Annotated in this window: 111 protein-coding genes and 2 tRNA genes; 66 read left to right on the top strand and 47 right to left on the bottom strand. The window is 69.7% G+C overall.

Features of this window, described 5'->3' with window-relative positions; translation table 11 throughout:
- Nucleotides 1-255: 255 nt before the first annotated feature.
- From AB0N89_RS09550 to AB0N89_RS09535, 4 genes are read right to left on the bottom strand one after another with little or no spacing between them, the layout of a single operon-like run.
- On the bottom strand, nucleotides 256-735 hold the full coding sequence (locus AB0N89_RS09550) for a GNAT family N-acetyltransferase (RefSeq protein WP_364202280.1): 480 nt from the start codon (nucleotides 733-735) through the stop codon (nucleotides 256-258).
- A 10-nt stretch (nucleotides 736-745) separates the two neighbouring features.
- Entirely contained in the window at nucleotides 746-1,348 is a 603-nt protein-coding gene (locus tag AB0N89_RS09545) for a DsbA family protein (protein WP_364202277.1), read from the bottom strand.
- Between the two features lie 36 nt (nucleotides 1,349-1,384).
- On the bottom strand, nucleotides 1,385-1,867 hold the full coding sequence (locus AB0N89_RS09540) for a MarR family winged helix-turn-helix transcriptional regulator (RefSeq protein WP_364202274.1): 483 nt from the start codon (nucleotides 1,865-1,867) through the stop codon (nucleotides 1,385-1,387).
- 1 nt (nucleotide 1,868) lies between these two features.
- Nucleotides 1,869-3,290 (bottom strand): PucR family transcriptional regulator ligand-binding domain-containing protein, encoded by a 1,422-nt coding sequence (locus tag AB0N89_RS09535; protein ID WP_364202272.1) that lies wholly within the window; start codon nucleotides 3,288-3,290, stop codon nucleotides 1,869-1,871.
- Between the two features lie 136 nt (nucleotides 3,291-3,426).
- Between AB0N89_RS09535 and AB0N89_RS09530 the strand changes: the two genes are divergently transcribed.
- From AB0N89_RS09530 to AB0N89_RS09500, 7 genes are read left to right on the top strand one after another with little or no spacing between them, the layout of a single operon-like run.
- Nucleotides 3,427-4,296, top strand: a complete 870-nt coding sequence (locus AB0N89_RS09530; protein ID WP_364202269.1) for a xanthine dehydrogenase family protein subunit M — start codon at nucleotides 3,427-3,429, stop codon at nucleotides 4,294-4,296.
- Entirely contained in the window at nucleotides 4,287-4,757 is a 471-nt protein-coding gene (locus AB0N89_RS09525) for a (2Fe-2S)-binding protein (RefSeq protein ID WP_364202267.1), read from the top strand. The genes AB0N89_RS09530 and AB0N89_RS09525 overlap by 10 nt, the downstream gene beginning before the upstream one ends.
- A complete protein-coding gene (locus AB0N89_RS09520) occupies nucleotides 4,754-6,103 on the top strand; it encodes an 8-oxoguanine deaminase (protein WP_364202264.1) in 1,350 nt (449 codons plus the stop codon). Before AB0N89_RS09525 ends, AB0N89_RS09520 begins: the two co-directional genes overlap by 4 nt.
- The gene (gene pucD, locus AB0N89_RS09515; protein ID WP_364202261.1) at nucleotides 6,100-8,382 is read left to right on the top strand and encodes a xanthine dehydrogenase subunit D; all 2,283 of its coding nucleotides are present in this window, start codon (nucleotides 6,100-6,102) and stop codon (nucleotides 8,380-8,382) included. The genes AB0N89_RS09520 and pucD overlap by 4 nt, the downstream gene beginning before the upstream one ends.
- Nucleotides 8,383-8,414: 32 nt before the next feature.
- Nucleotides 8,415-8,909 carry a nucleoside deaminase gene (locus tag AB0N89_RS09510; RefSeq protein ID WP_005154793.1) on the top strand — a complete coding sequence of 165 codons (495 nt, stop codon included), beginning with the start codon at nucleotides 8,415-8,417 and terminating at the stop codon, nucleotides 8,907-8,909.
- A gap of 33 nt (nucleotides 8,910-8,942) precedes the next feature.
- Nucleotides 8,943-10,385: an NCS2 family permease gene (locus tag AB0N89_RS09505; RefSeq protein ID WP_364202258.1), complete on the top strand. Its 1,443-nt coding sequence runs from the start codon at nucleotides 8,943-8,945 to the stop codon at nucleotides 10,383-10,385.
- The gene (locus AB0N89_RS09500; protein WP_364202255.1) at nucleotides 10,376-10,747 is read left to right on the top strand and encodes a gamma-glutamylcyclotransferase; all 372 of its coding nucleotides are present in this window, start codon (nucleotides 10,376-10,378) and stop codon (nucleotides 10,745-10,747) included. Before AB0N89_RS09505 ends, AB0N89_RS09500 begins: the two co-directional genes overlap by 10 nt.
- 59 nt (nucleotides 10,748-10,806) lie before the next feature.
- On the opposite strand, the gene AB0N89_RS09495 is transcribed toward AB0N89_RS09500, so the two are convergent.
- Entirely contained in the window at nucleotides 10,807-11,496 is a 690-nt protein-coding gene (locus AB0N89_RS09495) for a hypothetical protein (RefSeq protein WP_364202252.1), read from the bottom strand.
- A gap of 102 nt (nucleotides 11,497-11,598) precedes the next feature.
- A complete protein-coding gene (locus AB0N89_RS09490; protein WP_364202416.1) occupies nucleotides 11,599-12,150 on the bottom strand; it encodes a TetR/AcrR family transcriptional regulator in 552 nt (183 codons plus the stop codon).
- Nucleotides 12,151-12,297: 147 nt separating this feature from the next.
- On the opposite strand from AB0N89_RS09490, the gene AB0N89_RS09485 reads away from it, so the two are divergent.
- Together AB0N89_RS09485 and AB0N89_RS09480 are read left to right on the top strand one after the other, a co-directional pair.
- On the top strand, nucleotides 12,298-13,296 hold the full coding sequence (locus tag AB0N89_RS09485) for an SGNH/GDSL hydrolase family protein (RefSeq protein ID WP_364202249.1): 999 nt from the start codon (nucleotides 12,298-12,300) through the stop codon (nucleotides 13,294-13,296).
- 114 nt (nucleotides 13,297-13,410) lie between these two features.
- Nucleotides 13,411-14,940 (top strand): alpha/beta hydrolase, encoded by a 1,530-nt coding sequence (locus AB0N89_RS09480; RefSeq protein ID WP_364202246.1) that lies wholly within the window; start codon nucleotides 13,411-13,413, stop codon nucleotides 14,938-14,940.
- Nucleotides 14,941-15,243: 303 nt separating this feature from the next.
- On the opposite strand, the gene pucL is transcribed toward AB0N89_RS09480, so the two are convergent.
- From pucL to AB0N89_RS09460, 4 genes are read right to left on the bottom strand one after another with little or no spacing between them, the layout of a single operon-like run.
- On the bottom strand, nucleotides 15,244-16,122 hold the full coding sequence (gene pucL, locus AB0N89_RS09475; RefSeq protein ID WP_364202243.1) for a factor-independent urate hydroxylase: 879 nt from the start codon (nucleotides 16,120-16,122) through the stop codon (nucleotides 15,244-15,246).
- Nucleotides 16,123-16,128: 6 nt separating this feature from the next.
- Complete coding sequence (gene uraH / locus AB0N89_RS09470) at nucleotides 16,129-16,446, bottom strand: hydroxyisourate hydrolase (protein ID WP_364202240.1); 318 nt, start codon at nucleotides 16,444-16,446, stop codon at nucleotides 16,129-16,131.
- On the bottom strand, nucleotides 16,443-16,934 hold the full coding sequence (gene uraD, locus AB0N89_RS09465) for a 2-oxo-4-hydroxy-4-carboxy-5-ureidoimidazoline decarboxylase (RefSeq protein ID WP_364202237.1): 492 nt from the start codon (nucleotides 16,932-16,934) through the stop codon (nucleotides 16,443-16,445). The genes uraH and uraD overlap by 4 nt, the downstream gene beginning before the upstream one ends.
- Before the next feature lie 58 nt (nucleotides 16,935-16,992).
- Nucleotides 16,993-17,469, bottom strand: coding sequence for a helix-turn-helix domain-containing protein (locus AB0N89_RS09460; protein WP_364202235.1), 477 nt, complete (start codon nucleotides 17,467-17,469; stop codon nucleotides 16,993-16,995).
- 103 nt (nucleotides 17,470-17,572) lie between these two features.
- On the opposite strand from AB0N89_RS09460, the gene allB reads away from it, so the two are divergent.
- Nucleotides 17,573-18,901, top strand: coding sequence for an allantoinase AllB (gene allB, locus AB0N89_RS09455; protein ID WP_364202232.1), 1,329 nt, complete (start codon nucleotides 17,573-17,575; stop codon nucleotides 18,899-18,901).
- A gap of 1 nt (nucleotide 18,902) precedes the next feature.
- Nucleotides 18,903-19,919 (top strand): allantoicase, encoded by a 1,017-nt coding sequence (gene alc, locus AB0N89_RS09450; RefSeq protein WP_364202229.1) that lies wholly within the window; start codon nucleotides 18,903-18,905, stop codon nucleotides 19,917-19,919.
- Here alc and AB0N89_RS09445 read toward each other — a convergent pair.
- The 3 genes from AB0N89_RS09445 to AB0N89_RS09435 are packed head-to-tail and all read right to left on the bottom strand — an operon-like array spanning nucleotide 19,910 to nucleotide 21,610.
- Entirely contained in the window at nucleotides 19,910-20,086 is a 177-nt protein-coding gene (locus tag AB0N89_RS09445) for a hypothetical protein (RefSeq protein ID WP_364202226.1), read from the bottom strand. The two genes, alc and AB0N89_RS09445, sit on opposite strands and share 10 nt — an antisense overlap.
- Before the next feature lie 46 nt (nucleotides 20,087-20,132).
- Complete coding sequence (locus tag AB0N89_RS09440; protein ID WP_364202223.1) at nucleotides 20,133-20,750, bottom strand: (2Fe-2S)-binding protein; 618 nt, start codon at nucleotides 20,748-20,750, stop codon at nucleotides 20,133-20,135.
- A complete protein-coding gene (locus tag AB0N89_RS09435) occupies nucleotides 20,750-21,610 on the bottom strand; it encodes a putative RNA methyltransferase (RefSeq protein ID WP_364202220.1) in 861 nt (286 codons plus the stop codon). Before AB0N89_RS09435 ends, AB0N89_RS09440 begins: the two co-directional genes overlap by 1 nt.
- A 175-nt stretch (nucleotides 21,611-21,785) precedes the next feature.
- Between AB0N89_RS09435 and AB0N89_RS09430 the strand changes: the two genes are divergently transcribed.
- The 5 genes from AB0N89_RS09430 (at nucleotide 21,786) to AB0N89_RS09410 (ending at nucleotide 27,276) form a co-directional block, all read left to right on the top strand.
- Entirely contained in the window at nucleotides 21,786-23,180 is a 1,395-nt protein-coding gene (locus AB0N89_RS09430; RefSeq protein WP_364202217.1) for an ammonium transporter, read from the top strand.
- The gene (locus AB0N89_RS09425) at nucleotides 23,177-23,515 is read left to right on the top strand and encodes a P-II family nitrogen regulator (RefSeq protein ID WP_020630602.1); all 339 of its coding nucleotides are present in this window, start codon (nucleotides 23,177-23,179) and stop codon (nucleotides 23,513-23,515) included. The genes AB0N89_RS09430 and AB0N89_RS09425 overlap by 4 nt, the downstream gene beginning before the upstream one ends.
- Nucleotides 23,516-23,524: 9 nt before the next feature.
- Nucleotides 23,525-25,834: a [protein-PII] uridylyltransferase gene (locus tag AB0N89_RS09420; protein ID WP_364202215.1), complete on the top strand. Its 2,310-nt coding sequence runs from the start codon at nucleotides 23,525-23,527 to the stop codon at nucleotides 25,832-25,834.
- A gap of 126 nt (nucleotides 25,835-25,960) precedes the next feature.
- Nucleotides 25,961-26,353 carry a hypothetical protein gene (locus AB0N89_RS09415; protein ID WP_364202212.1) on the top strand — a complete coding sequence of 131 codons (393 nt, stop codon included), beginning with the start codon at nucleotides 25,961-25,963 and terminating at the stop codon, nucleotides 26,351-26,353.
- 50 nt (nucleotides 26,354-26,403) lie between these two features.
- Nucleotides 26,404-27,276: a Ku protein gene (locus tag AB0N89_RS09410; protein WP_364202209.1), complete on the top strand. Its 873-nt coding sequence runs from the start codon at nucleotides 26,404-26,406 to the stop codon at nucleotides 27,274-27,276.
- A gap of 242 nt (nucleotides 27,277-27,518) precedes the next feature.
- On the opposite strand, the gene AB0N89_RS09405 is transcribed toward AB0N89_RS09410, so the two are convergent.
- Genes AB0N89_RS09405 through AB0N89_RS09390 form a run of 4 tightly spaced genes read right to left on the bottom strand, consistent with a single transcriptional unit; the run spans nucleotide 27,519 to nucleotide 32,468 of the window.
- A complete protein-coding gene (locus tag AB0N89_RS09405) occupies nucleotides 27,519-28,523 on the bottom strand; it encodes an NlpC/P60 family protein (protein ID WP_364202206.1) in 1,005 nt (334 codons plus the stop codon).
- An 8-nt stretch (nucleotides 28,524-28,531) separates the two neighbouring features.
- Complete coding sequence (locus tag AB0N89_RS09400) at nucleotides 28,532-29,014, bottom strand: poly-gamma-glutamate biosynthesis protein PgsC/CapC (protein WP_364202203.1); 483 nt, start codon at nucleotides 29,012-29,014, stop codon at nucleotides 28,532-28,534.
- Complete coding sequence (pgsB, locus tag AB0N89_RS09395) at nucleotides 29,014-30,195, bottom strand: poly-gamma-glutamate synthase PgsB (protein ID WP_364202200.1); 1,182 nt, start codon at nucleotides 30,193-30,195, stop codon at nucleotides 29,014-29,016. Before pgsB ends, AB0N89_RS09400 begins: the two co-directional genes overlap by 1 nt.
- Nucleotides 30,192-32,468, bottom strand: a complete 2,277-nt coding sequence (locus tag AB0N89_RS09390; RefSeq protein WP_364202197.1) for a HAMP domain-containing protein — start codon at nucleotides 32,466-32,468, stop codon at nucleotides 30,192-30,194. The genes pgsB and AB0N89_RS09390 overlap by 4 nt, the downstream gene beginning before the upstream one ends.
- Nucleotides 32,469-32,650: 182 nt before the next feature.
- Here AB0N89_RS09390 and AB0N89_RS09385 point away from each other — a divergent pair, with 182 nt between their 5' ends.
- The 18 genes from AB0N89_RS09385 (at nucleotide 32,651) to AB0N89_RS09300 (ending at nucleotide 48,092) form a co-directional block, all read left to right on the top strand.
- Nucleotides 32,651-33,568: a hypothetical protein gene (locus AB0N89_RS09385; protein ID WP_364202194.1), complete on the top strand. Its 918-nt coding sequence runs from the start codon at nucleotides 32,651-32,653 to the stop codon at nucleotides 33,566-33,568.
- Between the two features lie 117 nt (nucleotides 33,569-33,685).
- On the top strand, nucleotides 33,686-35,221 hold the full coding sequence (gene ffh / locus AB0N89_RS09380) for a signal recognition particle protein (protein WP_192740946.1): 1,536 nt from the start codon (nucleotides 33,686-33,688) through the stop codon (nucleotides 35,219-35,221).
- Nucleotides 35,222-35,224: 3 nt separating this feature from the next.
- Nucleotides 35,225-36,298: an amidohydrolase family protein gene (locus tag AB0N89_RS09375; protein ID WP_364202191.1), complete on the top strand. Its 1,074-nt coding sequence runs from the start codon at nucleotides 35,225-35,227 to the stop codon at nucleotides 36,296-36,298.
- A 45-nt stretch (nucleotides 36,299-36,343) separates the two neighbouring features.
- Nucleotides 36,344-37,093, top strand: coding sequence for a CPBP family intramembrane glutamic endopeptidase (locus tag AB0N89_RS09370; protein WP_364202413.1), 750 nt, complete (start codon nucleotides 36,344-36,346; stop codon nucleotides 37,091-37,093).
- Nucleotides 37,094-37,150: 57 nt separating this feature from the next.
- A complete protein-coding gene (locus AB0N89_RS09365) occupies nucleotides 37,151-37,957 on the top strand; it encodes a CPBP family intramembrane glutamic endopeptidase (RefSeq protein WP_364202188.1) in 807 nt (268 codons plus the stop codon).
- 157 nt (nucleotides 37,958-38,114) lie between these two features.
- Entirely contained in the window at nucleotides 38,115-38,561 is a 447-nt protein-coding gene (gene rpsP / locus AB0N89_RS09360; protein WP_005154724.1) for a 30S ribosomal protein S16, read from the top strand.
- Nucleotides 38,558-38,797 carry an RNA-binding protein gene (locus AB0N89_RS09355; RefSeq protein WP_003103110.1) on the top strand — a complete coding sequence of 80 codons (240 nt, stop codon included), beginning with the start codon at nucleotides 38,558-38,560 and terminating at the stop codon, nucleotides 38,795-38,797. The genes rpsP and AB0N89_RS09355 overlap by 4 nt, the downstream gene beginning before the upstream one ends.
- Nucleotides 38,798-38,821: 24 nt before the next feature.
- On the top strand, nucleotides 38,822-39,334 hold the full coding sequence (rimM, locus tag AB0N89_RS09350; RefSeq protein WP_364202185.1) for a ribosome maturation factor RimM: 513 nt from the start codon (nucleotides 38,822-38,824) through the stop codon (nucleotides 39,332-39,334).
- A complete protein-coding gene (gene trmD, locus AB0N89_RS09345) occupies nucleotides 39,334-40,098 on the top strand; it encodes a tRNA (guanosine(37)-N1)-methyltransferase TrmD (protein WP_364202182.1) in 765 nt (254 codons plus the stop codon). Before rimM ends, trmD begins: the two co-directional genes overlap by 1 nt.
- A gap of 182 nt (nucleotides 40,099-40,280) precedes the next feature.
- Nucleotides 40,281-40,649 (top strand): 50S ribosomal protein L19, encoded by a 369-nt coding sequence (gene rplS, locus AB0N89_RS09340; protein WP_191258447.1) that lies wholly within the window; start codon nucleotides 40,281-40,283, stop codon nucleotides 40,647-40,649.
- Nucleotides 40,650-40,680: 31 nt separating this feature from the next.
- Nucleotides 40,681-41,610: a signal peptidase I gene (lepB, locus tag AB0N89_RS09335; RefSeq protein WP_364202179.1), complete on the top strand. Its 930-nt coding sequence runs from the start codon at nucleotides 40,681-40,683 to the stop codon at nucleotides 41,608-41,610.
- 58 nt (nucleotides 41,611-41,668) lie between these two features.
- Complete coding sequence (locus AB0N89_RS09330; protein ID WP_364202410.1) at nucleotides 41,669-42,448, top strand: ribonuclease HII; 780 nt, start codon at nucleotides 41,669-41,671, stop codon at nucleotides 42,446-42,448.
- Nucleotides 42,445-42,768 carry a DUF2469 domain-containing protein gene (locus AB0N89_RS09325; protein WP_003096226.1) on the top strand — a complete coding sequence of 108 codons (324 nt, stop codon included), beginning with the start codon at nucleotides 42,445-42,447 and terminating at the stop codon, nucleotides 42,766-42,768. Before AB0N89_RS09330 ends, AB0N89_RS09325 begins: the two co-directional genes overlap by 4 nt.
- Nucleotides 42,769-43,000: 232 nt before the next feature.
- On the top strand, nucleotides 43,001-43,387 hold the full coding sequence (locus tag AB0N89_RS09320; protein WP_364202177.1) for a YraN family protein: 387 nt from the start codon (nucleotides 43,001-43,003) through the stop codon (nucleotides 43,385-43,387).
- Nucleotides 43,388-44,899, top strand: a complete 1,512-nt coding sequence (locus AB0N89_RS09315; RefSeq protein WP_364202174.1) for a YifB family Mg chelatase-like AAA ATPase — start codon at nucleotides 43,388-43,390, stop codon at nucleotides 44,897-44,899.
- On the top strand, nucleotides 44,896-46,035 hold the full coding sequence (gene dprA / locus AB0N89_RS09310) for a DNA-processing protein DprA (protein ID WP_364202172.1): 1,140 nt from the start codon (nucleotides 44,896-44,898) through the stop codon (nucleotides 46,033-46,035). Before AB0N89_RS09315 ends, dprA begins: the two co-directional genes overlap by 4 nt.
- 105 nt (nucleotides 46,036-46,140) lie before the next feature.
- Nucleotides 46,141-47,136: a tyrosine recombinase XerC gene (locus tag AB0N89_RS09305; RefSeq protein WP_364202169.1), complete on the top strand. Its 996-nt coding sequence runs from the start codon at nucleotides 46,141-46,143 to the stop codon at nucleotides 47,134-47,136.
- Nucleotides 47,137-47,156: 20 nt separating this feature from the next.
- Entirely contained in the window at nucleotides 47,157-48,092 is a 936-nt protein-coding gene (locus AB0N89_RS09300; RefSeq protein WP_364202166.1) for a FliA/WhiG family RNA polymerase sigma factor, read from the top strand.
- Nucleotides 48,093-48,568: 476 nt separating this feature from the next.
- On the opposite strand, the gene AB0N89_RS09295 is transcribed toward AB0N89_RS09300, so the two are convergent.
- Nucleotides 48,569-49,174, bottom strand: coding sequence for a M23 family metallopeptidase (locus AB0N89_RS09295; RefSeq protein WP_364202163.1), 606 nt, complete (start codon nucleotides 49,172-49,174; stop codon nucleotides 48,569-48,571).
- Nucleotides 49,175-49,557: 383 nt separating this feature from the next.
- Between AB0N89_RS09295 and rpsB the strand changes: the two genes are divergently transcribed.
- The 6 genes from rpsB to AB0N89_RS09265 all read left to right on the top strand — a co-directional run bounded on the left by rpsB (nucleotide 49,558) and on the right by AB0N89_RS09265 (nucleotide 54,109).
- The gene (rpsB, locus tag AB0N89_RS09290) at nucleotides 49,558-50,424 is read left to right on the top strand and encodes a 30S ribosomal protein S2 (protein ID WP_191258455.1); all 867 of its coding nucleotides are present in this window, start codon (nucleotides 49,558-49,560) and stop codon (nucleotides 50,422-50,424) included.
- A gap of 89 nt (nucleotides 50,425-50,513) precedes the next feature.
- Complete coding sequence (tsf, locus tag AB0N89_RS09285) at nucleotides 50,514-51,338, top strand: translation elongation factor Ts (RefSeq protein ID WP_364202159.1); 825 nt, start codon at nucleotides 50,514-50,516, stop codon at nucleotides 51,336-51,338.
- A 94-nt stretch (nucleotides 51,339-51,432) separates the two neighbouring features.
- Nucleotides 51,433-52,176: a UMP kinase gene (gene pyrH / locus AB0N89_RS09280; RefSeq protein WP_016336220.1), complete on the top strand. Its 744-nt coding sequence runs from the start codon at nucleotides 51,433-51,435 to the stop codon at nucleotides 52,174-52,176.
- Nucleotides 52,177-52,227: 51 nt separating this feature from the next.
- Nucleotides 52,228-52,785: a ribosome recycling factor gene (frr, locus tag AB0N89_RS09275; protein WP_020630578.1), complete on the top strand. Its 558-nt coding sequence runs from the start codon at nucleotides 52,228-52,230 to the stop codon at nucleotides 52,783-52,785.
- Complete coding sequence (locus tag AB0N89_RS09270; protein ID WP_364202154.1) at nucleotides 52,785-53,699, top strand: phosphatidate cytidylyltransferase; 915 nt, start codon at nucleotides 52,785-52,787, stop codon at nucleotides 53,697-53,699. Before frr ends, AB0N89_RS09270 begins: the two co-directional genes overlap by 1 nt.
- 221 nt (nucleotides 53,700-53,920) lie before the next feature.
- A complete protein-coding gene (locus tag AB0N89_RS09265; RefSeq protein WP_364202151.1) occupies nucleotides 53,921-54,109 on the top strand; it encodes a carboxylesterase family protein in 189 nt (62 codons plus the stop codon).
- Nucleotides 54,110-54,149: 40 nt separating this feature from the next.
- Here AB0N89_RS09265 and AB0N89_RS09260 read toward each other — a convergent pair whose 3' ends face one another.
- Nucleotides 54,150-54,995, bottom strand: a complete 846-nt coding sequence (locus AB0N89_RS09260) for a VOC family protein (protein ID WP_364202148.1) — start codon at nucleotides 54,993-54,995, stop codon at nucleotides 54,150-54,152.
- A gap of 118 nt (nucleotides 54,996-55,113) precedes the next feature.
- Between AB0N89_RS09260 and AB0N89_RS09255 the strand changes: the two genes are divergently transcribed.
- Nucleotides 55,114-55,932, top strand: a complete 819-nt coding sequence (locus AB0N89_RS09255; RefSeq protein ID WP_364202145.1) for a class I SAM-dependent methyltransferase — start codon at nucleotides 55,114-55,116, stop codon at nucleotides 55,930-55,932.
- Here AB0N89_RS09255 and AB0N89_RS09250 read toward each other — a convergent pair.
- On the bottom strand, nucleotides 55,899-56,522 hold the full coding sequence (locus AB0N89_RS09250) for a PadR family transcriptional regulator (protein WP_364202142.1): 624 nt from the start codon (nucleotides 56,520-56,522) through the stop codon (nucleotides 55,899-55,901). The genes AB0N89_RS09255 and AB0N89_RS09250 overlap by 34 nt on opposite strands.
- A 105-nt stretch (nucleotides 56,523-56,627) precedes the next feature.
- Nucleotides 56,628-58,493, bottom strand: coding sequence for a YcaO-like family protein (locus AB0N89_RS09245; RefSeq protein WP_364202139.1), 1,866 nt, complete (start codon nucleotides 58,491-58,493; stop codon nucleotides 56,628-56,630).
- Between the two features lie 126 nt (nucleotides 58,494-58,619).
- Between AB0N89_RS09245 and rlmN the strand changes: the two genes are divergently transcribed.
- Entirely contained in the window at nucleotides 58,620-59,726 is a 1,107-nt protein-coding gene (rlmN, locus tag AB0N89_RS09240) for a 23S rRNA (adenine(2503)-C(2))-methyltransferase RlmN (RefSeq protein WP_364202137.1), read from the top strand.
- Nucleotides 59,727-59,760: 34 nt separating this feature from the next.
- The gene (locus AB0N89_RS09235) at nucleotides 59,761-60,033 is read left to right on the top strand and encodes a hypothetical protein (RefSeq protein WP_364202135.1); all 273 of its coding nucleotides are present in this window, start codon (nucleotides 59,761-59,763) and stop codon (nucleotides 60,031-60,033) included.
- Between the two features lie 20 nt (nucleotides 60,034-60,053).
- On the opposite strand, the gene AB0N89_RS09230 is transcribed toward AB0N89_RS09235, so the two are convergent.
- Nucleotides 60,054-60,635: a dihydrofolate reductase family protein gene (locus AB0N89_RS09230; protein WP_364202133.1), complete on the bottom strand. Its 582-nt coding sequence runs from the start codon at nucleotides 60,633-60,635 to the stop codon at nucleotides 60,054-60,056.
- A gap of 138 nt (nucleotides 60,636-60,773) precedes the next feature.
- A complete protein-coding gene (locus AB0N89_RS09225; RefSeq protein WP_364202131.1) occupies nucleotides 60,774-61,592 on the bottom strand; it encodes a glycoside hydrolase family protein in 819 nt (272 codons plus the stop codon).
- Nucleotides 61,593-61,741: 149 nt separating this feature from the next.
- Here AB0N89_RS09225 and AB0N89_RS09220 point away from each other — a divergent pair, with 149 nt between their 5' ends.
- The gene (locus AB0N89_RS09220) at nucleotides 61,742-62,557 is read left to right on the top strand and encodes a DUF1206 domain-containing protein (protein ID WP_364202128.1); all 816 of its coding nucleotides are present in this window, start codon (nucleotides 61,742-61,744) and stop codon (nucleotides 62,555-62,557) included.
- 43 nt (nucleotides 62,558-62,600) lie between these two features.
- Here AB0N89_RS09220 and AB0N89_RS09215 read toward each other — a convergent pair whose 3' ends face one another.
- The 3 genes from AB0N89_RS09215 to AB0N89_RS09205 all read right to left on the bottom strand — a co-directional run bounded on the left by AB0N89_RS09215 (nucleotide 62,601) and on the right by AB0N89_RS09205 (nucleotide 64,606).
- Nucleotides 62,601-62,924 carry a putative quinol monooxygenase gene (locus AB0N89_RS09215; protein WP_364202125.1) on the bottom strand — a complete coding sequence of 108 codons (324 nt, stop codon included), beginning with the start codon at nucleotides 62,922-62,924 and terminating at the stop codon, nucleotides 62,601-62,603.
- Nucleotides 62,925-62,943: 19 nt separating this feature from the next.
- The gene (locus tag AB0N89_RS09210; protein ID WP_364202122.1) at nucleotides 62,944-63,720 is read right to left on the bottom strand and encodes an acetoin reductase; all 777 of its coding nucleotides are present in this window, start codon (nucleotides 63,718-63,720) and stop codon (nucleotides 62,944-62,946) included.
- 112 nt (nucleotides 63,721-63,832) lie between these two features.
- On the bottom strand, nucleotides 63,833-64,606 hold the full coding sequence (locus AB0N89_RS09205) for a helix-turn-helix transcriptional regulator (protein ID WP_364202119.1): 774 nt from the start codon (nucleotides 64,604-64,606) through the stop codon (nucleotides 63,833-63,835).
- Nucleotides 64,607-64,697: 91 nt separating this feature from the next.
- Here AB0N89_RS09205 and AB0N89_RS09200 point away from each other — a divergent pair, with 91 nt between their 5' ends.
- From AB0N89_RS09200 to AB0N89_RS09180, 5 genes are all read left to right on the top strand, one after another.
- Nucleotides 64,698-65,504, top strand: a complete 807-nt coding sequence (locus AB0N89_RS09200) for a sulfite exporter TauE/SafE family protein (protein ID WP_364202116.1) — start codon at nucleotides 64,698-64,700, stop codon at nucleotides 65,502-65,504.
- 124 nt (nucleotides 65,505-65,628) lie between these two features.
- Entirely contained in the window at nucleotides 65,629-67,614 is a 1,986-nt protein-coding gene (locus AB0N89_RS09195) for a peptidase S8/S53 subtilisin kexin sedolisin (RefSeq protein WP_364202113.1), read from the top strand.
- Nucleotides 67,615-67,695: 81 nt separating this feature from the next.
- Nucleotides 67,696-68,877 (top strand): cysteine desulfurase-like protein, encoded by a 1,182-nt coding sequence (locus AB0N89_RS09190; protein WP_364202110.1) that lies wholly within the window; start codon nucleotides 67,696-67,698, stop codon nucleotides 68,875-68,877.
- Nucleotides 68,878-69,025: 148 nt separating this feature from the next.
- The gene (locus AB0N89_RS09185) at nucleotides 69,026-69,853 is read left to right on the top strand and encodes an acetylxylan esterase (RefSeq protein WP_364202107.1); all 828 of its coding nucleotides are present in this window, start codon (nucleotides 69,026-69,028) and stop codon (nucleotides 69,851-69,853) included.
- 68 nt (nucleotides 69,854-69,921) lie between these two features.
- A complete protein-coding gene (locus AB0N89_RS09180; protein WP_364202104.1) occupies nucleotides 69,922-70,476 on the top strand; it encodes a cysteine hydrolase family protein in 555 nt (184 codons plus the stop codon).
- Here the strand turns inward: AB0N89_RS09180 and AB0N89_RS09175 are convergent.
- A complete protein-coding gene (locus tag AB0N89_RS09175) occupies nucleotides 70,466-71,911 on the bottom strand; it encodes a PP2C family protein-serine/threonine phosphatase (RefSeq protein ID WP_364202101.1) in 1,446 nt (481 codons plus the stop codon). The genes AB0N89_RS09180 and AB0N89_RS09175 overlap by 11 nt on opposite strands.
- A 118-nt stretch (nucleotides 71,912-72,029) precedes the next feature.
- On the opposite strand from AB0N89_RS09175, the gene AB0N89_RS09170 reads away from it, so the two are divergent.
- The 3 genes from AB0N89_RS09170 (at nucleotide 72,030) to AB0N89_RS09160 (ending at nucleotide 74,690) form a co-directional block, all read left to right on the top strand.
- On the top strand, nucleotides 72,030-72,791 hold the full coding sequence (locus AB0N89_RS09170; RefSeq protein WP_364202098.1) for a GAF and ANTAR domain-containing protein: 762 nt from the start codon (nucleotides 72,030-72,032) through the stop codon (nucleotides 72,789-72,791).
- Between the two features lie 101 nt (nucleotides 72,792-72,892).
- A complete protein-coding gene (locus AB0N89_RS09165; RefSeq protein WP_364202096.1) occupies nucleotides 72,893-73,798 on the top strand; it encodes a GAF and ANTAR domain-containing protein in 906 nt (301 codons plus the stop codon).
- 28 nt (nucleotides 73,799-73,826) lie between these two features.
- Nucleotides 73,827-74,690, top strand: a complete 864-nt coding sequence (locus AB0N89_RS09160; protein ID WP_364202093.1) for an alpha/beta fold hydrolase — start codon at nucleotides 73,827-73,829, stop codon at nucleotides 74,688-74,690.
- A 38-nt stretch (nucleotides 74,691-74,728) separates the two neighbouring features.
- Here the strand turns inward: AB0N89_RS09160 and AB0N89_RS09155 are convergent, their stop codons facing one another.
- The 6 genes from AB0N89_RS09155 to AB0N89_RS09130 form a co-directional block, all read right to left on the bottom strand.
- The gene (locus tag AB0N89_RS09155) at nucleotides 74,729-75,070 is read right to left on the bottom strand and encodes a hypothetical protein (protein ID WP_364202090.1); all 342 of its coding nucleotides are present in this window, start codon (nucleotides 75,068-75,070) and stop codon (nucleotides 74,729-74,731) included.
- 172 nt (nucleotides 75,071-75,242) lie between these two features.
- Nucleotides 75,243-76,778 (bottom strand): alkaline phosphatase D family protein, encoded by a 1,536-nt coding sequence (locus tag AB0N89_RS09150; protein ID WP_364202087.1) that lies wholly within the window; start codon nucleotides 76,776-76,778, stop codon nucleotides 75,243-75,245.
- Nucleotides 76,779-76,859: 81 nt separating this feature from the next.
- Nucleotides 76,860-77,822 carry an NAD(P)-dependent alcohol dehydrogenase gene (locus tag AB0N89_RS09145; RefSeq protein ID WP_364202084.1) on the bottom strand — a complete coding sequence of 321 codons (963 nt, stop codon included), beginning with the start codon at nucleotides 77,820-77,822 and terminating at the stop codon, nucleotides 76,860-76,862.
- A complete protein-coding gene (locus tag AB0N89_RS09140) occupies nucleotides 77,819-78,052 on the bottom strand; it encodes a helix-turn-helix transcriptional regulator (protein WP_364202081.1) in 234 nt (77 codons plus the stop codon). The genes AB0N89_RS09145 and AB0N89_RS09140 overlap by 4 nt, the downstream gene beginning before the upstream one ends.
- Complete coding sequence (locus AB0N89_RS09135) at nucleotides 78,046-78,474, bottom strand: hypothetical protein (RefSeq protein ID WP_364202078.1); 429 nt, start codon at nucleotides 78,472-78,474, stop codon at nucleotides 78,046-78,048. The genes AB0N89_RS09140 and AB0N89_RS09135 overlap by 7 nt, the downstream gene beginning before the upstream one ends.
- 128 nt (nucleotides 78,475-78,602) lie before the next feature.
- Nucleotides 78,603-78,989, bottom strand: coding sequence for a MarR family transcriptional regulator (locus AB0N89_RS09130; RefSeq protein ID WP_364202075.1), 387 nt, complete (start codon nucleotides 78,987-78,989; stop codon nucleotides 78,603-78,605).
- 86 nt (nucleotides 78,990-79,075) lie between these two features.
- Here AB0N89_RS09130 and AB0N89_RS09125 point away from each other — a divergent pair, with 86 nt between their 5' ends.
- Complete coding sequence (locus AB0N89_RS09125; RefSeq protein ID WP_364202072.1) at nucleotides 79,076-80,533, top strand: MFS transporter; 1,458 nt, start codon at nucleotides 79,076-79,078, stop codon at nucleotides 80,531-80,533.
- A gap of 55 nt (nucleotides 80,534-80,588) precedes the next feature.
- On the opposite strand, the gene AB0N89_RS09120 is transcribed toward AB0N89_RS09125, so the two are convergent.
- Nucleotides 80,589-81,839 (bottom strand): cytochrome P450, encoded by a 1,251-nt coding sequence (locus AB0N89_RS09120; protein ID WP_364202069.1) that lies wholly within the window; start codon nucleotides 81,837-81,839, stop codon nucleotides 80,589-80,591.
- 49 nt (nucleotides 81,840-81,888) lie between these two features.
- Here AB0N89_RS09120 and AB0N89_RS09115 point away from each other — a divergent pair, with 49 nt between their 5' ends.
- Nucleotides 81,889-82,617 carry an alpha/beta hydrolase gene (locus tag AB0N89_RS09115; protein WP_364202067.1) on the top strand — a complete coding sequence of 243 codons (729 nt, stop codon included), beginning with the start codon at nucleotides 81,889-81,891 and terminating at the stop codon, nucleotides 82,615-82,617.
- Here AB0N89_RS09115 and AB0N89_RS09110 read toward each other — a convergent pair.
- The 3 genes from AB0N89_RS09110 to AB0N89_RS09100 form a co-directional block, all read right to left on the bottom strand.
- Entirely contained in the window at nucleotides 82,614-84,050 is a 1,437-nt protein-coding gene (locus AB0N89_RS09110) for a PLP-dependent aminotransferase family protein (RefSeq protein ID WP_364202064.1), read from the bottom strand. The two genes, AB0N89_RS09115 and AB0N89_RS09110, sit on opposite strands and share 4 nt — an antisense overlap.
- Nucleotides 84,051-84,062: 12 nt before the next feature.
- Complete coding sequence (gene metH, locus AB0N89_RS09105; RefSeq protein ID WP_364202061.1) at nucleotides 84,063-87,671, bottom strand: methionine synthase; 3,609 nt, start codon at nucleotides 87,669-87,671, stop codon at nucleotides 84,063-84,065.
- A 143-nt stretch (nucleotides 87,672-87,814) separates the two neighbouring features.
- Entirely contained in the window at nucleotides 87,815-88,903 is a 1,089-nt protein-coding gene (locus AB0N89_RS09100) for an acyltransferase (RefSeq protein WP_364202058.1), read from the bottom strand.
- A 515-nt stretch (nucleotides 88,904-89,418) separates the two neighbouring features.
- On the opposite strand from AB0N89_RS09100, the gene AB0N89_RS09095 reads away from it, so the two are divergent.
- From AB0N89_RS09095 to AB0N89_RS09070, 6 genes are all read left to right on the top strand, one after another.
- Nucleotides 89,419-89,886 (top strand): SMI1/KNR4 family protein, encoded by a 468-nt coding sequence (locus AB0N89_RS09095; protein ID WP_364202055.1) that lies wholly within the window; start codon nucleotides 89,419-89,421, stop codon nucleotides 89,884-89,886.
- An 89-nt stretch (nucleotides 89,887-89,975) separates the two neighbouring features.
- The gene (locus AB0N89_RS09090; RefSeq protein WP_364202053.1) at nucleotides 89,976-90,344 is read left to right on the top strand and encodes a hypothetical protein; all 369 of its coding nucleotides are present in this window, start codon (nucleotides 89,976-89,978) and stop codon (nucleotides 90,342-90,344) included.
- A 36-nt stretch (nucleotides 90,345-90,380) separates the two neighbouring features.
- Nucleotides 90,381-90,665, top strand: coding sequence for a hypothetical protein (locus AB0N89_RS09085; protein ID WP_364202050.1), 285 nt, complete (start codon nucleotides 90,381-90,383; stop codon nucleotides 90,663-90,665).
- Between the two features lie 107 nt (nucleotides 90,666-90,772).
- Complete coding sequence (locus AB0N89_RS09080; RefSeq protein WP_364202048.1) at nucleotides 90,773-90,955, top strand: hypothetical protein; 183 nt, start codon at nucleotides 90,773-90,775, stop codon at nucleotides 90,953-90,955.
- Nucleotides 90,956-91,034: 79 nt separating this feature from the next.
- Nucleotides 91,035-91,211, top strand: coding sequence for a hypothetical protein (locus AB0N89_RS09075; protein ID WP_364202045.1), 177 nt, complete (start codon nucleotides 91,035-91,037; stop codon nucleotides 91,209-91,211).
- A complete protein-coding gene (locus AB0N89_RS09070; protein ID WP_364202042.1) occupies nucleotides 91,205-91,477 on the top strand; it encodes a hypothetical protein in 273 nt (90 codons plus the stop codon). The genes AB0N89_RS09075 and AB0N89_RS09070 overlap by 7 nt, the downstream gene beginning before the upstream one ends.
- Before the next feature lie 51 nt (nucleotides 91,478-91,528).
- Here the strand turns inward: AB0N89_RS09070 and AB0N89_RS09065 are convergent, their stop codons facing one another.
- The gene (locus AB0N89_RS09065) at nucleotides 91,529-92,206 is read right to left on the bottom strand and encodes a peptidylprolyl isomerase (protein ID WP_364202039.1); all 678 of its coding nucleotides are present in this window, start codon (nucleotides 92,204-92,206) and stop codon (nucleotides 91,529-91,531) included.
- A gap of 227 nt (nucleotides 92,207-92,433) precedes the next feature.
- Between AB0N89_RS09065 and AB0N89_RS09060 the strand changes: the two genes are divergently transcribed.
- On the top strand, nucleotides 92,434-92,901 hold the full coding sequence (locus AB0N89_RS09060; RefSeq protein WP_364202036.1) for an SRPBCC domain-containing protein: 468 nt from the start codon (nucleotides 92,434-92,436) through the stop codon (nucleotides 92,899-92,901).
- Nucleotides 92,902-93,017: 116 nt separating this feature from the next.
- Here AB0N89_RS09060 and AB0N89_RS09055 read toward each other — a convergent pair whose 3' ends face one another.
- The 3 genes from AB0N89_RS09055 to AB0N89_RS09045 are packed head-to-tail and all read right to left on the bottom strand — an operon-like array spanning nucleotide 93,018 to nucleotide 96,123.
- The gene (locus AB0N89_RS09055) at nucleotides 93,018-94,250 is read right to left on the bottom strand and encodes a glycosyltransferase (protein WP_364202033.1); all 1,233 of its coding nucleotides are present in this window, start codon (nucleotides 94,248-94,250) and stop codon (nucleotides 93,018-93,020) included.
- Nucleotides 94,247-95,080: an SDR family NAD(P)-dependent oxidoreductase gene (locus tag AB0N89_RS09050; protein WP_364202030.1), complete on the bottom strand. Its 834-nt coding sequence runs from the start codon at nucleotides 95,078-95,080 to the stop codon at nucleotides 94,247-94,249. The genes AB0N89_RS09055 and AB0N89_RS09050 overlap by 4 nt, the downstream gene beginning before the upstream one ends.
- Entirely contained in the window at nucleotides 95,077-96,123 is a 1,047-nt protein-coding gene (locus AB0N89_RS09045) for an alpha/beta hydrolase family protein (protein ID WP_364202027.1), read from the bottom strand. Before AB0N89_RS09045 ends, AB0N89_RS09050 begins: the two co-directional genes overlap by 4 nt.
- 448 nt (nucleotides 96,124-96,571) lie before the next feature.
- On the opposite strand from AB0N89_RS09045, the gene AB0N89_RS09040 reads away from it, so the two are divergent.
- From AB0N89_RS09040 to AB0N89_RS09025, 4 genes are read left to right on the top strand one after another with little or no spacing between them, the layout of a single operon-like run.
- Nucleotides 96,572-97,231 carry a hypothetical protein gene (locus AB0N89_RS09040; RefSeq protein WP_364202024.1) on the top strand — a complete coding sequence of 220 codons (660 nt, stop codon included), beginning with the start codon at nucleotides 96,572-96,574 and terminating at the stop codon, nucleotides 97,229-97,231.
- 33 nt (nucleotides 97,232-97,264) lie between these two features.
- Nucleotides 97,265-99,010 carry a fatty acyl-AMP ligase gene (locus tag AB0N89_RS09035; protein ID WP_364202021.1) on the top strand — a complete coding sequence of 582 codons (1,746 nt, stop codon included), beginning with the start codon at nucleotides 97,265-97,267 and terminating at the stop codon, nucleotides 99,008-99,010.
- Nucleotides 99,007-103,203, top strand: a complete 4,197-nt coding sequence (locus AB0N89_RS09030; RefSeq protein ID WP_364202018.1) for a beta-ketoacyl synthase N-terminal-like domain-containing protein — start codon at nucleotides 99,007-99,009, stop codon at nucleotides 103,201-103,203. The genes AB0N89_RS09035 and AB0N89_RS09030 overlap by 4 nt, the downstream gene beginning before the upstream one ends.
- Nucleotides 103,200-104,690 (top strand): MFS transporter, encoded by a 1,491-nt coding sequence (locus tag AB0N89_RS09025; protein ID WP_364202016.1) that lies wholly within the window; start codon nucleotides 103,200-103,202, stop codon nucleotides 104,688-104,690. Before AB0N89_RS09030 ends, AB0N89_RS09025 begins: the two co-directional genes overlap by 4 nt.
- On the opposite strand, the gene AB0N89_RS09020 is transcribed toward AB0N89_RS09025, so the two are convergent.
- Nucleotides 104,662-105,084 (bottom strand): VOC family protein, encoded by a 423-nt coding sequence (locus tag AB0N89_RS09020; protein WP_364202014.1) that lies wholly within the window; start codon nucleotides 105,082-105,084, stop codon nucleotides 104,662-104,664. The genes AB0N89_RS09025 and AB0N89_RS09020 overlap by 29 nt on opposite strands.
- An 88-nt stretch (nucleotides 105,085-105,172) precedes the next feature.
- Between AB0N89_RS09020 and AB0N89_RS09015 the strand changes: the two genes are divergently transcribed.
- Nucleotides 105,173-105,757 carry a TetR/AcrR family transcriptional regulator gene (locus AB0N89_RS09015; RefSeq protein WP_364202011.1) on the top strand — a complete coding sequence of 195 codons (585 nt, stop codon included), beginning with the start codon at nucleotides 105,173-105,175 and terminating at the stop codon, nucleotides 105,755-105,757.
- A 70-nt stretch (nucleotides 105,758-105,827) separates the two neighbouring features.
- Here AB0N89_RS09015 and AB0N89_RS09010 read toward each other — a convergent pair.
- The 5 genes from AB0N89_RS09010 to AB0N89_RS08990 all read right to left on the bottom strand — a co-directional run bounded on the left by AB0N89_RS09010 (nucleotide 105,828) and on the right by AB0N89_RS08990 (nucleotide 112,111).
- A tRNA-Val gene (locus tag AB0N89_RS09010) sits at nucleotides 105,828-105,899 on the bottom strand.
- A 36-nt stretch (nucleotides 105,900-105,935) separates the two neighbouring features.
- Nucleotides 105,936-106,010: transfer RNA gene (locus tag AB0N89_RS09005), tRNA-Val, on the bottom strand.
- Nucleotides 106,011-106,090: 80 nt separating this feature from the next.
- Nucleotides 106,091-107,935 carry a protein kinase gene (locus AB0N89_RS09000; RefSeq protein ID WP_364202008.1) on the bottom strand — a complete coding sequence of 615 codons (1,845 nt, stop codon included), beginning with the start codon at nucleotides 107,933-107,935 and terminating at the stop codon, nucleotides 106,091-106,093.
- 9 nt (nucleotides 107,936-107,944) lie between these two features.
- Entirely contained in the window at nucleotides 107,945-109,828 is a 1,884-nt protein-coding gene (locus AB0N89_RS08995; RefSeq protein WP_364202005.1) for a serine/threonine-protein kinase, read from the bottom strand.
- A gap of 48 nt (nucleotides 109,829-109,876) precedes the next feature.
- Nucleotides 109,877-112,111, bottom strand: a complete 2,235-nt coding sequence (locus AB0N89_RS08990; RefSeq protein ID WP_364202002.1) for a heavy metal translocating P-type ATPase — start codon at nucleotides 112,109-112,111, stop codon at nucleotides 109,877-109,879.
- Nucleotides 112,112-112,330: the final 219 nt, after the last annotated feature.

The following is a 112,330-nucleotide window of genomic DNA, read 5'->3' as shown; positions in this document are numbered from 1 at the left end:
AGTGGAGCGGGGGAAGATTCCGGACGTTGAGTGTCCCGGATCCTCCGTCGATCAAGGCCCGAGATCGTGCGACCGCGCGACGGACTCTCGCGCAGGTCAAGCGTGGGTAGGTAAACACTGGTCCGCTCTAACGCGACTTACCACTCACGACCCCCTTGACCCACTCGGTACCGGCGCTTGACCTGATATCGCCCCAACCCCACCGGCGGGTGACCCGACGCGTTAGTCCGCTGAATGCGAGACCGGTGAACCCGCTTAAGAGAGGGCCTTCACGTAGCGGTGGCAAGGCACGGAAATCGGCCCGTCGGGACCGAAAGCCTGATTGTCGAACAGGCCCTCGTCGGCCCACCCGCACCGCTCGTAGAACCGCCGCGCCCGGGCGTTCCCGGGCGCCACGGCGAGCCAAGCGCGGGAATGTCCGCCGTCACGAACAAGCCGTTCGGCTTCCGTGAGCAGCGTTCCCGCGACTCCGCTGCCGCGATGATCCGGGGAGACGTAGACCTGCTCGACCTCTTCGCCGACGACCATGACGAACCCCGCCACCTCATCGTCCACCACGGCGACGGTCGTGTCTCCGACGCGGTTCGCGGCTCGCTCCGAGAACGAATCGCGCGTGCGGACCCGGACGAGCGAGTCGGGCACGTTGCCGAGATGGCCGTCCTGCCAGCCGTGGTACCAGATTTCCGCGACGGCGCCGGCGTCCGCGGGGGCCGCCTGTCGAAGTGTCAAAGGCATGACGCCGAGTTTAGGAAACCAGCGCGCCGATCCGCTGCTCTACTTCGTCCGCGCTCGCGTTCCCGGCGACCAGCGTCACGATCCGTTCCCCGTCGTCCGCGAGCAGAGTCGGGTATCCCGTGACGCCGAGTTCTCGCGCCCGCCGGAAATCGTCCGCGGCGGAAACCCGGTCCAGCGCGGCCTCGACGGCGTCCCCGTCCAACCCCGCCCGCTGCGCGACCACGCGATACGTCGAGACGTCGGACAGGCTCAGCCCGTCGAGGTAGAACGCCTCCTGGAGCAGCGCCGCGAGCCGCACTGCGTTGTCCGGCGCGACTTCGCGCAGCGCGGCCATCCCGCAGGCGGCGGCCTCGGAGTCCATGACGAATTCGCCGTCGGCGATGAGGCGCTCGTAGCTCTCCCCGAACGGCGCCCCGGTGCGGCGGGTGATCTCGGCGTTGGCTCCCTGGACGTAGCCGAACTGCCGGATCGGCACCCGGCGCCCGTCGAGGAACAGGCCGCCGGAAACCACTTCGACCGGCAGGTCCGGATGCCGGTGCGCGACGTCGGCCATGGTCCTGGCGAATCCGTAGGACCAGCCGCAGTACGCGTCGAAGACATAGATGAGCCTCATGACGAGACCCAACGATGTCTGACCAGTCAGATATTCCTAGCGGAGCCGGGGGAGCGCGTCACGGGCGGAATGACTCAGCGTCCGCAGGTCCTGGGCGAACCGTTCGCGATGGTCCGCGGGCAGCGGGTCGAGGAAGAGCCGCTGGATGTTCTCGACGTGGACCAGCGCGGCGCGGACGGTCGTCTCCTCGCCCTTCGCCGTCAGCCGGACGAGTTGCACGCGGCGGTCTTCCGGGTCGGCGGACCGGACGACCAGGCCGAGCGTCGTCATCCGGTCGACCAGCCGGGTCGCGCCGCCGGTGGTCAGCACCTGCTCCTGCGCGATCGCGCGCATGCTCATCCCGGCCTCGCCCGCTCTGCCGACGATCAGCAGGACTTCGAACATCAGATGCGAGATCCCGCATTCGGCTTCCAACGCGCGGCCGAGCAGGTATTCGAGCCGGTTCGCCGCGCCCATCATCCGCCCGAAAGCGACCACACGCGGGTCGTAGGCGGCTTCCTTTGCCGTGGTGATGCCCATTTCAGCTCCCTGCCGACAAGGCCAAATAGACGTCGAGCTGTTCGGTGAACTCGGTCAGATCGGCGCCGAGCAGTTCGCTCGCCCGCCCGATCCGGTACCGCAAGGTGTTGACGTGGACGTGCAGCGCCCGCGCGGCCCGCGTCGGCGAACCGGAACATTCGAGGAAGACGCGCAGGGTGTGCACCAGATCGGTGCCCTGCTCGGCGTCGTAGCTCAGCAGCGGGCCCAGCACCCGCCGCCGCAACGCCGCCCGGAGGTCGTCGGGCGCGCCGGCCAGCAGCAGCCGGTGCATGCCGATCTCGCCGCCGGGGACGACCTCGATCGTGCCTGGCCGTTCCGCCGCCACGGCCAGCGCGTAGCGCGCGACCTCTTTCGCGCCTCGCAGCACGGAAACCGGGGAACGATCGCTGATCCCGATCAGCACCCGGCGGCACGGCAGCAGTGACTCCACTGTGGACAGTGCGGCGGTCGCCGCCGCGGGCCAGTCCTCGGGCCATTCGCCGTCGTCCTCGGCCAGCGCCCACGTCGTCTCCCCGGCGGGCCCGACGAGGGCGCCTGGCGGCAGTAGCTCGGTCAGGATCCCCCGCGCGGCTTCGGACCCTTCGGTGCGGGCGACGACGACGCGCAGATCGCCGCGCAGCCCGGTCGCGGTCAACGCCGCGTGCGGATCGCTTCCTTCGTCGAGCGCGGCGAGCAGCGGTTCGAGCACCCTGTCGGTGACCGCGCGGACCTCGTCCGCCCGCGTGCGCGCGAGCCCGATCAGCCCGGCGAGTTCCTCCGCGATCTCCGCCTGGGCCGCGGTCAGCGCGCCGCCGATCGCGAGCAGCCACGGCAGCGCGTGCCTTCCGCCGACCGGCCGGACGGAGACGTCGTCCGCCTCCAGGGAACGTCCGCCCGCGGCGACGAACCGCCGCACCAGATCCGTCGGCGTCCCGGCGGGCACCACCCAGCACGGGAGACCGATCTCCGCCCGCGCCCGCTCCAGCAGCGTTTCCACCGACGCGTCTTCCGTAGCCGCTGAAAGCAAACGTTTGCGAGCGCCTTCCGCCGCCGCGGCCAACGCCAGGACGACGCGTTCGGTGACGACCGAGAACGACAGATCCGTCGGCACCTCCAGCAACGGAATCCCGTGTCGCGTGCAGGCTTCGACGAGGTCTTCGGGAATCCCGTCGGAGTCCGCTCCGGATGCCGCGAGCGCCGCGGCCCCGGCCTTCGCCAGCGCGGCGACGAAAGCCTCGGAATCACCCGGCCCGCGCCACCACAGCAGCCCGCTCAGGACGAGCTCGCCCGCCGACACGTACCGCCCGGGATCGGGCAGTTCGGTGACGTAGATCCGGGACACCGGACGGTCGAGCAGAGCCGTCCCGGCGCGCACGCGCAAGCGCAGCCCGGGCAGCGCGAGCAGAGTTTTCACGGTCGTCATCAGGTTTGTAGGAAACCACGAATCGACCGGCTCGTGCTGGGGAGATTTCATGCTTCGGCACCGTTGCCGCCATACGGGGGCAAGGCGTCTACTGAGTCAGCCGTCACAGAACTCCGCCGAACCGAGGAGCCCGAGAGTGGATTTCCTGCGCCCCAGCTCGCTGACCGAGGCGCTCGCCGTCAAGGCCGAGCGACCCGACGCGGTGCCCATCGCGGGCGGCACGGACGTCATGGTGGAGCTCAATTTCGACCACCGCCGTCCCGGCGCGCTGCTCGATCTGAACCGCGTCGCCGAACTCGCCGAGTGGACCGAGAGCGACGGCAGGATCCGGCTCGGCGCGTCCGTGCCCTACGTCCGGGTGATCGCTGAGCTGGGTGAAGTTCTGCCCGCGCTCGCGATGGCCTCGCGCACCGTCGGTTCGCCGCAGATCCGCAACCGGGGCACCGTCGGCGGGAACCTGGGCGCCGCTTCTCCCGCCGGTGACACGCATCCCGTGCTGCTCGTGCTCGGCGCCGAGGTCGAGGCCGCCTCGGTACGCGGGACGCGGAGGATCCCGGCCGAGGAGTTCTACCTCGGCGTCAAACGCAACGCCCTCGAACCCGACGAGCTGATCACCGCGGTGCATCTGCCCGCCGAGGCCGGTCCGCAGCAGTTCGCCAAGGTCGGCACGCGCAACGCGATGGTCATCGCGGTCTGCTCGTTCGCGCTGGCCCTGCACCTGGACACCCGCGAGATCCGCGCGGCCGTCGGCTCCGCGGCCCCGACCCCGCGCCGGGCGAGCGCCGCCGAGGAATTCCTCTCCGCCGAACTTCCCTGGTCCACCAAGGCGGCGATCGCGGATTCGGTGAAACGCCGGTTCGGCGAGCTGGTTTCCCAGGCGGCGTCGCCGATCGACGACGTCCGCGGCAGCGCCGACTACCGCAAGCACGCGTTGTCCGTCCTGGCGCGGCGGACGCTGACCTGGGCGTGGAACGACTTCCAGAAGGGTGAACGCGAGTGCGCGTGAACGTGACGATCAACGGCGAGTCCCGCCAGGCCGACGACGTCTGGGAGGGCGAGAGCCTGCTCTACGTGCTCCGCGAACGGCTCGGGCTCCCTGGCTCCAAGAACGCCTGTGAGCAGGGCGAATGCGGATCCTGCACGGTGTACCTCGACGAGGTCCCGGTGTGTTCGTGCCTGGTCGCGGCCGGGCAGGTCGAGGGCCGCGAGGTCCGCACGGTCGAAGGGCTCGCCGAGGGTGACAAGCTCGACCGCGTCCAGCAGTCCTTTGTGGACGCGGGCGCCGTCCAATGTGGCTTCTGCACGCCCGGTCTCGTGGTGGCCGCGCACGATCTGCTCAACCGGGTCGAGTGCCCCGCCGACGAGGAGATCCGCGAGGCGCTGGCGGGGAACCTGTGCCGCTGCACCGGCTACGAGAAGATCCTCGACGCCGTCCGGCTGGCCGCGACCAGGGGAGAGACCGCGTGAAGACGGTCATCGAGAACGCCGCGATCGCCACCGTCGACGTCGCGGGCACCGAGCACGCCTCGGGCCACGTCGTCATCGAGAACGACCGCATCACGGCGGTCGGCGCGGGAAAGGCTCCCGACGGTGAGTACGACGAACGCGTCGACGGCTCCGGATGCCTGGTCACGCCCGGCCTGATCAACACCCACCACCACCTCTACCAGTGGGCCACGCGCGGCCTCGCCGCCGACCACACGCTCTTCGAATGGCTCGTCGCGCTGTACCCGGTCTGGGGCAGGCTCGACGCCGAGATCACGCACGCGGCGGCCACCGCCGGGCTCGCGCGGCTCGCGACCACCGGCTGCACGACCGTCGCCGACCACCACTACGTCTTCCCGCGCGACGGCGGCGATCAGGTCGAGGCCCTCGCCGCGGCGAGGAGCCGGGTCGGCGTGCGGCTGCACGTCGTCCGCGGCTCGATGGACCGCGGGGAGTCGCAGGGCGGGCTCCCGCCGGACAACCTCGTCGAGGAGACCGAGGCCGCGCTGCTCGGCACCGAGGCCGCGATCGACCGGTTCCACGACGACTCGGCCGGCGCGCATCTGCAGATCGCGGCCGGTCCGTGCTCGCCGTTCTCGGTGAGCGAGCGGCTGATGACCGGCGCGGCGGACTTGGCGCGCCGCAAGGGAGTCCGCCTCCACACGCACCTCGCCGAGACGGTCGACGAGGAGAAGCAGTGCCTCGCCGAAGTCGGCTGCACCCCGGCCGAGTACGCCGACAAGCTCGGCTGGCTCGCCGAAGACGTCTGGCTCGCGCACTCGATCCACCTCGCCCCGGAAGCGATCCGGCGCCTGGGCGCCAGCGGGACGGGAGCGGCGCACTGCCCGACGTCCAACGGGCGGATCGGCGCCGGGATCGCCCCGGTCCGGCAGCTGCTCGACGCCGGGGTCGCTGTCGGGCTCGGCGTCGACGGCGCCGCGTCCAACGAATCCGGTGGCCTCGGCGAGGAACTGCACCAGTCCCTGCTGCAGGCTCGGCAGCGCGGCGGACCTCGTGCGCTGACCACGCGCGAGGCGCTGTGGATGGGCACGATGGGCGGCGCGCGCTGCCTGGGGCGCGAGAAGGACCTGGGTTCGGTCGAGGCGGGCAAGCTCGCCGACCTCGCCGTCTGGAACCTGAACGGCCTGAACTACGCCGGGATCACCGACCCGGTCGCCGCCTTGGTGCTCGGCGCGACCCCGCCGATCGCGCGGCTGTTCGTCGGCGGCGCGACCGTGGTGACCGGCGGGACCCTGCGCGAGGAATCCGAAGACGAGATCGCCCGTGAGCTGGCCGTGGCCAGTGCGAGGCTGAGGGAGACGGTATGACCACCACTGAAGTCTCCAAGCGGACCACCGAAAACGGCGTGGGCGCGAGCCCGCTGCGTCCGGACGGCACGGTCAAGGTCCGTGGCGAGTTCGCGTACTCCTCGGACCTGTGGCACGAGGACATGCTCTGGGGCGCGACCCTGCGCAGCCCGCATCCGTACGCGCGGATCACCGGTATCGACATCACCGAAGCCCTTGCCGTGCAAGGGGTCTACGCGGTTCTGACCCACGAAGACGTGCCCGGCTTGAACAAATACGGCCTGGAGCACGCCGATCAGCCGGTGCTCGCCGTCGACGTCGTGCGCTACCAGGGCGAACCCGTCGCGCTCGTCGCCGCGGACCATCCCGAGACCGCGCGCCGGGCCATGAAGCGGATCAAGGTCTCGTACGAGGTCCTCGAACCGGTGACGGACTCCGAGAAGGCCGCCGCGGGCGAGGGTGCCGAGCTGCACCCCGGCGGGAACGTCGTGCGGTACGCCAAGATCCGCCACGGCGACCAGTCGGTGAAGGCCGACGTCGTGGTGTCCGGCGTCTACGAGGTCGGCATGCAGGACCAGGCCTTCCTCGGGCCCGAGTCCGGCATGGCGATCCCGGACACCGAAGGCGGCGTTGACCTTTACGTGGCCACGCAATGGCTTCACGTCGACCAGCAGCAGATCGTCGCCGCGCTGGGCTTGCCCAAGGACAAGGTGCGGCTGACGCTCGGCGGGGTCGGCGGCGCGTTCGGCGGACGTGAGGACCTCTCGATCCAGGTGCACGCGTGCCTGCTGGCGCTGCACACCGGCAAGCCGGTCAAGATGGTCTACAACCGCGAGGAATCCTTTTACGGCCACGTGCACCGCCACCCCGCGAAGATGTACTACGAGCACGGCGCGGACAAGGACGGCCGGCTCGTTTATGTGAAGGCGAAGCTGTACCTGGACGGCGGCGCGTACGCCTCGTCGACCGGTGCGGTGGTCGCGAACGCGGCCACGCTCGGCGTCGGTCCGTACAATGTGGACAGTGCTTCGGTCGACTGCTGGGGCGTGTACACCAACAACCCGCCCTGTGGTGCGATGCGGGGCTTCGGTGCGGTGCAGGCGGGCTTCGCCTATGAGTCCCAAATGGACAAACTTGCCGAAGCGTGCGGGATCGACCCTGTCGACATCCGGATCCTGAACGCGATGGAGGAAGGCAGCCTCATGCCGACCGGTCAGGTGGTCGACTCGGCCGCGCCGGTGGCGGAACTGCTGGAACGTCTGCGCGCCAAGCCGTTGCCGGTCACGCACGACGAACTCGACCTGCGCCGGATGCCCGGCGGCGTCTCCAACACCACGCACGGCGAGGGTGTCGTCCGGGGTGTCGGGTACGCGGTCGGCATCAAGAACATCTGTTTCTCCGAGGGCTTCGACGACTACTCGACGGCCCGCGTGCGGCTGCAGCTCGTCGGTGGCGAACCCGCGGCGACCGTGCACACCGCCGCCTGCGAGGTCGGCCAGGGCCTGGTCACGATCATGCAGCAGATCGTCCGGACCGAACTCGGCATCGAGCAGGTGACGATCCTGCCGATGGACACGAACATCGGCAACGGCGGTTCGACGTCGGCGTCGCGGCAGAGTTACGTGACCGGTGGCGCCGTCCAGGCGGCGTGCGTCGCGGTCCGCTCCGGGCTGCACAAGCACCTGGCGGGCAAACTCGCCGCGGACGGCAAGCTGAACGTCGTCGCGAACAAGGTCGTCTCCGTCGACGGCAGTGTGCTGGCGGACCTCGCCGACGTCCTCGGCGACGAGGTCTTCGACGAGACCGTGGAATGGCGGCACCGTCCGACGACACCCATCGATCCCGAGACGGGACAAGGGAACGCGCACGTCCAGTACGGTTTCGCGGCACACCGCGCGGTCGTGGACGTCGACACCGAACTCGGGCTGATCAAGGTCGTCGCGCTCGACTGCGCGCAGGACGTCGGCAAGGCGCTCAACCCGCAGGCGGTGCTCGGCCAGATCCAGGGCGGTTCCGCGCAGGGCCTCGGGCTCGCGGTGATGGAGGAGATCCAGACCGTGGACGGGAAGATCCGCAACCCGTCGTTCACCGACTACCTGATCCCGACCGTGCTGGACATGCCGCCGATGGACATCGACGTCCTGGAACGGCCCGACCCCAACGCGCCGTACGGTCTGCGCGGGGTCGGCGAACCGCCGACGATCTCGTCCACCCCGGCGATCGTCGCGGCGATCCGCGCGGCCACCGGGCTGGCGCTGCCGCGTGTCCCGGTGCGTCCCGAGCACCTCACCGGCACCTGATATCCGTACTTTTTCGAGCTAGGAGCACATCCGTGGGTACCCGTCTGTCCATTTCGGAGTCCGACGAGCAGAAATGGCTCGCCGAAGCCGTCCAGCTGGCCACCACGAACGTCGAACGCGGCGGTGGACCGTTCGGCGCGATGATCGTCCGCGACGGTTCGGTGCTGGCCACCGGGACCAACCAGGTGACGCCGACGCTGGACCCGACGGCGCACGCCGAGGTCGTCGCGATCCGCGCGGCCTGCCAGGCGATCGGCGACTACAAACTCGACGGCTGCGTCCTCGTCACCTCCTGCGAGCCCTGCCCGCTCTGCCTTTCCGCCGCGCTCTGGGCGCGCGTCGGCAAGGTCGTCTACGCCGCGGACCGCCACGACGCGGCCGAGGCGGGCTTCGACGACCGCGAGTTCTACGAGCTTTTCTCCCGCCCGCGCGAGACCTGGTCGCTACCCGTCGGCCAACTGTCCCTTCCGGACTCTTTCGCGCCTTTCCAGGCCTGGCTGTCGAAACCCGACAAGAAGGCTTACTAGCATCTTCCCGCCCCACAACGTTGTGGAGTAGGCATGACCCAATTAGGTACAGAGCGTCCCCACCTGCCCTCGTCCGAGCCGAGGCGGTTGTCCGGGCTCGACCGCTGGTTCAAGATCTCCCACCGCGGCAGCACGATCGGCCGCGAGGTGCGCGGCGGGATCACCACGTTCGTCGCGATGTGTTACATCGTGTTGCTCAACCCGCTCATCCTCGGCGCGTCGGCCGACATCACCGGCGCCCGGCTCAGCACCGAGGCGATCACGACCGCGACCGCGCTCGCGGCGGGTGTCACCACGATCCTGATGGGACTCGTGGGGAACGCGCCGCTGGCACTCGCGGCCGGTCTCGGCGTCAACGGCGTCGTCGCGTTCCAGATGGCGCCGACCATGACGTGGGCGCAGGCTTTCGGGCTCGTCGTCCTCGAAGGCGTCTGCATCGTGTTCATGGCGGTTTCCGGGATCCGGGAACGGATCATCAACGCGATCCCGATGCCGCTCAAGGTCGCGATCACCGTCGGCATCGGGCTCTACATCGCGCTGGTCGGCCTGGTCAGCGCCGGATTCGTCACCCGGACACCGGACTCCGCGCAGTCGACGGTGCCGGTGCGGATGGGGATCGGCGGTCACCTCGAAGGCTGGCCGATCGCGATCTTCTGCCTCGGCCTGCTGCTGATGATCGTCCTCGTGAGCCGCGGCGTGCCGGGCGCTGTGCTGATCAGCATCGCCGTCGCGACCGGGCTCGCGGTGCTGGTCAACAGCGTTTTCCAGGTCCAAGGCTGGGGACTGGTCGAACCGAAGGTGCCCGACCAGGTCGTCGCGCATCCCGACTTCAGCCTGCTGGGGGATATCGACCTCTTCGGCGGATTCGGTTCGGCGGGCGCGGTCACGGCGGCGGTCTTCCTGTTCACGCTGGTGCTTTCCGGGTTCTTCGACGCGATGGGCACGATCACCAGCGTCTCCGAGGAAGCGGGGCTGACCAAGGACGGCAAGGTCGAGGGGATGGGCCGCATCCTGCTGGTCGACGGCGCCGGCGCGCTCGCGGGCGGTGTCACCGGTTCGGCCCCGAACACCGTGTTCCTCGAATCGGCCGCCGGTGTCGGCGAAGGCGCTCGGACCGGTCTGGCGAGCATCGTGACCGGCGGGTTGTTCACCGCGACGCTGTTCCTGACGCCGATCGCGGCCGTCGTCCCGGCACAGGCCGCGGCGCCCGCGCTGGTCGTGATCGGCGGGATGATGATGGCCCAGTGCGCGCGGATCCCCTGGCGCGACCTGGATTTCGCGATCCCGGTGTTCCTGACCATCGCGCTGATCCCGTTCACCTACTCGATCACCAACGGGATCGGCGCCGGGCTGGTCGCCTACGTGCTGATCAAGATCTGCAAGGGCAAGATCCGCGAGATCGGCTGGATCCTCGGGATCCTGGCCGCGGTGTTCGGGGTGTACTTCGGGATCGAAGGGATCATGTCGTGGTTCTGATGTTCCTCAACGGCGGCGGGATGCGCGGCGGTCCGCTGCACGAACAGTTGCAGGGCGCGCCGCTGTGCTGCGTGGCCCGTTCGGCGCCGAAGTACCACTACTTCTCGGTGGGCGACCGGTTCCCGGCGATGTACGCGGGCGGTTCCGGATCCGTGGTCGGCGAGGTCTACGACCTGCCGCTGGCAGTGTTGCGGGATCACCTCGTCCCGGCGGAACCGCCGGAACTGGAGCTGGGCGTCATCGAACTGGAGGACGGCGCGGCCTGCCTCGCCACCGTCCTGCGTTCGTCCTTTGCGGACTCACCTGACCTGACGGACATCACCTCCGTCGGCGACTGGCGGGCCTACCTCGCGTCTCGCTAGCCGTCCGTGAAGGCCTCCTTGAGGGACCCAGGGTCCCTCAAGGAGGCCTTCACGGAACGTCAGAGCACGAAGACGAGGTCGCTCGCCGCCGCGTGGAACATCTCGGGCGTGCCCGCGTAGAAGGCCCGCCAGACGCCGGGCTTGCGGTACTCGGCCGACGCCGAGAAGGCCCAGGTGGTGCCGTTCCAGGTGGCGTCGGCCGTCGCCACCGTGGTCCAGCGGTAGGTGCCGAACGAGAAGTACTGGAGTTCGACCGGGATCGGATTCGCGGTGTACTGGCCCGGGAAGTCGATCGTGCCGGATCCGGTCACGGCCTTGGCCGCGTTCCGGCCCGCCGCGAACGACGTGACCTTCGCCGGGTGGAGTACGACGATCTTCGGGGTGTCGGCGCGCGAGTCCGCGATCGCCGGGTCGGCGGAGAAGAAGTCGGCGTGGTAGGTGCCGGTGCGGATCGGGGACAGCTTCGCGGTGTAGACGCCGGCGGCGTCGGTGACCGGTTTGGCCTGGGCCTCGCCGCAGAAGCCGTTGAAGCAGAAGGAGATGCCCACCTCGGCGCCCGCGATCGGGGTCGAGTCGGACTTCGTGAGCTTCCCGGAGATCGTGACGGTCTTGCCGGCGTCGATCTTGGTGCTGCTGGTGGACGTGGTGAGGGTGGACGGCCGCGCCTCGGCGGCGATCGCGGGCACCGCGCCCGCGGTGAGCAGCGCGGCGGCGGCGATGGTGCCGATCACGAGCTTCCTGATGATCATGTGCTCCCCAAACGCATTCCGGACTTGACGACCGCTAGGTCGGCCGGAAGTCGTTGCCCGTTGCGGGGAAATCCCGGTGTTCAGCAACCGGCCGTCGGTGCTTCACGCATCGGGGAGCAGCGTGCGCGCCAAGGCGACCGTCGACGCTCCCGCGACTTCGAGCGCTTCGGTGTCACGCAACGATCTGCTCAGCACGAACGCCCCTTCGAGGCTGTTCACCAAGGCGATCGTGAGCTTCCGGGCGGCCGCGGGTTCGAGGCCGTACTTGCCCAGCTTCTCGGCACCGGTCTCGATCCACGCCGTGAACACGTCGGCCGTCGCGATGCGCAGCTTCTCGTTGGTGCTGGCGACCTCCAGCGCGACCGTCGCGATGGGGCAGGCGTCGGCGTAGTCGGTCGCTTCGAGTGTGTCGGCGGCACTGGCGAAGGCCATCTCGATCCCGTGGATCAGGTCCGGCTCGTCGGCGAAGAAGATTTCGAACAGCGCGAGGTACATCATCCCGGAGGTACGGATGACCTCCTCGCCGAGCTGCTCCTTGCCACCCGGGAAGAAGTGGTACAGCGAGCCGAAAGGCGCGTTCGCGGCCTCGACGATCTGCTTCACCCCGGTGCCGGTGTACCCGTTCCGCCGGAGCAGTTCGGCGCCGGCGTTCACGATGCGTTCCCGCGTTCCAGTCACGCCTTCATGATAGAGCGTTCTATCAAACTTCCTGAAACGTGAAAGATGCTCACTTCTATTGTGGACAGAGGTGAGAACTTGTCAGGATCGGCCGGTAGTCCAACGACGGATCACGAGGTCGCCATGCGCCGCACCACCCGACTTGTCCTCGCCACCCTGCTGGCGGTCGTCTCCCTGGGGAGTGTGGGGATACCGGCGAGTGCCGCCGAGACCCCGTCGTTCCGCAAGTACGTCGCGCTCGGCGACTCCTACACCGCGGGGCCGCTGATCCCGTGGCAGCAGGCGAGCTGGTGCTTCCGGTCGAACAACAACTACCCGGCCTGGCTCGCCACCAAGCTAGGGCTCTACCACAAGTCCGGCGCCTTCACCGACGTCAGCTGCTCGTCGGCGGACACCACGAACATGCTCAGCCCGCAGACGGTCCCTTCGCCGAGCCTCGCGCTCGGGTCGGTGCCGCCGCAGTTCGACGCGCTGACCCTGGACACGGACCTGGTGACCATCGGCATCGGCGGCAACGACTACGGCGTCTTCGGCAGCCTGATCGGAACCTGCCCCGAGCTGCGCGACGACGACCCGACCGGTTCGCCGTGCAAGGACCACTTCACGATCAACGGCACCGACACCCTGCTCGCCGCGCTCAAGAACACCCAGCGGAACCTCGAACGCGTCGTCAAGGGCGTCCGGGAGCGTTCGCCCGCGGCCACCATCGTGCTGGTCGGCTACCCGCGGATCGCGCCGTCGAAGGGCTACTGCCCCAGCGTCCTCCCGTTCGCCGACGGCGACTACGCCTGGGCCGACGAGGTCGAACGCGCGCTCAACAAGGCCGTATCGACCGCCGCCCGGAAGCAGGGCGCCCGTTACGTCGACACGTATGGGCCGAGCGACGGTCACGACGCTTGCGCGGGTGACGCGGCCTGGGTGAGCGGCAAGGACACCAACCTGTTCCGCGCGGTCGCGTATCACCCGTACGCGGCGGGGATGAAGGCCGAAGCCGACCTGATCTTCAAGGCGCTCGGCGGCACCACCGCGACGTCCACAGAGGCACCGGACGCGCGGAACGCGAGCACTCCGGCCGAACTCCAGCGCAAGGCCGCCGCGGCCGGGCTTGTGCCGCGGACCTAGCCGCCCCTCAATCCTTGGTTCACCTTCCGGCGCTACCTGCGGTCGATGTTCGCCGGGTGTGCCCGCCCCTAGCGTCGGGAGCCGTTGGGAATCGAGGAAAGAAGGGGGCAGCAGATGAAGCGGCTACTGACCGCCGGGGTGATCCCGGTGGTCGTGGGCGGACTGCTCGCCGGAGCCGTTCCGGCTACGGCGAGCACGCTGAACACGACGGGCATCCCCGGCTACTACACCGGTCAGACCCTGGATTGGCATCCCTGCGCGGCGGAGGAACTGGTCTCGTTGCCGCCGGGCACCGACATCGGCGGACTCGAATGCGCGTCCTATCGCACGCCACGCGACTGGGACCGCGCGGGGGAGCGGCAGGACCTGACCATCGCGGTCAGCAGGCTGAAGTCCACCGGTGCGTCGACGGCTTCGGTGCTCACCAACCCGGGCGGGCCGGGCGGTGAGGGCCGCTGGTTCCCGGTGACGTTCCGCGGGCAGGAGAAGCTGCGCGAACACCAGGACGTCATCGGCATCGACGTCCGCGGGACCGGCAAGAGCACCAACGTCACCTGCCGGGGCGCCGTCGACGCCATCCGCGAGCTGGACCCGCGGGACCGCGACCCGGCCAATCTGAACCAGATCCTGGCCAACGCCGAACACGCGGCCAAGTCCTGCCAGACCGCGAGTGGTGAACTCGGGCCGCTGATCACCACGTACCAGACGATCAAGGACTACGACCTGCTCCGCGTCCTGCTCGGCCGGGACAAGATCAACTGGGTCGGCTACTCGGGCGGCACCTGGCTGGGAGCGCACTACGCGCAGCGGTTCCCCCAGCGGACGGGACGGTTCGTGCTGGACTCGTCGACGGACTTCACCACGGACTGGCAGAAGACGTTCGACCAGCAGCCGGTCAGCTTCGAGCGGCGCTGGCGGCAGGACTTCCTGCCGTGGATGGCGCGTTACGACGCCAAGTATCACTTCGGCACCAGTGGCGAAGAGGTCCGGCAGACCTACGAGCGGGTCCGCTATGCCTTGTCCCGCAACCCGATGGACGGGAAGGGGCCGATCCAGCTCGAGAACGTCATGATCTACCTGCTGTACAAGAAGACGAGCTTCCCGGCGCTGGCCGACCTGATGGTCAAGGTGCGCAACGCGATGGAGAACCCCGCTCCGAAGGCGAAGGCCGACGCCAAGGCCGCCGTCGAGGCGGCGGGTGACTTCCCCGACGCGGCGGACGCCACCTTCTGGAACACCGTCTGTGGCGAAGGGCGTTTCGTCGGCACCCGTGAGTCGAGGATCCGCGATTCGCAGCGGAACCTCGACCGCGGTCTGCTCCTGGCGGGCGGCGGCACGCTGAACGCGTCGGTCTGCCTGTTCTGGGACAAGCAGCCGCGTCCGCTGCCGAAACTGGACGGCAAGGGCGTGCCGCCGGTGCTGATCGTCCACTCCGAGCACGACCCGGCGACGACGATCGAGGGTGCCCGGCGGGCGCACGCGGGATTCGCGAACTCGCGGATGCTGACCGTGACCGGTGAGGGCGACCACGGGCTTTACGCGGGTGGCAACCCGGCCGTGGACAAGATCGTGGACGAGTACCTGGTCGGCGGAGCGATCCCCGCCGACCAGAGCGTCACCGGAATGCCGCTGCCGACGCCTTAGTCCGCGATGACGTCGGGGTCCTGCCCGGTCGGCGGGGCCCGGCGTTTCGCGCGTGTGGGCTTGTGGTCGCGTGGGTCGTGAGTGGCGGCGGTTCGGGTTCTGTTGGGAGGAAAGGCAAGGGTGGCGCGTCCTGTGGGGCGTCGGTACCTCGACCCAGCGTTCTCCGGCAGCTCCATGGGTCGCGAAAGCCACTTTCGGGACGTCTGGTGTCTCGAAAGTGGCTTTCGCGACACCCGAAGCCCGGCAGGCGCGCGAGCGGCAACGCCACACACGACCACCCGTACCGAAGGGCCACAACCGCCCTTAGAAAGCGGCGAGGGTGTGCCAGGCCAGGCCCGGGTCCTCCGCGTCGTCGCGGAAGACCACACCCTCGATCAGGCCGTACGGGCGGTCGGCGGCGTAGAAGACCTCGTTGTCGTTCTTCAGCCCGAACGGCGAAAGATCTACCAGGAAGTGGTGCTTGTTCGGCAGCGAAAGCCGGACTTCGGCGACTTCCCCGCGTTCCTTGAGCACAGCCTCTCCCATCGCGTACAGCGTTTGCTGCAGGGAGAGGCTGTGCTTGTCCGCGAAGGTCTCCAGCAGGATCCGCCGGACCTCCGCGTGGCTCGTGGCCCAGTCGATCCCGTCGCCCTGATAACGCCAGCGGGCGGTCACGGCGGTCGCGAGGATCCGGTCGTTCGTCTCGGCCAGCGTCGTGTACTCGTCGCGGGGGAAGCCGTGGAACTCCGAACCGGTCGATTTGAGCACGACGAGATCGTCCAGACCGGAGACGACCCAGGCCTGCCCGTCCTGAACGGTCACCGCGGTCGTCCGCTTCTCACTGCCTGCCTGGGAGAACGCGTGATCGTGGCCGGAGATGCGGTTCCAGCCGTGTTCGTCGATCAGGATCCGGGCCCCGGAGATGTGCTCGAACGAGTCGACGAAATGCCGCCCGAGACGCAGTGCGAAGTCCTCGATTTCGCCGACCGGGGACTCCTTGGCGAAGGCGTAGACGGTGTTCTTCTGGGTGTCGGTCGCGACGACGTCGGCGTTGTCGCCGGTGAGGTGCGTGGCCGCGAGGTCGCCGCGAAGCGACGTCGAGACGGTGAGGTCCTTGAGGTGGTGGACGGTGCCTTCGCGCTGCACGGTGACGAGCCGGACTTCGGCCTTGCCGTACTGGTTGGGGCCCAGGGTGATGGCCACGGGCGATCAGCTCCCTCGATAGGTGGAATAGGCGAACGGGCTCAGCAGCAACGGCACGTGGTGGTGCTCGGTCCCGTCGGCGATGCGGAAGGTCAAGATGACTTCGGGGAAGAAGGAGTCCGTGCCGAGGTGGGCGCCGGTGTCGAAGACCAGCCGGTAGACCCCGGGTTCCAGGGTGTCCGGGCCGAGGTCGCGGATCCGGCCGTCGGCGTCGGTCCGCCCATCGGCGACGGGATCGCCCGCGCCGGTTTCGAGCCGGACCGGGACGTTCGCCGCCGGCCGTCCCGCGGCGGTGTCGAGGATGTGCGTGGTCACGAGGCTCATGCCGTCACCGCCTTTTCCAGCCGCAGCGCGGCGATCTCGGCCAGCTCTTGGCCGGCCACTTCGAGTTCCTTCTCAGGGTCGTTCGAAAGCCTCGAACGCAGGTTCTCCAGTAGTTCGGCGCCACTCCGGCCGCTCGCGCAGACCAGGAAGACATGCCCGAACGTCGCTTCGTACTCGGCGTTGGCCGCGGCGAACTCGCGCGCCGCGTCACCGTCCACACCGGACTGCTCCGAGCGCGACCAGCCCGCTTCGGTGCTCGCGCCGCCCGCTTTCTCCCCGATCCGGGGATGGGCGGCCATGGCGCGCCGGACCTCTTCGGGGCGCAACGGGGTGAGCGCCTCGGACGCGGCGAGCAGGCTGGCGAGGTCGCCGTACGGGCGCCTGGCCAGCAGGGTTTCCACCCAGCGCGGGACGTCGAGGCAGGCTGTCAGCGCCGGCCGGAGGTCCTGAGCCGGAGCCTGGTCGAACTCTCGAATGGTGAGCGGCACGGGATCTGACGGTACGGCGACGATTCGGCCGCCGTCAACATTTTGTTGAAACAGGCCTTCAGTCTTGGTCCCGGTTGAGGTAGTTGTAGACCGTGAACCTCGTGACCCCCAGTGCCTCGGCGACGGTCGACACCGACTTGCGGAGGCCGAACGCGCCGCGTTCCTTGAGCAGCCGCACCGCGCGCTGCTTGGCGGCGCGGTCGAGGGTGTCGAGCTTGCCGCCGAGCTCGCGTTCGACGTCGCCGATGAGGCGGGCCAGCGCGCTGTGCAGTTCGACGGCGGGCTCGGTCGTGTCGTCGCCGACCTGCCGGAGCTGGAGGGTCACGCGGGTCGCGCCGCCGTTCAGCGCCGCTCTGGCGATGGAGGGGAGCGCGTCGAGCAGGGTGTCGGCATCGCCGCGGACGAGGGTGCCGAGCGGGCCGAAGTCGGCGGACAGGCCCGCGTCCTCCGCGGTGTCGCGGGCTTTGACGGCGTGTTCGGGTGGCGGACCCTCGCCGTGGAACGGTTCGCTGGTGAACTCGGCTTCTAACTGCACCAAGCGAAGGTAGCGCCGCCGGGGCTCATTGACGAGCAGGGTGGCCGGAGTTAATGTCGGAGTGCGAAACCTCGATTCCACTCAGTGGAAATTGGGAGTATTTATGGACTTGGTGATCAAGGCCGCCCGAGCCGTGACGGCCGCCGGAGAGGTACCCGCGACGATCGGTGTCGACGAGGGCCGCATCGTCGCGGTGGAACCCGCCGGAGCCGCGCTGGACGGCGATCGGGTGCTCGAATTCGGCGAGGACGTCGTGGTGCTGCCGGGTCTCGTGGACACGCATGTGCACGTCAACGACCCGGGCCGCACCGAATGGGAGGGGTTCGCTTCGGCGACCCGCGCCGCCGCGGCGGGCGGGGTCACCACGATCGTGGACATGCCGCTGAACAGCCTGCCGCCGACGGTCGACGTCGCGTCGCTGGAGGTGAAGCGCAAGACCGCCGAGGGCCGCGTGCACGTCGACGTCGGGTTCTGGGGCGGCGCGATCCCCGGCAACCTCGCGGATCTCCGTGGCCTGCACGAGGCAGGCGTGTTCGGCTTCAAATCGTTCCTGCTGCATTCCGGTGTCGACGAGTTCCCGCCGCTGGACGCGCACGGGCTCGAAGAGGCGATGACCGAACTGCGGACCTTCGACGGCATGATCATCGTGCACGCGGAGGACTCCGACGCGATCGATCACGCGCCCGACCCGCACGGCGAGAAGTACGAGGACTTCCTGCACTCGCGCCCGCGCGGTGCGGAGAATGTGGCGATCGCCCAGGTCATCGAGCTCGCCAGGAAGACCGGCGTCCGCGCGCACATCCTGCATCTCTCGTCTTCGGACGCGCTGCCGATGGTCGAGAGCGCGCGGCGCGACGGTGTCCGGCTGACCGCCGAGACCTGCCCGCACTACCTGAGTTTCACCGCGGAGGAGATCGGCGACGGCGCGACGCAGTTCAAGTGCTGCCCGCCGATCCGCGAGGCCGGGAACCGCGAGCTGCTGTGGCAAGGTCTCGCGGACGGCGTCATCGACTGTGTGGTGACCGACCATTCGCCGTGCACGCCGGAGCTGAAACGCTTCGACAGTGGCGATTTCGGGCTCGCCTGGGGCGGGATCGCGGGACTGCAGCTCGGCCTGCCCGCGGTCTGGACCCAGGCGCGGCAGCGCGGGTTCGCGCTCACCGACGTCGTCCGCTGGATGGCCGAGAACCCGGCCGCGCAGGCGGGGATGCGGCGCAAGGGACACCTCGCGCCGGGTCACGACGCCGACTTCAGCGTGTTCGCGCCCGACGAGGCTTTCGTCGTCGACGTCGCGAAATTGAAGCACCGCAACCCGGTCAGCGCCTACCACGGGCGTCCGCTCGCGGGCGTCGTCCGGAGCACGTGGTTGCGGGGCGAGGAGATCACCGGTGACGACCCGGCAGGCGTCCTGCTGACCCGGGGTGACTGCTGAGATGGAGGAGACCGTGAACGACCGTCCTGAGTGGACAGCCCTGCCCGACCTGGCCTCGCGGAAATTCGGCGGGACCGTGATGTGGGCGACGGACGAGTTGTTCGCCGAGAAGGAGAACCTGGTCAATCCGTGGGTGCCCGCGCACCGGACGGAGACGTTCGGGCCGAAGGGGCAGGTCTACGACGGCTGGGAGACCCGGCGGCACCGTGAGCCCGGCGACGACCAGGCCGTCGTCCGGCTCGGCCTGGCGGGCGCGATCACCGGCGTCGTCGTGGACACCGCGTTCTTCAAGGGGAACTACCCGCCGTTCGTCTCGGTCGAGGCGTGCGCCGTCGAGGGTTACCCCAGCGCCGCCGAATTGTCCACAGTGGACTGGGACGTGCTGGTGAAGCGCGGCGCGGCCGCGGGGCATACGGAGAACTTCTTCGAGATCGGCGGGAGCAAGCGTTACACGCACGTCCGGCTGACCATGCATCCGGACGGCGGCGTGGCCCGGCTGCGGGTGCACGGCACGCCGATCCCGGATCCGGGCCTGCTCGACCACGGCGCGCTCGACCTGGCCGCGCTGGAGAACGGCGCGGTGGTCACCGGATGCAGCAACATGTTCTATTCCTCGCCCAACAACCTGTTCTCACCGGGGCTCGCCGCTCATCAGGCGGAGGGCTGGGAGACGGCGCGGCGGCGTGACGACGGGAACGACTGGGTCACCGTGCGGCTGGCGGGCGCGGGCGTCGTCCGGTTCGCCGAGTTCGACAACAGCAACCTCAAGGGCAACGCGCCGGGCTGGGCGGCTTTGAGCGGCCGGGACGGCGACGGCGAGTGGGTCGAACTGCTGCCGAAGACGCGGTTGCAGCCGGACACGCGGCACCGGTTCGCGCTCGCCGAGGGACCTGAGGTGACCGAGGTCCGCCTCGACATCTATCCCGACGGCGGGATGGCGCGCCTACGTCTCTTCGGAGCGCTTTCCGAGCGGGGCCGTGCCGACCTCGCTGCGCGTTTCGAGGGCGCTCAGGGCTGAGCGCCGGGCCGGTTCAGGTACGCGGAGAACAGCGACAGGACGATCCCGATCGAGAAGATCGCGGTGAGCCACACGGCGCCGTCGATGGACAGGTTCCACACCAGGGCACCCGCCATGAGCACTGCCATGACGATGTTCCTGAGCTGCAACGGCGTCGGTTTGGCCATGCCGCCACCCTCTCACGCGCCGCCCCGGCGCTGGTCAGGGGGCGTTCTAGCCGAGGGCGGAGCGAAGCCGGCGGTCCCGTTCTTCCGGCGTCTGCCGGGGACAGCTGGTGCATTTCGGATTGCCAGCTTCGTAGATCAGGCAACAGGAAGCACGGCGCACCACGGTGTTCCGCCCGATCCGGGAGAACCGCGGTTCCGGCATCCCGAGTCCGATCGCGGCCACGAGCGGGGCCGCCAGCGTGATCGCGCGTTCGGTGTCGCCGGTCCACAGGAGGCGGTTGCCGATCGAATCCGTCGCGATGGCGCCCAGCGCGCGTGGATTCGCGCCCGTGACGTCCGAGATCGTCCCGATCGCGGTGCCCAGCGTCGCGGCGAACGCCTCGCCGAGTTCGGCGATGCCGCCGGAGAGGACCCGTGACGATCGCGCGCCGGTGAACCGGCCGTCCGGGACGAGATCGATCGTGACGGCGTCGAGCGACGGGTCCAAGGGGGAGCCGTCGCGCACGAGGGATTCCACCGACGGCGCGACGAGGACCGAGGACAGCGAGTACCACCAGATGGTGCCGAGCACTTCGGGCCGGGAACAGCCGTAGAGCTTCGCCGCGCCGCCGATGCGGGCGCTGACCCAGGCGGCGTCGGCGAGCAGGGTCGCGGGCGCCTCCATCAGGACACCGGCCGGTGCAGCGTGATACCGAACGACGTGGTGACGTCCACCGGAGCGGTGATCGCGTCGAGGCGTTCCCGGCGTCCGTCACGGTGGAGGTGGTGCGCGCTCGGGCCCATCTCGACGACCTGCCGGACCTGGGCGGGGGACAGCGTCACGCGCTGGGTGACCTCCAGCCGGTCCACCCGGCGGAACCGCTCGCCGAGGGTCTCCTCCAGCCGCGCGTCCTTGCCGCCGTCGACGGAGATCACCAGGTCGCCCAGTTCCTGCAGGTGCCCGGGATTCGGCGTCGCGACGACCAGCAGCCCGTCGGAGGTCAGGACGCGGTGGAACTGAGGGGCGTTGCGGGGCGCGAAGACGTTGAGGATCAGTGACGCGCTCGAGTCCGCCACCGGCCAGGGCTCCCACAGATTCCACACGGCCGCGCCCGCGCGCGCGTGCGCGCGAGCGGCCCGGCGCAGGGCGACGGCGGAGACGTCGAGCGCCAGTCCGTACGCGGCGGGGACGGCGTCGAGCACGTGCGCGAGGTAGTACCCCGTGCCCGCGCCGGCGTCGATGATCAGCCCGGTCTCGACGTGCTCCGAAGCCACCTTCGCGAGGGCGTCGGCGAGAGGCAGGTAGACGCCGGACGAGAGGAGGTCGACGCGCGCCGCGACCATCGGCGCGGTGTCCGCCGTACCGGCCGGGATGCGCGCGTGCAGAAGGTTGACGTAACCCTGCTTCGCTACGTCGAACGAGTGGCCCCGTCCGCAACGCACCGTGCGATCGGCTGACCCGACCGGGTCACCGCACACCGAGCACAGCAGCGACCGGACGACCTCCGGTGGCAGTGGGTCATTGCCGTGCGCACGCGCGTTCATGGGGATATTCGACCACGACGTTTCGCAACCGGACAGAACGCACCAGGTCAGCGGAAACCTGCACGTAACAACGCCGTACCGACAGTTCACGCGGGTGAAACCTGATTCGAGGCCCGAGGAAACACCCCGGTCCAAAGATTCCTGCGCAGTACACCCCAGGCACGGGAGGAAGATTGTGCTGAACGCAGGAGACACGGCATGGGTGTTGATCAGCGCCGCGCTGGTCATGCTCATGACACCGGGATTGGCGTTCTTCTACGGCGGCATGGTCCGCGCGAAGAGCGTTCTGAACATGTTGATGATGAACTTCATCGCGCTCGCCGTCGTCGGTGTCCTCTGGACGCTGTACGGCTTCACGATGGCGTTCGGCAACGACGTGGGCGGAGGGCTGCTCGGTAACTTCGACTTCGCGGGTCTCTCGACCATCTCCGGCAAGCTCGCCGGGTTCGCGACGGCCGCGACGGGCAGCACGCCCGAGGTCGCCTGGCCCGGCTCGGACGCGCTGCCGCTGTTCGCCTTCGTGATGTTCCAGCTGATGTTCGCGATCATCACGCCCGCGCTGATCTCCGGTGCCATCGCCGACCGCGCCAAGTTCTGGGGCTGGACGCTGTTCGTCGCGGTGTGGGTGACCATCGTGTACTTCCCGGTCGCGCACTGGGTGTTCTCGTTCGACGGCTTCATCGGCCCCGACTCGGTCGGCGGCTGGATCGCCAACCAGCTCAAGGCGCTCGACTTCGCGGGCGGTACCGCGGTCCACATCAACGCCGGCGCGGCGGGCCTGGCGCTCGCGCTCGTGCTCGGCAAGCGCAAGGGCTGGCCGAAGGGCACCGGACGCCCGCACAACGTGCCGTTCGTGCTGCTGGGCGCCGCGCTCCTGTGGTTCGGCTGGTACGGCTTCAACGCCGGTTCGGCGCTGGCCGCCAACGACCTCGCCGCCGTCGCGTTCACCAACACCACCGTCGCGACCGCGGCCGCCGTGCTCGGCTGGCTGGTCGTCGAGCAGATCAAGATCGGCAAGCCGACCACCCTCGGCGCCGCGTCCGGCGCCGTCGCGGGCCTCGTCGCGATCACCCCGGCGGCCGGGTTCGTCAGCCCGCTCGGCGCGATCGCCATCGGCCTCGTCGCCGGCGCCCTGTGCGCCCTGGCGATCAGCCTCAAGTTCCGCTTCGGTTTCGACGACTCCCTCGACGTCGTCGGCGTCCACCTCGTGGGTGGTCTCGTCGGTACGCTGCTCATCGGCTTCTTCGGCACCACCAGCGTCAACTCGCTCGGCGTCGACGGCCTGTTCTACGGCGGCGGCCTCGGCCAGCTGGGCAAGCAGGCGCTCGCGGCGGCCGTGGTCCTCGGCTACTCGTTCGTGCTCACCTTCGTCATCGGCTGGGTGATCAAGAAGCTCGGCGGGTTCCGCGTCAGCGCGGAGGACGAGGTCAGTGGTATCGATGAGGCCCAGCACGCGGAGAGCGCGTACGACTTCACCGGTTCGGGCGGCGGCCTCGGCCAGCCGACCAGCATCCCGGTCAAGGCGCCCACCGGAAACGCGGCCACGAAACTCGAGGAGAGCAAGGCATGAAGCTGATCACCGCGATCGTCAAGCCGTTCACGCTCGACGACGTCCGCTCCGCGCTGGAGCAGCTGGGCGTGCTCGGCATGACGGTCAGCGAGGTGCAGGGCTACGGCAGGCAGAAGGGCCACACCGAGGTCTACCGGGGTGCGGAGTACTCCGTCGACTTCGTGGCGAAGCTGCGGGTCGAGGTCGTCACCGACGACTCGAACGTCGAGAAGGTCCTCGACGCAATCACCACGGCCGCCCACACCGGCAAGATCGGCGACGGCAAGATCTGGGTGACGCCGGTCGAGACGGTGATCCGGGTACGCACCGGCGAGCGCGGCTCGGACGCCCTATAGGCGTCAGGGATGGCCGACGGGGGTGAGCTGGTCAAGGCCACCGAGCGCTTGCTCGAAGGCAGGCACGGGAGGCTGGGGGCGTCCGCGTTGCGGGCGGCCCTGGTCGACCTCTACGAATTCTGGTTGGGCAAGGGCGCCGCGGCGGTCGGCGTGGACACCGCAGAACCCGGTGTCGCGCTGGCCGCCGTCGGCGGCCTGGGGCGTCGCGAACTGGTGCCCTTCTCCGACCTCGACCTGCTGTTGCTGCACAACGGCAACGGCGGCGTCGGCGAGATCGCCGACGCGATCTGGTACCCGTTGTGGGACGCCAAGATCGGCCTCGACCACTCGGTCCGCACACCGGGTGAGGCGCTGAAGGTGGCGTCCGAGGACCTGCGGACCGCGATGGGGCTGCTCGACATCCGCCCCATCGCCGGGGACGCCGAGATCACCGCCAGGCTGGCGGCCGCCGCACGGGACCAATGGCGGCGGACCGCCCGGAAACGGGTGGGCGACCTGTCGGACGCGGTGCGGCAGCGCTGGGCCCGCAGCGGTGAGATCGCGCAGTCCGCCGAGCCGGACCTCAAACACGGCCGAGGCGGGCTTCGCGACTTCGCCGTCTTGGAAGCGCTGGCGGCGGCACAGCTGACAGCCAGGCCGGGCGAGGAACTGCTGGCGGCCAAGAGTCTGCTGCTCGACGTCCGGACGGAGTTGCGCCGGGAACTGCGCCGGGAGCGGGACGTCCTCAGCGCGCCGGAGGCCGAGACGGTCGCCGCCGAACTCGGGTTCGGCGACAGGTTCACCTTGGCGCGCAAGCTTTCCGGCGCCGGGCGGACGATCGCGTACGCGGTCGACGTGGCGCTCCGGTCCACTGTGGAACCGCCCAAGGCGCGGTTCGGGAGGCGGCCGTCGCGGACGCCGCTCGACGAAGGCGTCGTCCTGCACGGGAACGAGGTCGCGCTGGCGCGGGACGCGTTGCCCGCCAAGGATCCGGCGTTGCTGCTGCGGGTCGCGGCGGCGTCGGCGCGGATCCGGAAGCCCATCGCGCACGGGACCTTGCGGACGCTCGCCGACACCGCGCCGGAACTGCGCGCGCCGTGGCCCGCCGACGCGCTCAAGGCGCTGGTGGAACTGCTCGGCGCGGGCGAAGGCCTGGTCGACGCCGTCGAGGCGCTCGACCGCACGGGACTGTGGGCGCGGCTGTTCCCCGAATGGGGGGCGGTGCGGGATCTCCCGCCGAGGTCGCCGGTCCATTCGTGGACCGTCGACAGGCATCTCGTGCGCGCCGCGGTCGAGGCGTCGAAACTGACGACCACCGTTTCGCGGCCGGACCTGTTGCTGATCGGCGCGCTGCTGCACGACATCGGCAAGGGCCGTGACGCGGACCATTCCGAACTCGGCGCGAAGATCAGCGCCCAGGTCGCGGCCCGGCTCGGGTTGTCGCGGGACGACACCGCGCTGGTGGGGGCGATGGTGCGGCATCACCTGCTGCTGCCGCACACCGCGACGCGGCGGGACATCAGCGATCCGGCCACGATCCAGCGGGTGACGAAGACACTCGACGAGAACCTGGTCCTGCTGGAACTGCTGCACGCGCTGACGACGGCCGATTCGCTGGCGACCGGCCCGGGTGTCTGGACCGACTGGAAGGCCCGGCTGCTCGCCGAACTCGTGTCCGGTTGCGAGGAAGCGTTGCACGGCAAGGGTTTCGTCCCGCCGGAGCCGATGGGCGCCGAACAACGGGAGCTCGTCGCCGAAGCCGTCACGTCCGGTCGCGGGGAGGTGCGGATCACCGCCGCCGGCAAGGTCGTGACCGTGGTGCTCGCGGTCCCGGCCCGCGCCGAACTGCTGGCGCCCGCCGCCGGGGTGCTCGCGCTGAACTCCCTGGAGGTCCACGCGGCGGTGCTGCGCGGGCACGACGGAGGACGGGCGGGCGTGTTCACGGCGTCGCCGAAGTTCGGCTCGCTGCCCGACGTCACGCTGCTGCGTGAGCAGTTCGCGCGGGCGGTGGCCGGGACGCTGCCGCTCACCCAGCGGCTCGCGGCGAAGGAACGGGACTACGGCGAGACTCCCACGGCTAACGCGAAGGTGATCTGGTTCGACGACGAGACCAGCGGACAGGACACGGTCGTGGTCGAGCTGCGGGCCGCGAACCGGATCGGTTTGCTCTACCGGGTCGCGGGCGCGCTGCGCCGGTGCGAGGCCGAGGTGCGCTGGGCGAAGGTGGCCACCCTCGGCGGCGCCGTGGTCGACTCGTTCGCCGTCGCGCCGCGTAGTGGCCGGGTCGACCAGGCATGGCGGTCGAAGATCGAAACCGCGCTGCTGGCGGCCGCTTCCTGACGGCTCCCGGGGGCGGGAGCAAAGGTCCCTTGCTCCCGCCCCCGGGGTGTCGCGCGAAGTGCGGAGGGTGACGGTGGCAGGATGTGCGCGGTCGAAACCCGAAGGCTCCGGAGGGGCGGTGACCGCGTGCTCGGTAACGAGCAGAATCCGCCCGGACCCCCGCGGACCTCGCTGCCACCGACCGTCGTCGCCTCTCACTTCCGGGCCTGCGCGGACGATCTCGCCGTCTCCCTGACCGCGGCAGGCACCGCCGCGACCGTCCCCGAACTGATCAAGGTGGTCCGGCATCTCGTCGCGGGCCAGCAGGCCCTGGCCATCGCGCTCGAAGGTATGGCGGGCCGGGTCGAAATCGGAAGCGAAGGCGCGCTGTCTACCGCTCCGATGGTCGACGTCGAGGTCGTAGCGGAAGTACTCCGAGCGGCCGCCACCGCTGTCGACTGTTCGGCGGACGCGCTCGCCGAATCACGCCCTTCATTCGAATGTGTGAGCGAATCAGTGGCCCCTGACACCCGTTTGTAGCTGTTCGGCCGCTTCGGCGCGTGGATACGCTGACCAGGCGGAGGTGGGCCATGCGCGCGGTGTGGAAAGGCACGATCGGATTCGGGACCTACGCCATCCCGGTGAAGGCGTACAGCGCGACCGAAGAGCGCAACATCCCCCTCCACCAGGTGCACGAGCCGGACGGCGGCCGGGTGCGGGTGAAGTGGGTCTGCGAGGTCGACGGCGCCGAGGTGCCCGCGACCGAGATCGCCAAAGGCCACCCCGTTCCCAACGGCGACGTGGTCCTGCTGACCGGTGGCGACTTCGCGTCGCTGCTCGGGCCGACCACCCAGTCGATGGACGTCGTCGGTTTCACCCCCGCCGAGCAGGTCGACTCGATGTACTTCGCGCGCAGCTACTACCTCGAACCTGAGCCGACCGGCACCAAGCCGTACGTGCTGCTGAGCGAGGCGCTGCAGCAGTCCGGGCGGATCGCGATCGTGAAGGTGACGCTGCGGCAGCGCGAGACACTCGGCGCGCTGCGCGTGCGGGACCAGGTGATCCTGCTCGAAACGATGCTGTGGCCCGACGAGGTCCGGCGGCCCGACTTCCCGTTCCTGCACGAGGACGTCGACCTGCGGCGCGGGGAGCTGCGGAACGCGGTCTCGCTGATCGAAGACCTCACGCGGGACTTCGACCCGGCCCAGTACACCGATCGCTACCGGGAAGCCCTCGAAGCGCTCATCCAGGCGAAAGTGGACGGTGACGACATCCTCCAGCCGACCGCCGCGGAACAGGCCGAGGGCGTGACACGGCTGCTGGCCGCCCTGCAGCAGAGCGCGGTCGAAGCCGACCTCGCGCCGGTCGCGAAGGCCAAGGACGCCGCGGACAAAGCGCGTCAGGCGCGGGCGCGGGCGAAGAAGGCGTCGTCGGCCAAAACGCGCGCCGAGCCGGTTGAGTAGTTCTACCCAGGGGCAGTTGGGGGTCTTCACGCTGCCGTGACCCCGCGGTGACAGGGCATTGTCATGTCATCGCGCGGAGAGAGCGCGGGAAGCGGAAGTCGCCTGGTACTGGGGGTCCGGCGAGACCGAATCCCGCGAGATCGCCAAGTGTGCTCACGGTCGGCTCGCGGGGAGGCGAGCCTTCCGTAGGGGCTCCGGTACCGGTCCGCGAGGGGCGACCGGTCCCGGAGCCCTGTTTCGCGTCAGAGTCGTTTGGCCGCGCGGAAAGCCTTCGCGTAGGTGCCTTCGCCGTCGATCAGGGACGTGCCGCCGGCGTCGCCGAAGGTCGGCCCGTTGGCGACCTTCCGGCTGGACAGCACCCGCCGCTTGCCGTCGCTGTCGATCCCGAGATAGATGCCGGTGTGCGAAACCTGGGACCCGAGCTGCGGTTCCAGGTTGAAGAACAGCAGATCGCCGGGCTGCAGGGCCGAGTAGTTCGAGGCCTGCTTCTTGGTGTCGGCGATCACGGGGGTCCCCGGCCCCAGCTCCGACATCGCCCAGGCGCGCCGCGGCAGCCCCGCCCCCTTCGTGTTGCCTCCGAGCAACGGGTAGCCCGCCCGGTAGCCGTAGACCATCCGCACGAAACCGGAGCAGTCGAGAGAACCGAACCGGGTCCGCTCCGCCTTCTCGCGCTTGTCGGGGAATTCCCAGTCGACGCCCAGGTAGTCGTAGAAGTCCGACTTCTCGAGCCGTCCTTCGGCGCTGTCGGGGCCGAAGGACGCGTCGCCCGCGACGCGGAGCTTCTTGGATGTCTGGGGTTCGGAGCCATCGGTGTACTGCAGGGCCATCGCCAGCAGGTCGGGCGACGTGTCGCCGAGGGCCTTGGGCAACCAGTCGCGGAACCACGCCTCGTTCTCCGCGCCCGCCTTCCACGGTTCCGGCGCGAACCGGATCCAGGCCGACGAGGTGATGGTGGCGGTGGTGAACTTCGGTTCGGCGAAGGTCCGGCTCTTGCCGGTCAGCATGGCCGATCGCGAGCCGTCGGTGAAGGAGGCCAGCTGGGTGCCGAGGGAGTCTCGGACGACGGTCCGCGCCGGGTTTTCGAGCCGTTCGTAGGTGTAACCGCCGACAGCCGCTTCGCCGCCCGGAGCGGCGGACGCCGACAGCGCGGTGATGTCCTGCTTCTCCTGCGTCGCGACGTAGACCGCCGCCGTGCCGGACACCCCGATCACCGCGACCAGCACTCCGATCCGGATCGCTCTGCGCATCGACGACCTCACAACGTGGGGACCAGCCCGACCAGCACCCCGCTGATCAGGATCGCGTAGCTGGCGAGGCTCACGCCCCCGGTGGCGAGGACGGTCGCCGCCGGCGGCTGCCGGACCAGCTGATAGGCCACCAGGCCGGGCACCACGAAGCCCAGCGTCTGGTGCACGAACAGCAACGGGAAATCGGCCTGGAGCACGAGCAGCAGGGTGGTCTGGAGGACGACCCCCAGCAGGACCACCGCGGCGAACAGGCGCTTGCCGTAAAGGATCACGACGCGCTGCAGGATCTTCGTGCCCCCGTAGGTCAGCGCGGTCATGAGCACGATGATCGCCGCCCGCCGGAAGTCCTCGACGATGGTGAGCGCGATCCACCCCGGCGTGATCATGCCGCCGGGTGAGAGGTTCGTGGTCAGGTAGCAGACCAGGGACAGCAGCAGCCCGATGGCGAGACCGATGGTGGCGACCTCGGGGGAGAGCGAAGTGGTGAGCATCAGGAGGCGATCGTCTCCAGTTTCGCGAGTTCGTCGATGAGCAGTTCGCCCTGACCGTGGATGTTGCCGATGGCGACCAGCGACGCCTGCCGGTCGACACCGCCGATGATCTTGCGCAGCAGTTCCTCCGGGGGCCGGGAGCCGCCGAGATCGACGACGCGGTCCTGCCATTCGTCGGGGATCGCGATCCGCGCGCTGCGCGTCGGCTCGCCGATCAGCACCACCCGTTCCGGCGCGACCCGCGGGATCAGCGCGCCCATCTGCCCGTTGCGCTCGACGCGGTCGGGGCGGCAGTTGATGATCACGTGCAGCGGGTCGGCGATCGCCCCCTGCGCGCGGAGCTGGTCGATGTTCATCAGCGTCGATTCGGGGTCGTTCGCGGCGAAGACGTTGGCGAAGCGCACATGGCGCCGTCCGGCGCGGTAACGGTGCACCTGGAGCACCCCGGGGTCCGGCGGGGCGGACCACATTCCTTCCAGCGCCAGGTTCCGGTTGACCTTGAGCAGGTCGGCGACGGCCAGGGCGATCGCCACGTTCTCCTTGAACGTGATCCAGCCGAACCCGCGCATCTCCTCGTCGGTGACGCTCTCCGGATCCACGGCGATCAGGCGGCAGTTCCGCTTGTCGGCCTCTTCCTGAAGGATCGCGAGCCGGTCCTTCTCCGCGGTGAGGCAGATCCCGCCGACCGGCATCGAGCGGCTCAGCGACCGCGCCACGTCGTCCAGCGTCGGGCCCATCTCGGCGAGATGGTCCTCCCGGACGTTGCACAGCACGCCGATGGTGGAGCGGATCAGCTTGCTCTGGTTGATCTCCTGGAGATCCGGCATCACCGCCATGCACTCGATCACCAGCGCGTCCGGCCGGTACGCGGCGGCACGGCGGACGATGCCGATCTGCTCGACGACGTTGGCGATGCCGAACTTGCGGTAGACCGGTTCCTCGCTGCCGTCGGGGTGGATGAAGCGGGCGGCCGTGCCGGTCGTCTTCGCGGTCGTCACGAGACCGCCGCCGCGCAGGGCGCCCGCGCAGAGCCGGGTGATCGACGATTTGCCGCGGATGCCGTTGACCAGCACCCGGGTCGGGATGCTGTGCAGGTTGCGGTAGTGGCGGCGCTGCTCGGCGACACCCGCGGCGAGCGTCGCCAGCGAGGCGATGAGGAGGACGGAGTAGAGGAACGTCATTTTCGGCTCTGCCCCCGTTCCGCCAGTTCGCGCCGCCGCGCCGGCCGGGCAGGCTCGGTCTCGGCCTCGATCCGCTGGAGCAGTTTGGTCTCGTCGGTCGCCGCTCCTTCCGGGCGGCGCACCTCCCCGAGCCGCGCCTTGCCGTCGGTCAGCGCTTGGCGGCAGATCTCGACGCACGACGCGATGGTGCCGATCTCATCCTGGCGCTGGGGATAGACGACCGCGCCCATGCCGACGCCCTTGGCGATCGGCACGGCGGACTCGGCCACCCGTCGCAACGGCAGGACGACCACCAGCAGATGCCAGGCGAACAGCATCAGGGCGACGACGGCGGTGAGGAGGGCGGCGACCCTGGCTCCCGAACGCACCGTGTTGTCCGCGACGCCGAGTGAGGCGATCGGCTGGTCGGCGACGACGACCCACTTCAGCTCGGCCACGCTGCCTTCGCCGGCCAGGCGGTTCGCGACGACCAAGGACGAATCGGTGCTCTCACGGGCGTCCTTTCCGGACTGCGCGGTGGTGATGTTCTCGACCAGCACGGCGTCGGTGACCTCGGAGAAGGCGAGGTAGCCCTGGGTGTCGGCGATGGTGCGCTTGCCCTCGTCGACCACTCGCACGCGGCCGCCCGCCGAGCCGAGCACCGACGCCATCCTCGGGATGTCGTACTCGCCGACCAGGACTTTCCCGGAGTCCGGCAGGTGCGCGAAGGCGTACACCACGGGGACCCGGCCGCTGGTGTTGTGCTGGCGGACGCCCCAGCCGTCGGGCACCTTCCCCGGATCGCGCAGCGACTCGCGCCCTTCCTGGTGAAGCACGGCGCCTTCCGCGTCGGCGACGTAGACGCTCCGGAACCGGCTCTCGTTCTCGGCGAGTTCCCGGAGCATGCCGTTCAGCCGGTCCGGCTGTGCCGTCGAGCCGAGCCGGGCCACGGAGCGCAGATCGCCGAGCCCCTGGGCGAGGCTGCGGCGCAGGGTCTCGGCCGAATGCGCGACCCGGCCGCCGTACTCGCCGAGCACGGTCGGGGAGACCGCGGCCTGCTGGCGGCCGAGGGTCGCGGCGACCGCGACCGACCAGCCGAGCAGCGCGATCGTCACCACGCCGACGACGAGCAGCGCGGAGAACCGCGCTTTCACCTTGGCGCGGGGGCGGCGCACGGCCAGCTTCGCCCGGTAGCGCTCCACCGCGCGGGTCAGCCGGTTCACCTCGCGGATCCTGGATTGCCGCACCGGCTCGTCGAGCGCGCCCGCCGCGACCGCGAGCGCGTCGGCGCGCAGGCGGAGGACCGGTTTGACGACGGCGCGCCGCAGCAGCACGAATCCGGCGAGGGCGAGGACCAGCAGCACGGCCGCCGGGATCAGGCCCGGCCAGCGGACCGGCACCGGTTCGACCGGGAACCGGCTGAGGGCGACCACCGCCAGCCCGAGGCTCCCGGCCGTGCCGTCCGAAGCGATCGGGGCGTACGACACGACCGGCGCGACTTGCTCGCCCGGTTTGGCCGGGTTCGTTCCGGCGTCGCCGGTGAGCACACCCGATTCCCCCGCCGCGGCGGCGGTGGCGGCGCGGGACAGCAGGCCCTGGGCGACGCTGTCGGTCTCGGCCACTTCGGCGCCCGACGAAGAGAGCGGCGCGCCGTCCGGCGTGACCAGCCGGATCTGCTGCACGGTGCCCTTGCCGAGTTCCGCCGCGATACCGCGCAGCGGGGTCGACACGACGAGGAGCTTGCCGTCGCGTCCGCCGGTGAGGGGCAGGGCGGTGAGCACGAGCGGGTTGTCGCCGGGCCGGGCGATCGGCCGGACGGTGAGGTTCGTGACGTCGACTTCGCGGAGGTTCTCGACCGCCACCGGTTCGCCGTGGGTGGCCACGACCTTCTTCGCCGCGGGATCGAAGACGGCGATCCCGCGCCAATCGGGGTACGTCTCGCCAAGGCGGTCCAGAACGGCGTCGTCACCGGCGGTGTCGAACACCCCGGAATCGGCCGCGACCCGGAGGTCGCCCGCCGCCGAAGTGGCCGACGTGGCCAGCGCCTGGGCGAGCGCGGTGGTCGCGCGCTGCCGTCCCGCGGTGACCTCGTCCGGGACCTGCTTGTCCGAGTCCGCGCGGAGCAGCGACAGCGGCCCGGCCGTCGACAGGTAGACGGCGGTGAAGGCGGTGATCATCAGGAGCAGGACGAAGGTCGTGACGGACGCCACCCCGACGCCGCGGGGGAAACCCGCCTCGGGGATCTGGTCGCGCAAGCGCGCCGCGGGATCAGGCTGGTCCTTCTGCCGCTTCACTGGCCTTCGGCCTTTCGGTTGACATCGGCTGGCTCGCGGCTCATATCGGCCTGTAGCGGAGCTTGTTCCCGATCAGGTCACATCGAGGTATCGAAAGTGTCGGTAGGACGGTACAACTTTGCTTATTGTCGGTAAAAGGCGGCTTGCGTTACCCAAACGGGTTAATCAGTAGAGTCGGCGCCGTGATCGGCCGAAAGCGGATGTTGCTCAGCGTGGTCAGTGTCGCCGTCGCGCTGGCACTGGTGCTGACGCTCGTGCTGGTCCTCGGCGACGACGAGCCGTCACCATCCGCTCCCGACCCGGAGGCCGACCTGAATTCCCTGATCGCCGGATTCACCACCGCGCTCTCCGCCGAGCAGGACTACCGGTCGCCGGAAGCCGCCGAACGCCGCACGGCCGCGTCCGGTTTCACCGGGCTGCTGGAGGCCGCGCCCGCCGGCGCGGCAGACCTCGGCAAGCTCGGTTTCTCGGTGCGCGACGGGATCGACCGGAAGACGGGGCGGCCCTACACGGTGGCCGTGAACGAACACGGCACCGAGCGGGCGTGGGGGATGTACCTGATCGACCGGTCCGCGCCGCCGTCGCTGGTCGTCGAAGTCCCGCATCCCGCGTCCGATCTCCGGACCGAGTCTTTCGGCCTCGACTACTTCCGCCGGGTGCCGGGCGCGGTGCTGCTGATCGCGGGCGCGCACCGGAAGGCGGACGACGGCCATGCCGACGTCGCGCACGAGGTGGACTCCGTGTTCCACGTCGTGGCCACGACCCTCGCAGGACGAGGACTTCCGCAGGTCCAGCTGCACGGCTTCGACGACCAGAACATGCCCGACGACGACATCGTGCTCTCGTCCGGCGCGACGGTGGCCGGTCCGCCCGCCCGGCGCGCCGCCGACCGGCTCGAAGCCGCCGGACTCGGCGTCTGCCGGGCCTGGGCGTCGTCGTGCGGCGCGCTCGAAGGGACGAAGAACGTCCAGGGCAAGGCCGCGGCGAAGGACGGCACGGTCTTCTTGCACGTCGAGATGAGCCGTACGGTCCGGGAATCCGCGGCCGCCCCCGCGAACGTGATCCAGGCTCTGGCGGAAGCGGACCTCCACGAACCGTGAGTCCGGGCGATCGGGTCTTCGCAACCGTGTCAACGCCCGCGTCGAACACCGACTACCCTGGAAAGCCGCCGGTCCGTACCGGCAAGCCACCACGACCCAGCTGGAGCGTGCACACCCGTGTTCGACACCCTCTCCGATCGGCTCACGTCCGCCCTGCAGACCCTGTCTCGCAAGGGCAGGCTCTCCGACGCCGACATCGACGCCACCGCGCGCGAGATCCGTATCGCGCTGCTCGAGGCGGATGTCGCGCTCTCCGTGGTCAAGGACTTCATCGCCCGCATCAAGGAGCGCGCCAAGGGCGCCGAGGTGCACGGCGCGCTGAACCCGGCGCAGCAGGTCATCAAGATCGTCAACGAGGAACTCGTCACCATCCTCGGCGGCGAGACCAGGCGGCTCACGTTCGCGAAGAACCCGCCGACGGTCATCATGCTCGCGGGTCTCCAGGGCGCCGGTAAGACGACACTCGCCGGCAAGCTCGCGATGTGGCTGAAGAAGCAGGGCCACGCGCCGATGCTGGTCGCCTGTGACCTCCAGCGCCCCAACGCGGTCACGCAGCTGCAGGTCGTCGGCGAGCGGGCGGGCGTCGCCGTCTTCGCGCCCGAGCCCGGCAACGGCGTCGGCGACCCGGTCGACGTCGCCCGCCGCGCCATCGACGAGGCCAAGCGCGCCCAGCACGACATCGTCCTGGTCGACACCGCCGGCCGCCTCGGTGTCGACGAAGAGCTGATGAAGCAGGCCGCGGACATCCGCGACGCCGTTTCACCGGACGAGACGCTGTTCGTCGTCGACGCGATGATCGGTCAGGACGCGGTCACCACGGCCGAGGCGTTCCGCGACGGCGTCGGCTTCACCGGCGTGGTGCTCACCAAGCTCGACGGTGACGCCCGCGGTGGTGCCGCGCTGTCGGTCCGCCAGGTCACCGGCCAGCCGATCCTGTTCGCGTCGAACGGTGAGAAGCTCGAAGACTTCGACCTCTTCCACCCGGACCGGATGGCCAGCCGGATCCTCGGCATGGGTGACGTGCTCAGCCTCATCGAGCAGGCCGAGCAGCACTTCGACCAGGAGAAGGCCGAGCAGACCGCGGCCAAGCTCGGCAGCGGCCAGCTCACCCTCGAAGACTTCCTGGAGCAGATGCTCGCGGTCCGCAAGATGGGCCCGATCGGCAACCTGCTCGGCATGCTGCCCGGCGCCGGCCAGATGAAGGACCAGCTGTCCCAGGTCGACGACAAGCAGCTCGACAAGCTCCAGGCGATCATCCGCGGCATGACCCCCGCCGAACGGGCGGATCCGAAGATCATCAACGCCTCGCGCCGGGTCCGGATCTCGAAGGGGTCCGGTGTCGCCGTCCGCGACGTCAACGACCTGGTCAACCGGTTCTTCGAGGCGCGCAAGATGATGGCGCAGATGGCCGGTCGCTTCGGCTTCGGCGGCGGAGGCGGCGGCAGCAAGAACCGCAAGGGCAAGAAGGGGAAGAAGGGCAAGGGGCGCGGCCCGACGCAGCCCAAGGTCCGCGGCGGCTTCCCCGGCGGCATGCCGATGCTGCCCCCCGGCGGCGGCATGCCCGGCGGGATGCCCGACCTCTCCCAGCTCGGCGGCATGAACGACGTACCCGGGTTCGACCCGAAGAAGTTCAAGCTGCCGAAGGACAAGTAGCCCGTGGAGGCGCTGCACCTGGCGGGCGTCGTCCTGCCGGACGGCGAGCACCGTGAGCTGTGGGTCACCGGCGGCCGGATCACCACCGAACCGGTCGCCGGAGCGGAAACCGTCGTCCGGGAAGGCTTTCTCGTACCCGGACTGGTCGACGCTCACTGCCATCCCGGGATCGGGGTCGGCGGGCCGACCACGCTCGAAGAGGCCGCCGAGCAGGCGACCACCGACCGCGACGCCGGGACGCTGCTGATCCGCGACTGCGGGCTGCCGATCGACGTCCGGCCGCTGCAGGAACGGGCCGACCTGCCGCGCATCATCCGCGCCGGACGGCATCTCGCCCTGCGCAAGCGCTACATCCCCGGTCTGGGTATCGAACTCGAAGACCCTTCCGAGCTGCCGAAGGCGGCCGCCGAACAGGCCCGTGACGGCGACGGCTGGGTCAAGCTCGTCGGCGACTGGATCGACCGCGGCGTCGGCGATCTCGCGCCTCTGTGGCCCGACGACGTCCTCGCCGAGGCCATCGCCGCCGCGCACGCCGAGGGCGCCAAGGTGACGGCGCACGTGTTCGGTCAAGCCGCTCTGCCGGGCCTGATCGACGCGGGGATCGACTGCCTCGAACACGGCACGGAGCTCTCCGCGGACCAGCTGGGCGTCCTCTCCGAACGCGGGATCGCGCTCGTGCCGACCCTCATCAACATCGAGAACTTCCCCGGCATCGCCGACAAGGCGGGCAAGTACCCGGTGTACGCCGATCACATGCGCGCGCTGCACGCGGGCGTCGGAGACATGGTCTCGACGGCGATCGAGGCGGGCGTCCGGGTGTACGCCGGAAGCGACGCGGGCGGCATGGTCGAGCACGGCAGGCTCGTCGACGAGATCGAGGCGCTCCACAAGGCGGGCATGTCCGCGGAACAGGCGCTGGCGTCGGCTTCGTGGGCCGCGCGCGAATGGCTGGGCGTGCCGGGGATCGTCGACGGCGCTTCGGCGGATCTCCTCGTCTACCCGTCCGATCCCCGTGAGGATCTCGCGGTGCTACGCCATCCGAGCCATATCGTCCTGCGTGGCAAGATCTACGCCTGACCCGACTACACCAGTGACCGGAGCGGCACTTAGCGTGGAGGCGTGGTGGACGACGGGCAGGCTCGCGAGCGTCTGGTGCTCGGAGCGCATTGGGGATTCGTAGCGTTCTTCGCGGGGATCGCCGGATACCACCTCGTCACGCTCGTCATGAGCTTCTTGCTGTCAGGCCGCTTCGGCGGCTACGACCCGCTCGAACTCCGTGACGTCGGGCCGCTGCTGATCCTCGCGTTCCTGCCGACCCTCGTGCTCGGCCTCGGCCCCGCGATCGGCTCACGCGTCTGGGGGCAGGGACTCCGCACGGATTTCGGGCTCAAACCCACCTGGCGCGACGTCCGGATCGGGCTCGCCTGCGGAGCGGCCGCGCTCGCCGCCGGCTACCTGCTCAACCTGCTCCTGCTCGCCGTGTACGGGACCGACGGCGATGACAGGACCTTCTCCGACGTCTCGCCGGGCCCGATCACGGAACTGTCCGGCACCGCCGAGGGCGACACCGTCTGGCTGGTGCTGGCGGCGGTCATCGTCGTCCTCGCCGCCCCGGTCACCGAAGAACTGCTCTTCCGCGGCACGCTCTGGAACGCGATGGGCTACCACCGCCTGCCCTCGTGGGTGACCCTGCTGGTCACCGCGCTGGTGTTCGCCCAGCTGCACGGGGAGGCCGCGCGCACGATCGCGTTGTTCGGCCAGGGCATCGCCATCGGCCTCGCCCGCTATCTTTCCGGCCGGGTGAGCGCGGCCGTCATCGCGCACGCCGCCAACAACCTCCCTCCGGCTGTATTGCTCTTCGCGGCGAGGTGATCGCCCTTGAAGGCGGTTAGAGTCTGTGAGTAACCGAACGATCACCGGAGGATCGGCGTGACCGTATCTCAGCCCAGGGAGCCGATCCCCGAGGCCGCGCCGCCGGACGAAATCGCTTCCGGAGGTGAGGTGGCCGCGCCCGGCACGCCACCGCCGCATCGCTGGGGATTCGGGGCCTTCCTCCTGGTGGAGGCCGTCCTGCTGGCGTCGGCGGCGTTCATCAGCGTCCTGCTCGGCGACGTCCAGCCCGGCCAGCCCCTGCCGATGCGCATGGTGCTGCTGGGCACGATGGTGCCGACGATGATCGCGGCCGGTGTCGCGCTGCTGATCACCCGCCTGCGCGGGAACGGCCCGGTCATCGACCTGCGGATCGGCTGGAGCTGGGCCGACGTCAAGGTCGGTCTCAAACTCGGGGTGCTCGGGCTCGGGTTCACCTCGCTCGCTGCCTGGGCCTGGACGCAGCTCGTGGGCAACGAGAACGCGACGTCGGCGATCAGCGCGCTCGTCGAAGACCGGCGGATGTCGGTCTCGGCTGCCGTCGTGATGTTCATCTACCTGTGGCTGGTCGGGCCGATCTGCGAGGAGATCATCTACCGCGGCCTGCTGTGGGGAGCGGTCGAGCGGCTGACGTGGCGCACCGAACGCTGGGGGAGGATCGCGGCGTTCCTGGTCTCCACGGCCGTTTTCGCGGCGAGCCACCTCGAACCGCTGCGCACCACGTTGCTGCTGGTGATCGCGATCCCGATCGGGCTGGCCAGGGTGTTCACCGGGCGGCTGCTCGGCAGCGTGGTCGCCCATCAGGTGAACAACTTCCTCCCGGCCGTGACGATCCTGCTCGCCTCGCTCGGCATAGCCGCGTTCTGACGCGCGGCCGGCATCTGGCAGAATGTTCGCTTGCCTGCTTTGGCCGGACCCTCTCACCGCGCCCGAGCTCACCCTTCGGGTGTGCGCAGCCGTGTCCCCACTCGGCCGTCGCGCGCCTTCCACATGCATCAGAGAGAACTGAGGAGTACCCACACCCGTGGCCGTCAAGATCAAGCTGCAGCGTCTCGGCAAGATCCGTGCGCCGTACTACCGCATCATCGTCGCCGACGCGCGCACCCGCCGTGATGGCAAGGCCATCGAGACGATCGGCAAGTACCACCCCAAGGAAGAGCCGAGCTTCATCGAGGTCGACACCGAGCGGGCCCAGCACTGGCTGTCCGTCGGCGCCCAGCCGACCGAGCCGGTCCAGCGCATCCTCGAGATCACCGGTGACTGGCAGAAGTTCAAGGGCCTGCCGGGCGCCGAGGGCACCCTGAAGGTCGCCGAGCCGAAGCCGTCGAAGCAGGACCTGTTCAACGCCGCGCTCGCCGCCGCCGGTGACTCGGCCTCCGCCGAAGCCACCACGCCGAAGAAGAAGTCCGCCCCGAAGAAGGCCGAAGCCGACAAGGCCGAGGCCGCCGAGGGTGACAAGGCCGAGGCGTGAGCTTCCTCGCTGACTCCCTCGAGCACCTGGTGCGCGGGATCGTCGACAACCCGGACGAGGTCCGGGTCGAGCTGCTGACCACTCGCCGTGGCCGCACGCTCGAGGTGCACGTGCACCCCGACGATCTCGGCAAGGTGATCGGCCGGGGCGGTCGTACCGCGACCGCCCTGCGCACCGTCATGGGCGGCATCGGTGGCCGCGGCGTCCGCGTGGACGTCGTCGACACCGATCGCTGACCGAGGACAAGAGACAGATCGGGAATGGACGTCGTAGTCGGCCGTATCGCCAAGGCGCACGGAATCCGCGGGGAACTCGCGGTGGACGTGCGCACGGACTCGCCGGAACAGCGGTTCGCGGTCGGTTCGGCCGTCACGACGAAGCTGCGTGACGGCAGCAGCAGGAACCTCACCATCGCAGCCGCCCGCGAACACAGCGGGCGGCTGCTGGTGCGTTTCGAAGAGGTGCTGACCAGGGACGTCGCGGAAACCCTCCGCGGCGCGCTGCTGCTCGCCGACACCTCGACGCTGCCGCCGACCGAAGACCCCGACGAGTTCTACGACCACGAACTCGAAGGCCTCCGGGCCGAGCTCGCCGACGGCACGGTCGTCGGCAAGGTGCTCGAAATCGTGCATTCGCCCGCCGGCGAACTGCTGTCGATCGAGCACGACGGACGTGAGGTGCTGGTGCCGTTCGTGAAGGCGATCGTCCCGGCCGTCGACGTCGCGGGTGGCCGCGTGGTCCTCGACCCGCCGGAAGGCCTGCTGGACGCCTGATGCGCCTCGACGTCGTCACGATCTTCCCCGAATACCTCGACCCGCTCCGCGCCGCGCTGCTCGGCCGGGCGATCGACCGCGGCCTCATCGAGGTCGGCGTGCACGACCTGCGGAACTGGACGCACGACGTCCACCGCGCGGTCGACGACGCGCCGTACGGCGGCGGACCCGGCATGGTGATGAAACCGCAGATCTGGGGCCCCGCCCTGGACGACGTCTGCGGCGAGAACACCCGCCTCGTGGTCCCCACCCCCGCCGGACGCCCGTTCACCCAGGCCATGGCCCACCAGTACGCCGCCGAGGAGCACCTCGTGTTCGCGTGCGGCCGCTACGAGGGCATCGACCAGCGCGTGATCGACGACGCCGCGCGGCGGATGCCCGTCGACGAGGTCTCCATCGGCGACTACGTGCTCGTCGGCGGCGAGGCCGCGGTGCTGGTGATGGTCGAGGCCGTCGTCCGGCTGCTGCCCGGCGTGCTCGGCAACGCCCGCTCCGCCGAGGAGGACTCGTTCTCCGACGGCCTGCTCGAAGGTCCCAGCTACACCAGGCCGGAGGTCTGGCGGGACCTGGCCGTGCCGGACGTCCTGCGCTCCGGCAACCACGCGCTGATCGACCGCTGGCGCCGCGACCAGGCGCTGGAACGCACCGTGCGGCGCAGGCCCGAACTGATCGGCCTGCTGCCGGAAGGTAGTCTCGACAAGCACGATCTCAAGGTCCTCGACCGGTTGAACGAGGACTCCGGCCAGGCCGGGTCAACCGCCTGAGTCCTGGTCTGCAATACTTGACAGGTTGGCGTGGATAGACGCGGGAGTTTTTACAACGGCCAGTGGCCGATGTTAAAGATTCGAGCTCATCCGGAACGCCATCAGCCCCCGGGTAGGTCGCAGTGCAGACACTGCGCGCCCAAGCTGTACGTAAGCCATACGAAGACGAGGACGGACCACCGATGAACACCCTGGACGCGCTGGACGCGCAGTCACTGCGTTCCGACATCCCGGACTTCCGACCGGGCGACACGCTCAAGGTTCACGTCCGCGTCATCGAGGGCAACCGCGAGCGTAACCAGATCTTCCAGGGCGTCGTGCTGCGTCGCCAGGGCGGCGGCGTCCGCGAGACCTTCACGGTCCGCAAGGTGTCGTTCGGCATCGGCGTGGAGCGAACCTTCCCGGTGCACTCGCCGAACATCGCCGAGGTCGAGGTCTTCAAGCGCGGCGACGTCCGCCGCGCGAAGCTGTACTACCTCCGCGAGCTGCGCGGCAAGGCCGCCAAGATCAAGGAGCGCCGCGAAAACCGCGAGACTACCTCCGCCAAGTAGGTAGCCACTCGGTTACAGGTAACCTGGCGTCGTGGTCGAACCCGTGTCCCAGAACACCTCCGAAGACGAGCCCGATCGCCCCGACGAGGAGCACCCCACCAGGGCCTCTCGCCGGGGCCGATCCGGCTCCAAGAAATTCGGCAAGGTCAACAAGAAGCGGTCGTTCTGGAAGGAACTGCCGATCCTGATCGTCGTCGCACTCGTGCTGACGATCCTGATCCAGCAGTTCCTCGCCAAGGTCTACATGATCCCGTCGGGATCCATGGAGACCACCCTGCACGGCTGCGCCGGGTGCACGGGCGACCGGATCCTGGTCGACCGGATCACCTACGACTTCACCGATCCCGGCCCGGGTGACGTGGTGGTCTTCAAGGGACCGCCCGCCTGGGCAGGCGAGATCGAGACGCCGGAGTCCAGCAACATCTTCGTCACCGGCTTCCGCGCGCTCGGTTCGCTGATCGGGTTCGCGCCGCCGGACGAGCGCGACTTCGTCAAGCGGATCATCGCGGTCGGTGGCCAGACGGTGCAGTGCTGCGACAAAAACCGGGTCGTCGTGGACGGCAAGGCTCTCGACGAGCCGTACGTCCACTGGGAAGAGGGCATGGCGCCCACCGAGAAGACGTTCGAGCCGGTCAAGGTACCCGCCGGATACGTCTGGGTGATGGGCGACAACCGCAACAACTCGAGCGACTCCCGCTTCCAGGGCGGCGGTGGCGTGAACGGCGCCGTCCCGGTCGACAACATCATCGGCAAGGCGCGCGTCATCGTGCTCCCGCCCGGCCGCTGGGGTGGCGTTTCGGACCACAATCCGCAGGCGAACGCGAAGCCGCTGGCGCTCGGCGCGCCGGCCTGGCAGCAGGGACTTCCCCTGGGCGTCGGCGTCGCGGCGGCGTGGCCCGTGGTCTTCCTCGGCAGGCGGATGTCGTCCGGAGTGCGCAAGGCGGTCGACCGGAGGCGGTAAGGCCTTGAGAGTTCCTGTACCGCTCACACCGGCCGATCCGCTTCGGCCGCCGCGGGCAGTGGTGCGTGGCGACCTCTTCTGGGGGTTGCAGGGCGCGCTGGACCGGCGGGGCCTCGGGCCCGTCGCCGGAGTCGACGAGGCAGGGCGCGGCGCTTGCGCCGGCCCGCTCGTCGTGGCCGCCTGTGTGCTGCGTCCCGGTGACGCGGCCAGGCTGCCCGAGCTCACCGACTCGAAGGTGCTCACGGCCAAGGCCCGCGACCGGGTCTACGACAGGGTCGTCAAACGTGCCGTCGACTATTCGGTCATCGTCATCCCGGCCGCCGAGGTCGACCTGTTCGGCATCCACGTCATGAACCTCGAAGGCATGCGACGGGCGGTTTCGGCGCTGCGGAACACGCCTGGCTACGTCCTGACCGACGGGTTCCGCGTGTCCGGCCTGCCCGCCCCGAGCGTCCCGGTGATCAAGGGGGACAAGGCCGTCGCGTGCGTGGCGGCGGCGTCCGTGCTGGCCAAGGTCACGCGGGACCGGATCATGGGCGACCTGCACGACGTCCACCCGCACTACGGTTTCGACGTGCACAAGGGGTACAGCACCACCGAGCACAGCGCGGCGCTGACCGCTCACGGACCGAGTCCGGTCCATCGCTGGTCGTACGCCAATGTGGCCACCGCGGCCGCCGCGCACCGGGTGCGGCCGCCTCACCCGGTCGTGCTGACCGTCGCGGCACTGGAAAACCCGAGCGTGCCGATACGTGCCCTCGGCCCGTACGTGGGTAACAATGAACGCTCCGCCGCTGGAGTAGCAGCAGAATCGCGAGGAGGGGCGCGGATTTCATGAGCGCAGAGGATCTCGAGAAGTACGAGACCGAGATGGAGCTCTCGCTTTACCGCGAGTACCGCGACATAGTCGGTCAGTTCTCGTACGTGGTGGAGACCGAGCGGCGGTTCTATCTGGCCAACGCCGTCGACGTGCAGGTGCGCGACGGCGGCGGCGAGGTGTACTTCGAGGTCCGGATGTCCGACGCGTGGGTCTGGGACATGTACCGGCCCGCCAGGTTCGTCAAGCACGTCCGGGTCATCACGTTCAAGGACGTCAACGTCGAGGAACTCGACAAACCCGACCTTCGCCTGCCCGAGGACGGTCCGTTCTCCGGCTGATCCCCGGAAGTCCGCGAAGTGCCCCCTCCAGCAGGCTGGAGGGGGCACTTCGCGTTTCCGCGGACGCCTAGCACGAGCACCGACGATTTCCGGCCCGCGACCGCCCGCGGCGGCCGAGTTGTCCACAACACCCCGGTTGTCCACAGGCGGGCGAATCGGGTCTGGTCCACCCCCGGTCACCCTGGCAGCGTTGATCGCACACGCACTGTGACGATCGCTGAGGGGGATCGAGATGACGAGCACGGCCGAACAACCGACCGCCGGGGCATCGCCCGCCGAACTGGGCCGATGGGGGGAGGAACTCGCGGTCCGGCATCTGGAGAAGACGGGCTACGTGGTCCTGAGCCGCAACTGGCGTTGCCGTGACGGCGAACTGGATCTTGTGGCGACCGACCGGAAACGCCTCGTCTTCTGCGAGGTGAAGACGAGGGCGGGGCTGGGTTTCGGCACCCCCGCCGAGGCGGTGAACCCGATCAAGGCGGACCGCATCCGCCGTCTCGCGCATCAATGGCAGCACACGTTCATGCTCCGCTGGTGCCCGGTCCGCTACGACATCATCGCGATCGTCGCCCGGCCCGACGCCCGGCCGCGGGTGCGGCACATCAAGGCGGCGTTCTGAATGGCGCTGGCGAAAGCCTGGTCCGTGGCGCTGCTGGGCGTCGAGGGCAGGATGATCGAGATCGAGGCCGACATCGGTGGCGGGGCGCCGAAGGTGACGATGGTCGGGTTGCCCGACACCGGGCTGAAGGAGGCCAAGGACAGGGTTCGCTCCGCCGTCCGCAACTCGGGCCGGACCTGGCCGGACGAGAGGGTCATCCTCGGTCTGTCCCCGGCGAACCTGCCGAAGGTGGGGTCGGGTTACGACCTGGGCATCGCCGCGGCGGTCATGGCCGCGACAGGATCGGTTCCGGCCACGAAACTGCTGCACACCGTGCTGCTCGGCGAACTCGCCCTCGACGGCCGGGTGCGGGCGGTCCGCGGGATCCTGCCGGGCCTGCTGGCGGCGCGCGACGCCGGTTACCGGCGAGCTGTCGTACCCGCCGAGTCGTTGTTCGAAGCCGCCCTCGTCGACGGTCTGGAGGTCGGCGGCATCGCCCGGCTGAGCGATTTCGTGGACTGGCTCAAGGGCGAAGGGGAGCTCGTCCGGCCCGAGCCGTTCGCCGTCCAGGAGCCGACGAAGGTGCCCGACCTCGCCGACGTCGTGGGACAACCGGAGGCGCGGTGGGCGCTGGAAGTGGCCGCGGCGGGCGGGCATCACCTGCTCATGACGGGCCCGCCCGGCGTGGGGAAGACGATGCTCGCGAAACGTCTTCCCGGTCTCCTGCCGCGACTGTCCGCCGAGGAGTCGTTGCAGGTCACCGCCGTCCATTCGATCGACGGTTCGCTGTCCCGGTCCGCACCGCTGGTCACCGTGCCGCCGTTCGTCGCGCCGCACCATTCGATCAGCGTGCCCGCCCTGATCGGCGGTGGCAGCGGCCTGGCCGTTCCCGGCGCGATCAGCAGGGCGCACCGGGGCATCCTGTTCCTCGACGAGGTGTGCGAATTCGGCCCGGAACGGCTGGAGTCGCTGCGCACGGTCCTGGAAGAGGGCGAAGTACGGATCGCGAGGGTCAAGGGCGCCGTGCGGTACCCGGCACGTTTCCAGCTGGTGCTGGCGACCAATCCCTGTCCTTGCGCTCCGGCGAAGGAAGCCGATTGCACCTGCTCGGCTTCGGTGCGAAGGCGGTACTTGGGCCGGCTGTCCGGACCATTACTCGATCGGGTGGATTTGCGGGTCCGGCTGCGTCCGCTTTCCGCGCTCAGAGCGCACCTGAGCGAGCCGCCTGAAGCGTCGGCGGCCGTCCGGGAACGAGTCCTGGAGGCGCGCGAGCGAGCCGGGAAACGCTGGGCGGAGCAGGGCTGGCCGACGAACGCGGAGGTGCCCGGCCCGGCACTGCGCCGCGAGTTCGTCCTGCCGTCGCAGGTCACGGCGTTGCTTGACCGCGCGCTGGAGCGCGGCGCGATCACCGCGCGCGGCGCGGACCGCTGTCTTCGCATCGCTTGGACGCTCGCCGATCTGAAGGGCGCCGACAAGCCGGAGGCGGATGAGGTCGCGGCCGCGTTGAACTTCCGAGAGAGGTCATCCGGATGAGTGAACTCGACGCCGAACGGGTCGCGCGTTCGTATCTCCTGCGCGTGGCCGAGCCTCCGGCGCCCGCGTTGGCCGGTTTCGTGGGCGAACACGGCCCGATCGTCGCCGCGGAACGGGTGTCGCGAGCGGATTGCCCGCCGAAGGTGCGCGACGAGACGGCCGCGCGTCGAGCGCACGACTACGCCGAGCGCGACCTGGAACGAGCCGCCGCTGGCGAGACCAGGCTCGTCATCCCCGAAGACGACGAATGGCCTGATTGGCCGCTGCTTTCGCTGGCCGTCGCCCAAGGCAGGGGAGTCTCCGGTGCGGCGCCTCCGCTGGCGCTGTGGGTGCGCGGTCCGGCCAGACTCGACGAGGCGGTGGACCAGGCGATCGCGATCGTCGGCGCCCGCGCGGCGACCGAGTACGGCCTGCACAACGCGGCCGAGCTGGGGTATCACCTGGCGGGCCGGGGGATCCCGGTGTTCTCGGGGGCGGCGTACGGCATCGACGGCGCGGCGCACCGGGGCGCGCTGAGCGCGGACGGCACGACGGTCGCCCTGCTCGGCTGTGGGATCGACGCCGGATACCCGGCGCAGCACACGACCTTGTTGCGCACCATCGGGAAAACCGGCGCGGTGGTGAGCGAGTACCCGCCGGGGACCTCGCCCGCGAGGCATCGCTTCCTCGTCCGCAACAGGCTCATCGCGGCGCTCACGGAAGGGACCGTCGTGGTCGAGGCGGGCAGGCGCAGCGGCGCGCGGAACACCGCCGGTACGGCGGGGGTGCTGGGCAAGGTCGTGATGGCGATGCCGGGACCGGTCTCGTCGGGGATGTCCGCCGGCTGCCACGCGCTGATCCGCGAAGGCGAGGCCACGCTGGTGACCTCGGTCGACGAGATCCTGGAGACCGCGGGACGGCTGGGGGAGGCGGGCCCGGATCCGTCGAGACCGCGCCGCCGCACGGATCGGCTCGGTCCGGAGGCCTTGCGGGTGCACGACGCGCTGTCCGAACGGTCGCCGAGACCCGAGGAACGGATCGCGGCCGAGTCGGGCGTCCCGGTCGAGCGCGTCCGCGCGCTGCTTCCCGAGCTGGAACTCGACGGCTTCGCGGAGAAAGGTGACGCAGGGTGGCGAAGACGGCCCGCCAAGACCTGACTGGCCTACACCCGGGACGCCATCCCGGCACGATCCGACCACGGACGCCACAACAGGGTGCGGCGATACTTGACCATCTGCCGTACATCGCGCAGCGTGATCGGCATGCCGTCGACCGAAGGTCCCCACGGCACGGGAAAACGCGCCCGCAGACCCGATCTGCGCGCTGCCCGTGCGGCGCTGCCGGAGCCCGTCCGGAAGCTGATCGACGACTACGAGCGGCACCTTTCCCTGGAACGCGGGCTTTCCGCGCACACCGTGCGTGCCTACCTCGGCGACGTGGTCTCGCTGCTGGGTTTCGTGGACGGGAACGGCGGCCGGTTCGAGGACCTCGACATCGGGACGCTGCGTGGCTGGCTGGCCCGGCAGCGCGAGGACGGGGCGAGCCGGACGACTCTGGCCAGGCGAGCGGCGGCGGCCCGCACCTTCACCGCGTGGGCCCATCGAGGCGGGTCGCTCGCGTCCGATCCGGGCGGGCGGCTGGTGGCGCCGCGTGCGCACCGCAAGCTTCCCGGGGTCCTCCGGGCGGAACAGGCGAGCGAGGTCATGCGCTCCTCAGCCGCCGGTGCCGAACAGCGCGACCCGGTGGCCTTGAGGGACAGTGCCATCGTGGAACTGCTCTACGCGACCGGTGTGCGGGTCTCGGAACTGTGCGGGCTGGACGTCGGCGACGTCGACTTCTCCCGCCGGGTCGTGCTTGTGCTGGGCAAGGGCGGCAAAGAACGCGTCGTGCCGTTCGGCGTCCCCGCCGAGACCGCCTTGAAGGTGTGGCTCGACGAAGGCAGGGGAAAGCTCACCGTCGAAGCGAAGGGACCGGCCGAAGCCGCGCTCTTCCTGGGGGCGCGAGGAGGCAGGCTCGACCCGCGGGCGGCCCGCCGGGTCGTCCACGACGCCGTCGGCTCCGTTCCGGGCGCGAACGACATGGGGCCGCACGGCCTGAGGCATTCCGCGGCCACTCATCTGCTCGAAGGCGGCGCCGATCTTCGGAGCGTTCAGGAACTGCTTGGTCACGCTACGCTGGCCACAACGCAGCTCTACACTCATGTGACCGTCGATCGGCTGAAGGCGATCCACGACCGCGCGCACCCCCGGGCCCGATGATGCCGGGGAGAACCCGGCAGGTGACCCGGCGGCCCGAACCGGCGGCGCACGCGCATCCGCACGAGCACGGAGAACACGCTGAGTCGCATGCTGAGAACGGCGGTCCGATGACCGCCGACCCACATGTCACCGAAGCCGCCGGGAAACACCGTCCCGGCGGAGGCGGTCCTGCCGTCGCGCCCGGGGCGCGGACGGCCTACGAGGTGGACGCCGGCATCCAGGCGTTGTGGCGGGAGTTCACCGAATCGCCGGACCAGATCGTGCGCGACAGGCTCGTGCTGCACTACGCCCCGCTCGTCAAGTACGTCGCGGGCCGGGTCGGCACCGGCCTGCCGACCCACGTCGACGTGGGCGATCTGATCCAGTCCGGGATCTTCGGCCTGGTCGACGCGATCGAGAAGTTCGAACCCGCTCGGGGCCTGCGGTTCGAGACCTACGCCATGCAGCGCATCCGCGGCGCGATCCTCGACGATCTCCGTTCCCAGGACTGGGTGCCCAGGGCGGTGCGCAGCAAGGCCCGCGAGGCCGAGCGCGCGCTGGAACGCCTCGGCGCCCGCCTGAACCGCACGCCGACCGACGCCGAGCTGGCGGCCGAGCTCGAAATCAGCGTCGACGACCTGCGCGAGTTCTACGGCCAGCTGCAGCTGACCAGCGTCATCGCGCTGGAGGACCTCGTCGCGGCGGGCAAGGACAGCGGCTCGCTGGTCGACACCCTGCCCGACGACGGGGCCGTCGACCCGGTGGCCGTCCTGGTCGACCAGGACAACCGTCGCCAGCTGGCGCAGGCGATCGCCCAGCTCACCGAACGCGACCGGATCGTGGTCGGTCTCTACTACTTCGAGAGCCTGACGCTCGCCGAGATCGGCAAGGTCCTCGGCGTCACCGAGTCCCGGGTCAGCCAGCTGCACACCCGCGCCGTCATGCGGCTGCGCGCGAAACTCGTCGAGCAGGCCTGAAGACGTCCCGCCGGCCGTGTCGTCCGCCCACGCACGCGTGTCGTCCGTCTGATCACGCGTGACCACCGTCAGGCGACCGCCGCTCCCGCCGAACATCGCCGGGACACCTCTGGCCGGTCGTGATCAGCCGTGCTCGGAGGCGGATCACGCGTGCTCGGGGGCGGGACTCGGGTGACTGGACGGACGACTCGCGTGCTCGGGGGCGGGACTCGCGTGACTGGACGGACGACTCGCGTGGCTGGATGGACGACACGTGTGATCGGGCGCGGAACTCGTGTGATCAGGGGCGGGACTCGTGTGATCAGGGGCGGGACTCGTGTGATCAGGGGCGGGACTCGCGTGGCTGGACGGACGACTCGGGTGACTGGACGGACGACACGTGTGGCTGGACGGACGACACGCGTGCGCAGGCACGGGACTCGCGTGAGTGGGCGGGCGACACGACTGGCGAAGGTTCCCGGGACGCGGGCTCAGTCTCAGTCTCCTTCCCACGGTTTGAGGCGGATCTCGGACGGGTCACCGATCAGCGCGAGCGGATCGACGTACTCCTCGCCCCGCCGGACGCCGAAATGGAGGCAAGCCGGTCCGGGGCAGTCCGGATGCCCGGCGGCGAGCGTTCCGAGCACCTGGCCCCGGTAGACCTGATCACCCGCGGTGACCGTCGCGGCGACTGGTTCGTATGTGGTCCGCAGACCTCCTTCGTGATCGATCGAAACCACTCCGCGGCCCGCCACCTGCCCGGCGAACATCACCACTCCCTCGGCGGCCGCGAGGACGTCCGCGCCTGGCGCGGCGGCGAGGTCGACGCCCCGATGACCGGGACCGTACGGCGTCGCCGGCGGCTCGAAGTACCTGGTGACACTGGGTGTCGGCGAGAGCGGCCAGGAGAGGCGCCCTTGCGGAGAGGGCGCGCCTCTGGCCGTTCCCGGCGTCGCCGAAGCGGTCAGGAGCGCGAGCACCGTCGCGAGGATCGCGAGGCGGGGAAGGCCTCGCGGACGCCCAGGGCGGCGGTGCCTGCCGCCGGTGCGGTCGATCGCGAAGGAATGCCTGGTGACAGGGCGGGAACAGGTCGTAGTGGTCATGTGTTCCAGCCTGCGGGCACGGCGTGGCGCGTGGGGCGCGCCGGGGGAATCTGTGGATAACCGAGCCGGTTGTGGACAACCCCTCTCATCAGGGACTGCCGGTGCGGTACCCGGTGGCGACAGGGAGTAGACTCTTTTGCGCGGTCCGCGGCAGCGGGCTGACTTCGCGTGCACGTGCGCGCTCCCGATGGCCGATCTCCTCACGGAGGGTCAGGACAGGCGGGGGCACACGGTCCGGCGGTCCCTGGGGTTCACTTCGCTCCCGGGTCCGGGCCCGAGCATCTGCACCAGGGCGATCGGCCACCCGGCCGAGAGCGACGAACCGAGCAAGCGCGTTCCGGCCCGGCCGGGCGCGCACGACACAGAAGAGGTTGATTCCGGCAATGGCCGTCGTCACCATGAAGCAGCTGCTCGACAGCGGCGTGCACTTCGGGCACCAGACCCGTCGGTGGAACCCGAAGATGAAGCGCTACATCTTCACCGAGCGCAACGGCATCTATATCATCGACCTGCAGCAGACGCTGACGTACATCGACCGTGCGTTCGAGTTCATCAAGGAAACCGTCGCGCACGGCGGCACCATCATGTTCGTCGGCACGAAGAAGCAGGCTCAGGAAGCCATCGCCTCCGAGGCCTCGCGCGTGGGCATGCCCTACGTGAACCAGCGCTGGCTCGGCGGCATGCTGACCAACTTCCAGACGGTGCACAAGCGTCTCCTCCGCCTGAAGGAGCTCGAGTCGCAGGAGCAGACCGGCGGCTTCGCCGGCCTGACCAAGCGCGAAATCCTCACGCTCACCCGTGAGAAGGACAAGCTCGAGAAGACCCTCGGCGGTATCCGCGACATGGCCAAGGTGCCGAGCATCGTGTGGATCGTCGACACGAAGAAGGAGCACATCGCCGTCGGCGAGGCTCGCAAGCTGAACATCCCGGTCGTCGCGATCCTGGACACCAACTGCGACCCGGACGAGGTCGACTACCCGATCCCGGGTAACGACGACGCGATCCGTTCGGCCGCGCTGCTGACCAAGGTCGTGGCCGAGGCCGCCGCCGCCGGTCTGATGGCCCGCTCCAGCCGCAACGGTTCCTCCGCCGACGCCAAGCCCGAGGCGGGCGTCGCCACGGACGAGCCGCTGGCCGAGTGGGAGAAGGAGCTGCTCGCCGGCTCCGAGACCGCCGCCGCGGACGCCAAGGAAGCCGCCGCCGCGACCGGCGCCGAGGCCCCGGCCGAGCAGGCCACCGCCTCCTCCTGATCCACCGCCCGTGGGGCCGCCTCCGGGCGGCCCCACGGGTTACTTCCCCAAAGACTTCTCGTACCTGAAAAAGGACGGACACACCCACGATGGCGAACTACACCGCCGCAGACGTGAAGCGTCTCCGGGAGCTCACCGGCTCCGGCATGATGAACTGCAAGAAGGCGCTGGAGGAGAACGACGGCGACTTCGACAAGGCCGTCGAGTTCCTGCGCATCAAGGGCGCCAAGGACGTCGGCAAGCGCGCCGAGCGCGCCACCGCCGAGGGCCTCGTCGCCGGTGACGGCGGCGTGCTGATCGAGCTCGACTCCGAGACCGACTTCGTCGCGAAGAACGAGGACTTCCAGGCGCTCGCCTCGAAGATCGTCGAGGTCGCGAAGGCCGAGAAGACCAGCGACGTCGAGAAGCTGAAGGCCGCCGCGCTCGACGGCAAGACCGTCGAAGAGCAGGTCCAGGAGCTCGCCGCCCGTATCGGCGAGAAGCTCGAGCTGCGCCGTGTCGCCGCTTACGAGGGCACCACCACCACGTACCTGCACCGTCGCGGTGCGGACCTTCCCCCCGCCGTCGGCGTGCTCATCGAGTACACCGGTGAGGGCGAGTCCGCCGCCGAGGCCGCTCGTGGCGCCGCCATGCAGGTCGCCGCGCTCAAGGCCAAGTACCTCACCCGTGACGAGGTCCCGGCCGAGATCGTCGAGAACGAGCGTCGCGTCGCCGAGGCGACCGCCCGCGAAGAGGGCAAGCCGGAGCAGGCCATGCCCAAGATCATCGAGGGCAAGGTCAACGCCTACTACAAGGACAACGTCCTGCTTGAGCAGCCGTCGGTCAAGGACAACAAGAAGACCGTCAAGGCCCTGCTCGACGAGGCCGGCGTGGCCGTGAGCCGGTTCGCCCGGTTCGAGGTCGGCCAGGCCTGATCCAGGCGCGGAACACAAAGAACCACCACTGTGCCCCGTCTCCGTCCATCGGGGACGGGGCACAGTCGGGTTTCAGAGCATTAGGGAGGGCGACATGGGTGTCCGGGTCGAAGGCGGATACCGGCGGGTGCTGCTGAAACTGGGCGGCGAGATGTTCGGCGGCGGTTCCATCGGGGTTGATCCGGATGTGGTCCACTCCGTCGCCCAGCAGATCGCCGACGTGGCGCGCACGGGCGTGCAGATCGCCGTCGTGATCGGCGGCGGCAACTACTTCCGCGGCGCGGAACTGTCGCAGCGCGGCATGGACCGTGACCGCGCCGACTACATGGCGATGCTCGGCACCGTCATGAACTGCCTGGCGCTGCAGGACTTCCTGGAGAAGGAGGGCCTGCCCACCCGCGTGCAGACCGCCATCACCATGGGGCAGGTCGCCGAGCCGTACATCCCGCGCCGGGCCGAGCGTCACCTGGAGAAGGGCCGCGTCGTCATCTTCGGCGCCGGGGTCGGCATGCCCTACTTCTCGACCGACACCGCCGCCGCGCAGCGCGCGCTCGAACTCGGCTGCGAAGCCGTCTTGATGGCGAAGGCCGTCGACGGCGTCTACACCGCGGACCCGAAGAGCGACCCGACCGCCGAGATGTTCCACGAGATCAGCCACCGCGAGGTGCTGGAACGGGACCTCAAGGTCGCCGACGCCACCGCGTTCAGCCTGTGCATGGACAACAACATGCCGATCATCGTGTTCAATCTGCTCACCGAGGGGAACATCGCCCGTGCGGTCAGCGGTGAGAGGATCGGCACCTTGGTCGACACCCCCGCCGACGGGGTGTCCGCGTAGTCCTGCTCTGATCTCCGTAATCGGTACGCATACACAACAACGGGAGTTGCCGTGATCGACGAGACCCTCCTCGACGCCGAGGAGAAGATGGAAAAAGCGGTGTCCGTCGCCAAGGAGGACCTGTCGTCGGTACGCACCGGCCGGGCCCACCCCGGGATGTTCTCGCGCGTTGTCGTCGACTACTACGGCGCGCCGACCCCGCTGAACCAGCTGGCGGGCGTCAACATCCCCGAAGCCCGGATGGCGCTGGTCAAGCCTTACGACCAGACTTCGCTCAACGCCATCGAGAAGGCGATCCGCGAATCGGACCTCGGTGTCAATCCGAGCAACGACGGCAACGTGATCCGCATCGTCATCCCGCAGCTCACCGAAGAGCGCCGCAAGGAGATGGTGAAGGTCGCCAAGGCCAAGGGTGAAGACGCCCGGGTCTCGATCCGCAGCGTCCGCCGCAAGGCCAAGGAAGAGCTGGACCGGATCAAGAAGGACGGCGAGGCGGGCGAGGACGAGGTCGTCCACGCCGAGAAGGAACTGCAGAACCTCACCGACTCGTACACGCACAAGGTCGACGAGCTGGTGAAACACAAGGAAGCCGAGCTACTCGAGGTCTGATGAGCCAGGTGAGCGAGGAACGCGAGGACCGGGTGGACGCCCCGGAACCGGCTCCGGCGGCGATGCCGGAGCCCGAAACCGTGCCGGAACCGGCGCGGAAGGTTTCCCGCGCCGGCCGCAACCTGCCCGCCGCGATCGGGGTCGGGCTGCTGCTGGGCGCGGCGATCGTCACGTCCTTGCTCACCGTGCGCTTCCTGTTCATCGGCATCATCGCGATCGCGATCGCGGTCGGCACGATCGAGCTGGCCGGGGCACTGAAGCGCGCGGCGGGCATCCGGATCGCGCTGGTCCCGGTGCTCGTCGGCGGTCAGGCGATGATCTGGCTGGCCTGGCCGTACGGCCGTGAGGGCGCGCTGACGGCCTTCGTGCTGACGGTGCTCGTCTGCCTGCTGTGGCGGTTGCCCGGCGGGGCGGACGGCTATCTGCGCGACATCAGCGCGTCGGTCTTCGCGGCCGCGTACATCCCGCTTTTCGGTGCTTTCGCCGCCATGCTCGTCCCGCCGGACGACGGTGTCGGCCGGGTGCTGGCGTTCATGATCGGCGTCGTCGCCTCGGACACCGGCGGCTACATCGCCGGCGTGCTGGGCGGCAAGCATCCGATGGCGCCCAGCATCAGTCCGAAGAAGACCTGGGAAGGCTTCGCGGGCTCGCTCGTCGCCGGTGTGGTCGCCGGCGCGCTGACCCTGAGCCTGCTACTCGACGGCCACGCCTGGCAGGGTGTGCTGTTCGGCGCGGCGATCGTCTGCACCGCGACGCTGGGCGACCTCGTCGAGTCGCTGATCAAACGCGACCTCGGCGTCAAGGACATGGGGAACATGCTGCCGGGCCACGGCGGGCTGATGGATCGGCTCGACTCGTTGCTCCCCTCGGCCGTCGTCTCCTGGCTCCTGCTCTCGGCGTTCGTTCCCGTCTAGGCGAAATCCATGTGACAAGCCCCGAGCGCCGGGCCAAGGTCGAAGGATGCGAACTCAACGGATGAGTAAGCGACTTCTGGCCCTGGCACTGAGCGTGCTGACGTTCGGCGCCCTGACGACAGCCGTGGCGGAAGCGGGAGTTTCCAAGGCATCCGTTCGCCGCGCCACCCGTCGGTGACCTGCGCTGGGCGCCGCCGAGCGAGAAAGAGGACGCGAATCCGGTGACCTTGACGCCCGAGCAGCGGGAACTCGCGGCGAAGATGATCCGGTACTGGACCGCGTTCGCGCGGATCGGCGATCCGAACGGTGAGGACCTGCCGAAGTGGCGTCCTTCGCCGCGGACGCAGTCACTGGCACCGGAGGACATCCACCCGGTCGTGCAAGATCGCGGGTTCTGGGCGGGTATCTGAAGAAAGGGCCGGGGGTGACGTGGTCCCCGGCCCTTCCGGATCAGTCGTCGTAAGGATCGTCGACTTCGGCGCTGCCCCAGCCCTCGACGGCCCGGGAGTGGTCGATCACCGCGAACACCGAACCGTCCGGATCGGCGAGGATCGCCATCCGCCCGAACGGGGTGTCGTAGGGCTGGACCACGACGGCGCCGCCGAGCATCAGGGCCTGCCCCGCCGTGGCGTCCGCCCCGCGTGCCGGATCGAGTTCGAGGTAGACCATCCAATGCGGCGGGGTGTCCGCCCGGTACTCCGAGCCCATCACGTACCGGTACAGCACCGGTTCGTGCTCGATGAGCCATTCGGCGTAGTCGAGCGACGTGCCGTCGCCGATCTGATGGCTGGTGTAGTCGAAGAGGCGGCAGTAGAAGTGGTCCGCCGCCGCGCCGTCGTGCGTGTTGAGGTCCGCGCCGCTGAACGTGTTGGGCACGCCGGTCGCGAACTCCCAGGTCGCGGGCGGTTCCCAGAGGACTACGTGCGCACCGCACGCGTCGATGGCGTGGATGATGTTGCCGCGATGGGGAATCGCCATCGGCCCGAGCGTGACCCGGCCACCGAGACTGTCCACCCACTCTGCGGCCGCGGCCGCCTGGGGCACCGAGATGTGGACGCTCCAGCCGGACGGCCCCTCCGCGCCCGCGCGGTACAGACCGCCGGTCGGGACGCCGTTGAGCGTCGCGATCGAGTAGCGGCCCGTCGGCGTCGCGGGATCACGCTGAATCGTGTATTCCCAGTCGAAAAGTCCGCTGTAGAAGGCCTGCACGGCCGACTCGTCTCTGCACGCGAGCTCGATCCAGCACGGAATTCCTGAAGGGATGACGGAAGTGTGGGCGGCCGAGCCAAGCGACATGCGGTTCTCCCTGAGCGGTGGGGAGAGTAAAGTCTAGTCGCTTTCCGCAGTGTTTCCGTCAAAGATTTCGACCTGGATGGCCCGGAACCCGGCCCGGTGTCCCATCGTTGGAGCTTCCGTGCGCTGGTTTCCCCGAGCTGTCTCCTCCTTCCGCCGTGGCGGCGACGAGGTGCTGCCGAGCCCGAACATCTGGTACTACCAACAGGCTTACGAGGTCGAGAACCGCGCGCAGGACGTCGACGACGAGATCTGGCGGGCGCTCGCCGGCGCCCGTGACTGGGCCGGGGCGGACGTGCTCGACCTCGGCTGTGGTGACGGGTTTCACCTGCCCCGGTTCGCCGGGACCGCACGGTCGGTGCTCGGGATCGAGCCCCATGAGCCGCTCGTCCGCGACGCGCGCCGCCGCGTCGCGGAGCTGTCGAACGTCGAGGTTCGGCAGGGTCGTGCGCAGCGGCTTCCGGTGCCGGACGCGGCTTTCGACGTCGTCCACGCGCGGACCGCGTACTTCTTCGGCCCCGGCTGTGAACCGGGCCTTCGCGAGGCGGAGCGGGTGCTGCGGCCGGGCGGGACGCTGCTGATCGTGGACCTCGACGTGACCAGCGAGCCCTACGGCCGCTGGATGAGGCTGGATCTGCCGCACTACGACCCGCCGGGGGTCGAGAAGTTCTTCGCCCGTCAGGGATTCGACTGCCGCAAGGTGATGACGCGGTGGCTGTTCGAGGACGCCGCCGCGATGGAAGCGGTGCTGAAGATCGAGTTCAGCGCTCCGGTCGCGGCGAAGGCGATCGCGGAGGTCCGGCGCCTGAACGAGGTTTCGTCAGGCGCCGGGGAGAAGCGGATGACGCTGCCGGTGGGCTATCGCGTGCACGCACGCACCAAGCCCACCGGCCTCGTCGTGCCAGGTCACTCCGTGTCCTCGGCGGACGTCGTGTCCTGAGCGGGTTCCTCGGCCTCGCCGAGGATGCCGTAGATCGCCCGGCGCGCCTCGTTGAGGACGTCGACGGTGCGGGCCTGCTGGCCCTCGCTGCCGGCGTGCATGACCTGCGCGACCGCCGCGGCCAGGGTCGCCCCCGCCTTGCGCAGGTTCACCTCGACCGGGTCGACGTCGTGGGCGATCTGCTCCCACGGCGGGACGGCGTCCTGCTGCTCGGCCGCGGCGCGGCCGGACTCGGTGAGTTCGAACAGCTTCTTGCCGCTCTCGTCCTTGCTGATCACGAGGCCTTCGTCGGCCATCATCTGCAGGGTCGGGTAGACCGAGCCGGGGCTGGGCTTCCAGAAGCCGCCGCTGCGCTCGCCGATCTCGCGGATGATCTCGTAACCGTGCCTCGGCTGCTCGGAAAGCAGCGCGAGGATCGCGGCGCGGACGTCACCGCGCTTGCCGCGCCGTCCGCCGGGGCCACCGCGACGGCCGTGCCGATGCCGGTGGCCGGGCCCGCCCGGACCCGGGGGGAAGTCGCCGAAGCCGCCGCGAGCCCAAGGCCCGAAGGCGGGTCGGCCGTGTTCTGGAGGGAAAGGTCGTCGTCGCATGATGTGAATCCTCTCTACGTAATGTTCCGACACGTTCACGATATATCGGAAACGGTCGCACGGCAACCCCCTTCCTGTGATCCGGGTCTCAGTGGCTTGTTCTCGTCAAGCGCGGGGCAGCGGGAAGACGTTGAGGTCCCGCCGCCTCGAACCGGTGATCCTTCCGTTGCCCCACAAGGGAAAACCGGCGGGGAACGGCGGCACGAGACCCGGCACCAGAGTGTGCGCGACGTGGTGCCCGGCGGCCGCGACGTCGCAGGTCGTGAGGTCGACGCTGATCACCTCGAAGCCGCGGGCTTCGACGCGATCCTGATACGCCTTGAGCCGCCGTTCCCCGAGTGCGGGCACCTCGTCCCAGGACCGGTCCGGCAGGTTGCGCAGCCGCGGCGCGACCCCTCCGCCCGCCCGTGGGTCGAGGTAGATCTGCTGCTGGCAAAGGAGATCGGTGACGTCGGCGAAGTCGTCGCGGTAGGAGTCGAGGTAACGCCGGTCCGCCCGGTACGGCTTGAGATCGCCGTGCTCACGGCGCAGGGCGGACAGTCCGCGTTCGCTGTCGAGGGTCCGGTAAGTGTGCTGCGAGGCGAACCCCGCGGCGAGTGCCTCCTTGGCGGCTTCGAACGCGTCCGGGCGGGCGGCGAAGCCGAAGGACAGCCGGCGCGTCACGCGATCGAGCACCGCCGCCGCGATCACCGGGACGTCGAATTCGTTGTCGAGCGGGATGAGCGTGACCTCGTGCCCGTCCGCGGTGTCGGCGATGAGCGACCGGATCTCGTCCGGGATCGGGAGCCGGGCGAGGCGGGGCGTCGTGGCCCACCAGAGCATGGTGGTGTCGCCTTCGAGGGCCTCTTCGAGGCCGGACGTGACGGCCTGCTCTTCGGAGGTCCCGGTGGCGAGGCCCGCCGGCAGGGGATCGGCGAAGCGGGCTTCTCCCGGTTGCCGTTCGCGGGAGACCAGGAACGCCGGTACCCAGAGGGATTCCCCGGTGGTGTGGGAAAAGCCTTCCACCCACGAGCAGTCCGAGTCCGTCGCAAGCGGCGCGAACGGGAAGCCGGGGGATCGGTACTGGTCGGCCGAGTAGAGGTTCAGGCGGCGGGGGTCGAGCGCCGGAACGCCGTAGCGGGTCAGGCGCTCGTAGCTGCCGAAGCGCACTTCGCGGTCCGGAGGGAGCCAACTGCCGCAGTAGCGCTTCACGGCTTCGTCGATGGCTGCCTGCCTGGCGACGTCGAAGTCGTGCCACCCCGCGCCGACGGCCTGGCGATCGTTGGGCCAGTTCGTGACGCGGCGCATGTCCGCGACGTCGACCGCGCACAGCCGCAGCCGGGCGGGCATTCCCGGCGACGGCGGTATCTCGCGGATCCCGGTCACGATCCCGGTCCGGTCGTCGATCAAGGACGCGGGTGCGGGGACGGGCCGGGCGCGATCCGGGACGGGAAGGACCGGGCGGCGGACCTCGGTCAGATCCGCCGGGTCGAGGTCGATCTCGCCGGTGACGAGGGCGGTCCGCCCGCGGGAGAGCCAGCGTTCGAGGTGGGCGACGAGCACCGCCGCGACCCAGCGCGTGTCTCCCGGACTCAGCGCGGGCGCGACCACGTCGAGCAGGTGAGGATCCGGCGCGGCCGCGCGACGGCGGGCGACGACGTCGCCGAAGTCGATCCCGCCGGGCGTGATCACGGGCCCGGCGATCACCCGGCCGTGTTCACGGCGCAGCGGCAGCCATCGCACTCCGCTCTCGGCGCACAAGGTGTCCAACGTGGTCAGTTCGTCGTGGGCGGGATGATCGAAAGCCGCGACCACGACGGTGTTCTCCGTGTCCACTTCGGACAAACCGCGCAGGGGTGCCACGCTCGCGTACCCACAGGCGGCGAGCAGTTCCGCGAGGGGCACGGTGAGTGCCCGGGATCCGGTGAGGAGAACCGTGGTTTCGGGAATGATGGTGCACCACCTCCGCTGACCGAGTCTCGGACCGGGCATGACGTACGCGCGTCTCCTCGTATGCGATCCGCACGGCGTGCGCCGGAACACGTCACGTGACCTGGGGAACAGTGATCCGGGGCGGCCCGGGCGCGTCGGAGGTGGACATGGGACACTGAGTGAGCTATGACTGCCCTCCCTCTCGTTTTCGACGCGCCCAAGCGCGGCCTGCCGCCGCGCCACCTCGCCGACCTCACCACCGCCGAACGGGCCGAGGCCGTCGCCGAGCTGGGGGAGAAGCCGTTCCGTGCGAAGCAGCTGTCGAACCACTACTTCTCGCGGCTCACGGTGGACCCGGAGGAGATGACCGACATCCCGGCGGCGTCGCGGGAGAAGCTCGTCGGCGGCCTGATGCCGACGCTGCTCACCGAGATCAAGGCGCTCGCCTGCGACGACGGCACCACCCGCAAGACCCTGTGGCGCGCGCACGACGGGACGCTGCTGGAGAGCGTGCTCATGCGCTACCCGGACCGCGCGACCCTGTGCATTTCGAGCCAGGCGGGCTGCGGCATGGCGTGCCCGTTCTGCGCGACCGGACAGGGCGGCCTCGACCGGAACCTTTCGACGGCGGAGATCGTCGACCAGGTCCGCTCCGCCGCCGCCGTGATGCGCGACGGCCTGATGCCCGGCGGCCCCGGCCGTCTGTCGAACATCGTCTTCATGGGGATGGGCGAACCGCTCGCGAACTACAAGCGGGTGGTGGCCGCGGTCCGGCGGATCACGGATCCGTCGCCGGCGGGGCTCGGGATCGGCCAGCGTTCGGTGACGGTGTCGACCGTGGGCCTGGCGCCGGCGATCCGCAAGCTCGCGGACGAGAAGATGCAGGTGCGGCTGGCGGTTTCACTGCACACGCCGGACGACGAGCTGCGCGACACGCTGGTGCCGGTGAACGAGCGCTGGTCGGTGGACGAGGTTCTTTCGGCGGCCCGGTATTACGCGGACACGTCGGGACGGCGGGTGTCGATCGAGTACGCGCTGATCCGCGACGTCAACGACCAGCCTTGGCGGGCCGAGCTGCTGGCGAAGCGGCTTCGCCAGCACCTGGGCCAGCTGGTGCACGTGAACGTGATCCCGCTGAACCCGACTCCGGGCAGCAAGTGGGACGCTTCGCCGAAGCCGGTGGAGCGGGAGTTCGTCCGCCTGGTGAACGCGGGCGGAGTAGCGTGCACGGTGCGTGACACGCGTGGTCAGGAGATCGCGGCGGCGTGCGGTCAGCTCGCCGCCGAGAACTGAGTTCCTTCCTTTCAGTGATGGAGATTTTGTCGTGATGTATGCCCCCAGCCTGTTGGATCCGGCTGCGGAGGAGCTGAAGCTCACGGACGTGATCGGCCACGGCGCGACAGGGATCGCGCGCGAGGCCCGGACGCTGCTGGGTGAGCGCTTCAGCTCGGTGACCTTCATGTACGTCCTGATGCGGGCGTTCGAGGTGGAGTACACCGCGGCGAGGGACGCTTCGCGGTGGCACGAGTTCCACGGCGGGCCGTACGCGTTGTCGGACGCCGACCTGGAGAACCTGTTGGCGCCCTGGCTGACCCGCTGACTTTTGTCCTTAGTGGACGATCAGCGCGAGTGATGCCGGGTGGGCCGGTAAACGAGCTCCTGGGTGTGCCCGTCGAAGGTCCGGCTCTCGATCAGTTCGAGATCGAAATCCGCCGCGCCTTCGAAGATCCGCGCCGCCCCGGTCTCACCGGTGATCACCGGGAAGATCGTCACCTGGACCAGGTCGACCAGACCGGCGGCCAGCAACGCCCGGTTCATCGCCAGGCTGCCGTGCGAACGCAGCGGCACCTCGGACTCCTCCTTGAGCTTGGCGACGACGTCGACGGCGTCGCCGTGCACGATCGTCGTGTCCGGCCAGTCGAGCGGCTCTCGCAGCGTCGTCGACACTACCGTCGCCGGGAGGTTCTTCAGCCGGGCGATCCACGGGTCCAGCGCCTCGAACTCGACGATGCCCGAGAGCATTTCCGCGTTCTCCCGGTACGTCGTGGCGCCGAAGACCATCCGCTGCTTCTCGCTGTACTGGGAGAGGCGGCGCTCCAGGAACTCGGGGCCCTCCTTGCCCCAGTAGCCGCCCCAGTCGCCCGTGTGGGAGCCGTAGCCGTCGAGGCTGGAGAAGATGTCGAAGGTGTAGGTCGCGGTCATGATGGCTCCTTCGGTGAGTCCGGGCTTGCTTCCACCTCCTCTACGAACGGACCCGGAGCGATCCGACATCGCGACGGAAACACGTTCGCCAGGCACGACCGCCCGGACCGGCCAAGCATCAAACGGCGGTCGGAGCGGTCATCCCGCCGCCCGGTAGGCGACACCGCTGCGATTGGCGCGCGTCCCGTCGTAAAGCCCGGTCGGAGCGGTCTTGGTGGAGAGGGTGAACCAGGCGTAGCGCTCCACGAACGGAAGCCCCTTGAGCATCGTCGTCGAGTTGGTGACGAAAGCCGCCTGCTGCTCCTGACTGGGATACCGGGGCGGGTTCTGGCTGAAGTCGGTGAGCGCGTACTCGGTGAGCCAGATCGGCTTGTGGTAACGGTTGTAGACCGCCTGCAGATAGCCGCGAAGCTGGCCGACGGCGGCCGCGGAGAAGTCGCCGCCGTACCAGTGCAGCGGGATGAAATCCACGCGGCGGCCCTGGGCGGCCGCGCCGCTCATGAACCGGTCCAGCCAGCCGCCCGCCCGGTCGCCGCCGAAAGCGACCGCCGGCGCGCCGAGGCGCATCCCGGTTCCCTGGAGCTGAGGCCAGAGTGAGAGTGCCCTTTCGACCGTCATGTTCGCCTGACCGGACATGTCGGGTTCGTTGAATCCCAGCAAAGTCGTGCCTTGCGACTTCGCCTTGGCCAGGTTCTGCGGGGTGACCGAACCGGCGCCCCAGATCATCGGCACGAACTCGGTTCCGGCCGGTCTGGCGACGCCTTGGGGGTCGGAAGCCCAGTTGTAGAACCAACTCGCGCGCACGTCGCGCAGGGCTTCGTTCACCCCCGCGACGGTGTTGACGCTGGCGCCCTTCTTGCTCGCCGCGAGTTCGGAGGCGGTCGCGGCGGGGGAGAGGGCGAAGGTGGTGAGCAGGGCCAGTGCGGTCGACGTCAGTTTGCGGACCAGTGAGGGCACGGCACTTCCTTCCGGCCGGGGGTTTCTCAAAGTAGCCGGACGCTGTCGCCTTGTCGATCACTGCGCTGGGCCGGATGGACCAGTCGCGCGGCGGTCTTGGCCGTCGCCCGTGAGACTCGGGGAAAGACTCGGAAAGAAGGGTGAGCCGGATGCCCACGACCAAGGTCAGACAGGTGCGCCACAACAAGGCCGTCCAGACGCTCGGACGGATCGGGATGGGCTGTTACGGGCTGGTGTACCTGCTCATCGGGTACCTCGCCGTGCGGATCGCGATCGGCGGTGGCGGTCAGGAGGCGGACGGGCGCGGCGCGGTCGCCGAGGTCGGCTCGACGCCGGTGGGTGGCGTGCTGCTGTGGGTGCTGGCGGCGGGCCTCGTGGCGTACGGCCTGTGGCAGGCCTTGCTGGCCGTCGTCGGCTACACGTGGATCGACGAGGAGAAGAAGCGAACCGTCAAGCGGGTGACGTCCGGCGTGCGCTGCCTCATGGGGATCTCGCTGGGCGTCTACGCGGGCCAGCTCGCCGCGGGCGCGGGCGGACAGGGCAGCTCCGACCAGAAGCAGCAGGAGTACACCGCGATGCTGCTCGGGATGCCCGCTGGACCGTTCCTGGTGATCGTGGTGGCCGTCATCGTGTTCGGCGTGGCCGTCGCTTCGGTGGTCAAGGGTGTGCGCCGGACCTTCATGGAGGACCTCGACCTCTCGAAGCTGCCGTCGGGAACCCGGCGGTGGGTCGAGCGTCTGGGGAGGATCGGTTACGCGGCCCGGGGCGTGGTGTTCGGCGTGATCGCGGTGCTCCTCGGATTCGCGGCGCTGGAGCACGATCCGTCCCGCTCCGGCGGGCTCGACGCCGCCCTGCGCACGCTGGCCGCCCAGCCGTTCGGCACGGTGCTGCTCATCGCGGTGGCCGCCGGGGTCGCCGCGTTCGGCGCCTACTGCGTCGGGGCGGCACGCGCCCAGCGCGGCTGAGCGCCCGCCTCGGTCCGGTGCGGACCGAGGCGGGGCGCGGAACCTACTTGACGGCGAGTTCGCCGAGTTCCGACCAGCCGTCCTGGTCGATCTTCGCGTTGATGATCCGCGGCGTCTCGGCCAGGTACGGCGGCAGATCGCGTTGTGCCGCGCGGAAATGCTCCGAACCGACGTGGGCGGCGCCCGCGTCGTCGTCCTGGAACGCCTCGACGAGAACGTATTCGTTCGGGTCGTCCAGGCTGCGTGACCAGTCGTACCAAAGGCAACCGGGCTCGGCGCGGGTCGCTTCGGTGAAATCGCGCGCGATTTCCGGCCACCGGTCCGCGTGTTCGGGACGGACCCGGAACTTCGCCGTGATGAAGATCATGATCGTCCTGCTTTCCTGCTCAAGAGAATTGGATTCCTCCGTCGATCATCACCGACTGGCCGGTCATGTAATCGGAATCCGGCGAAGCGAGGTACGAGACATACGCCGCCACGTCCTCGGGAACGGAGACCCGGCCGAGGTGGATCAGGTTCGAATACTTCTCGATCGCCTGTCCCTTCCGGATCCCTTCCGATTCGGCCAGCTTCTCGTCGATGAGGTCCCACATGGCGGTCCCGACGATACCCGGGCAGTACGCGTTGACCGTGATGCCGTGCCGCGCCCATTCCATCGCGGCCGCCTGGGTGAGTCCGCGCACCGCCCACTTGGACGCGGAGTAGTGGCCCAGCAACGCGAACGGGCGATGGGCGACGATCGACGCCGCGCCGATGATCTTCCCGCCGTTCCCCTGCTCGATCATTCGCTTGGCCGCGGCCTGGTAACACAGGAAAATGCCGCGCGCGTTGACGGCCATCATCCGGTCCCAGTCCTCCGGGGTCACTTCGAGCAGCGGCAGGACCTGGGCGATTCCCGCGTTCGCGACCATGACGTCCAGGGAGCCCAATTCGCCGGCGGTTTCGCCGACCATGGCGGTGACCGAAGCGGGGTCCGAAACATCCGCGATGACCGCCGCGGAACGCCGTCCCGCTTCACGGATCTCCTTGGCCACGGCCTCGAGTTCCGCTTCGTTGGCGGCGATGTCGTTGACCGCGACGTCGTGGCCGTCCGCGGCGAGCCGGAGCGCGATCCCCTTTCCGATTCCCCGTGCGGCACCGGTGACGAGTACGTTCTTGCTCATGCGCTGAACTCCCTTGTTCGCCTGGGCTTGAACGGAAGGTAGGGGCGCGGGCGGAACGGCGGGAGAGGTGTCGTGTCTCACTTTGAGACAGCGGCGTTCGGGACGGCGGTGATCAGCGCGCGGTAGCCGCGCGATAGTCCTTCGGCGACGTGCCGAGGAGCCGGGTGAACATCGTCGAGAACGCGGCCGGGCTTTCGTACCCGAGCGAGGCGGCGATCCCCGCGATCGGGCGCCCGTCCGACAGCAGCGACAGGGAATGCAGGACACAGGCGCGTTGCCGCCAGCGCGCGAAACCCATCCCGGTCTCGGCGGTGAAGATCCGGTTCACCGTCCGCTCGCTCACGTGCAGCCGGGACGCCCAGGCGCTCAAGGGATCGTGGATGTCCGGATGGTCCAAAAAGGACTCGCACAGCGCGCGCAGCCGGTCGTGCGACGGCAGGGGGAGGTCGAGCCGGACCGGGGCGGACCGGCGGATCTCGTGCAGGATCAGGCCGATGACCGCGGCGTCCCGCCCGCGCGGGGAATACAGTCCGGGCACGTCGACGGCCTCGTTCAGTAGTTCCCGGAGCAGCGCGGAGACCTCGACGACCTGGCAGCGCCGCGGGAACCACGGCACCGCTTTCGGCTCGATGTACAGGCTCCGGGTGCTCACGGTCGTCGTGAGGACCTGGTGACCGGTCTCCGGCGGGACGAGCACCGCGCGCCGGGTCGGGATGGTCCACGTGCCGTCGGCCGTTTCGACCCGCATCGATCCCGTCGCGCTGTAGAGGAACTGCGCCCGCCGATGCCGGTGCGGGGGAATCCGGTGTCCCGGTGGGTAATCGGTGCGGATCGCCACCACCGCGCGATCGAGGTGGTCGACCTCGTCGATGGGGATGTCGCGCACTTCACCCAGGCTACGCCACCTGTCCGATGCACGAAAGAAAGTGGCGTCCTTTCGAATGCCCGCCGCACCGGCGACGCCTACCGTCGAGGGAGTGATGATCGAGATCGCGGTGCTCCTCGGCTTCGGCTGCCTGAGCGGTGTCACCACTGTCCTGTTCGGATTCGGCGGCGGATTCATCACCGTGCCCGTCGTCTACGCCTTCGCGCTCGCGGAGCCGGAGCACGCTTTGGGCGCGATGCACGTGGCGGTGGCCACGTCGACCGCGGTGATGGTGGTCAACGCCGGGAGCGCGACCTTCGCCCAGCGGCGGACCGGACGGCTTCGCCGCGAGTACCTGTGGCCGCTCATCGCGTTCATCGGCCTGGGCGCCGTGCTCGGTTCCTTCGCCGCCACCGCGGCCGACGAAAGCGTCCTGCGCTGGCTCTTCGTCGCCTACCTCGCGCTGACCATCGCCGACAGCGTGGTCCGGAAGGGTTTCGTGAGCAGGCAGGAAGACACCCGGCCCCGTGCGCTCGGCGGGTTCACGGCCACCGCGGGCGGCATCGGGATCGGTGCCGTGGCGAGCTTTCTCGGGGTCGGGGGCAGCGTGCTGACCGTCCCGCTCATGCGGCGCAAAGGCCTGCCGATGGCCGACGCGACCGCGCTGGCGAATCCGCTGAGCCTGCCGGTGGCGGTGATCGGCACCGCCGTCTACGCCTTCGCGGCGACGGGGACGGCTTCGGGCACGGCCCACGTCGGCTACATCGACCTGGTGGCCGCGGGCGCGCTGCTGTGCGGGTCGCTGCCGACCATCGCCGTGACGCGCCGGGTGGTCGGCCGGATCCCGGATCGCGTCCACGCGATCGCGTACCTGGCCCTGCTGGCCGCCGCGCTGATCGCGGTCGTCGTTCGACGGTGATCCGATGAGTTTGTCGCAAGTCAAGTCTTGACATGGGGAACAAGAGGGATGACACAGTCGGCTGTCCAGTAAAGATCCGATGAATCTCTATCCCTTTGGCGGATCTTGCGCCAAGATCTCCCGCATGAAACTGAGATCGACCACCAAACGCATGTTCGTTCTCGGGCTGCTGACGGTTCTCGGGACCACCGGGGCGACGTCGGTGGCCACCGCCGAACCCCGGCAGCCGGCCACGGACGTCAACGCGACCGGGCTGCCCCGCGGCGGCTGGGAACCGGTCGGCCCGAACAGCGTCGGCGGCCTGCTGGCCGTTTCGCCCGCCGGGCTCGCGATGATGCAGCCCAGCCCGCCCGCGCTGTGGCTCTCCGGCGATCGCGGCGCCTCCTGGAGTGCGCGCCGGGGTCTGCCGGCGGACACCTCCATCCAGGGATTCTTCGTCGATCCGGTGAACCCGGACCGGATGCTCGCGGTGGGCAACAAACCCGCAGGCATGGTCGGCGAGTGGCACGGGATGCTGCTGCGCACCACCGACCGCGGCCAGACCTGGGAGACCCTGCGCGAGTGGTACCCCGACGGCTCGTTCGGCATGGCGACGGACCCCACCGGCCGGGTCGTCGTGGTGCAGAACCTCGACACGCTGAGCGTCAGCACCGACGGCGGCGTGAGCTGGAACGACGTGCCGAGGACCTGGCCTCGCGAAGGGGTCGCGGCGCCGGTCGGCCCGCTCAAACTGATCATGGTCGGCGACGACGCCTACTTCACGACGGTCTACCCGGAGTACGCGCTGTGGGTGGTCCGCGGGGTCAGCACCAAGGAACCGCGGGCCGAGCTCGTCTACCGGACCAACGGCGAGGTCAATCAGGTCGCGTCGGACGGCAAGCGGTTCGTGGTCACGGTCGGCACCGAGCTGCACGGTTCCACCGACGGCGGCAAGACCTGGTCGGTGCTGCGACGCGATCCGGGCGGCCAGCAACTGCGTGAACCGCGCTTCGTCGGCGGCCGTCTGTACGTTTCGACGTATAACGACATAGACGTCAGCACGGACTTCGGCCGCACCTGGAGCCGCAAACCGGTGCCGGCCGCGGGTGAAGGCGTCAGCGACATGATCGAACTCCCCGCGGCGCCGGGCAAACCCGCCACCACGCTGATCTCCTCGCTGTACCGAGGGGTGTACGCGGACGGCGGCAAGAGCGGCTACCGGCAGATCGGCGTCCCCGGCGAATCCATTCGCGACCTCGTGACCAGCGGGAACCTCCTGCGCGAGAGCGTCGTCGCGGCCGGGGTCCAGGAGATCTACAACACCCCGCTCCCGCGTGGCAAGGTCGCCGCGACCGACCGGGTCTGGCAGTCGCATCCCGCCGACCGGTTGCACGAGGACGCGCGCCTGTCCGTCTCGCCGAGCCGCCCGGACGTCGTCTGGCAGGTCACCCGGAACGGGTTCGCGCTCGACGTGCTCCGCAGCGGTGATGGCGGCCGCACCTGGCAGTTCGCGGCGAAGGCGAAGGAAGGAATCCCCAGGACGATCTTCGCGCATCCTGCCGACCCGGACCGGATCTTCGTCTCGGCCTTCGCGCCCACCGGTTACGTGCTCTACCGCAGTGACAACGCCGGGAAGACCTGGGAAAAGCTCACCACCGACATCGGGTTCATCGCGTTCGCAGGCGACCCGTGGAACGCGAACCGGGTCTGGGGCGGGGACGCCAGCGGCCTCTACCGGTCCGACGACGGCGGCAAGACCTGGACCCGGGTCTCCGACGAGCCGGTCAGCTCGATCTCGGTCAGCCGATGGGGTGGCGGGCGCGTCCTCGCCGGTGGTGCGGGCATCCTGCTCAGCGAGGACGACGGCCGGACGTTCCGGCGGGTCGCCGACGGCGGTGACTCCCGCGAGATCAGCCGGATCCTTCCGCATCCGTTCGACTTCCGGGTGTGGTTCGCGAGCAGTTCGACCGGGGGAGGCGTGCTGCGCAGCACGGACTTCGGCCGTACCTGGTCGCCGGTACCGGGCGCGCTTCCCGACGCCAGGGTGCTCTCGCTGGCGATCAGTGCCGATGGCCGGTACCTGTTCGCGGGCACCGCGCAGTCCGGGGCGTACCGGCTGACGCTGTACTGAGTCCGAGACGCTTCGTGGCCGGAGAAACTTCCGGCCACGAAGCGTTTACTCGGTCCCTCACCGGATGTCAGAGTCGAGGTCATGGCCATCGACGTCGCCGCCCTCCGGCTCCACTTCCCTTCCCTCGCCGACGGAACCGCCTTCTTCGACGGACCCGCGGGTACCCAGACACCCCGGCCCGTCGCCGACGCCATCGCCGGGACCCTGACCGCTCCGCTGTCGAACCGCGGCAAGGTCAGCCCGTCCGAACTCAACGCGGAGAACGCCGTCGCCGGCTTCCGCGCCGCTTACGCCGATTTCCTCGACGTGCCTGCCGAAGGCGTCGTCCACGGCCGCAGCGCCACTCAGCTGACGTACGACTTTTCCCGGCACCTGGCCAAAAACTGGCGCGAGGGCGACGAGATCGTCGTCAGCCGTCTCGATCACGACGCCAACGTCCGGCCCTGGGTCCAGGCCGCCGAGCGAGCCGGGCTGACCGTCCGCTGGCTCGACATCGATCCCGAAACCACCGAACTCGACCTCGATTCCCTGGTGCTCACCGAGAGGACCAGGCTGGTCGCGGTCACGGCGGCCTCGAACGTCCTCGGCACCAAGCCGCCGATCCGCCGGATCGCCGATCTCGCGCACGACGCCGGGGCGCTGGTGTGGGTGGACGGAGTGCACTACGCCGCCCACGATCTGGTGGACGTCCCCGCGCTGGGAGCGGACTTCTTCGTCTGCTCGCCGTACAAGTTCCTCGGCCCGCACTGCGGGGTGCTCGGCGCGGCGCCGTCCCTGCTCGAAACCGTCGAGCCGGACAAGCTCGCGCCCTCGCCGGACACCGTGCCCGAGCGCTTCGAATTCGGCACCCTGCCTTACGAAATCCTCGCGGGCGCGACGGCCGCGGTGGACTTCCTCGCCGCCATCGATCCGGGATCGGGCGGGTCCCGGCGGGAACGGCTGACGAACTCGCTGGCTTCCCTGCACGACCACGAAATCACGCTGCGCGCCAAACTGGAAAAGGGACTGGGGGACGCGGTCACCGTCCACTGCAAGGCGGCCGACCGGACCCCGACCCTGCTCATGGGGCTCGGTGGCCGTGAACGCGAGGCGCAACGGCATCTCGCCGAACGGAAGATCGTCGCCCCGGCGGGGTCCTTCTACGCTTACGAAGTCTTCGCGGCCCTGAAGCTGGAGGATCCGGCGCTCCGGGTCGGGCTGGCTCCGTACACCAGCGCGGAGGACGTCGACAGGCTGCTGGACGGGTTGTCGGCATTCGGGTGACCACAGTGGATGGCCGGGTTCCTCTCGATCACAAGGTTTTCCGCCCGATGTTGTGATCGGTCCCATGGACCGACGGTGACCGGGCCGACACCCTGGGAAGGGAACGTCGCGGGCAACGGGGCCCGGGCCGAACGGGACGGTGACCGGTATGGCGGGACTGCGCGCACGGACACTCATCGCGGGGATGGTCGCGGTCGCGACCGTGGGCATCGCCCCCGCCGCGACGGCGGCGACCGGGATCGCGGACCGGTGGAGCGCGCCGGGTCCCTACGCGGTGACCGTCGAAGCCCTCGACAGCACGCACACCGTGTACCGGCCTTCGCGGCTGGACAAGCATCCGGTGATCTTGTGGGGCAACGGAACCGGCGCGAGCCCGAAGATCTACGACGGCCTGCTGCGTCATCTGGCGTCGCACGGTTTCGTGGTCGCGGCGGCCGACACGCCGAACGCGGGCTCGGGCAAGGAGATGCTGGCCGGGGCCACGACCTTGATCGCCGAGAACTCGCGTCCCGGCAGTCCCTACCAGGGGAAGATCGACACCGCGCACATCGGCGCCACCGGCCACTCCCAGGGCGGCGGCGGGGCGATCGCCGCCGGTGCGGATCCCCGCGTCACCGCCACGATCCCGATCGAACCGGGCCCGCAGGGCTCCGCCGCGGCCTTGACGGGGCCCGCGTTCTTCCTCGGCGGCCAGTTCGACACCATCGTCATCCCCGCGCTGCTCGTCATCCCGCGCTATCGCCTCGCGGACCAGGTGCCCGCGGTCTACGGCGAACTCGCCGGGGCGACCCACTTCACGCCCGCCGGTGACGGTGGCGGGTTCCGCGGCGCGATCACCGCCTGGTTCCGGTTCTGGCTTTCCGGCGACGAGCGGGCCAGGGCCGAGTTCTTCGGCCCTTCCTGCGGATTGTGCCGCGACGGGGCGTGGTCCGACGTCCGGCGCAACGCGAAGGCCTCCGCCGTTCCGGGGGCTTGATCACCGGTTCTTGTCGGTGGTCCGGGTTAGGGTCCGCTCCAGCAGTCCGATCTGGAGGGATACCCGTCATGACCACTCTCGACAACCGGCCGAACACCGCGCTCCTGGTCGTCGACGTCCAGAACGGCGTCGTCGACGAGGGCCACGAACGCGACGCCGTGGTCGCGAACATCGGCGGTCTCGTCGGCAGGGCGCGGAAGGAAGGCGTCCCGGTCGTGTGGGTGCAGCACGCCGACGACGAGCTCGTGCACGGAAGCGAGGAATGGCGCATCGTCGGCGAGCTGACTCCCGAGGACGCCGAGCCACGCGTCGACAAGTCTTACGGAGACTCTTTCGAGGACACCGATCTGGAGAAGGTGCTGGCCGAACGCGGCGTCGGGCGGCTCGTGGTCGTCGGGGCGGAGACCGACGCCTGCATCCGTTCGACGTTGCACGGTGCCCTGGTCCGCGGGTACGACGCGACGCTCGTCGGCGACGCGCACACGACGGTGGACAAGTCGGAATGGGGAGCGCCGAAACCCGAGCAGGTCATCGCGCACACGAACCTGTACTGGCGCTATCAGGTGGCGCCGGGCCGGAAGGGAGGGACGGTCAACGCGGTAGACGTCGTATTCAGCGGCTGAACCAGTCTGAAGGGCGGCTCGACCAGCGAGCGATCAGCAGTCCGGCGTCGCCGGTGAAACCGTTGTGGCAGTGGAACTTCGCGGCCTGAAGCACCCGCCGGACGGTTTCGGGCGGAGCGTGCCGGGCATGAGCGTCCAGGCAGTCTTCGAGCGCGAACGGCGGGCCGTCGGCGGCGCGTGCGCCTGAGAGGCCTTCGGTGTGCAGGGCCAGGAGGTCTCCGGGCCGCAGCCGGGTGGTCACGATCCGGCCGAGCGGCCCGGCGCCGAAGGGCGGGCGCCGCGCACTGTCCACTGTGGTCTGCTCGTGGTCGGCGCCGAGGACGAGCGGTGGCTCGCCGCCCGCCTGGAGACAACGCAGGGTGCCGTCGGCCAGGTTCAGTTCGGCCAGCGTGCCGCGGACGAGCGCGCCGTCGACGAACTGCGCCGAGAGCGCTTCGTCGACAGCGGCCTCCTGATCGCGCAGCCCGCGGCCCTCGCGGCGAGCGGATCGACAAGCCGCGAGCGCGAGGGAAACCATCTGGCTCGCGCGCGTCGCGTCGCGGCCGGCGTCGAAGACCGCCAGCCACGCCGTCGTCTCGGAAAGGGCGTAGTCGAAGGCCGCGCCGCGAACGTCGTGGACGGGCTCGATACCGCCCGCCACCACGACGTCGCGTGTCGCCGCGGTCGACGGGGGCAGGCTCTGCCGGAGCAGCTCCGAGGCGGGGCTGGACGGTCGTTGTCGCAGCAGCGTGTCGAGACCGTCGCCGTACCTCCTCGCGCCGGCGAGGAGGTGGCCGGACAGCGATGCGAGCCATCGGCACTGGGTGCGCAGAGCGGGGTCGTGGAGGTCGGTGTCCGCGTCGGCCTCGACTTCGAGCACACCGAGGCGTTCGTCGCCATCCATCAGCACTGCCCACAATCGGCGCCCGGCCGGTTCCTCGGCGGGGATGGTGTCGGCGTGCCGGTACGCCCGGCCGGCGGTACTGGCCTCGATGGCCAGCGGCACCCGGCCGGGTGCCGAGCCGCCGGGAAGCGGGACGAGCCTGCGCTGGTCGTCGTCGACGAGATAGACGGCGAGTTCGAGGTCCAGCGCGCGGCCCGCCGCGGCGATGATCTCGGGCAAGCGCTCCGGCGGAGCCCGGTGGGCACCGTCGAGGAGTCCCACCAGCGCGGCCAAGGGACCACGGGGACGGGTGTTCTCGCCGGTCTCGCGGCTGTACGGCGCTTGGCGTACGCCGGAGACCTCTTCGAGCCGCTCGTTGATCGCGTGAGCCACCATGTCGCGCTGGATCCTGGGCAGCGGGAGCAGCCCTTGCAGGAACGCCTCCAGTTCGAGCTCGCTGACGTCGCCGCCCAGGGCGAAATATCTCAGCCACAGCTGTTCCAGGGTGAGCCCGGTCCGCGCGAAGCACGCCGCGACGATCCGGCGTTGCTCTTCGGCCTGGAGCGAGGCCACGGTGATCACCCCCGGGTTCTCGGCAACGTGACACCCGGGTACCAACCGGCGCCCGGTACGAAACATGAGCAGGCACCCGAATGGGTACTTCTTGCTGAAGAAGATCAGGAGGCGCGCCATGAACCGACCGGAGCCGGCTCGCGGCGTACTGCCGCTCGACGAGGTGACCAGCGCTCTTCACGCGCTGAACGACCTCTTCGAAGGCGAGGAAGAGCTCGAACTCCTCCTGCGGCAGATCTGCCGTCAGGTGGCCCGCGCCGTGCCGGACGTCGACGAGGTGTCCATCACCCTGCTCCACGACGGTCACCCGCACACCGCCGTCGCGACCGACGACGGGATCGTCGAACTCGATCACGACCAGTACCGGCTGGGGAACGGACCTTGCCTGGAGGCGGGCAAGACCGGGGAGGTCGTGCGGGTCGCCGTCGGCGAATCGGCCGAACGCTGGCCCGAATTCGCCCGCGGTGCCAGGCAGGCCGGGTTCGCCAGTTTCCTGGCCGCGCCGCTGTCGGTGAGCGACCATCTCACGGGCGCGGTGAACTGCTACGGGACCCAGGACGACGGCTACGCCGAACTCGACGCGCGGCTGCTGGAGATCTACACGACGGCGGTCGAGGCGATCTTGCGGATCCACGCGCGCTACCTCGACGCCAGGACGACGATCGGGCAACTGCGAACGGCGCTGACCTCCCGGGCCGTCATTGACCAGGCCAAAGGCGTGCTCATGGCCGTGCGCCGGGTCGACGAGGACGAGGCGTTCTCGTTGCTGGTGGTCCAGTCCCAGCGGCAGAACGTCAAATTACGCCAGGTGGCGGAGCGGTTCATCGACGGCGTGACCGGAAGAGGCGATCCGGGACGGGCCGAACGTGGGTCGCGGTAGGCGAGGTGATCGCACTCGGCTAAGGTCGGCTTCCGAAAGCGGTTCTGAGCGTTGAGAAGTTAGCGCCGATCCGCCGGTAACCGGGTTGGTTGCGGCGGTTGATGGTGCGCGCTCGGCGCCGGTTCCCGCCGGTGACTCCCGTGCTGCATCACGCCGATGTGCAGAAGTGGGAGAGGCGGGCTTTGGCCGATGAAATCGACTGGCAGCAGGACAAGAACCGATTCGTCGAGGATGTCGGCGACGGCGACCTGCCGGTGATCTCCGAGAACGGTGCTCGGCTCATCGCCGGGCCACTGGTTAAGCAGTTCGTATCCCTGACCAGGGCGTTGCTGGATTCCGGCTCGGTCGCGGCGGTACTCGAACGGGTGGTCTTCGCGACGCGGGACCTGGTGCCGGGCGCGGATCTGGTGAGCGTCACCCTCCTCGACCCCGACGGCGGGTTCCACACGCCGGTGGGGACCGACGAGATCGCCGGTGAGCTGGACCAGTTGCAGTACCAGTACGGCGAGGGCGCCTGTGTCGAAGCGGCACGGGTTTCGGGTCCGGCGGCGGCCTTCAGCGACAACCTCGCCGAAGACGCCCGCTGGCCACGTTTCGGCCCGGCGGCCGCGGCGCTCGGCTTCCACTCGCTGGTTTCGACGGCTTTGCTGCCCGAGGCGTCGATTTCGCAGCTTTCCGGCGCGCTGAACGTCTACTCGCGACGTCCGTTCGGCATCGCCAGGCCCGACCGCGACGTGCTGTTGCTGCTGGCGACGCACGCTTCGCTGGCGTTGGCGACCACGCACGCGGTCACCCGCGGTCAGCTCCAGGAGGAACAGCTCCAGCAGGCGCTGGACAGCAGGGACGCGATCGGGCAGGCCAAGGGCATTCTGATGGCACGGCGCGGGATCGACGCGGCGGAGGCGTTCGAGGTGCTGCGGCACACGTCGCAGAACATGAACATCAAACTCCGGGAACTGGCGGAGATGCTCTCCAAACGGCATACGGAACTGGAATTGCCCGACTGACCGTGCCGTCGCCACTACGATCGCGATCATGGCTTTCGGCGAGCTGGAGTTGTCGCGGACGTACGAGTGGCGTGGCCGTTCGGTCGCGTGGGACCGTTTCGGCGAAGGCGCCCCGGTGGTGCTGTGCCACGGAACACCGTGGTCGGCGCAGCTGTGGGCGCCTTTCGCGCGAGCGCTCGGCGAGGAATTCACCGTCCATGTCTGGGACATGCCGGGGTACGGCCGCTCCTCGAAGGAACCCGGTCACGCCGTCGATCTCGGGACGCAGGGCGAACTCTTCGCCGACCTCCTCGGGCATTGGGGGCTGACGTCCCCGCACGTGATCGCCCACGACTACGGCGGGGCGGTTTCCCTGCGCGCGAAATTGCTGCACGGCGCCGAATACGCCTCGCTCGCCCTCGTGGACGTCGTCGCGTTGCGGCCCTGGGGATCGGAATTCTTCCGGCTCGTCGCGGAGAACGCCGAGGTCTTCCAGGCACAGCCGCCGACGGTGCACCGGGGTGCCCTGGAGTCCTACATCGGGACGGCCTCCCATCGTGGTCTCACCCGCGCCCAGCTGGACACGCTGACCGGGCCCTGGCTGGACGCGGAGGGACAGCGCGCCTTCTATCGGCAGATCGCCGAGGCGGACGTCCGGTACACCGACGAGATCCAGGACCGCTATCCGGAACTCGCGTTGCCGGTGAAGGTGATCTGGGGCGCGGACGACACGTGGATCCCGGTGGACCGGGCGGAACAGCTCGCGGACGCGATTCCCGGCGCCCTCCTCGACGTCATTCCGGGCGCCGGGCATCTGATCCAGTACGACGCGCCCGTCGAGCTTGCCTTTTCCCTGCATCGGTGGCTCACCGCGGAAGTGGGCCGGTGGGGACCCGCCGGGAGCGGACGCTGAACGCCCCAGCGCAAGATCAACATCGTTTCATTCGGATATTAGAAGTCGTCTACGTGATATCCCGCGACGTAGGCGTTCGCGAGCAGTCCGCCGTGACATTCCGCCGTCGACGGGCCGAAACCGATCGGAACCCAATGTCCGACGGTGAACCAAAGGGATGATCCCGACGCGCAGTGTGCGACCACCCGATAGGTCTCCGAGTGTCTCGGCAGGGAGAAGCAGGTCAGGGAAATCCCCTCGCCGAAGAGGATTCCGTAGCGGTTGCTGTCGCATCCGTAGGGCGGGAACTGGCTTTCGGTCGCCGCGGAGGCCGGCGAAGCGGCCAGGAATCCGGCCGCCGAAAAGGCGGCCATGACTAAAGCGGCGATTTTCTTCTTCATTGCTTTCTCCCGCGGATCGTTCCCAATGGAAAGCTCAGATTAGCCGCACGGAAGAATTGTCGTTAATTCATCGGGCAGGTGAAACGAGAACGCGTGCGGTGAGCCGCGCTGCTCCGAAAGAGCGTCCCCCGCCCCTCTTCCGAGTTCCCCGGATCCCCTTTCGGCCTAGCGGCTAGCGCCGCCTGTACTGCGCGGGAGACGTGATCGTGGCCCGGTCCTCGTACGATCCCGGCCTGCCGCGGTCGACGTGGAACGTCGTCAGGGTGCTCACCGGCGAACGCGGGTCGCGCCGGTCGCCGATCACCCGCAGGTGCGTGCTCCAGCGGCGGGGCGTGACCTCGTAGACGTCGTAGCCGTACCGGTCGCCTTCGAAGTACTTGAGGTGCGGGTTCGCCGCGCCCAGCTTCGGCCCGTTCGTGGCGTTCCATTCGGGTGAGTAGGCGCCGGAGGTGACCGAATGCGCGGTGAACTCCGTGCCGATCACCGGGGTGGAAGGGTCCGCGAAGTCCGGGCGGATGTCGTCGACGAACGCGGAGTGCCAGTCGCCGGTGATCACCACGAGGTCTTCGAGGCCGCTCTGGGCCACGTGGGTCAGCACCTCCTCGCGTTCGGCCAGGAAGCCGTCCCACTGATCCGTGAACATGTAGCCACCGCCCGGCTTCGCCAGCTGGCTCAGCATGATCGAGTTCACCCAGCAGTGCCACGCCTCGCCGGCGCCGGTCACCTGATCCTTGAGCCAGCCCTTCTGGTCCGCGCCCAGGATCGTCCCGTCGGGCAGGTTCTGCGCCGACCGATACTGCCTGAGGTCCAAAATGGACAGGTCCAGCAGGTCGCCCCAGCGGCGCTGCCGGTGGATCCTCGGCGTCGCCGGGTGGTCGGGCCGCACCGGCATGTGCTCGAACCAGGCCTGGTACGCCGCCGACCGCCGTGCCTGTAAAGACGGCGTCGTCCCGCTGTAGTCGTTGACGACCTCGTGATCGTCCCAGGTGATGAACCAGGGGTGGGCGGCGTGCGCGTCCCGGAGCGAGGGGTCGGACTTGTAGAGCGCGTGGCGCCGCCGGTACGCCGGCAGCGTCAGCACTTCGGGGCCTTCGTGGTCGCGCAGCGGGTTCCCGCCGACCTGACCGTGCTCGTAGACGTAGTCACCGAGGTGGACGACGAAATCGAGGTCCTCGCGCGCGATCCCGGCGTGCGCCGCGTAGAACCCGTCGTGGAACGCCTGGCAGTTCGCCGAGGCGAACCGCACCCGCCGGACCGGGCCGACCGGCGCCGTGCGGGTGCGGCCGACCCGGCTGACCTTGCCGAGCGCCTGGAAGCGGTAGTAGTACTGCGAACCCGGCTCCAGCCCGGACACCGGGACGTGCACGCTGTGCCCGAGCCCGGCGGAGGCCGCCGTAGTCCCGCCGGCGACCCGGCGGCGGAACCCGCGGTCGGTGGCGACCTCCCACGCGACCTCGACGGTGTCGTCCAGCGGCTGCTCGAACTCCATCGGCTTCGGTGCGAGCCGGGTCCAGAGGGCGACGCCGTACGGCACCGGGTCGCCGGACGCGACACCGAGCGTGAACGGCGCCTCGTCCCAGGTCGCGCCCAGCGCCGCCGCGGCCTCCTCCGCCTGCGCGACCGTCATCCGCGAACTCAACGGCCAGGCCAGCCCCAGCGCACCGGCGGTGGCGGCGCCTCGCAACAGGTCCCGGCGGTTGACGGGCATCGGTGGTCTCCTCGGCTCGGCGGATCGCTCCCCGACACCGAACACCGCCGAGATGACCGCAGGTCAACGCGAGGACGAACATCAGACGGTGATGACGACCTTGCCGCGCGCGTGCCCCTCGCTCGCGTAGCGAATGGCTTCGGGCACTTCGGCCAGCGAGTAGGCGCGGTCGATGACCGGCTTCAGTTTTCCCGCCTCGGCGAGCGAGCGCAGCGTCTGGAGATCGTCCTGGTTCTCCGTGGAGAACAGGCCGCGGAGCTTCTGTTTCACGAACGGCCCGAGGAGCAGCGCCCGCAGATTGCGGGCGACCGGGCCGATCCACCTTCCCTTGCCCTCGCCGCCGACGATCACGAGAGTGCCCCGCGGCGTAAGGGATTTCCGCAGTGAGGTCAGCGACCGGTTGCCCGCGGTGTCGAGGATGAGGTCGTAGCCGCCGCCGAATTCTTCGCGCGTGTAGTCGAAAACCGTGTCCGCGCCGAGCGAGCGGACGAGGTCCACCTTGCCCGGTCCGCACACGCCGTCCACCTCGGCGCCGAACGCCTTGGCGATCTGTACCGCGAACGTGCCCACGCCGCCGCCCGCGCCGATGATCAGGACCTTCTGCCGGGGTGCCACCCGTCCTCGGTCGCGAAGCGCCTGGAGCGCGGTGAACGCGGAGATGGGGACGGCCGCCGCTTCCTCGAAGCCGAGGCCTTCGGGTTTCCGCGCGATCCTGTCCACTGTGGTCGGTGCGTACTCGGCGAAGGAACCTTCACAGGTTCCGAAAACTTCGTCGCCGACGCTGAACCGCGTGACGTTCTCGCCGACCGCGTGCACGACACCGGCGAAGTCCAGGCCGCGGACGCGGTCCTTCGGTCTCCGTACCCCGAAACCCATCAGCCGCACCAGATACGGTGTGCCTTCCATGAGGTGCCGGACGCCGGGGTCGACGGCCGCCGCCCGGATCCGCACGACGACACCGCCGGGTCCCGCTTCGGGTTCGGGCAACTCGGTCAGTGTCAGGACGTCGGTGGTGCCGTACTCGTGCTGGACGATCGCCTTCATGGCGGCCTCGTTTCCTGGTCCGGATACTGGAAGACGTCGTCGAGCCCGACGCCGAACACCCTGGCGATCTGGAAGGCCATCTCCAGGGATGGTGAGTAGCGGCCCTGCTCGATCGCGATGACCGTCTGGCGGGTGACGCCGACCCGGTCCGCGAGTTCCGCCTGGGTCATCTCGCCCTCGGCGAACCTCAGGGCGCGGATGGAGTTCGTGACCTTGGTCGGTTTCACCATGCCTGGAATCCCCAGCGGTACGCGGCGATCTTCGCGATCGAGCCGAGCAGGGACGAGAGGACGAAGGCGACGTACACGGTGTTGGCGATCCAGAAATGGTCCAGCTCCGCCATCGCCATGACGAGCGCCGCGACGCCGCCGAGCACGACGAACGACTGTCCGATGTGCTCGCCGAACCGGCCGATCTCGCGGTCGCGCTGGTCTTTCGGTCCCGCGTCGCGGGGCGAGGCGAGCGCGGCCGCGACGTGCAGCGCGATCGAGGCCACGATGGCCGCCCCGACCGTCCACAACAACGTCGCCACGTAAGAGACATCGGCGAGCGGGCCGGAGCCTGCCCGGCCGAGGACGACGATCAGGTACACCGCGTAGGCGCAGACCGTGACCACGGCCATGATCCACGCGCGTTTCTCTTCCAGTGCCACGACGTCCAAAGTAAAGAATTCCAGACACTATGTCAAAGATTCTTTACTCAGAACCGGACCGAGTACATGAAGGCCCCCTTCACAGCGCTAGGCGCGATGAAGGGGGCCTTCATGTACTCGGTCCGGAGTTATGCCTTGACGGTGAGGGTCTCTTCGAGGGTCGCCCGATGGGTCGGCTTCGCCTCTTCGTAGCGACGGCGGCCCTCGTCGGTCACGACGACGAAGATCCCGCGACGGTCCGACTCGCAGAGCGCGCGCTGGACGAGCCCTTCGCGCTCCAGGCGGGCGACGAGTCGTGAGGTGGCGCTCTGGCTCAGGTGGACGACGTCGGTCAGGTCGGCCGCGCGGCACTTGCCGACGACACAGTTGACCAGGCGTTCGAGGGCTTCGAACTCGGTGACGCCGAGTCCGTGACGCTCCTGGAGGCGGCATTCGAGGCGGCCGAAGACCGCCGCGTGCCGGGCGGACAGCTCGCGCCACTCCTGCAGCAGATCTTCTTCGGCGACGTCGCTCACGCGGCCCAAGATAGCATGCACGTGAATTTTATGCAAAGACATTAAATGCACTTGCATTAGATGCGTGTGCATGTACTGTACGGATCATGAGTTCTTCCGTGCAGCTGTCCACCAGCTCTACAAGGTGGGACGCGCGCCTCTGGGGTGTCCTGCTCACCGTGTCCGTAGTCGTGGGCCTCGACGCGCTCGACGTGTCGATGGTCGCCGTCGCCCTCCCGTCCATCCAGGCCGAACTCGGCCTCTCCACCGGCGCCCTGCAATGGATCATCAGCGCCTATGTGCTCGGCTACGGTGGCCTGCTGCTCCTCGGCGGGCGCACCGCCGACCTGCTCGGCAGGCGCCGGGTCTTCCTCGTCGCCGTCGCGGTCTTCGCGCTCGCTTCGCTGCTCGGCGGTCTCGTCGACGACGGCGCGCTGCTGATCGCCACCCGCTTCATCAAGGGCCTCGCGGCCGCGTTCACCGCACCCGCCGCCCTGTCCATCATCACCACGACCTTCCACGAAGGCCCCGCCCGGAACCGGGCGATCAGCATCTTCGCCGTCTTCGGCGCGAGCGGGTACTCCGCGGGCCTCGTCTTCTCCGGTCTGCTCACCGAGGTCGGCTGGCGCTGGACGTTCCTGCTTCCGGTGCCGATCGCGATCGCCGCGCTGGTCGCCGCCATCAAGCTGATCCCGTCCTACCTGCCGCAGACGGGTGGCGGCTACGACTTCCCGGGCGCGATCACCGGTGCCGCCGGTTCGCTCCTGCTGGTCTTCGCCGTGGTCGAGGCGCCGGAGATCGGCTGGGCCGCGCCGCGGACGCTGATCTCGTTCGCCCTCGCGCTCGCCCTGCTCGTCACCTTCGTGATCATCGAGAAGCGCAGCAAGCACCCGCTGCTCCGGCTCGGCATCCTGCGCTCGGGCCCGCTGGCCCGCGCCAACCTCGGCGGCGCGACGTTCTTCGGCGCCTACATCGGTTTCCAGTTCGTCGTGATGCTGTACCTGCAGACCGTGCTGGGCTGGTCCGCGCTGCAGACCGCGCTCGGGTTCCTGCCCGCCGCGCTGATCGTGGCCTTCGGCTCGCCCAGGATCGAGCCGCTGATCGACCGGCTCGGCACCCCGCGCACGATCCTCGCCGGTGTCGTCGCCCACGTCATCGGGTACGCGCTGTTCCTGCGGATCGACGAGAGTTCCAGCTACGCCGGTTCGGTGCTGCCGAGCATGATCCTGCTGGGCATCGGCTTCATGCTGGCGTTCTCCTCGCTGAACATCCAGGCGACCAACGGCATCTCCGACGACGAGCAGGGTCTCGCCGGCGGCCTGCTGAACACGTCGATCCAGGTCGGCGGCGCGATCGGTCTCGCCGTGGTGACCGCGGTCCTGACCGGCAACGCGGGTGGCGCCACCGGCCCGGCCGCGCTGTTGAACGGCCTGGCGCCCGCGCTGACCGTCGTCACCGGCATCGCCGTGATCAGTGTCCTGGTGGCATTGTCCGGGGTCGTCGGCCTGCGCAAGGCCGAAGCCCGCTCCGCCATCGCCGAACCGGAGTTCGCCGCGGCCGAGTGAGCAAGGGGGTGAAAGGGACCTTCCCGCGCTCGGGGGCGGGAAGGTCCCTTTCGGGTCACCAGCGGATCGGCAGGGACTTCAGCCCGTTCTGGAAGTTCGACCGCAGCCGCACCGGATCACCGGCGAGTTCGACCTCGCCGAGCAGGTCCAGGACCGCTTCGAACATCGCGCGCAACTGCACCCTGGCGAGCTGGGCACCGAGGCAGAAATGCGGGCCGTGCCCGAAGGTCAGGTGATCGTTGGGAGTGCGGCCGATGTCGAAGCGGTCCGGGTCCTCGAAAACCGACTCGTCGCGGTTCGCGGCGGAGAACCAGACGACGACCTTGTCGCCCGCCCGGATGTCCACATCGGACAGCACGACGTCCTCGGTCGCGGTCCGGCGGAAGTGCACGACCGGCGTCCACCACCGCAACATCTCTTCCACCGCACCGGGAAGCAGTGAACGGTCGGCCAGCAGCCGCCGGTACTGATCCGGATGCGACAGCAGCGCCAGCATCCCTCCGGGGATGCCGTTGCGCAGCGTTTCGTTGCCCGCCACGGAAAATAGCCAGAACAGGTTCTCGAACTCCGCGATCGACACCCGCCCGCCGTCTTCCACGTGCCCCATCAGGTTGCTCATCACGTCGTCGCCGGGGTTCCGGCGTTTGTGCTCGCCGAGCGCGGTGGCGTACGCGTAGAGGTCCGGCATCCCGGCGCGGGTGCGCGGATCGGGCATCGCGCCGTCCGGCCCCGGAACCGGCCGCACCGCCAGCGCCGCCCGCGCGAGATCGGTGACGCCGCCCGCCTCGACGGTCGCGCTCACCGCGTAGTCGGCGTCCTGATAGCCGATCACGCGATTGCTCCAGTCGTACATCAGCCGCCGGTCCTGTTCGGGGATCCCGAAGACCTCGGCCAGCGTCAGCAGCGGAAGATCGGTGGCGACGGCGGCGAAATCGCACCGGCCGTCCGCCTGGACGCCGGCGATCAGCGATCGCGCCCAGCCGTGGATCCGCGCGGTCAGCCTGCCGACCGCGCGCGGCGTGAACGCCTTGGTGAGCAGGCCCCGCAGCCGGGCGTGCTCCGGCGGGTCCATGTTGAGCATCATCCGGCGGACGTACCCGAGGTCCTGTTCGGTCGCCGGGTCCCGGATCTGCGTCCCGCCCAGCCGCGACGAGAACAGCTTCGGGTTCTTCAGCACGTACTTGACGTCCGAATGCCGCAGCACGGCCCAGAAATCGTCCACCCGCACGACCGGCGACTCCCGGCGCAGCTCCGCGAGGCGCTCGTACGGCACGCCCCGGGTGTAGGTGTCCGGATCGGTGATCACGGCTTCGAAGACTAGCCCGCGGACCGGTGACTGGGGAAAGATCCGTCCGGTGGAAACGCTGAAGATGCGCACCGCCGGAACCGACGGCCCCGCCGTGCTCCTGTTGCACGGGCTCGGCGCGACGGGCGCGGTGTGGGACGGCCTGATGTTGCAGCCCGGCTACCGCTGGCTGGCACCCGACCTGCCCGGGCACGGGGCGTCACCGCATTTGGCGCACTACTCCTTCGGAAGTCTCGCCGGGGCGGTCGCCGACGCGCTCCCGGAACGCGGTCCGCTGCTGGTGATCGGCCACTCGCTCGGTGGGGTGGTCGGGCTCGCCCTGACCAGCGGGTGGTTCGGCCTCCGGATCGACGGGTTGCTCGCGGTCGGGGTCAAGGTCGAATGGAGCGAGCCGGAACTGGCCAAGGCCGCCGACCTGGCGGCGAAACCGCCCCGGGTGTTCCCCGACAGGGAGGACGCCGAACGGGCGTTCCTCAAGATCGCCGGTCTGACCGGGCTGGCCGAAGCGGACCCCGACGGCATCGTCGAAACCGAGGGCGGCTGGCGGCTGTCCCTGGACCCTCGCGCGTTCGCCGTCGGCGCCCCCGACATGTCCGGCCTCCTGGGCGCGGCACGCTGCCCCGTCGCCCTCGCCGCCGGTGAGCACGACCCCATGAGCCATATCGATCAGCTTCGCGCCCTCAGCCCGGCTTCCGCCGAACTTCCCGGGCTGGGGCACAACGCCCACGTCGAAGACCCGGCGGTACTCCTGGCCTTCCTCGCCCAGTTCGCGGGCTAGCGCCTGATCCTGCCGAGGGTGGCGATGCCCTCGGCGATGTCGCTCGCCGGGCTCGACCCGTAGCCGAGGACGAGACCCGGATTCATCGGCCGCTGGCAGTGCCATGACAGCGGCTGCACCTTCACGCCCTGTTCGAGCGCGGCGGCGGCGAAGTCGAGGTCGGAGAACCCGGCGTCGAAGGTGATCGTCAGGTGCAGCCCGGCCGCCGCGCCGTGCACGACGGCGTCCGGGAGGTGCGTCCGGAGCGCGTCGATCATCGCGTCCCGCCTGCGGCGATGGCGTTTGCGCACGAACCGCAGCTGCCGCTCCATCTCGCCGGACTCCATGAGATGCGCGAGCACCAGCTGCGGGAGGACGGCGTTGCCCAGGTCGGCGAACCGTTTGGCCGCGACCACCTCGTCCCGGTAGCGCGTCGGCACCAGCATCCAGCCCACCCGGAGCGCGGGCGCGAGCCACTTCGACACACTGCCCGCGTAGCAGACCTGCTCGGCGAGCATCGAGCGCAGCGCGGGGACCGGCGGACGGTCGTAACGGTGTTCGGCGTCGTAGTCGTCCTCGATGATCAGCCCGCCGTCCGCGGCCCAGCGCATGAGCTCGCGGCGGCGTTCCCCGCCGAGCACGACGCCGGTCGGGAACTGGTGCGCGGGCGTGAGCAGCACGGCGGGCGCGCCGCTGCGGACGAGCTCGCCGACGTCGACCCCGTCCTCGTCGACGCGGATCGGCGGCGTCGCCATCCGCCGGTCGTGCAGATGCTGCCGCGCGCCCAGCGAACTCGGGTCCTCGACGGCGATCTCGGCGATCCCGTTGTCACCCAGCACCTGGGCCAGCAACCCGAGACCCTGCGCGACACCGGCGACGATCAGGACGTCGTCGGCGTCGGCGGTGATACCCCGGGTGCGGGCGATCCAGTGCGCGATGGCCAGCCGCAACGCGGGCGCGCCCCGAGGGTCGCCATAGCCGAAGGACGCCGCCGAAAGGTCGTTGAGCACCGTGCGTTCCGCGCGGAGCCAGGCCGTCCTCGGGAAGGCGGTCAGATCCGGCACACCGGGGGACAGGTCGATCCTCGCCGGGGTCGACCGCAGTGAGTCGAAGACGCCGATCCCCGGGGCGGGCCGGAAGATCGTGCCCGCCGACGGGGGTCCCGGCGTCGTCTGTTCCTTCGTCCGAGCGGGCGCCGCGACGACGACAGTGCCCGCGCGGCCGCGCCCGGCGACGTGGCCGTCTTCGACCAGCCGCTGATAGGCCTCGGTGACCACACCGCGCGAGACCCGCAGGTCGGCGGCCAGCGCCCTGGTCGCGGGCAGCTTGCTGCCGACCGGCAGGCGGCCGTCGGAGATGGCGTGCCGCAGCCGCGACGCCAGCCAGTCCGACCGGCGCCCCGGTGGTGCGTCCCCGATGTCCAGCTGCAGGAAGTCCGAGCCCTCGGCAGTCACCCGATCATTGTGTCATTCGGGCTCGTAGGCGAGGTTCGGGCGCAGCCACTGCTCCACAGTGGACAGTTCGACGCCGCGACGGGCCGCGTAGTCCTCGACCTGGTCCTTGCCCAGCCGTCCGACGGTGAAGTACCGCGAATCGGGGTGGGCGAAGATCAGCCCGCTGACGCTCGCCGCCGGAGTCATCGCGAAGGACTCCGTCAGCGCCATGCCGAAGCTGCCCGCGTCGAGCAGGTCGAACAGCTCCTGCTTCTCGCTGTGGTCCGGGCTCGCCGGGTAGCCGAGCGCCGGGCGGATGCCGCGGAACCTTTCGGCGTGCAGGTCCTCCAGCTTCGGGTCGGCGTCCGGTTCGAACCAGTCGCGCCGCGCCTGGAGGTGCAGATACTCGGCGAACGCCTCGGCGAGCCTGTCCGCGAGCGCCTTCACCATGATGGCGCGGTAGTCGTCCTGCTTGGCTTCGAACTCGGCCGCGAAGTCCTCGGCACCGAGGATGGTGACCGCGAATCCGCCGAGGTGGTCGCCCGCACCGGCCGGCGCGACGTAGTCGGACAGGCAGCGGTTCGGCCGCTCCAGCGGTTTCTTGGTCTGCTGGCGCAGCATCGGGAACTTGAGACCCGACTCCAGGATGATGTCGTCGCCCTCGGAGTGCGCCGGCCAGAACGCGTACGCGCCCTTCGCCTGGAACCGCTCCTCGGCGATGATCTGGTCCATCAGGGTGTTCGCGTCGTCGAACAGCTCCCGCGCCACCGGGTTGTCCAGGATCGCCGGGTACTTGCCCTTCAGTTCCCAGGCCAGGAACAGGAAGGTCCAGTCGATCATCTCGCGCAGCTCGGTGAGCGACGGTGAGACGTACCGGACGCCGGTGAACGCGGGCGTCGGGACCTCGTCGAAGGAGACCTTCTCCGGGTTGGCCCTGGCCTGCTCGACCGTCAGCAACGGGGTCCGCTGCTTGTTCGCGTGCTGGACGCGCAGCTCTTCCTGGTCCTCACGGTTCCTCTTGTCGAGGATCTCGGCGCGGTCCGGGTCGAGCAGCTCGCCGACGACGCCGACGACGCGGGAGGCGTCGAGGACGTGCACGGTCGTGTTCTCGTACGCGGGCGCGATGCGGACCGCGGTGTGCTGGCGTGACGTGGTCGCGCCGCCGATCAGCAGCGGCAGTTTCAGCCCGCGCCGCTCCATTTCGGTGGCGACGTTGACCATTTCGTCGAGCGACGGCGTGATCAGGCCGGAAAGCCCGATGGCGTCGGCGCCTTCGGAGACCGCGGTGTCCAGGATGACCGAGGCCGGGACCATCACGCCGAGGTCGATCACCTCGTAGTTGTTGCAGCCGAGGACGACGCCGACGATGTTCTTGCCGATGTCGTGCACGTCGCCCTTGACCGTCGCCAGGACGACCTTTCCGTTGCCCTGGCGGGTTTCGACGCGGCCTTCGAGACGGGCCTTCTCCTTCTCGGCCTCCATGAACGGTTCGAGGTAGGCCACGGACCGCTTCATCACGCGCGCGCTCTTGACCACCTGCGGCAGGAACATCTTGCCGGAACCGAACAGGTCGCCGACGATCTTCATGCCGTCCATCAACGGACCTTCGATGACTTCGAGAGGCCTCGGCAGCTTCTGCCGCGCTTCCTCGGTGTCCTCTTCGATGTAGTCGACGATGCCGTGCACCAGCGCGTGGCTGAGGCGTGCCTCGACCGTGTTCTCCCGCCAGGACAGGTCGACGGTGCGCTTGGTTCCCTTGCCGTTGACCGTTTCCGCGAACGTGACCAGCCTGTCGGTGGCGTCCTCGCGGCGGTCGAAGAGCACGTCCTCGACCAGTTCCAGCAGATCCTTGGGGATGTCCTCGTAGACCGCGAGCTGGCCGGCGTTGACGATGCCCATGTCCAGGCCCGCGCGCACCGCGTGCAGCAGGAAGGCCGAGTGCATCGCTTCGCGCACGACGTTGTTGCCGCGGAAGGAGAACGACAGGTTCGAGATACCGCCGCTGATGTGCACGCCCGGACAGCGTTCCTTGATCCGCGGCAGCGCGTCGATGAACGCCTTGGCGTACCCGTTGTGCTCGGAGATACCGGTCGCGACCGCGAGCACGTTCGGGTCGAAGATGATGTCCTCGGCGACGAAACCGGCTTGCTGCGTCAGGAGATCGTAGGCACGGGCGCAGATCGCGACCTTGCGGTCGGCGGTGTCGGCCTGGCCCTCCTCGTCGAAGGCCATGACGACCACACCCGCGCCGTAGTCGCGGATGCGCCGGGCCTGCTGGAGGAACTGCTCCTCGCCTTCCTTGAGGCTGATGGAGTTGACGACACCCTTGCCCTGCACGCATTTCAGCCCGGCTTCGAGGACCGTCCACCGCGAGCTGTCGATCATGATCGGCAGCCGGGCGACCTCGGGTTCGGTGGCGATGAGGTTGAGGAACGTGGTCATCGCTTTTTCGCTGTCGAGCAGGTCGGCGTCCATGTTGACGTCCAGCAGGTTCGCCCCGCCGCGGACCTGCTCCAGCGCGACGTCGACGGCGGCCTGGTGGTCGTCGGCCTCGATCAGCTTGCGGAACTTGGCGGACCCGGTGACGTTGGTCCGCTCGCCGATCATGACGAACCCGGTGTCCTCGCCGATCTCGAACGGCTCCAGGCCGCTGAACCGGGTGTGCGGCTCGGCCTCTGGGAGGACGCGCGGCGCCATCCCGCGGACGGCGTCGGCGATGCCCTTGATGTGCGCGGGGGTCGTGCCGCAGCAGCCGCCGACGACGTTGACCATCCCGGCCGTGGCGAAGTCGCCGAGCAGCGCGCCGGTCTCGTCGGGCGTCTGGTCGTACCCGCCGAACGCGTTGGGCAGACCGGCGTTGGGGTGACAGGCGGTGTACGTGCCCGCGAGATGGGAAAGTTCGGCGATGTGCGGGCGCATTTCCTCGGCACCCAGCGAACAGTTGACGCCGACCAGCAGCGGATCGGCGTGTTCGATGGAGCTCCAGAACGCCTCGACCGTCTGCCCGGACAGCGTCCGGCCGCTCAGGTCGACGATCGTCACCGAGATCCACAGCGGCAGATGCGGCGCGACGTCGCGGGCGGCGGCGATCGCGGCCTTGCAGTTGAGGGTGTCGAAGATCGTCTCGATCAGAAGCAGGTCCACGCCACCTTCGGCGAGAGCCTTGATCTGATCGGCATACGCCGCGTACACCTCGTCGAAGGTCACCGCGCGGAACGCCGGGTCCTCGACCTTGGGCGACAGCGACAACGTGACGTTCAGCGGCCCGACCGACCCGGCGACGAACTTCCCGCCCGCCGCGTCCGCCGCCTCGCGCGCGATCTGAGCGCCGCGGAGATTCATCTCGTACGCGAGATGCTCGAGCCCGTAATCCGCCTGCCCGATGGTGGTGGCGGTGAACGTGTTCGTCGTCGTGATGTCCGCGCCGGCGTCGAGATACTGGCGGTGGATGTCGAGGACGACGTCGGGTCTGGTGATGTTCAGCAGGTCGGGGTCGCCGGTGATGTCGCGCGGGTGATCCTGGAACCGCTCGGTGCGGTAGTCCTCAGGCTTGAGTCCGGCGTTCTGGAGCATCGACCCCCACGCGCCGTCGAGCACGACTATGCGCTCATCCAGCAGCTTTCGCAGGGCGGTCGTTTCCATCCAGCGCTCCTCCCATGTCGTGGGAGGCGCCCTTGCGGTGAGGTCCGGGGCCGAGCGTGGCGGACCCCGTGGTCCGTTGCAGCGCCTCTCGACCTTGGCGACCAGACTACCGGACCCACACAAGGGCGCTTCGCCTGAATTGCTCAGCCGCTGGCCAGTGCGGGTCCGGCTTCCCGGATCGTGGGATGGGGCGGTGCGGGCCCGCGCCGGGCGACCAGTTTGCGGCCGACCTCGATCATCGGCAGCTCGACCCAGCGGTAGAGGACGTCGGAGACGGCGAGAGCGACGACGGTCACGGCGAGGGCGGTCGACGTCCGATGCGTGCCCAGTTGGGGAATCGACAAGGCGACCACGGTCGCCGCCACCCCTTGCAGCAGGTAGACCGAGTAGGACCGCTCGCCGATGAACCGCATCGGCGGGGTGGAGAACAGCCAGGCGATCGGACCGCGCGGGATCAGCGACGTCATGAACAGCGCGACCACGACGGCGTACGTGGTGCCGCCGACAGTGCCGCTGTCCTGAAAGAAGGTCGCGATGTCGGTCACGTGGATCTGAAGGACCACGAGGGCCGCGAGCAGGACGAAGCAGGCCGCTGGGTGCGTGAAGACCCGGAGGATCGCGAAGCCCTTGCGGTAGTGGAGGCCGATGGCGAGTGCGCAGCCGATGACGATGGGTGAGTAAGCGCCCGCGTAGGGCATCACGGGGATCAGCGCGATCATGAGCGCGATCAGGCCGATCGCCAGGCCCAGCCGTTTCGGGAAGCTCAGTGCCGCGATACCGAAGGCCAGGAACGGCCAGACGAGGTAAAACTTCTGCTCGACCCCCAACGTCCACGACTGGCCGAAGGGCGCGTTGCCGGCGAACTCGTTCGTGAAGGTCAGGAAGTACGGCATCGCCCCGGAAAGCCCGCTGGACGTGTATTGGCCGCGCAGACACGTGAACACCACGACGATGCCCAAAACCGTGAAATACACGGGAAGAACGCGGAAAGCGCGACGGAGGTAGAAGTCGGCGAGCGAGATCCTGCCGTTTCGGTCCTCTTCGCGCAGAGCCAGCGTGGTGATGAGGAAACCGGAAAGGACGAAGAACAGGTGGACGCCGATCCACCCGTTGGCCACGGCCCACGACGGTCCTCCGTAATGGAACACCACCACGAGGAGCGCGGCGATCGCGCGCAGCCCGTCGAGGGCCGGGAATCTCTTCGTGGACAGGTACTGCTCGTACGTCAGCATGCTTCGAACCCTCATGAATGTCACCGGCAGCCAGGCCGATGAGGATGCGTCACTCTAAAGGGTGAAACACTGTTTCCTGTGAGGGGGCTGTGTGATTCCTGCGCGTAGCGAAGGCGGCTACGACCTGTGCCGTCAGTTGTCAACGGCGTGGCACCGCGGTCAGGATGCGGCGCCCCCCCGGGTATCGACAACATCGAGTTCGCCACCTCGTGTCGAGTGGCGAGGGAGGTGGTGGTGGGGGGCGGCGTGGGGCCTGAGGACCTGAGGGGCTGGATCGAACGGACGTCTCGGCTGAGTGCCGAGTTCGGGCGAGGGTTCGAGGCGAGGTTCGGTTATCCGCCTGGCGAGAACCGGGTTTTCGCGGCCGGAGTCGCCGAGGAGCGGATCACCGTTTTCGGATCGGATGGAGGAGGTTCGATGTTCGCTTTGAGCGCGGCCGGTGGACAGGTCCGCCGCCTGCGAGGAGGAGCCTTCCTGGACGGCATCCTGAGCGAACTGGAAAGTCAGGTCGTCGCGTGAGCCTCGAAGCGAGCGAGCGCCTGATCGAACTGATCCGCGCGAACGCGGGCATCGCGAATCACGCCGGCGGAGAGGACGACGTGAGCATCGACGCCGCGGAGCGGGCTCTTGGTGTCGCGTTCCCACCCTCGTACCGTCGTCTCATCGAGGAATTCGGCACCTGGGACATCGCCGGAGAAGAATTCCTCGGCGTCTACCGGACTCCCGCCTATGGGAATGAGTTGCTCGGGTCCGTGAAGGCGACCCTGGACCTGCGCCGTGATCACGGACTTCCCGCCGAGCTGATCGTGGTGATGTTCGACGGCATGGGCGGGGCGATCGTCCTCGATTCGTCGAAGGCGGACCGGTTCGGCGAGTACCCGGTCTTCGTCTGGAGCCATGTCGGCGAGCCGGTCGAGAAACTGGGAGAGGACTTCGGCTCCTACGCTCTTGGTCTGTGCGAGAGAGCGGTAAGACAGTGGTGAGGCATTCGATTCACTCCGCGCTGGCTGTCGCGCGAGATCTCCTCGCCAGTCGGGTGAAGCCTGGAACGTCTCCGACGGTCGGTGAGCTCGTGGCGGTCCTTCGCGGCTTCGAGCCGGTCGAGTTCGACGGCACGGACGGTCCCGACGCCGACGGGTTCCTCTTCGAATACTGCGAAGTGAACTGGTTCTCCGAGCCGGTGTTCTCGGTGGGATTCGTGCGGCAGCTGGAGATCGTCGACGCCGACGGGGAGCACGAACAGCACTCACAGGTGAGGTTCGACTTTCACTACCGTGTCGATGCCGAGCTGCGCTCGGTCGTCAACCGCGCCGTGTGGTGGTTCCGCGGTGACGGCACCCCCTTCGAAGGCTGGCTCGAATCGGCGGCGCAGGATTCGATTTGGGCGATCCTGCGGGGCAAGGAACTCGTCGAATTCGAACTCTCGCAAGAGGCGGTCTGAGCAGAGGACCTCTGACTCTCGAACGTAGGGAAGGTCATGGCGGCAGTGATCCAGCTCGGTGTCGAAAGTGTCGGGCAAGTGTCCGAAGAGAAGGCGGTATGCGTCGTCCGGTGTCTCGGCGACCAGGTCTCGGTCGGTGACGTCCTCTCCACCGCGATCTTCGAGGATGGCTCGTCGACGAAGATCGACCTGCGAGTCGTCGGGATCCTGCGTTACGGACGGCCGGTCGAACTACTCGACTCGCCGCACAGCGCGACGCTCGAACTGGCGGGAGCGGGTGGGCTCGAAGGAGTCCGGGAACTCCGCGGCACCCCGCGGTGAAACGGAACTCCCGGCGAACCGGCTGGATGTCGACGCTGATCTCAGTCATCGACGGAGGTTCGGACCGGATCGACCGTCATCCGTGTCCGCGTTGCGAGGCACGCCGGTTGGAGGTCAGGTACCTCGGCTATCCGGAGACCCGGCTCGCCACGGTCTATCTCTGGTGCGATGCGTGTCTGCACGGTGTTCAGATCTCGCGTGCCCGCGCCCCGGAGGGGATGACGCTGTACCCGATCAAGGATCCGGCGTCGGCCGACGGGATTCCCGACTTCGTCCGGCAGCAGCCCTGAGAGCCGTTGATGCGGCGCTGGCCGCGGCCGGTCATACGGTTGGGTAGTCGGCCTCGGCAAGAGTGAGAGTGTGGTGTCTGTGGAATTCGCCGAATTCGAACTCATCGTCCTGAGGGCTCGTGAAGAACGAGCGGTTCATGTTGTTCCGGGCGTGTTCACGCCCTTTGATTTTTGGCGGGCTTCCGAGGTCGAACTTGCGCGGGCCGAAGATGCGCTTGGCGTCCGGCTTCCGCAGAAGTACCGCCGTTCATGCTGACGTACGGGGGTGGAGGCTTCTTTTCCATCGATCTGCTGCCGGTGAAATCTCCTGATGGCCGCGAGGAGGACCTTCTTTCGGTGAATGAAAACTCCGACGAGTGGGTCGGATTCGTCGCAGCGGCCCCTGTGGGGACTGGAGATTGGTGGGGCTTCACCGCCGACGCCGGCATCTGCGGTGAAGCCGTCTACTTCAGGTTTCACGAGGACGAGCAGTTGGAACTCGCCGCGGACGATTTCTTGGTCAAGTGCGGATTGCGGTCGTAAGACCGGCGACTGCTTTCACGGCTTCGGCACGCGGGCTCGAAGAGTGAAGAATCAGAAGCCGACGGTCGCCTTCTGGATCTTCACCGGCTTCGCGGGCAGCCCGTCCTGGGGGCCGTTCGGGTCCGTCGGGATGATCCCGGCGGCCACGATCTTGTCCAGCACGTCCATGCCCCGCACGACCTTGCCCATCACCGAGTAGTTCTTCGGGATGTTCGCGAACGAGTGCACGATGAAGAACTCGCTGCCGTTGGTGCCGGGGCCCTGGTTGCCCATGGCGATGGTGCCGCGCTCGTAGGTCTCGGTGCCGTCGACCTCATCCGGGAACTTGTAGCCCGGTCCGCCCTTTTCGGCTTCGTAGATGTCGCCGCACTGGAGAACGCCGAGGCGCGAGGAGTTCGTCAGGCGCCAGCACTGGCTGTGGTCGTAGAAGCGCTGCAGCGCCAGGCTCGCCAGGTTGTGCGCGGCGCACGGGGCGGCGCCCGCGCGGTCGAGGCGCACGGTGACCGGGCCGTAGTTGAAGCGGAACGTGACGTCGATCGTGCCGCGGGTCAGCGCGAAGGGGATCGGCCGGAACACCGGGCGGGCCGCGGGGTTCTCCGGCGTCGGCGTGAACTCGCAGCGCACGATCGGCAGGGACGCCGAGGACACGGGCGCGGCCGAGGCCACTCCGGGCAGCAGGACGGCGGCGAGAGCGGAGACGACGGCGGTGACACCCCAGCGCAGCTTCATGAGGGGGAACCTAACCCAAAAGAGTGGTCGTCGGGTAGCGGTTCACGGACAGCGAGCGCGCCTGTGCGGTGGCCGTTCGGTCCAGGTGGTCGTGAGTGGCGATTCGGGTTAGAACACGAATCGCCACTCACGACCCCCTGGACCGACGCGTTTCGCCCTCTAGATGCGGTTTGACAGGAACGCTAGAGTTCAACCAGACGGTTGAATAGCCTGCGGAAGAGAACCCGATGAGCGACCTGACGATCACGCGTCTCCTCGACGCACCCCGCGAGCTCGCCTTCCGGGTCTGGACGGATCCGGACCATCTCGCGCACTGGTGGGGGCCGGCCGGGTTCACCGCCAAGTCCTGCACGGTCAACCTCACCGAAGGCGGCCGCTGGCGGATCTGCATCAGCGACGGCGAGACCGACCTGTGGGCATCGGGCGTCTACCACGAGATCGTCCCGCCGGAGCGGCTCGTCTTCAGCTTCGCCTGGGAGGAACCGGAAGGCTCGCCAGGGCACGACACGCTCGTCACCGTCACCCTCGCCGACCTCGACGGCAAAACCGAAATGTCGTTCCACCAAGAGATCTTCGAGACCGTGGCGGATCGCGACAGCCACGTCGAAGGCTGGCAGTCCTGCTTCGGCCGTCTCGCCGCCTACCTCGCGACGAAATCCGCCGAGTGTCCACATGGGACACCGGGTGATGATTGAGCGTCCGATTCAGGTCCGCATGAACTGTTCCGAGTGAGGTCGTGAGTGACAAAGAAGGTTAGAACACTCTTTGCCGCTCACGACCCCTTGAGATCACACCATATTTACCTTGCCTCTCAATAACCCACCTGCCGCAGCACTTCGCAGGCCCGCGCCACCCCGTCCTCCTCGCGCAGCCGCGCGCCGACGTACTGCGCCCCACGGCGGAACAGCAGATTGCCGGACAGCTCCAGCAGCCGCGCGGTCAAGGCGTCCGCGGTGAGATCCCGCAACGGAAGCGGGCGCGGTCCGGCGCCGAGGCGTGACACCCGATCCCCCCAGTACGGCTGGTCCGAGAAGACCGGGCAGACCAGTGCCGGGACGCCCGCGCGCAGCGCGGCCGCGGTCGTGCCCGCGCCGCCGTGGTGCACCACCGCCGCCGTACGCGGGAAGAGCCACCCGTGCGGGACGTCCCGGACAGCCAGCAGATCGTCGTCGTCGGACTCGGCATCGGTGGCGAGCAGGCCGCGCAGCCCCACCCGGCGCAACGCCGTGCGGACGGCGGCGAACGCCCGCTCCGCTTCCGACGGCCGCATGCTGCCGAAGCCGACGTACACCGGAGGCGGTCCCGAGGCGAGAAAATCGCGCAGGCGCGGATCCGGCCGCCACGCGGCGGGGGTGTCGAGGAACCAGTACCCGGTGACGTGGACCCTGGCGGGCCAATCCTTCGGCCGGGGCACCACGGCGTCGGAAAACCCGCACAGCACCGGGGTTTCCGCTCGCCGGGGTCCGCGCAACCCGGCCGCCGGGAGACCGAGCTCCGCGGCTCGCCAGCGGTCCACCTCGGGTCGCAACACCTGCCACGCGACGGCGTCGACGGCGTGAAAGCTCAGCCGCCGTCCGCACGGCCCGGCCTTGGCCGCCCACGGCAGCAGCGGATGCGCGAACTTCCTCGTCGGCATGCTGGGCTGATAGTGCAGCTCGACGTCGGGCACGCCGAGCGCGGCGCCCAGGTGCGCGCCGAGGAACCCCAGCGTCGGGGCGAGCACGAGGTCCGCCCCCGACGCTCCTTCGCGGACGTCGGTCAGCAGGCGCTCCAGCACCGGGGCCAGCGCACCTCGCAGACCGCGCAGGAACGTCGCGGGAGTGCGCCCGCCCTCGGTCCATTCGCGGCCGCCGTCCGAACCGAGGATCTCGCCGGGATCCGCCGAAAGCGGCGCGAACTCCAGACCGTGCCCGGTCACCCAGGTCCGGAATCGCTCGGCCGCCAGTACCCGGACCCGGTCACCGCGCAGGCCGCGCCCCAGCGCGACGCACGGCTGGACGTCTCCCCGGGAGCCGGGCGCGACGATCACGACGAGCCGGGTCACCGTTTCGCCGCCGTCAACCGGTAGCGAAACCGGAACGGCAGGTTCGCCAGCACCGCCGCGATGCGCGCGTCCCGGCCGACCAGGTAACGCGGCGCGGGACGGCGGGCGGTCAACGCGTGAACGACGACCCGCGCCGCCCGCGCGGGCGGCACACCGTTCCGCGCGGACCGCTCCGCACTGCGTTCGGCTTCTTCCAGTTGCGCCGCATACCTTTTCCGCGCGGCTTCCGGCAAGGCCGCGCGCACCTCTTCGGCGGCGGCGCGAGCACGCGGCCAGATCGAGGTCGCGACCGCGCCGGGCTCGACGAGGACGACGTCGATCCCGGACGGCGCCAGTTCCGCGCGCAGGCTGTCGGTCAGGCCGACCAGGGCGAACTTCGACGTGTGATAGGGCCCGACCATCGGACCGGCGATGCGCCCGCCCATCGATCCGATCGTCACCACCCTGGCGGCGGGTTCGGCGCGCAACGCGGGCAGCATCGCCTGCGTGACGGCGAGCTGACCGGTGACGTTGACCTCCAGCTGCCGGCGGAAGTCCTCGAGCGGGACGTGTTCCAGCGGTCCGGGCCGGGCCATCCCGGCGTTGTTCACCAGCCCTCGCACCGGCCCCGCCGCCGCGACCTTCTCCCCGCACGCCGCGATCGACGCCGCGTCCCGAAGATCCATCCGCAGCACTGTGACCGCTTCGCCATAAGTGCGGGCGAGTTCGGTTTCGTCCGCGTCGGTGCGCACACTGGCCCAGACATGCGCGCCCCTCCGGGCGAGCTCGGCCACGCAGGCCCGGCCGATCCCGCTCGAAGCCCCGGTGACCACAAAGGACGGACGGGTCACGACGCCTCCCCCGCTTTCACCGGCGCCGAGAGCGCGCGCAGCATCCGTGGCCAGGTCTTGTGCAGCTGGTCCTGCCAGTACGCCCAGTGGTGCGTGCCCGGACCGTAGAAGTCCGTCGTGACCGCGACGCCGAGCCGGTTCAGCCGGTCCGCCATCGCGGCGGTCTGGCCGGAGCACAGGAATTCGAGCAGCATCGCGCCGGGCAGCACGTCGATCGGGAGCTTCCCGTCGAACGGCCCCGGCAGGCCGTTACCCGTCGACAGGTAGAGCTCCGTGCCGCGCAGGCGGTCGGCGTTCACCAGCGGGTCGTGCGCGTCCCAGCGGGAGGCCTCGCGCCGCCGGTCACCCCAGAGCGCCTCGGGATCCTGCCGGGCCGAGGCGACGATCGCGCTGGTCAGCAGCTCGCCGTACGGGCCCGTGGGATTGAGGTTGCCGCTGAACGATCCGGCGAACCGGAACACCCCCGGCCTCCGGGCCGCCAGTTCCACCGCGCCGTAACCGCCGAGCGAGAGCCCGGCCGCGACCCGCCGCCCGTCCCCGCGATACCCGCGATCGATCAGTTGCGGGATCTCGACGGCGGTGAAGGTCTCCCAGTGATTCAGGACGACGTTCTTGCCGTAATTCCACCAGTCGGAAAAGAACCCCGCGGAACCGGAACCCGGCATCACCACGAGGGCGCCGGAGTCGTCGGCCAGCCTCCGGATGTCGGTGTTGGCGGTCCAGCCGCGATAGTCCTGCAGCCGGGTCTCCCCGGCGAGCAGGTACACCGCCGGCCACTTCCGGTCCGGTTCGGCGGCCCACCGCGATGGCAGGATCAGCCGCACCATCGCGTAACTCCCGACGCCGACCGAACGCACGGTGAGGTCCAGCATCCGCGGATCACCGTCCACAGTGGTCTGGGCGACGACGTGCGACCCGTCGTCGGCGCGGGCGTCCGGGACACCGCTCTCGGCCCGCGCCGGGGCGACGGCGACGCTCGGCAGCAGGCACGCCACGGCCGCCAGCACCGCGACGGCCCGCGACCGCCTCGAAATATTGCGCATACGTGATCCTTTGTCCCGGTCGTGCGACAGAATTCGAAAATGTGACGGCGATTACCCGCCAAAAGGAATCGGAGGTGCCGACAAGTTAAGCGGAAGAAGACCCTCCAGGCAATTGTCCTGCCCACAATCCGGGAGGACAATGTGAATGCCAGGGAAACAAGAAAACCTTCCATCTCCCCCATCAGGGTGACCCGTCACTCACGGACAGTGAACAACACTGGCACGGCAGTACCAGACTTCGTCACGCACCTGCGAAAAGTCCGGAAGCAGCAGGTCACACCCAGTACACGAAGGACATTTACGTTCTCTTGATACCTTCCGGTATTCGATTTCCCGTCGTAGCCTTCGTCGTGCCGCCCGGGTTCGGCGTCCCCTGAAGCGACCCCCGGCGCCTGCGTCCCACCGAAGGGACCGTGACCCCCTCAGGACCCTTCCGAAAGGGCTATTCATGACTGCCCGAATTCGTGCGCTCGTCGTCTCCGCCGCCGCGTTGGCCACCATTTCCGGCGTACCCGGAGAATCGATTCAGGCCGCCGCGGCACCGACTTCTCCCGGCGTCCCTCCGGCCGCTTTGCTGCCGCCGGAGACCGTTCCGCACGCGTCCGCGCGCGACGGTTTCGACGTGGCCTCGGCACTGTCCACCCCGGACCGTGAAGAAAGCCGGATCGACGTCGGCGGTTGCGAGGACGTCGTCCACGGCAGGCTGGTCGGCGGCGACGCCACCGGCCAGGGCTTCCAGTCCTCGGTACCCGGCGGCCAGGTGTCCGAACTGGTCGCCCGCATGACGAACCCGCCCGATCTGGCGGCCTGGGCCGCGCAGGCCGGACGGTGCTCGAAGGTGACGGTCGACGACGCGGCCGGTACCGCGTCGTCGACCGTCACCGTCCATCCCGCTCCCGTCGTCCCGGGCGCGAAAACCCTTTCCTACCAACAACTCCTGACCTTGCGCGGCCAGCCTCCCGAGCTGCCCGAACTGCGCCTGCGCACCGTCGTCATCGCCGCCGACGACGTCTTGGTCCTGCTTCGCGACGCCGGGACGACCGGCCTCGACCTCGACGCGCTAGCCGTCGCCGCCTGGCAGCACGCCGCCGGCCCGCTCGGCCGCTGAACCCGACACCCCCGCCGACCCCGAGGAGACGTCATGTCCCTGGCCCCCGAAAACCTGCCGGCCACGGCCGGCCCCACCCTCCCCGCCTGCCTCCGGCATTGGGCCGACACCGACGGCGACCGGCCCGCGCTGACCTTCGCCGACTTCGCGACCGATCGCGCCGGACGGCGGCGGACCCTGACCTGGAAGCAGCTCCGGGAGCGCGTCGACGCCGTCGCGGGCGCGCTGCCCGTCCGGCCCGGGGACCGCGTGGCCGTGCTGTGCCCGCAGAGTGCCGAGTACGTGGTCGCCTTCCTCGGCGCGATCACCGCCGGGGCGATCGCCGTGCCGCTGTTCGACCCCGGACTGCCCGGGCACGCCGGACGGCTCGCCGCGGTCCTGACCGACTGCTCCCCCACAGCGGTGATCACCACCTCCGCGGCCGAGGACGCGGTCCGCGAATTCCTCGCCGGCCTGCCCGGCGGCGAACGCGTCGCCGTCGTCGCGGCGGACAAGCCGTCCGAAGGCCCCACCCGCGCGTGGCCCGCCCCGGATCCGACGCCGGACGACGTGGCCTACCTCCAGTACACCTCCGGTTCGACCCGCAGCCCGGCGGGCGTGGTGCTGAGCCACGCGAACGTGCTGGCCAACGTGCGCCAGGCGGTGGCGGGACTCGGCATCGACCCGGCCGCGGGGACCACGGTGTCCTGGCTGCCGCTGTTCCACGACATGGGTCTCGTGCTCGGCCTGATCACGCCGCTGGCGACGGGCGTGCGGTCGGTGCTGATGGATCCGCTGGCCTTCATCGAACGCCCGCTGCGCTGGCTGGAACTGCTCGGCGACTTCAACGGGAGCTGGAGCGCCGCCCCGAACTTCGCGTTCCACTACGCCGCGAGCCGGGTGCGCGAGGAGGACCGCGCCAAGCTCCGCCTCGACCGCGTCGCCGCGATCGTCAACGGCGCGGAACCGATCAACCCCGACGTCCTCGACCGCTTCCACACCGTCTTCGCCGATTCCGGCTACCAGCCGGAGAAGACGCGCCCCGCGTACGGGCTCGCCGAGGCGACCGTCTTCGTCACCACCGGTCCAGGCGTCCCGCCGCGCGTCACCACTTTCGACCGTGCCGCACTGGGCACGGGGACAGCACGGCAGGCGGACGACGGGCTCCGCCTGGTCGCCTGCGGTGTCCCGGTGGGTCAGCACGTCGCGCTGGTCGACCCGGAAACCGGCGTCGCGCTGGCGGACGGGTCCGTCGGCGAGATCTGGGTCCACGGACCCAACGTCGGCACCGGCTACTGGGAAAAACCCCTGGAGAGCACCGAGACCTTCGGCGCCCGGCTGACCGGGGACCTGGGCGGGCTCCCGGAAGGGCCCTGGTTGCGTACCGGCGACCTCGGCGTCCGGTACGACGGCGAGGTCTACATCGCGGGCCGGATCAAGGACCTGCTCATCGTCGACGGCCGCAACCACTATCCACAGGACGTCGAAGCGACGGCGGCCGCGGCCGATCGCGACATCCGCCCGGGCAGTGTCGCCGCGTTCGCCGTCGAAGGCGCGGACACCGAAGCGGCGGTCATCGTCGCCGAACACCGCGGTCACACCGCCCTGACCACGGACGACGAACGCACCCTCGCCGTGGCGATCCGGCGGCTGGTCTCCGACGCGCACGGTCTCGCGCTGCGCGACGTCGTGCTCGTCCCGGCGGGCCTGGTCCCCCGGACCTCCAGCGGCAAGATCGCGCGCGGCGCCTGCCGCGACCGCTACCTCGCCGGCGATTACGGAAAGGCCTTGGTGCGATGAGAAACCCGTCGTTCGACACCCCCGCCCTTCGCCGCTGGCTGCTCGACACGGTCGCCGAGCACACCGGCGTGGACCCGGCCCGGCTCGAAGCCGACCGTCCCCTCAGCGACTACGGCCTGTCCTCCCGTCAGGCCGTCGGCATCGCCGCCGATCTCGAAGACCTGCTCGGCACCGCGCTCCCGTCCACCTTGCTGTGGGAGAGCCCGACCATCGACCACCTCGCCCGCTCCCTCACCGGCGGCACCGAACCGGAATCCGAGCCGACGGGCACGGACCGGCGCCGGACCGACCCGATCGCCGTCGTCGGCCTCGGCTGCCGCTGGCCGGGAGCGAACGGCCTCGACGAGTTCTGGGACCTGCTGAGCAGCGGACGGGACGCCGTCCGGACCGCGCCGCCAGGCCGGTGGAACGCCGACGCGGCGCCGATCGTCGGCGGCTTCCTGGACGACGTGGCGGGGTTCGACGCCGACCACTTCGGCATCACCCCGCGTGAAGCGTCCACAATGGACCCACAACAGCGGATGCTGCTGGAGGTCACCTGGGCGGCGCTGGAGCACGCCGGGATCGCTCCGGCCTCCTTGCGCGGCAGCCGGACCGGCGTGTTCACCGGGATCTCCACCCACGACTACGGGCATCTCACGATGTCGGGCGGCGGCGTCGATCTCTGGACGGCCACCGGCGCGGCCGGGAGCATCTCGGCCAACCGGCTGTCCTACGTCTACGACCTGCGCGGACCGAGTATGGCGGTGGACACCGCCTGCTCGTCGTCGCTGGTCGCGGTGCATCACGCCGTCCGCGCGCTGCGCGACGGCGAGGCGGATCTGGCGTTGGCCGGCGGCGTGAACCTCATGCTGCTGCCCGGGCCGACGGCCGCGTTCGCCGCGGCGGGACTGCTCGCCGGGGACGGCCGGTGCAAGACGTTCGCCGCGGGCGCCGACGGTATCGCGCGCGCCGAAGGCTGCGGCGTCGTCGTGCTCAAACGGCTGGCCGACGCCGAGTACGACGGTGACCGGGTGCTGGCGGTGATCCGCTCCACCGCGGTCAACTCCGACGGCCGTTCACAGGGGATGGCGGCGCCGAACCCCGTGGCCCAGCAGGAAATGCTGCGCACGGCGTATCACGGTGCCCGGCTCGATCCGTCCACTGTGGATTACGTCGAGGCGCACGGCACCGGCACGTTGCTGGGCGATCCGATCGAGGCTCGCTCGCTCGGCGCCGTTCTCGGCAAGGACCGCCCCTCCGACGCGCCGCTGCTGATCGGTTCGGTGAAGACGAACATCGCGCACGCGGAGGCGGCCGCCGGGATCGCCGGGCTGATCAAGGTCGTGCTCGCGCTGTCCCGCGACGAACTCCCGCCCCAGTTGCACTTCGCCGCGCCCAACCCGCACATCCCGTTCGGCGAGCTGCGCCTGAGGGTGGTGACCGAACCGACGCCGTGGCCGCGCCGGTCCGGCCGCGCCACGGCGGGGGTGTCCGCGTTCGGGTTCGGCGGGACCAACGCGCACGTCGTCCTCGAACAGGCGCCGGCGCCGGAACCCGCCGCGGACCGTGCGGGCGTCCGGATCGGCCTGCTGTCCGCCCGCACTCGCGACAGGCTCACCGAACGCGCGGCGCAACTGGCGAACTGGCTGGAAGCCACTCCGTCGCTTTCCCTCGCCGACGTCGCCCACACACTCTCCCGGCGCGACAACGGCGGACCGCACCGTGCCGCCGTCGTCGCCGGGGACACCACCGAACTGGCGGCGCTGCTGCGAGCCGTCGGCAGCGGTGCCGATCCGCTGCCCGCCGGCGCGGTCACCGGCACCACGCTGAGCACCGACGGCCCGGTGTTCGTGTTCTCCGGGCACGGTTCCCAATGGCCGGGGATGGGCCGCGGGCTGCTGGCCGCCGAGCCCGCTTTCGCCGCACAGGTCGACAAGCTGCACGACTTGTTCACCGAGCACACCGGCCGATCACTGCGCGCCTTGCTGCTCACCGAGGATCCTTTGTCCCTGCCCGAAACCCAGACGGCGATCTTCGGGACGCAGGTCGCGTTGGCCGCCCAATGGGAGGCGCTCGGCGTCCGGCCCGCGGCCGTCGTCGGGCATTCCCTCGGCTCCGCGGCGGCCGCCGTCGTGAGCGGCGTGCTCACTCCCGACGAGGCCGTCCACCTGGTCGCGACCCGGGCCCGGCTCCTGGGCACCATCGGACCGGGCGGCGCGATGGCGGCGATCGAGCTGGCGCCGGAGGAACTGGAGCTGTATCCGGACATCGAACTCGCCGTCGAATCCGCGCCGGGTCAGCTGACCGTGGCCGGGGACGCGACCGTGCTCGACCTGCTCGTGGCGGAACTGGAGGCCGCCGGGCTGACCGCGCGGCGGCTGCCGGTCGAGGTCGCCGGGCACTCCGCCCGGGTCGACCCGGTGCTGCCCGCGCTCCGGGAAGCGCTTGTCGAATTGGGCGGCCGCCGTCCGACAGTGCCTTGGTACGACACGGTTCTCGCCGATCCGCGCGAGCTTCCGGACTTCGACGCCGGGTACTGGGCGGCGCACCTGCGGCGGCCGGTCCGCTTCCGGCAGGCCGTGGCGGCCGCCGCCGCGGACGGGCACCGCGTGTTCCTGGAGGTGTCGCCCCACCCCATTCTGCGGGGTTCGGTGGCACGGACCCTCGCGGCCGAAGGGATCGACGACGCCGTGGTCACCGGCACCCTGCGCCGTGGCCAGGACGAGGTCCGCGCGCTGGGCGCCGCCGCGGCCGAGCTGTACTGCGCGGGCACCCGCATCACGACCGCCGATCCGGACGACGGCGCCCGGCTGGTCGACGTCCCGCCGATGCCGTGGCGGCACGAACGGCACTGGTACACCACCGTCGAGGTGCCGCCGTCGTTCGCGGCGCGCACGCCGGACCCCGAGCCCGTCCGGAGCGGCGGCGGTGATCGGCTGACCGAGATCGTCGCCGCCGTGATGGGACTGCGCCCCGACCGCATCGAGGCCGACGTCCCCCTCGTCGAACTCGGGCTGGATTCCTTGATGGCGAACCGGATCCGGGACGCCGTCCGCCGGGAGTTCGGCACCGAGCCCGACGCGGTCAGCGTGCTCCGGGGCGCCACCCTCGCCGATCTCAGCCGCGATCTCGCGCCACGCGAGGACGAGGATCCGCGGCCGGCCCGCGGCCGTGCCTGGGACGCGGCCGACAGGCTGGTACTGCGGCTGTGGCAGGAGCACACCGGAACCGACGCGGGCGGCACTCATGTCCGGCTGACCGAGAGCGGCACACCGGATCGGCTGGCCGAACTGCTCGCCGAGGGACTCAGCACCGAACTCGACACGCCTGTCGACGCCGCCGAACTCCGGCGGCACGATTCCCTCGCGGCCATCGCCGACGTCGCCCGCGCCGTCCTCGACACGAGGGAGGAGCGCGGACCGGTCCACGTCCTCACTCCCGGCGAAGAAGGGGTCGCGCCGCTGCTGCTGTTCCATCCCGGCGGAAGCACCTGCACGGTGTACCGGCCACTGCTGGACCGGCTTCCCACCGCGGTGCCGTGCGTCGGGTTCGAACGGGTTCCCGGTGTCGGCATCGAAGAGCGGGTCGAGCAGCTCTTGCCGTTGGTGCGGGCACAGCGCCGGGACCGGCCGTACCGGCTGGCGGGCTGGTCGTTCGGCGGGGCGCTGGCCTACGGCGTCGCCGCGCGGCTCGCCGAGGAAGGCGAAGACGTCGAGTTCGTCGCGCTGATCGACACCATGCTCCCGCTCCCGGAGCCGGATCTCGACCCGCGCGCGTCGTCCGCCCGGCGGTTCCTGCGGTTCACCGGCTACGTCGAAGGGACCTACGGCCGCGAAGTCCGGCTCGGCCACGAGGAACTGGCGCCGCTGCCCGAAGAGGAGCAGATCGAGCTGACCATGCGCCGGGTCGCCGAAGCCGGTTTGCTCAGCCCCGGTGTGCTCCGGCACCAACGTCAGTCCTTTTTGGACACCTTGGCGGCCGAACGCGCCACGCCTCGCCGTTACGACGGCCGGGTCGTGCTCTACCGGGCGATCGAGCAGTACGCGGCCGGACTGGCGATGGAGCCGCGGTACTCACGCACGGATCTCGCGGCGGGCTGGGCGAACCTGTGCCCCGATCTGGAGATCGTGCCGGTCGAGGCACATCACCTGTCGGTGGTCGACCCGCCGCACGTCGATGTCGTGGCGAGGCATCTGGCGGGACTCCTGTGACCACGGCCCGGGCCGAGCGAGCGGTCGACCGCGCCTGGCCGCTCCTGGCGGTGCTCGGCGCCGGGCTCTTCCTCGTCGCCGTCGACGCGACGGTGCTGCACGTCGCACTGCCCGACCTTGTCCGGCAGTTGCGGCCGGGCGCGGCGGCGCAGGTGTGGATCGTGGCGATCTACCCGCTGACCGCCGCGCCGCTGCTGCTTCCGTTCGGCACCCTCGGCGACCGGTACGGACGGCGGCGCGTGCTGATCGCAGGGTACGTGGTGTTCGGGATCGCGTCGCTGGGCTGCGCGTTCGCGCCGAACGTGCCGGTGCTGCTGGGGTTCCGCGCGCTGCTCGGCTGCGGCGGCGCGATGATCATGCCGGTGACGATGTCGTCGCTCCGGGAGCTCTTCCCGGAGCGACGGCACCGCCGCACGGCGATCGCGGTGTGCAGCGGGATCGCCGGGACCGGCTCGGTGTTCGGGCCGATCCTCGGCGGAGTGCTCGTCGAAACGTGGGGCTGGCGGGCGACGTTCCTGCTGAACCCGCCGGTGATCCTCGCGGCGGTGGTCCTGGCCCTGCGGTGGCTGCCCCGGAGTCCGCCGGGTGAACGGCCCTGGGACGCCATCAGCGCGGCTCTCGCGGCGGGCGGTGTGCTCGGGATCGCCTTCGCCGTCGGGCACCCGGGTTCCTGGCTGCCGGCCGTCGCTTCGGGCACGCTCGGCTGTGTCCTCATCGGACTGTTCGCCCGCCGTCAGCGCCGGACCGATCCGCCACTGCTGGACCTGACCCTGTTCCGGCTGCCGGGGGTACGGCCCGCGGTGGGCGGAATCCTGCTGGTGATGAGCACGCTGGTCGGGCTCGGCCTGTTGTTCGCCCAGTACCTCCAGGTGGTGCTCGGGCTTTCCCCGACGTCGGCGGCGGCGCGGCTGCTCCTGGTGCTGGGCGCGTCGGCCGTCGGCAGCGTGGTGACCCCGTCGCTGCTGGGGCGGTTCGGCAACGCGCGGGTCCGCACGGCCGGCTTCGCGGTGGCGGCGGTGTCCTTGCTGGTCCCGGCCACCGGATCGGCCGCGCTGACGTCGCCGGTGCTCCTCGGCGCCGGGTTGACGGGGCTGGGTCTGGGGATGGCGCTCGCGCTCACGTCGAGCACCGACACCCTGCTTTCGGCGACGTCGGCCGATCAGGCGGGCGGCGCCGCGGCGGTGGAGAAGACGGGATACGAACTGGGCGCCGGTTTCGGGACGACGGTGTTCGGTTCACTGGCCGCGGTGGTGTACGCGGGACATCTGGCCGTCCCGGCCGGGCTGTCCGACGCGGCCCGGCACCTCGCTCTCTCCGGTCCGGCTCAGGCGGAGACGGCTGCCTCGGACCTTCCGCCGCACTTGGCAGGCGAACTGCTCGACGCCGCACGGGCCGCCTGCACGGCCGGGCTCCAGGTGTCGGCGGCTGTCGCTTGTGGACTGTTCCTGATAGCCGTACTCATCGGCTCGGGCGCGCCTCGTCGGTGAACTGCCCGGCGAACTCGTCGGTCGGCGGGATCTCCTGGATCACGTCGATCAACACGCCGTTGGGATCCGCGACGATGAAGTGCCGCTGCCCGAATTCCTCGCTGCGCAAGGAAAGCGCCTCGGGCAGGCCCGCCTCCCCGACCAGCCGCCGGTGCTCGGCGTCGACGTCTTCGACCTCGAAGTTCAGCAACAGCCCCCGCACGGGTTCGCCGAACCCGGCAGGAAGGGTTTCGTGCCCGGGGGCGAGGATCGCGAGCTCCCACCCGTCACGTTTGAGGCTGACGTACCAGTCAGCCTCGAAGGTGAGCTCGAAGCCGAAGTGGCTGCAGTAGAAGTCCCGCGTCTCGGCGATCTGCTCGGTCATGATTACGGGATAGAAGCTGGTCAGACGCATGGTTCTCCTTGCCTTACGAACAATACCGACCGTCGGTTTGTTTCTTTGAAGTTAGCCAACCGACGGTCGGTATGTCAAGATTCCGGACATGTCCCGCACGAAGCAGCAGCAGCGCGAAGAGACCATGGAGGCCTTGACCACCACCGCCCGCCGGTTGTTCGCCGAACACGGGTACGGCAAGGTCGGGCTGGAGACCATCGCGCAGGCCGCAGGCGTGAGCAAGGGCGCGCTCTACCACCACTTCAGCAGTAAGGCGGACCTGTTCCGGCACGTACTCGGCGTCGTGCAGCACGACGTCGGAGAGCAGATCGCACGGGCCGCGGACGCCGCACCCGACTCATGGGCGGGACTGCTGGCGGGATGCCGCGCGTTTCTCGCCGCGGCGACCGATCCGGAGACCCAGCAGATCATGCTGCTGGACGGTCCGGCCGTGGTCGGCTGGCAGGATTGGCGCGAACTCGACGCCGAGTCCAGCGCCCGTCACCTCGCCGAAGCACTGACCGGACTGATGGCCGAGGGCGTCCTGGCGAAGCGCCCGGTCGAACCGTTGGTGCGCCTGCTTTCCGGCGCGATGAACGAGGCCGCTGTCTGGCTGGCCCACTCCCCCGATCCCCAAGCCGACCTCGCCGCGACGATGGACACGCTCACGCCGATGATCGAAGCGTTGCGGTAGGTGCTCCTCGGGGGATCGAGGGTGAAAGCGCAACGCGAAAGGCCCCACCCTCGTCGGGTGGGGCCTGCGGTGGGCGATACTGGGATCGAACCAGTGACCTCTTCGGTGTGAACGAAGCGCTCTCCCCCTGAGCTAATCGCCCGCGGTACGAACTCCGGTTCACCTGGGGAAGCGAACCTGGTGCGCGATACTGGGATTGAACCAGTGACCTCTTCCGTGTCAGGGAAGCGCTCTCCCGCTGAGCTAAACGCGCGTGATGTAGTTGTTCGTACGGGAGATACCTTAGCGGACCCCGTTTCCTGGCCGTCACAGGGGGTTGCCTATCCGCGATACTCAGGGTTTCGGCAGCCGCGACGCGATCGAGCCGGCGATCGCCTTCGCCCGGTCGCACGGGCTGCCGGTCCCCTCGCGGGCGAGCAGCCGGACGGCGACGTGTTCGACCTCGCGCTCCGCGACCGGACGGTGCTGCCAGGTCACGGCGCAGTTCGAAGCGACGGGCTCCCGGACGTCGCCGGTGACGCCGTTGCCGAGATCGACCGGCGACCCCTCGGGCAGGTACGCGCCTCGCTGCAACTCGACGGTCAGGGTGTCCCCGCCGCCCACCCACTCGCAGATCCGCAACGTCCGCGGCGCGGACTGCGCGTTGGGCACGTTCTTGGCGATGACGGCCGGATCCGCGACCGCGCACGGATCGAGCGGGAGGATGCTCGCCTGTTCACCGGGGCGGTCGACCTCGTGGGTGCGCAGCCGGGTGAGGGCCGCGGTCAGCATGTCGTCGGCGGCCTTGCAGGGGTCACCTTCCCTGCTCGGATGGGAGACGACGACACCGAGCCGCCGGTCCGAAGGCAGCTGGGCGACCGAGTCGCAGCCGCCGCTGACCGTGCTGCGCAGCAAAGGGACTCCTTCGGCGGTGCGATCGGTCCGTTCGAGGCTGCTCGCGGTCACGCCTTCGCCGAGCCGGAGTTCGAAGCTGACGCCCTTGAGGCCGGTGTACTTGCAGCGGGCCGGGTAGCTCGAGTCCGCGTCCGCCTCCAAGGTGCCGAACTCCTGCACGAACCGGCCCGCGAGCACCTTGCACGGGTCCACCAGGCGCAGCCGTTCCGCGCCGAGCGCCTCGGTCGCCGCCAGCGAAGTCGTCCCGGGGCTCTCGGGTTTGGCGTATTCGGCGATGGAGAGACCGAGCGCCACGATCCCCGCGACCAGCAGCAGAACGACGCCTGCCAGCGAGCCGAACAGGGTCTTCTTCGTCCGTGGCGCCATCTTCTTGGGCGGCGGCCGCCAGATCGGCAGCGGCAGGGCCAGCACCGAGCGCACTTCGGCGTCCTGCCGCTGGATCCGGGCGTGCACCGCGGGCGGCCAGGGCGCCGCGCCCGGCGGCACCGGGCCGAGGAAGTCCAGGATCTGTTCCGGGGTCGGCCTCTGTGCCGGGTTCTTGGCGAGGCAGGGCTCGGCGAGCTGCCGGATCTCGTCCGGCACCGCGCTGAAGTCCGCGGCGGCGTGCACGACGTTATACAGCGTCTGCGGTGCGGTCGGGCCGGTGAACGGGCCGCGTCCGGTGGCCGCCATGACCAGGATCGCGCCGAGGGAGAACACGTCGCTGGCACCGGTGACCTGCCCGCTGCCCGCCTGTTCCGGGGACATGAACGCGGGCGATCCGATGATCGCGCCCGTCCCGGTGAGTTCCTGTGCCTCCTCCGCCCCTCGCGCGATGCCGAAGTCGATCACCCGGGGTCCGTCACTCGTCAGGATGATGTTGCTGGGCTTGAGGTCCCGGTGGATCAGCCCGGCACGGTGGATCTCGGTCAGCGCGGCGGCGAGCCCGGACGCCAGTACGCGGACCGACTCGGCGGGCAGGGGCCCGGCGGCGTCCACCGCCTCCTTCAACGACGGCCCGGTGACGAAGACCGAGGCGAGCCACGGGGTTTCCGCTTCCGCGTCGGCGTCCATGACCGCGGCGGTGTACGCGCCGGAGACCAGCCGAGATGTGGCGACCTCGCGACGGAACCGCTCCCGGAAGCGCGGATCGTGCGCGAACTGGGCGTGCAGCTGTTTGACCGCGACGAGCCTGCCGTCCGGCGCCAGGCCGAGCACGACCCTGCCCATGCCGCCTTCACCGAGTTCGGCGATGATCCGGTACGGGCCGATCTGCCGGGGTTCGCCGGGACGCAACGGTTTCACTGGTCAGCCCTAGGGTTTCGGGAGTTTCGGCAGCAGGGCTTCGGCGAAGCCCTTCGCCTTGTCACAGGCCTGAGCGGCGGTCAGTTTCGTTCCGCTGGTACCGAACGTCAGCTCGACGTTCTCGCCTTCCCGGTCGCTGATCTGCCGGTGCTGCCAGGTCAGCGAGCAGGTCGAGCGCGCGATCCCGTCGTCCGCCTCGGCCAGGAACACGGTCTTGCCGCCGATGTCCAGCGTCGCGGTTTTCGAGTAGTAGGAGTCTTTCGACTGGACCGGCGGATAGCTCTTCAGGAGCTTCAGCCGCAGGCTGCCCGCCGCGTCGTACTGGCATTCGTGCAGGTGCTCGCGGATGGCTTCGACCACCGGCCCGATCAGGCGGTCGGCGGTCGCGGGGCCGACCAGCGCGCACGGGTCCAGCGGGGCCAGCGTGCCCGCCGGGAGCTCACGTTCCTGGCCGCCCGCCCTGATCCGTTTCACCGCGTCGGCCAGCGCCGCTTTCACCGCGGTGCAAGCTTCGTCCTTTGTGGACATCGAGTTCACCCGGGCGCTCAGCTCGGTGTTCCGCACCCCGGTGACCGGCACGGAGACGCCGCAGGAGCCGTCGGATCCCTTGAGGGTCAACGGAAGTCCTTCGAGTTCACCGCTCGGTTCCCCGCTCACCAGGCCGCCGGCGATGTCCAGGTCCAGCCATGTGCCCGTGGGCGAGGTGTACGTGCACGTGTCGAAGTCGACGGAGCTCTTCTTGCTCATCTTCCCGAGCCCGGGCACGTCGCGTCCTTCGAGCACCTTGCACAGGTCGACCTCGCGCAGGTTGTCCGGGCCGAGCGGATCCGCGTTGACGGGGGTGCTCACCGGCATGTCCGGGGCCGGGGACGTGCTCGGCGCGGCGACGGCCGGAGGCGGGTCGTCCCCGTTCGACGACACCGCCGCGACGACGCCACCCCCGAGAAGCACGACGGCGGCCGCGGCGAGTCCCGCGTACAGGCCACGCCGGGACTTCTTCGGCGGAGGCGGGTTCAGCAGCCGCCTGACCTCGGCCTGCTGGGTTTCGATGAGGTGCGACACCATCGGCGGCCACGGAGTGACCATCGGCGGGATCGGGCCGAGCCGCTCCAGCACCCAGGCCGGGGACGGCCGGTCCGCCGGGTTCTTCGCGAGGCACGGCTCGACGATCCGCCGGAGGTCCGGCGCCAGCGGCCGCAGGTCGGGGTGGACGTGCACGACGTTGTACAGCGTGTGCGGGGTGGACGTCCCGGTGAAGGGGTTCGACCCGATCGCGGCCATCACCAGCAGCGCGCCGAAGGAGAACATGTCACTCGCCGGGGTCAGCGGCTTGCCCTCGGCCTGCTCCGGCGACATGAACCCGGGCGAGCCGATCACCGCGCCGGTGTGCGTGAGTTCGGAGTCGCCTTCGACGGCGCGGGCGATGCCGAAGTCGATCACCCGGGGACCGTCACCGGTGAGGATGACGTTGCTCGGCTTCAGGTCCCGGTGGATCAGCCCGGCGCGGTGGATGTCGCCCAATGCCAGCGCGAGCCCCGCGGCGAGATGCCGGACCGCCATCGGCGGCAGCGGCCCGCCCGCCGAGACCGCCTCGGACAGCGCCGGTCCCGGCACGAACACCGAGGCCAGCCACGGTGTCGGCGCGTTCGGATCGGCGTCCATCACCGGGGCGGTGTACGCGCCGGACACCAGACGCGACGTTTCGACCTCCCGGCGGAACCGCTCACGGAAGCCGGGGTCGTGCGCGAAACCCGGGTGGACCTGCTTGATCGCGACCAGGCGACCGTCGGAGGAGGTCCCGAGCAGCACCCGGCCCATCCCGCCCTCGCCGAGCGCGGCGAACACCCGGTAGCGCCCCACGCCGGTGGGTTCGCCGGTGTTCAACGGCTTCACGAAAGGCCCCCTTGTCCGGGGCCGATGGTACAAAACCACCCGTAAGTGTCACGCAGCGCGTCGGTCCGACCGGCCGAAATCCTTCAGGCGAAGGCTGTTGGACACGACGAGCACGGACGACAGCGACATCGCCGCCCCGGCGATCAGCGGGTTCAGCAGGCCCAGCGCGGCCAGCGGGATCGCGGCGACGTTGTAGCCGAACGCCCAGGCCAGGTTCCCCCGGATGATCCGCAGCGTGCGATCGGCGAGCCGGATGGCGTCGGGGACCACGCGCAGGTCTTCGCGGACCAGCACGATGTCGGCCGAGCGCAGCGCGATGTCGCTGCCCTGGGCCATCGCCATGCCGAGATCCGCGGTGGCCAGCGCCGGGCCGTCGTTGATCCCGTCGCCGACCATCGCGACCCGCGCTCCTCCTGCCCTCAGCTCCTCGATGACCTGCGCCTTCTCGGCGGGCAGGACGCCGGCGCGCACGTCGGAGACGCCGATCTCGTCCGCGATCGCGCGGGCGGCCGCTTCGTTGTCGCCGGTCAGCAGCACGGTCCGCAGGCCGAGCGCGTGCAGGTCCTCGACGGCGGCCCGCGCCGACGGCTTCACGACGTCCCGGATCACCAGCTGCCCGGCGACCCGGCCGTCCACCGCGACGAGGATCGCCGTCGCCCCGTCCTGTTCGGCGGTCGCGAAGTCGCCGGGGACGCCGATCCCGCGCTCGGTGAGCAAACGCGAGTTGCCGACGAGGACCTCGTGTCCCTCGACCTCGCCCTTGGCGCCGAGCCCGGGCAGCGCGCCGAACCCTTCGACCGGGGGAAGGTCCGGGAGTTCGGCCCGTGCCGCGGTGAGGACGGCGGCCGCGATGGCGTGTTCCGAACCGGCTTCCACCGAGCCGGCGAATCGCAGCACCTCCGGCACGGTGAACCCGTCGGCGGGACGGCACGCGGCGACGGTCATCTTCCCGGTGGTCACGGTGCCGGTCTTGTCCAGCACCACGGTGTCCACCGTCCGGCTCGCCTCGAGCGCGTCGGGTCCCTTGATGAGGATGCCCAGCTGGGCGCCGCGGCCGACCCCGGCCATGAGCGCGGTCGGCGTGGCCAGGCCGAGCGCGCACGGACAGGCGATGATGAGGACGGCGACCGCCGCCGCGAAACCTTCCCGGGTGGGAGCCCCGCCGAACAGCCACACCGCCAGGGTCAGGACGGCCACGCCGAGGACGGCGGGCACGAACACCGCGCAGATCCGGTCGACCAGGCGTTGCACGGCGGCCTTACGGGCCTGCGCGCGTTCCGCCAGCGCCGTCATCTGGGCCAGCTGGGTATGCGCGCCGACCGCTGTCGCGCGGACGACCAGCCTGCCGTCCCGGTTCACCGAGGCGCCGACGACCCGGTCCCCCTCGGTGACTTCCGCGGGCACCGGCTCGCCGGTCACCGCACTGACGTCCACAGTGGACAGTCCACTGTCGACGATCCCGTCCGCCGCGATCGACTCCCCCGGCTTCACCACGAACAGATCACCGACGGCCAGCTCGCCGATCGGGACCATGCGCTCGACACCGTCCCGCAGCACACGGACGTCCTTGGCCGCCAGGGCATCGAGCGCCGCCAGGAGCCCGGCCGCGCCGCGCCGGGACCGGCTCTCGAAATACCGGCCCGCGAGCAGGAAAGTGGTCACCCCGGCGGCGACGTCGAGGTAGATCGCGTCCGCCCCGGCCGCCGTCGGGCCGAAGCCGATCCAGTACCCGGGTTCCGCGCCGCCGGCGAAAGCGGACCACGCCGACCACGCGAACGACGAGAGCACTCCCAGCGACACCAAGGTGTCCATACTGGACGAACGATGGCGAAGGTTCCGCAGGGTGGCCCGGTGGAAGGGCAGCGCGGACCAGAACACCACCGGCACGGCGAGGACGAGGCACAGCAGTTCCCAGCCGGGGAACCGCAGCCGCGGCACCAGGGCAAGGGTGATCGAGAGATTCCCCAGCGGGATCGCCAGAAGAGCAGCGACGACCAGCCGCCTGCGGAGATCGCGGACCCGCTCGAAGCCGGTGTCCGGATCCTCGTCCCCGCGGATCTCCGCCGTGTAGCCGGATTTGCGGACCCGCTCGATGAGGACGTCGTCGGCCAGCGACTCGGGCACCTGCACGGTGGCGCGCTCGGTCGCGTAGTTCACCGACGCGCGGACACCGTCCAGCTTGTTCAGCGTGCGTTCCACCCGCGCCGAACAAGCGGCGCAGGTCATCCCCGACACGGTCAGCTCCACCGTGCGGACGGCGGCCTCCGGCGCGGAAATCGTCATTTCGTGGCACTCCCAGGATTCACCAGTGGTTCCTTGGTGGTGGAACAGGTGTCCCGGATGGTGTCGCGAGGCAGATTACCGCCGCCGGGAACCGAACCCTCCGGCGGCCCGACTACTGCTGTGGTGGTGGAAGCAGGTGTCCGGAGATTTGGGGTGAGGGTGGCGGAGAAGCGTCGGTACAGGGGGTCGTGAGTGGCGATTCGGGTTTTATCCCAAAAT

The sequence above is a fragment of the Amycolatopsis sp. NPDC089917 genome (assembly GCF_040684635.1).
Classification (GTDB): domain Bacteria; phylum Actinomycetota; class Actinomycetes; order Mycobacteriales; family Pseudonocardiaceae; genus Amycolatopsis.
The sequence above is the reverse complement of the archived record's forward strand: the minus strand, read 5'-3'. Positions and strand labels throughout refer to the sequence as shown.

Bases quoted from the DNA above. Each gene is read 5' to 3' on its own strand.
- AB0N89_RS09435 (WP_364202220.1), bottom strand. From the start codon at position 21,610: ATGAACGCGCGTGCGCACGGCAATGACCCACTGCCACCGGAGGTCGTC.
- AB0N89_RS09190 (WP_364202110.1), top strand. From the start codon at position 67,696: ATGGCCATCGACGTCGCCGCCCTCCGGCTCCACTTCCCTTCCCTCGCC.
- metH (WP_364202061.1), bottom strand. From the start codon at position 87,671: ATGGAAACGACCGCCCTGCGAAAGCTGCTGGATGAGCGCATAGTCGTG.
- AB0N89_RS09140 (WP_364202081.1), bottom strand. From the start codon at position 78,052: ATGGTGAAACCGACCAAGGTCACGAACTCCATCCGCGCCCTGAGGTTC.
- AB0N89_RS09480 (WP_364202246.1), top strand. From the start codon at position 13,411: ATGAAGCGGCTACTGACCGCCGGGGTGATCCCGGTGGTCGTGGGCGGA.
- AB0N89_RS09270 (WP_364202154.1), top strand. From the start codon at position 52,785: ATGAGCCAGGTGAGCGAGGAACGCGAGGACCGGGTGGACGCCCCGGAA.
- uraH (WP_364202240.1), bottom strand. From the start codon at position 16,446: ATGAGCCTCGTGACCACGCACATCCTCGACACCGCCGCGGGACGGCCG.
- AB0N89_RS09425 (WP_020630602.1), top strand. From the start codon at position 23,177: ATGAAGCTGATCACCGCGATCGTCAAGCCGTTCACGCTCGACGACGTC.
- AB0N89_RS09185 (WP_364202107.1), top strand. From the start codon at position 69,026: ATGGCGGGACTGCGCGCACGGACACTCATCGCGGGGATGGTCGCGGTC.
- rimM (WP_364202185.1), top strand. From the start codon at position 38,822: ATGGACGTCGTAGTCGGCCGTATCGCCAAGGCGCACGGAATCCGCGGG.
- AB0N89_RS09215 (WP_364202125.1), bottom strand. From the start codon at position 62,924: ATGATCTTCATCACGGCGAAGTTCCGGGTCCGTCCCGAACACGCGGAC.
- AB0N89_RS09405 (WP_364202206.1), bottom strand. From the start codon at position 28,523: ATGCGCAGAGCGATCCGGATCGGAGTGCTGGTCGCGGTGATCGGGGTG.
- AB0N89_RS09060 (WP_364202036.1), top strand. From the start codon at position 92,434: ATGAGCGACCTGACGATCACGCGTCTCCTCGACGCACCCCGCGAGCTC.
- AB0N89_RS09230 (WP_364202133.1), bottom strand. From the start codon at position 60,635: ATGACCGCGACCTACACCTTCGACATCTTCTCCAGCCTCGACGGCTAC.
- AB0N89_RS09045 (WP_364202027.1), bottom strand. From the start codon at position 96,123: ATGCGCAATATTTCGAGGCGGTCGCGGGCCGTCGCGGTGCTGGCGGCC.
- AB0N89_RS09320 (WP_364202177.1), top strand. From the start codon at position 43,001: ATGACGAGCACGGCCGAACAACCGACCGCCGGGGCATCGCCCGCCGAA.
- AB0N89_RS09485 (WP_364202249.1), top strand. From the start codon at position 12,298: ATGCGCCGCACCACCCGACTTGTCCTCGCCACCCTGCTGGCGGTCGTC.
- AB0N89_RS09040 (WP_364202024.1), top strand. From the start codon at position 96,572: ATGACTGCCCGAATTCGTGCGCTCGTCGTCTCCGCCGCCGCGTTGGCC.
- AB0N89_RS09085 (WP_364202050.1), top strand. From the start codon at position 90,381: ATGGCGGCAGTGATCCAGCTCGGTGTCGAAAGTGTCGGGCAAGTGTCC.
- AB0N89_RS09540 (WP_364202274.1), bottom strand. From the start codon at position 1,867: ATGGGCATCACCACGGCAAAGGAAGCCGCCTACGACCCGCGTGTGGTC.
- AB0N89_RS09210 (WP_364202122.1), bottom strand. From the start codon at position 63,720: ATGAGCAAGAACGTACTCGTCACCGGTGCCGCACGGGGAATCGGAAAG.
- pgsB (WP_364202200.1), bottom strand. From the start codon at position 30,195: ATGACGTTCCTCTACTCCGTCCTCCTCATCGCCTCGCTGGCGACGCTC.
- AB0N89_RS09100 (WP_364202058.1), bottom strand. From the start codon at position 88,903: ATGCTGACGTACGAGCAGTACCTGTCCACGAAGAGATTCCCGGCCCTC.
- AB0N89_RS09220 (WP_364202128.1), top strand. From the start codon at position 61,742: ATGCCCACGACCAAGGTCAGACAGGTGCGCCACAACAAGGCCGTCCAG.
- AB0N89_RS09260 (WP_364202148.1), bottom strand. From the start codon at position 54,995: ATGTCGCTTGGCTCGGCCGCCCACACTTCCGTCATCCCTTCAGGAATT.
- rlmN (WP_364202137.1), top strand. From the start codon at position 58,620: ATGACTGCCCTCCCTCTCGTTTTCGACGCGCCCAAGCGCGGCCTGCCG.
- AB0N89_RS09535 (WP_364202272.1), bottom strand. From the start codon at position 3,290: ATGACGACCGTGAAAACTCTGCTCGCGCTGCCCGGGCTGCGCTTGCGC.
- AB0N89_RS09165 (WP_364202096.1), top strand. From the start codon at position 72,893: ATGGTGCGCGCTCGGCGCCGGTTCCCGCCGGTGACTCCCGTGCTGCAT.
- AB0N89_RS09235 (WP_364202135.1), top strand. From the start codon at position 59,761: ATGTATGCCCCCAGCCTGTTGGATCCGGCTGCGGAGGAGCTGAAGCTC.
- pyrH (WP_016336220.1), top strand. From the start codon at position 51,433: ATGGGTGTCCGGGTCGAAGGCGGATACCGGCGGGTGCTGCTGAAACTG.
- AB0N89_RS09410 (WP_364202209.1), top strand. From the start codon at position 26,404: ATGCGCGCGGTGTGGAAAGGCACGATCGGATTCGGGACCTACGCCATC.
- rplS (WP_191258447.1), top strand. From the start codon at position 40,281: ATGAACACCCTGGACGCGCTGGACGCGCAGTCACTGCGTTCCGACATC.
- AB0N89_RS09070 (WP_364202042.1), top strand. From the start codon at position 91,205: ATGCTGACGTACGGGGGTGGAGGCTTCTTTTCCATCGATCTGCTGCCG.
- AB0N89_RS08990 (WP_364202002.1), bottom strand. From the start codon at position 112,111: ATGACGATTTCCGCGCCGGAGGCCGCCGTCCGCACGGTGGAGCTGACC.
- AB0N89_RS09195 (WP_364202113.1), top strand. From the start codon at position 65,629: ATGAAACTGAGATCGACCACCAAACGCATGTTCGTTCTCGGGCTGCTG.
- AB0N89_RS09170 (WP_364202098.1), top strand. From the start codon at position 72,030: ATGAACCGACCGGAGCCGGCTCGCGGCGTACTGCCGCTCGACGAGGTG.
- AB0N89_RS09545 (WP_364202277.1), bottom strand. From the start codon at position 1,348: ATGAGGCTCATCTATGTCTTCGACGCGTACTGCGGCTGGTCCTACGGA.
- AB0N89_RS09440 (WP_364202223.1), bottom strand. From the start codon at position 20,750: ATGGAGGCGCCCGCGACCCTGCTCGCCGACGCCGCCTGGGTCAGCGCC.
- alc (WP_364202229.1), top strand. From the start codon at position 18,903: ATGGAGGAGACCGTGAACGACCGTCCTGAGTGGACAGCCCTGCCCGAC.
- AB0N89_RS09155 (WP_364202090.1), bottom strand. From the start codon at position 75,070: ATGAAGAAGAAAATCGCCGCTTTAGTCATGGCCGCCTTTTCGGCGGCC.
- AB0N89_RS09125 (WP_364202072.1), top strand. From the start codon at position 79,076: ATGAGTTCTTCCGTGCAGCTGTCCACCAGCTCTACAAGGTGGGACGCG.
- dprA (WP_364202172.1), top strand. From the start codon at position 44,896: ATGAGTGAACTCGACGCCGAACGGGTCGCGCGTTCGTATCTCCTGCGC.
- AB0N89_RS09325 (WP_003096226.1), top strand. From the start codon at position 42,445: ATGAGCGCAGAGGATCTCGAGAAGTACGAGACCGAGATGGAGCTCTCG.
- AB0N89_RS09315 (WP_364202174.1), top strand. From the start codon at position 43,388: ATGGCGCTGGCGAAAGCCTGGTCCGTGGCGCTGCTGGGCGTCGAGGGC.
- AB0N89_RS09505 (WP_364202258.1), top strand. From the start codon at position 8,943: ATGACCCAATTAGGTACAGAGCGTCCCCACCTGCCCTCGTCCGAGCCG.
- AB0N89_RS09400 (WP_364202203.1), bottom strand. From the start codon at position 29,014: ATGCTCACCACTTCGCTCTCCCCCGAGGTCGCCACCATCGGTCTCGCC.
- AB0N89_RS09180 (WP_364202104.1), top strand. From the start codon at position 69,922: ATGACCACTCTCGACAACCGGCCGAACACCGCGCTCCTGGTCGTCGAC.
- AB0N89_RS09495 (WP_364202252.1), bottom strand. From the start codon at position 11,496: ATGATCATCAGGAAGCTCGTGATCGGCACCATCGCCGCCGCCGCGCTG.
- AB0N89_RS09030 (WP_364202018.1), top strand. From the start codon at position 99,007: ATGAGAAACCCGTCGTTCGACACCCCCGCCCTTCGCCGCTGGCTGCTC.
- tsf (WP_364202159.1), top strand. From the start codon at position 50,514: ATGGCGAACTACACCGCCGCAGACGTGAAGCGTCTCCGGGAGCTCACC.
- AB0N89_RS09015 (WP_364202011.1), top strand. From the start codon at position 105,173: ATGTCCCGCACGAAGCAGCAGCAGCGCGAAGAGACCATGGAGGCCTTG.
- AB0N89_RS09145 (WP_364202084.1), bottom strand. From the start codon at position 77,822: ATGAAGGCGATCGTCCAGCACGAGTACGGCACCACCGACGTCCTGACA.
- AB0N89_RS09065 (WP_364202039.1), bottom strand. From the start codon at position 92,206: ATGAAGCTGCGCTGGGGTGTCACCGCCGTCGTCTCCGCTCTCGCCGCC.
- AB0N89_RS09295 (WP_364202163.1), bottom strand. From the start codon at position 49,174: ATGACCACTACGACCTGTTCCCGCCCTGTCACCAGGCATTCCTTCGCG.
- AB0N89_RS09160 (WP_364202093.1), top strand. From the start codon at position 73,827: ATGGCTTTCGGCGAGCTGGAGTTGTCGCGGACGTACGAGTGGCGTGGC.
- AB0N89_RS09550 (WP_364202280.1), bottom strand. From the start codon at position 735: ATGCCTTTGACACTTCGACAGGCGGCCCCCGCGGACGCCGGCGCCGTC.
- AB0N89_RS09420 (WP_364202215.1), top strand. From the start codon at position 23,525: ATGGCCGACGGGGGTGAGCTGGTCAAGGCCACCGAGCGCTTGCTCGAA.
- AB0N89_RS09305 (WP_364202169.1), top strand. From the start codon at position 46,141: ATGCCGTCGACCGAAGGTCCCCACGGCACGGGAAAACGCGCCCGCAGA.
- AB0N89_RS09245 (WP_364202139.1), bottom strand. From the start codon at position 58,493: ATGCCCGGTCCGAGACTCGGTCAGCGGAGGTGGTGCACCATCATTCCC.
- rpsB (WP_191258455.1), top strand. From the start codon at position 49,558: ATGGCCGTCGTCACCATGAAGCAGCTGCTCGACAGCGGCGTGCACTTC.
- trmD (WP_364202182.1), top strand. From the start codon at position 39,334: ATGCGCCTCGACGTCGTCACGATCTTCCCCGAATACCTCGACCCGCTC.
- AB0N89_RS09035 (WP_364202021.1), top strand. From the start codon at position 97,265: ATGTCCCTGGCCCCCGAAAACCTGCCGGCCACGGCCGGCCCCACCCTC.
- pucD (WP_364202261.1), top strand. From the start codon at position 6,100: ATGACCACCACTGAAGTCTCCAAGCGGACCACCGAAAACGGCGTGGGC.
- AB0N89_RS09445 (WP_364202226.1), bottom strand. From the start codon at position 20,086: ATGGCCAAACCGACGCCGTTGCAGCTCAGGAACATCGTCATGGCAGTG.
- AB0N89_RS09150 (WP_364202087.1), bottom strand. From the start codon at position 76,778: ATGCCCGTCAACCGCCGGGACCTGTTGCGAGGCGCCGCCACCGCCGGT.
- AB0N89_RS09020 (WP_364202014.1), bottom strand. From the start codon at position 105,084: ATGCGTCTGACCAGCTTCTATCCCGTAATCATGACCGAGCAGATCGCC.
- allB (WP_364202232.1), top strand. From the start codon at position 17,573: ATGGACTTGGTGATCAAGGCCGCCCGAGCCGTGACGGCCGCCGGAGAG.
- AB0N89_RS09250 (WP_364202142.1), bottom strand. From the start codon at position 56,522: ATGCGACGACGACCTTTCCCTCCAGAACACGGCCGACCCGCCTTCGGG.